Origin of the sequence: Paenibacillus sp. LS1 (assembly GCF_026013365.1) — a bacterium.
Classification (GTDB): Bacteria; Bacillota; Bacilli; order Paenibacillales; family Paenibacillaceae; genus Paenibacillus.
Window position 1 is genome coordinate 1 of the sequence record NZ_JAPDOE010000012.1, and the last position, 115343, is coordinate 115343.

At 46.8% G+C, this 115343-nt stretch carries 99 protein-coding genes (1 of these 99 running past the window's edge); 29 read left to right on the forward strand and 70 right to left on the reverse strand.

Annotated features, from left to right (window positions below):
- Positions 1-629: 629 nt before the first annotated feature.
- Complete coding sequence (gene pcp, locus OM416_RS26610) at positions 630-1253, reverse strand: pyroglutamyl-peptidase I (protein ID WP_264934506.1); 624 nt, start codon at positions 1251-1253, stop codon at positions 630-632.
- 21 nt (positions 1254-1274) lie between these two features.
- A complete protein-coding gene (locus OM416_RS26615; RefSeq protein WP_062837377.1) occupies positions 1275-2276 on the reverse strand; it encodes a Gfo/Idh/MocA family protein in 1002 nt (333 codons plus the stop codon).
- Between the two features lie 230 nt (positions 2277-2506).
- On the opposite strand from OM416_RS26615, the gene OM416_RS26620 reads away from it, so the two are divergent.
- From OM416_RS26620 to OM416_RS26645, 6 genes are all read left to right on the forward strand, one after another.
- A complete protein-coding gene (locus tag OM416_RS26620; RefSeq protein ID WP_264934510.1) occupies positions 2507-3247 on the forward strand; it encodes an ATP-binding cassette domain-containing protein in 741 nt (246 codons plus the stop codon).
- 9 nt (positions 3248-3256) lie between these two features.
- A complete protein-coding gene (locus tag OM416_RS26625) occupies positions 3257-4006 on the forward strand; it encodes an ABC transporter permease (protein WP_264934512.1) in 750 nt (249 codons plus the stop codon).
- A gap of 33 nt (positions 4007-4039) precedes the next feature.
- Positions 4040-5773 (forward strand): AraC family transcriptional regulator, encoded by a 1734-nt coding sequence (locus OM416_RS26630; protein WP_264934514.1) that lies wholly within the window; start codon positions 4040-4042, stop codon positions 5771-5773.
- A gap of 201 nt (positions 5774-5974) precedes the next feature.
- Positions 5975-6946 (forward strand): FecCD family ABC transporter permease, encoded by a 972-nt coding sequence (locus tag OM416_RS26635; protein ID WP_264934775.1) that lies wholly within the window; start codon positions 5975-5977, stop codon positions 6944-6946.
- Between the two features lie 2 nt (positions 6947-6948).
- Complete coding sequence (locus OM416_RS26640; protein WP_264934517.1) at positions 6949-7965, forward strand: FecCD family ABC transporter permease; 1017 nt, start codon at positions 6949-6951, stop codon at positions 7963-7965.
- A 60-nt stretch (positions 7966-8025) separates the two neighbouring features.
- On the forward strand, positions 8026-8976 hold the full coding sequence (locus OM416_RS26645) for an iron-hydroxamate ABC transporter substrate-binding protein (protein ID WP_264934519.1): 951 nt from the start codon (positions 8026-8028) through the stop codon (positions 8974-8976).
- 125 nt (positions 8977-9101) lie between these two features.
- Here the strand turns inward: OM416_RS26645 and OM416_RS26650 are convergent, their stop codons facing one another.
- The 3 genes from OM416_RS26650 to OM416_RS26660 form a co-directional block, all read right to left on the reverse strand.
- Positions 9102-10025, reverse strand: coding sequence for a TIGR02452 family protein (locus OM416_RS26650; protein WP_264934521.1), 924 nt, complete (start codon positions 10023-10025; stop codon positions 9102-9104).
- A complete protein-coding gene (locus tag OM416_RS26655) occupies positions 10018-10503 on the reverse strand; it encodes an NADAR family protein (RefSeq protein WP_264934523.1) in 486 nt (161 codons plus the stop codon). Before OM416_RS26655 ends, OM416_RS26650 begins: the two co-directional genes overlap by 8 nt.
- 91 nt (positions 10504-10594) lie before the next feature.
- The gene (locus OM416_RS26660) at positions 10595-11533 is read right to left on the reverse strand and encodes an NUDIX hydrolase (protein ID WP_264934525.1); all 939 of its coding nucleotides are present in this window, start codon (positions 11531-11533) and stop codon (positions 10595-10597) included.
- Positions 11534-11726: 193 nt separating this feature from the next.
- On the opposite strand from OM416_RS26660, the gene OM416_RS26665 reads away from it, so the two are divergent.
- The 3 genes from OM416_RS26665 (at position 11727) to OM416_RS26675 (ending at position 15865) form a co-directional block, all read left to right on the forward strand.
- The gene (locus OM416_RS26665) at positions 11727-12161 is read left to right on the forward strand and encodes a MarR family winged helix-turn-helix transcriptional regulator (RefSeq protein WP_264934527.1); all 435 of its coding nucleotides are present in this window, start codon (positions 11727-11729) and stop codon (positions 12159-12161) included.
- 103 nt (positions 12162-12264) lie between these two features.
- Positions 12265-14049 (forward strand): ABC transporter ATP-binding protein, encoded by a 1785-nt coding sequence (locus tag OM416_RS26670; RefSeq protein ID WP_264934529.1) that lies wholly within the window; start codon positions 12265-12267, stop codon positions 14047-14049.
- Positions 14042-15865: an ABC transporter ATP-binding protein gene (locus OM416_RS26675; RefSeq protein ID WP_264934532.1), complete on the forward strand. Its 1824-nt coding sequence runs from the start codon at positions 14042-14044 to the stop codon at positions 15863-15865. Before OM416_RS26670 ends, OM416_RS26675 begins: the two co-directional genes overlap by 8 nt.
- Before the next feature lie 614 nt (positions 15866-16479).
- Here the strand turns inward: OM416_RS26675 and OM416_RS26680 are convergent.
- Positions 16480-18051 (reverse strand): ATP-binding protein, encoded by a 1572-nt coding sequence (locus OM416_RS26680; RefSeq protein WP_264934534.1) that lies wholly within the window; start codon positions 18049-18051, stop codon positions 16480-16482.
- A 259-nt stretch (positions 18052-18310) separates the two neighbouring features.
- Between OM416_RS26680 and OM416_RS26685 the strand changes: the two genes are divergently transcribed.
- Positions 18311-18646: a hypothetical protein gene (locus OM416_RS26685; RefSeq protein ID WP_264934536.1), complete on the forward strand. Its 336-nt coding sequence runs from the start codon at positions 18311-18313 to the stop codon at positions 18644-18646.
- 280 nt (positions 18647-18926) lie between these two features.
- Here the strand turns inward: OM416_RS26685 and mglC are convergent, their stop codons facing one another.
- From mglC to OM416_RS26720, 7 genes are all read right to left on the reverse strand, one after another.
- Positions 18927-19946: a galactose/methyl galactoside ABC transporter permease MglC gene (mglC, locus tag OM416_RS26690; protein ID WP_036606383.1), complete on the reverse strand. Its 1020-nt coding sequence runs from the start codon at positions 19944-19946 to the stop codon at positions 18927-18929.
- 15 nt (positions 19947-19961) lie between these two features.
- Positions 19962-21467: a sugar ABC transporter ATP-binding protein gene (locus OM416_RS26695; RefSeq protein ID WP_264934539.1), complete on the reverse strand. Its 1506-nt coding sequence runs from the start codon at positions 21465-21467 to the stop codon at positions 19962-19964.
- Positions 21468-21541: 74 nt separating this feature from the next.
- Positions 21542-22603, reverse strand: coding sequence for a galactose ABC transporter substrate-binding protein (locus OM416_RS26700; RefSeq protein ID WP_264934541.1), 1062 nt, complete (start codon positions 22601-22603; stop codon positions 21542-21544).
- Between the two features lie 174 nt (positions 22604-22777).
- Complete coding sequence (locus OM416_RS26705; protein WP_264934543.1) at positions 22778-23950, reverse strand: substrate-binding domain-containing protein; 1173 nt, start codon at positions 23948-23950, stop codon at positions 22778-22780.
- On the reverse strand, positions 23931-25724 hold the full coding sequence (locus tag OM416_RS26710) for a sensor histidine kinase (RefSeq protein WP_264934545.1): 1794 nt from the start codon (positions 25722-25724) through the stop codon (positions 23931-23933). The genes OM416_RS26705 and OM416_RS26710 overlap by 20 nt, the downstream gene beginning before the upstream one ends.
- A 26-nt stretch (positions 25725-25750) precedes the next feature.
- On the reverse strand, positions 25751-27358 hold the full coding sequence (locus OM416_RS26715; RefSeq protein WP_264934548.1) for a response regulator: 1608 nt from the start codon (positions 27356-27358) through the stop codon (positions 25751-25753).
- Positions 27359-27833: 475 nt separating this feature from the next.
- A complete protein-coding gene (locus OM416_RS26720) occupies positions 27834-28724 on the reverse strand; it encodes a tyrosine-type recombinase/integrase (RefSeq protein WP_264934550.1) in 891 nt (296 codons plus the stop codon).
- 168 nt (positions 28725-28892) lie between these two features.
- On the opposite strand from OM416_RS26720, the gene OM416_RS26725 reads away from it, so the two are divergent.
- Positions 28893-29093: a cold-shock protein gene (locus tag OM416_RS26725; RefSeq protein WP_017690333.1), complete on the forward strand. Its 201-nt coding sequence runs from the start codon at positions 28893-28895 to the stop codon at positions 29091-29093.
- Between the two features lie 104 nt (positions 29094-29197).
- On the forward strand, positions 29198-29470 hold the full coding sequence (locus tag OM416_RS26730) for an HU family DNA-binding protein (protein WP_036606368.1): 273 nt from the start codon (positions 29198-29200) through the stop codon (positions 29468-29470).
- A 286-nt stretch (positions 29471-29756) separates the two neighbouring features.
- On the opposite strand, the gene OM416_RS26735 is transcribed toward OM416_RS26730, so the two are convergent.
- The 3 genes from OM416_RS26735 to OM416_RS26745 form a co-directional block, all read right to left on the reverse strand.
- Positions 29757-30401, reverse strand: a complete 645-nt coding sequence (locus tag OM416_RS26735) for a CatB-related O-acetyltransferase (RefSeq protein WP_264934556.1) — start codon at positions 30399-30401, stop codon at positions 29757-29759.
- A 34-nt stretch (positions 30402-30435) separates the two neighbouring features.
- Positions 30436-32124: a methyl-accepting chemotaxis protein gene (locus OM416_RS26740; protein ID WP_264934558.1), complete on the reverse strand. Its 1689-nt coding sequence runs from the start codon at positions 32122-32124 to the stop codon at positions 30436-30438.
- A gap of 375 nt (positions 32125-32499) precedes the next feature.
- Positions 32500-34500 carry a CotH kinase family protein gene (locus tag OM416_RS26745; RefSeq protein WP_264934560.1) on the reverse strand — a complete coding sequence of 667 codons (2001 nt, stop codon included), beginning with the start codon at positions 34498-34500 and terminating at the stop codon, positions 32500-32502.
- A 428-nt stretch (positions 34501-34928) separates the two neighbouring features.
- On the opposite strand from OM416_RS26745, the gene OM416_RS26750 reads away from it, so the two are divergent.
- A complete protein-coding gene (locus OM416_RS26750; RefSeq protein ID WP_264934777.1) occupies positions 34929-36665 on the forward strand; it encodes a methyl-accepting chemotaxis protein in 1737 nt (578 codons plus the stop codon).
- Between the two features lie 225 nt (positions 36666-36890).
- Here OM416_RS26750 and OM416_RS26755 read toward each other — a convergent pair whose 3' ends face one another.
- On the reverse strand, positions 36891-37253 hold the full coding sequence (locus tag OM416_RS26755) for a hypothetical protein (protein WP_264934562.1): 363 nt from the start codon (positions 37251-37253) through the stop codon (positions 36891-36893).
- Between the two features lie 304 nt (positions 37254-37557).
- Here OM416_RS26755 and OM416_RS26760 point away from each other — a divergent pair, with 304 nt between their 5' ends.
- Both OM416_RS26760 and OM416_RS26765 read left to right on the forward strand, forming a co-directional pair.
- The gene (locus OM416_RS26760; RefSeq protein ID WP_264934565.1) at positions 37558-38136 is read left to right on the forward strand and encodes a TetR/AcrR family transcriptional regulator; all 579 of its coding nucleotides are present in this window, start codon (positions 37558-37560) and stop codon (positions 38134-38136) included.
- A gap of 77 nt (positions 38137-38213) precedes the next feature.
- Positions 38214-40400, forward strand: a complete 2187-nt coding sequence (locus OM416_RS26765) for a YhgE/Pip domain-containing protein (RefSeq protein WP_264934779.1) — start codon at positions 38214-38216, stop codon at positions 40398-40400.
- A gap of 127 nt (positions 40401-40527) precedes the next feature.
- Here the strand turns inward: OM416_RS26765 and OM416_RS26770 are convergent, their stop codons facing one another.
- The 7 genes from OM416_RS26770 to OM416_RS26800 all read right to left on the reverse strand — a co-directional run bounded on the left by OM416_RS26770 (position 40528) and on the right by OM416_RS26800 (position 45504).
- Positions 40528-40869 carry a DUF4190 domain-containing protein gene (locus OM416_RS26770; RefSeq protein ID WP_264934567.1) on the reverse strand — a complete coding sequence of 114 codons (342 nt, stop codon included), beginning with the start codon at positions 40867-40869 and terminating at the stop codon, positions 40528-40530.
- A gap of 565 nt (positions 40870-41434) precedes the next feature.
- Positions 41435-42190: an amino acid ABC transporter ATP-binding protein gene (locus tag OM416_RS26775; RefSeq protein WP_319951936.1), complete on the reverse strand. Its 756-nt coding sequence runs from the start codon at positions 42188-42190 to the stop codon at positions 41435-41437.
- A 33-nt stretch (positions 42191-42223) separates the two neighbouring features.
- Positions 42224-42883: an amino acid ABC transporter permease gene (locus OM416_RS26780; RefSeq protein WP_264934569.1), complete on the reverse strand. Its 660-nt coding sequence runs from the start codon at positions 42881-42883 to the stop codon at positions 42224-42226.
- A gap of 112 nt (positions 42884-42995) precedes the next feature.
- Positions 42996-43766 carry an amino acid ABC transporter substrate-binding protein gene (locus tag OM416_RS26785; protein ID WP_036606344.1) on the reverse strand — a complete coding sequence of 257 codons (771 nt, stop codon included), beginning with the start codon at positions 43764-43766 and terminating at the stop codon, positions 42996-42998.
- 132 nt (positions 43767-43898) lie between these two features.
- Entirely contained in the window at positions 43899-44456 is a 558-nt protein-coding gene (locus OM416_RS26790; protein WP_264934572.1) for a DUF4825 domain-containing protein, read from the reverse strand.
- Entirely contained in the window at positions 44453-45148 is a 696-nt protein-coding gene (locus OM416_RS26795) for a permease prefix domain 1-containing protein (protein ID WP_264934574.1), read from the reverse strand. The genes OM416_RS26790 and OM416_RS26795 overlap by 4 nt, the downstream gene beginning before the upstream one ends.
- Positions 45145-45504, reverse strand: a complete 360-nt coding sequence (locus tag OM416_RS26800) for a PadR family transcriptional regulator (RefSeq protein WP_264934576.1) — start codon at positions 45502-45504, stop codon at positions 45145-45147. Before OM416_RS26800 ends, OM416_RS26795 begins: the two co-directional genes overlap by 4 nt.
- 154 nt (positions 45505-45658) lie before the next feature.
- Here OM416_RS26800 and OM416_RS26805 point away from each other — a divergent pair, with 154 nt between their 5' ends.
- Positions 45659-46207, forward strand: a complete 549-nt coding sequence (locus OM416_RS26805; protein ID WP_264934578.1) for a hypothetical protein — start codon at positions 45659-45661, stop codon at positions 46205-46207.
- Between the two features lie 115 nt (positions 46208-46322).
- Here OM416_RS26805 and OM416_RS26810 read toward each other — a convergent pair whose 3' ends face one another.
- Positions 46323-47828, reverse strand: coding sequence for an alpha-glucosidase/alpha-galactosidase (locus tag OM416_RS26810; protein ID WP_264934580.1), 1506 nt, complete (start codon positions 47826-47828; stop codon positions 46323-46325).
- A 188-nt stretch (positions 47829-48016) separates the two neighbouring features.
- On the reverse strand, positions 48017-49030 hold the full coding sequence (locus tag OM416_RS26815) for an AraC family transcriptional regulator (RefSeq protein ID WP_264934582.1): 1014 nt from the start codon (positions 49028-49030) through the stop codon (positions 48017-48019).
- A gap of 180 nt (positions 49031-49210) precedes the next feature.
- On the opposite strand from OM416_RS26815, the gene OM416_RS26820 reads away from it, so the two are divergent.
- Complete coding sequence (locus OM416_RS26820) at positions 49211-49837, forward strand: histidine phosphatase family protein (RefSeq protein WP_264934584.1); 627 nt, start codon at positions 49211-49213, stop codon at positions 49835-49837.
- A 215-nt stretch (positions 49838-50052) separates the two neighbouring features.
- Here OM416_RS26820 and OM416_RS26825 read toward each other — a convergent pair whose 3' ends face one another.
- From OM416_RS26825 to OM416_RS26860, 8 genes are all read right to left on the reverse strand, one after another.
- Positions 50053-52389 carry a rhamnogalacturonan lyase gene (locus tag OM416_RS26825; protein WP_264934783.1) on the reverse strand — a complete coding sequence of 779 codons (2337 nt, stop codon included), beginning with the start codon at positions 52387-52389 and terminating at the stop codon, positions 50053-50055.
- A gap of 656 nt (positions 52390-53045) precedes the next feature.
- Positions 53046-55490, reverse strand: a complete 2445-nt coding sequence (locus tag OM416_RS26830) for a glycoside hydrolase family 6 protein (protein ID WP_264934586.1) — start codon at positions 55488-55490, stop codon at positions 53046-53048.
- Positions 55491-56014: 524 nt separating this feature from the next.
- Positions 56015-57091, reverse strand: a complete 1077-nt coding sequence (locus tag OM416_RS26835; protein WP_264934588.1) for an efflux RND transporter periplasmic adaptor subunit — start codon at positions 57089-57091, stop codon at positions 56015-56017.
- A 28-nt stretch (positions 57092-57119) separates the two neighbouring features.
- Entirely contained in the window at positions 57120-58490 is a 1371-nt protein-coding gene (locus OM416_RS26840) for an ABC transporter permease (protein WP_264934590.1), read from the reverse strand.
- An 18-nt stretch (positions 58491-58508) separates the two neighbouring features.
- Positions 58509-59192, reverse strand: coding sequence for an ABC transporter ATP-binding protein (locus OM416_RS26845; RefSeq protein WP_264934592.1), 684 nt, complete (start codon positions 59190-59192; stop codon positions 58509-58511).
- A 203-nt stretch (positions 59193-59395) separates the two neighbouring features.
- Positions 59396-60559: a hypothetical protein gene (locus tag OM416_RS26850; protein ID WP_264934593.1), complete on the reverse strand. Its 1164-nt coding sequence runs from the start codon at positions 60557-60559 to the stop codon at positions 59396-59398.
- Positions 60556-62022, reverse strand: a complete 1467-nt coding sequence (locus OM416_RS26855; RefSeq protein ID WP_264934594.1) for a sensor histidine kinase — start codon at positions 62020-62022, stop codon at positions 60556-60558. The genes OM416_RS26850 and OM416_RS26855 overlap by 4 nt, the downstream gene beginning before the upstream one ends.
- A complete protein-coding gene (locus OM416_RS26860; RefSeq protein WP_036606313.1) occupies positions 62019-62732 on the reverse strand; it encodes a response regulator transcription factor in 714 nt (237 codons plus the stop codon). Before OM416_RS26860 ends, OM416_RS26855 begins: the two co-directional genes overlap by 4 nt.
- 211 nt (positions 62733-62943) lie before the next feature.
- Between OM416_RS26860 and OM416_RS26865 the strand changes: the two genes are divergently transcribed.
- Both OM416_RS26865 and OM416_RS26870 read left to right on the forward strand, forming a co-directional pair.
- Positions 62944-63420, forward strand: coding sequence for an RNA polymerase sigma factor (locus OM416_RS26865; protein WP_264934595.1), 477 nt, complete (start codon positions 62944-62946; stop codon positions 63418-63420).
- Between the two features lie 218 nt (positions 63421-63638).
- Complete coding sequence (locus tag OM416_RS26870; RefSeq protein ID WP_413775833.1) at positions 63639-66425, forward strand: DUF5689 domain-containing protein; 2787 nt, start codon at positions 63639-63641, stop codon at positions 66423-66425.
- Between the two features lie 506 nt (positions 66426-66931).
- Here OM416_RS26870 and OM416_RS26875 read toward each other — a convergent pair.
- The 5 genes from OM416_RS26875 to OM416_RS26895 form a co-directional block, all read right to left on the reverse strand.
- Positions 66932-67192, reverse strand: a complete 261-nt coding sequence (locus OM416_RS26875; RefSeq protein WP_264934596.1) for a hypothetical protein — start codon at positions 67190-67192, stop codon at positions 66932-66934.
- A 319-nt stretch (positions 67193-67511) separates the two neighbouring features.
- On the reverse strand, positions 67512-68318 hold the full coding sequence (gene phnE / locus OM416_RS26880; protein ID WP_264934597.1) for a phosphonate ABC transporter, permease protein PhnE: 807 nt from the start codon (positions 68316-68318) through the stop codon (positions 67512-67514).
- Complete coding sequence (phnE, locus tag OM416_RS26885; RefSeq protein ID WP_264934598.1) at positions 68315-69166, reverse strand: phosphonate ABC transporter, permease protein PhnE; 852 nt, start codon at positions 69164-69166, stop codon at positions 68315-68317. Before phnE (OM416_RS26885) ends, phnE (OM416_RS26880) begins: the two co-directional genes overlap by 4 nt.
- On the reverse strand, positions 69163-69960 hold the full coding sequence (phnC, locus tag OM416_RS26890) for a phosphonate ABC transporter ATP-binding protein (RefSeq protein ID WP_062837418.1): 798 nt from the start codon (positions 69958-69960) through the stop codon (positions 69163-69165). Before phnC ends, phnE (OM416_RS26885) begins: the two co-directional genes overlap by 4 nt.
- Positions 69961-70138: 178 nt before the next feature.
- Entirely contained in the window at positions 70139-71134 is a 996-nt protein-coding gene (locus tag OM416_RS26895) for a phosphate/phosphite/phosphonate ABC transporter substrate-binding protein (RefSeq protein WP_413775832.1), read from the reverse strand.
- A gap of 258 nt (positions 71135-71392) precedes the next feature.
- Here OM416_RS26895 and OM416_RS26900 point away from each other — a divergent pair, with 258 nt between their 5' ends.
- Positions 71393-72997: a bifunctional metallophosphatase/5'-nucleotidase gene (locus tag OM416_RS26900; RefSeq protein ID WP_264934600.1), complete on the forward strand. Its 1605-nt coding sequence runs from the start codon at positions 71393-71395 to the stop codon at positions 72995-72997.
- 203 nt (positions 72998-73200) lie between these two features.
- Here the strand turns inward: OM416_RS26900 and OM416_RS26905 are convergent, their stop codons facing one another.
- From OM416_RS26905 to OM416_RS26935, 7 genes are all read right to left on the reverse strand, one after another.
- Positions 73201-73536: a hypothetical protein gene (locus tag OM416_RS26905; protein WP_264934601.1), complete on the reverse strand. Its 336-nt coding sequence runs from the start codon at positions 73534-73536 to the stop codon at positions 73201-73203.
- A 69-nt stretch (positions 73537-73605) separates the two neighbouring features.
- Entirely contained in the window at positions 73606-73764 is a 159-nt protein-coding gene (locus tag OM416_RS26910; protein ID WP_264934602.1) for a hypothetical protein, read from the reverse strand.
- 43 nt (positions 73765-73807) lie between these two features.
- The gene (locus tag OM416_RS26915; protein WP_264934603.1) at positions 73808-75646 is read right to left on the reverse strand and encodes an ABC transporter ATP-binding protein; all 1839 of its coding nucleotides are present in this window, start codon (positions 75644-75646) and stop codon (positions 73808-73810) included.
- A complete protein-coding gene (locus OM416_RS26920; protein ID WP_264934604.1) occupies positions 75627-77435 on the reverse strand; it encodes an ABC transporter ATP-binding protein in 1809 nt (602 codons plus the stop codon). The genes OM416_RS26915 and OM416_RS26920 overlap by 20 nt, the downstream gene beginning before the upstream one ends.
- A 336-nt stretch (positions 77436-77771) precedes the next feature.
- The gene (locus tag OM416_RS26925) at positions 77772-78671 is read right to left on the reverse strand and encodes a hypothetical protein (protein WP_264934606.1); all 900 of its coding nucleotides are present in this window, start codon (positions 78669-78671) and stop codon (positions 77772-77774) included.
- Between the two features lie 266 nt (positions 78672-78937).
- Positions 78938-79669: a nuclease-related domain-containing protein gene (locus tag OM416_RS26930; protein WP_145146239.1), complete on the reverse strand. Its 732-nt coding sequence runs from the start codon at positions 79667-79669 to the stop codon at positions 78938-78940.
- A gap of 275 nt (positions 79670-79944) precedes the next feature.
- Positions 79945-80838: an NAD(P)-dependent oxidoreductase gene (locus OM416_RS26935; RefSeq protein WP_264934610.1), complete on the reverse strand. Its 894-nt coding sequence runs from the start codon at positions 80836-80838 to the stop codon at positions 79945-79947.
- Positions 80839-81033: 195 nt separating this feature from the next.
- On the opposite strand from OM416_RS26935, the gene OM416_RS26940 reads away from it, so the two are divergent.
- Genes OM416_RS26940 through OM416_RS26950 form a run of 3 tightly spaced genes read left to right on the forward strand, consistent with a single transcriptional unit; the run spans position 81034 to position 84789 of the window.
- Positions 81034-82155 carry a GerAB/ArcD/ProY family transporter gene (locus OM416_RS26940; RefSeq protein ID WP_264934612.1) on the forward strand — a complete coding sequence of 374 codons (1122 nt, stop codon included), beginning with the start codon at positions 81034-81036 and terminating at the stop codon, positions 82153-82155.
- A complete protein-coding gene (locus OM416_RS26945) occupies positions 82127-83629 on the forward strand; it encodes a spore germination protein (protein ID WP_264934614.1) in 1503 nt (500 codons plus the stop codon). Before OM416_RS26940 ends, OM416_RS26945 begins: the two co-directional genes overlap by 29 nt.
- A complete protein-coding gene (locus OM416_RS26950) occupies positions 83626-84789 on the forward strand; it encodes a Ger(x)C family spore germination protein (protein ID WP_264934616.1) in 1164 nt (387 codons plus the stop codon). The genes OM416_RS26945 and OM416_RS26950 overlap by 4 nt, the downstream gene beginning before the upstream one ends.
- A gap of 137 nt (positions 84790-84926) precedes the next feature.
- On the opposite strand, the gene OM416_RS26955 is transcribed toward OM416_RS26950, so the two are convergent.
- Positions 84927-85502, reverse strand: coding sequence for a hypothetical protein (locus tag OM416_RS26955; protein ID WP_264934618.1), 576 nt, complete (start codon positions 85500-85502; stop codon positions 84927-84929).
- A gap of 591 nt (positions 85503-86093) precedes the next feature.
- On the opposite strand from OM416_RS26955, the gene OM416_RS26960 reads away from it, so the two are divergent.
- A complete protein-coding gene (locus OM416_RS26960) occupies positions 86094-86627 on the forward strand; it encodes a hypothetical protein (RefSeq protein WP_264934619.1) in 534 nt (177 codons plus the stop codon).
- Between the two features lie 119 nt (positions 86628-86746).
- On the opposite strand, the gene OM416_RS26965 is transcribed toward OM416_RS26960, so the two are convergent.
- Both OM416_RS26965 and OM416_RS26970 read right to left on the reverse strand, forming a co-directional pair.
- Positions 86747-87043, reverse strand: a complete 297-nt coding sequence (locus OM416_RS26965; protein ID WP_264934620.1) for a WXG100 family type VII secretion target — start codon at positions 87041-87043, stop codon at positions 86747-86749.
- A gap of 42 nt (positions 87044-87085) precedes the next feature.
- Complete coding sequence (locus OM416_RS26970) at positions 87086-88438, reverse strand: lipase family protein (protein ID WP_264934622.1); 1353 nt, start codon at positions 88436-88438, stop codon at positions 87086-87088.
- A gap of 156 nt (positions 88439-88594) precedes the next feature.
- Here OM416_RS26970 and OM416_RS26975 point away from each other — a divergent pair, with 156 nt between their 5' ends.
- A complete protein-coding gene (locus OM416_RS26975) occupies positions 88595-88846 on the forward strand; it encodes a hypothetical protein (RefSeq protein WP_264934624.1) in 252 nt (83 codons plus the stop codon).
- A gap of 522 nt (positions 88847-89368) precedes the next feature.
- Here OM416_RS26975 and OM416_RS26980 read toward each other — a convergent pair.
- The 19 genes from OM416_RS26980 to OM416_RS27070 form a co-directional block, all read right to left on the reverse strand.
- Positions 89369-89497 (reverse strand): hypothetical protein, encoded by a 129-nt coding sequence (locus tag OM416_RS26980; protein WP_264934626.1) that lies wholly within the window; start codon positions 89495-89497, stop codon positions 89369-89371.
- Positions 89498-89520: 23 nt separating this feature from the next.
- The gene (locus tag OM416_RS26985) at positions 89521-89802 is read right to left on the reverse strand and encodes a hypothetical protein (protein ID WP_264934628.1); all 282 of its coding nucleotides are present in this window, start codon (positions 89800-89802) and stop codon (positions 89521-89523) included.
- A 192-nt stretch (positions 89803-89994) separates the two neighbouring features.
- Positions 89995-91032 (reverse strand): ABC transporter substrate-binding protein, encoded by a 1038-nt coding sequence (locus tag OM416_RS26990; protein ID WP_264934630.1) that lies wholly within the window; start codon positions 91030-91032, stop codon positions 89995-89997.
- A gap of 123 nt (positions 91033-91155) precedes the next feature.
- Positions 91156-92754: an AraC family transcriptional regulator gene (locus OM416_RS26995; protein WP_264934632.1), complete on the reverse strand. Its 1599-nt coding sequence runs from the start codon at positions 92752-92754 to the stop codon at positions 91156-91158.
- 134 nt (positions 92755-92888) lie between these two features.
- The gene (locus OM416_RS27000) at positions 92889-93455 is read right to left on the reverse strand and encodes a hypothetical protein (protein ID WP_264934634.1); all 567 of its coding nucleotides are present in this window, start codon (positions 93453-93455) and stop codon (positions 92889-92891) included.
- 399 nt (positions 93456-93854) lie between these two features.
- Positions 93855-94958, reverse strand: a complete 1104-nt coding sequence (locus OM416_RS27005; RefSeq protein WP_264934635.1) for a toxic anion resistance protein — start codon at positions 94956-94958, stop codon at positions 93855-93857.
- Positions 94959-94973: 15 nt separating this feature from the next.
- Positions 94974-95702, reverse strand: a complete 729-nt coding sequence (locus OM416_RS27010) for a hypothetical protein (protein WP_264934636.1) — start codon at positions 95700-95702, stop codon at positions 94974-94976.
- A gap of 153 nt (positions 95703-95855) precedes the next feature.
- Positions 95856-96896: an ATP-grasp domain-containing protein gene (locus OM416_RS27015; RefSeq protein WP_264934640.1), complete on the reverse strand. Its 1041-nt coding sequence runs from the start codon at positions 96894-96896 to the stop codon at positions 95856-95858.
- Positions 96893-97720: an HAD family hydrolase gene (locus tag OM416_RS27020; RefSeq protein WP_264934642.1), complete on the reverse strand. Its 828-nt coding sequence runs from the start codon at positions 97718-97720 to the stop codon at positions 96893-96895. Before OM416_RS27020 ends, OM416_RS27015 begins: the two co-directional genes overlap by 4 nt.
- The gene (locus tag OM416_RS27025) at positions 97717-98868 is read right to left on the reverse strand and encodes a cysteine protease StiP family protein (protein ID WP_264934644.1); all 1152 of its coding nucleotides are present in this window, start codon (positions 98866-98868) and stop codon (positions 97717-97719) included. Before OM416_RS27025 ends, OM416_RS27020 begins: the two co-directional genes overlap by 4 nt.
- An 11-nt stretch (positions 98869-98879) precedes the next feature.
- Positions 98880-100280: a phosphoribosyltransferase family protein gene (locus OM416_RS27030; RefSeq protein ID WP_264934646.1), complete on the reverse strand. Its 1401-nt coding sequence runs from the start codon at positions 100278-100280 to the stop codon at positions 98880-98882.
- Positions 100216-101412: an HpcH/HpaI aldolase/citrate lyase family protein gene (locus OM416_RS27035; protein WP_264934648.1), complete on the reverse strand. Its 1197-nt coding sequence runs from the start codon at positions 101410-101412 to the stop codon at positions 100216-100218. Before OM416_RS27035 ends, OM416_RS27030 begins: the two co-directional genes overlap by 65 nt.
- 139 nt (positions 101413-101551) lie before the next feature.
- Complete coding sequence (locus OM416_RS27040; protein WP_264934650.1) at positions 101552-102289, reverse strand: TerC family protein; 738 nt, start codon at positions 102287-102289, stop codon at positions 101552-101554.
- A 29-nt stretch (positions 102290-102318) separates the two neighbouring features.
- Positions 102319-103563, reverse strand: coding sequence for a TerD family protein (locus tag OM416_RS27045; RefSeq protein WP_264934652.1), 1245 nt, complete (start codon positions 103561-103563; stop codon positions 102319-102321).
- 21 nt (positions 103564-103584) lie between these two features.
- The gene (locus tag OM416_RS27050) at positions 103585-104166 is read right to left on the reverse strand and encodes a TerD family protein (RefSeq protein WP_264934654.1); all 582 of its coding nucleotides are present in this window, start codon (positions 104164-104166) and stop codon (positions 103585-103587) included.
- Positions 104167-104274: 108 nt separating this feature from the next.
- A complete protein-coding gene (locus OM416_RS27055) occupies positions 104275-104850 on the reverse strand; it encodes a TerD family protein (RefSeq protein WP_264934656.1) in 576 nt (191 codons plus the stop codon).
- Positions 104851-104911: 61 nt separating this feature from the next.
- A complete protein-coding gene (locus OM416_RS27060) occupies positions 104912-105505 on the reverse strand; it encodes a TerD family protein (protein WP_264934658.1) in 594 nt (197 codons plus the stop codon).
- A gap of 38 nt (positions 105506-105543) precedes the next feature.
- Entirely contained in the window at positions 105544-105990 is a 447-nt protein-coding gene (locus tag OM416_RS27065) for a tellurite resistance TerB family protein (protein ID WP_264934660.1), read from the reverse strand.
- Positions 105991-106374: 384 nt separating this feature from the next.
- The gene (locus OM416_RS27070) at positions 106375-107676 is read right to left on the reverse strand and encodes a galactokinase (protein ID WP_264934662.1); all 1302 of its coding nucleotides are present in this window, start codon (positions 107674-107676) and stop codon (positions 106375-106377) included.
- A 326-nt stretch (positions 107677-108002) separates the two neighbouring features.
- Here OM416_RS27070 and OM416_RS27075 point away from each other — a divergent pair, with 326 nt between their 5' ends.
- Positions 108003-108929, forward strand: coding sequence for a DUF2268 domain-containing protein (locus tag OM416_RS27075; protein ID WP_264934665.1), 927 nt, complete (start codon positions 108003-108005; stop codon positions 108927-108929).
- Positions 108904-109689, forward strand: a complete 786-nt coding sequence (locus tag OM416_RS27080) for a MerR family transcriptional regulator (RefSeq protein ID WP_264934667.1) — start codon at positions 108904-108906, stop codon at positions 109687-109689. Before OM416_RS27075 ends, OM416_RS27080 begins: the two co-directional genes overlap by 26 nt.
- 29 nt (positions 109690-109718) lie before the next feature.
- On the opposite strand, the gene OM416_RS27085 is transcribed toward OM416_RS27080, so the two are convergent.
- Positions 109719-111623 carry a 3'-5' exonuclease gene (locus OM416_RS27085; protein ID WP_076332989.1) on the reverse strand — a complete coding sequence of 635 codons (1905 nt, stop codon included), beginning with the start codon at positions 111621-111623 and terminating at the stop codon, positions 109719-109721.
- A 254-nt stretch (positions 111624-111877) separates the two neighbouring features.
- On the opposite strand from OM416_RS27085, the gene OM416_RS27090 reads away from it, so the two are divergent.
- Together OM416_RS27090 and OM416_RS27095 are read left to right on the forward strand one after the other, a co-directional pair.
- Complete coding sequence (locus tag OM416_RS27090) at positions 111878-112603, forward strand: hypothetical protein (RefSeq protein ID WP_264934671.1); 726 nt, start codon at positions 111878-111880, stop codon at positions 112601-112603.
- Positions 112604-112643: 40 nt separating this feature from the next.
- Positions 112644-113087, forward strand: a complete 444-nt coding sequence (locus OM416_RS27095) for a hypothetical protein (protein WP_264934673.1) — start codon at positions 112644-112646, stop codon at positions 113085-113087.
- A 50-nt stretch (positions 113088-113137) separates the two neighbouring features.
- Here the strand turns inward: OM416_RS27095 and OM416_RS27100 are convergent, their stop codons facing one another.
- Positions 113138-115343, reverse strand: the 3' portion of a protein-coding gene (locus OM416_RS27100; RefSeq protein ID WP_264934675.1) for a DEAD/DEAH box helicase family protein. Its footprint extends 221 nt past the window's final position; the window shows 2206 of its 2427 coding nt (coding positions 222-2427); its start codon lies beyond the right edge, outside the window; it ends in the stop codon at positions 113138-113140.

A 115343-nucleotide genomic window follows, 5' to 3' on the forward strand; every position in this document is an offset into this window, starting at 1 on the left:
CTCGGTTCGTTAGAGTCCTGCATAGAGTACATTCGGGGAGACAAACTTTTTAGCTAGCCAGGATGATGGTCGTGTTCTAACGTCTTGTTTTTTAAGAGTTTGGTTACTTCTGGTTAGTAAAGGTTGTATTCAGAAGGCTCATAAATCGGAGTCTGCCCTTAAAACCACCGCACCTATTTAGCTAAATCTCTACTTTCCAGCAAGATTTGTAAAAGCCTTACTGTGTTTCGAGTTTGCGTTTTCGGGTTTCGGCTTTGCGGTTTGCGAGTCTGATTTTTAACTAGGCGAAATACTTGCATCAAGATACTTGCTGCAAACTAGTGGCCTCCACTAACCATGTTGGACTACACATGATAATAGAAAGAGCTGTCCCCTAACGTCAGACTTATGACGACGGGACAGCTCTTTTTTATTTTATATTCAACTTCATATTTATACTCATATCTATCACTCTACTCAATACAAGATCAAAGCAGAAAGAAATCCATGCAACTCCACGCTCTCCACGTCATCTTAAACCCTACTGTACATCATCCCAACCCAATGCTCTCCCATTTACAACTGTGGTCTACGCATCCAACCATCGCCTACGATCTGCTGCAACCGCAACTCGACGAACCCGACCATCCCTACGATTCAGCCACAACCGTGCGGATCATCATCTGCAGCGCATCCAGCATCATGGGAATAGGCAGCGAAGGAACGGAAGGCTGCAACACCGCCATCTCTGTTGAGGCTGGAAAATGTACAAATCCGGCACGGATCGGGAGCTGTCCTACTCGAATGTGATCCAGCACCCGGTACATCGTGTTGTTGCATATATACGTGCCTGCTGTATTGGATACGGAAGCCGGAATACCAGCTTCCGACATGTTATTCACCATGGCACGTATGGGCAAGGTGGAGAATATACCGTCCGGGCTGCCGTCTACAATCGGCTCGTCCACCGGACGCTGCCCCTGGTTATCTGCATAGGAGCCAGGCGGAATGTCTTTGACATTAACGGCGATCCGCTCCGGTGTGATGGCCGTTCTGCCCTTTGCCAATCCACAGGCGATGACAACATCCGGCCGATAGGCTTCCATCTCTGCGATGAGCAGGTCTGCACATTCATTGAAGTGCACGGGCAACAGTACTGTTTTTAGCTCAGCACCATCCATTACCTCGTTCGCAAGAGCTTCCATTAACGCTCCCGTTGGATTAACCGCATCCCCGCCAAACGGTTCAAACCCGGATATTAGAATCTTCACCATCACACGCCAACTCCTGTCTGTTTACTCCGATTTGTAACGCAATCCCCACTGGCCCCGAATGGTGTCCATCAACTTCATGATTTCCAGGGATTCGTCCAGTTTAATGGTATTGCTCTCCGTGCGGCCTTCTAAGATACAACGTCCCGCTTCTTCTGCCTCAAAAGCATAACCAATGCACGTTCGATCATCCGTGAACTTCTCGGGCTCGTCCTGACCATTCACATGCAGATAAGCTTCTTTGCCCGCCAGGAATAAAGGTAGACGAATCTTGCCTTCCGTACCGTATATAACCGCTTCATTGCTGAGGTTCAGACGAATGGCAGCACTTAGTGATGCAGAACGCCCCTCCGAATAGGACAACAACACGGAAAACTGCTCGTCCACGCCCGTCTCACCAATATTGGCCGTACTCCATACATGCTGGGGCTGTTCGCCAAAGATCATCGAAGCAAAGGAGATCGGGTACACCCCTGCATCCAGCAACGCGCCTCCACCAAGATCCGGATTAAGCAATCTGCCTTCTGGCTCCCAGCCCACACGGAATCCAAAGTCTGCCTGAACCAAACGAACTTCACCAATCCGTCCTTCTGCAATCCATGCTCTGGCTTGTTCAATGGGTGGCAAGAAACGTGTCCACATACCCTCCATTAGAAAAAGCTTGCGCTCCCGCGCAGTCTCCACCAGCTGCTCCAACTGACGCGCATTCATGGTGAACGGCTTTTCACAGAGAACCGCCTTGCCTGCCTCCAGACAAGCCATTACATTCTCCTTATGTAAAGGATGAGGTGTTGCCACATAGATAATATCTACCTCAGGATCTTGCAGCATTTCATCATACGAGCCGTAAGCGCGTGCAAAACCATATTCAGCTGCAAACTTCTCTGCGCTTCCCGCTGTCCGCGAACCTACCGCTGCTTTCTCCGCGTTCCCCGCATGCTCCAAATCCTTTGCAAACTGGGATGCAATCCATCCCGTGCCCATAATGCCCCAACGTACTTTGTCCCGTCCCACTACTTCTGTCATATTAAAGCCTCCCTACTGCAAATTGAGTTGAAAAGGTTCATGATTCAGATCAGGCCAACATGTTATCCCCTTTATTTTACCAAAAAGAAACGCTTACGTCAGACGATGATTTCGATCTGCAATTTCAACAAGCTTATACAGAGCCTTCATCTGAGATTCGTTCTCATTTCAATTCTTCAGTATTTTTGCTAAGATTATCAGCAGATCACGGATGAAAGGACGATTCTACTTTGTCCACACTTGTAGCCATAGATCGCTTGGTTAAACGTATCGGTATAACAGAGCAGCACATTTTATTTGAACATGTTAACGCAGCAATCGACAAAGGCGAACGTATTGCCATTCTCGGTGCATCGGGTCAAGGTAAAAGTACACTGCTCCGCATTCTCTCCCTGCTTGATGTCCCTGATGAAGGAGACATGCTCTGGAAAGGAACATCTTATCGTGATTTGGACCCCCGCACCTGGCGTATGCGCATGACGTATGTGGCACAACAGGCCATCATGCTTGCAGGCAGTGTGGAGGATAATCTGAAGACTGTGCACTTGCTTCACCGAAAGCCTTATGACCAGGACTTGGCACGTCGGTTGCTTGCGGGAATGGGACTGGAGAATCTAGATCTCCACAAACGTGCCGGTGACCTGTCTGGCGGAGAAAAACAACGCATCTCCCTCATTCGTTCCATGATGCTGCGCCCTGAAGTCCTGCTGCTGGATGAAGTCACAGCTTCCCTGGATCGGACGAACGCCCGGCTTGTAGAAGAACAATTGACCCACTGGAGCCAGCAGGAAGGTACTTCCCTCGTCTGGGTTACTCATGATCAGGAACAGGCTCGTTCATTCAGTACGACCACCTGGTTCATGGGTAATCAGACACTGCTGGAGCGTAAGCCCACAGCTTCATTTTTTAACCGTCCGGATACGGATCTGGCTCGGCAATTTATTATGCAACCTGCCCCTTCGGCAGAATAAGGAGAAACCATGTCTCTCATCGCTCTGAGCTTTACGATTATCTTTGTGATGGTCACTATGCTTATCTCAGTCTGGCAAAAGCTTGATCTGGAAAAGGATATTGCCATTGGCACCGTTCGCTCCGCTATACAGCTGTTACTTGTCGGATATGTACTTCAATTTATTTTCAACTCGGATCATCCGGCTCTCATTGTTGCTATTGTAGGATTCATGATCATTGTGGCTTCCTTTAATGCTGGCAAACGCGGAAAGGGGCTTCGCTGGATTCCCCTGTATATTGCCACTGCTATTACGGTTACGGAGCTATTAATGATGGGATTACTGTTGGGTCTGAACATTGTGGAGCCCACTACTCAATACATCATTCCATTAAGCGGGATGACCATTGGTAATGCCATGGTGGTGTCCGGATTGTTTCTAAATCAGATGAAACGGGAAGTCGAAGCCTCCAAAGGTGAGATCGAAGCCCTGCTCGCGCTGGGGGCCACTCCAAGGCGTGCTTTTCAGGATGTGTTGAAACGTTCCGTCAAATCCAGCATGATTCCAACCATTGATGGCATGAAAACGGTAGGTCTCGTGCAGCTTCCCGGCATGATGACAGGCATGATTATTGCGGGTGCCGATCCGGTGGAAGCTGTTCGTTACCAGATCCTTATAGTATTTGCTTTTACCAGTTCAGCCGCCATTACCAGCATCCTGCTTAGCTTGATGACATACCGGCAGTGGTTCACATCGGATATGCGGCTGCGCTCCCTATGATAAATCTAACCAATCAAGAGAGGAGGTTACAAGATGATAACCAATCCAGGCACTGACCATAACCGTATCAACACCCCACGAGTCATAAACCAGCAGCCCCATTCCGACCCTGGGACTGAATCCACTGCTCGGACGGAACTCGATGCATTCCTGAATGATATCCTGATCGAACTCCGTCAGGCGGAGCATGTTACAGCACGTGGGAAATGGCGCTGGCAGACAAAAGATCTTGCACATCACACCTTCATATATATGCACAAATTCACGGGCACACTGACCACGAATGGGACCGAATCCCCTGTGGTTCGCAAATCAGCTTGTCTGTGCACTCCAGGCACTTCAATTGAACTGATTGGTGATGAAGATCATGAGATTGAACTGTATATCATTCATTTCGATCTGTTTCGGGCTACGGAGAAAACGGAAGCCCGACGAATCTATGAACGAGAACTCAGCTCACCTGTTACAGGCTGGATCCAGGGGCCATTTTACGGCATACAACGGATTGCTGCACAACTTACACAGATGACCAACGAAGGTTCGCACACCGGCTTGAAAACACAACTCCTCCTGACGGACCTGCTCCATATGCTCTGGCCTCAGGAAGACCAGACGGACGTTGTGGCAGGACAAGATGAACCTGAGCAGTGGCTCCGGTCAACTCTGCAATATATGCGGGAAAACTACATGCACGAGATCAAACTGGAGAAGCTGGCAGAACTTGCAGGCATGCACCCATCCTATTACTCACAGCTGTTCAAGAGCCGCATGCAGAAGAATCCCATTGAATACATCACCCATCTGCGCATGAACCGGGCCAAAGAATTGCTGCTCACTTCCGACCTGCGTATCCGTGATGTGGCTCGCGAAGTGGGATACCGTGACGAATTCTATTTCAGCCGGCGTTTCCGAAACCACGCCGGTTATGCGCCAACTTCCTATTCAAAGCAGGTCCACCGGAACATCGTGTCACTCTCTTATCCATACACGGATCACCTGATGACACTTGGCATCACGCCTTGTGCAGCTCAGATCCAGGGTAACCTGCCACATATGCCCAAATCGCTCAAGCTACCCTTTCACGCCTATGAACCGTGGGAACAGGGACGTCAGGCTTTTCTGGATGTGAATCCCGAATTGGTTCTGACCAAAGATAATGCAGCTGCCAAAGCCATGGAACATATTGGCGATGTCGCCCCAATTATCACCATTCCCTGGAACCAGACAGACGTCTTCGGTCATCTACAGAAGATTGCATCCATCGTGGACCGCACCCAGGCAGCGAAAGATTGGCTGGATCGACATGAACGTAAGGCAGAGCGTGCACGCAAAAAAATCAAGGAATTCGTCGGGGACATTACGGTTGCCGTCGGCACATTGACCCCTAAAGGTCCACGGATGTACAGTCACCGTAATTTCGGACACGTCTTTTACCGCAGTCTGCAATTAACCGCACCTCAGCTAATCCAGAACGAAGCGGCTGGCAAATCTCCAGGCGTTGGATTCAACTGGCTACCCTTCACACCAGGTGAATGGGATGGTCTGGAGGCAGATGTGCTGGTACTGGCGATTAGCTCAATGCATGAACGGGCAACACTATGGAGAGAAATGACTGTAAATCCATTATGGAACAGCCATCCTGCGGTAAAAAACGGAAGGGTTCATTTTATCGACTGGAACTCATGGGTCGTATATGCTCCTTATTCCATCAACATCCAGCTCGATGAAGCGCTCTCTATGTTGACGAACAAACCTTCGCTTTTGTAATCTAAAAAATGTCCATTCTCAAAATCTTAATTTATGCCATGTACGGGCCTGAATTAAGATTTTATAATGATCACTAATTGATAATGATAATCAATAACAATGAAATGCGTTGTTGGTAACAAAGGAGTGACCCGTATTCAACATCCGGGACTGCCACATCGTCCGTCCAATTCACAAAAATCTGCAGTGACGGTTGGCCTGATGTTTTTGTCTGCCATAGCCGTACTGCTGCTAAGTATGTTTGTCGCAATCTCGTTAGGTGCCAAAGGGCTGACGCTGGAAACGGTATGGACTGCCATATTCCAGTACAATCCGGCTTTGACGCCACATCAGATTATTCATGAGCTACGGCTGCCTCGTGTCCTTGCTGCGGTGATCATCGGCGCTGCCTTTGCAGTTGCAGGAGCTTTAATGCAGGGCATTACGCGTAATCCGCTCGCAGATACCGGCATTCTGGGTATCAATGCTGGAGCTACTTTTGTCGTAGCACTGAGCTTTGCCTTTTGGCCCGGACTGCCTTACGGCTGGATCATGTTTCTATCGTTCCTGGGGGCTGTTCTGGGCACACTGCTTATCTTCCTGCTCGGCATGGCAGCCCCTGGTGGTTTGAATTCCATCAGGCTTACCGTTGCCGGGGCCGTTATTGCCGCCATGTTAAGTTCGCTCAGCATAGGGGTTGCCATTTATTTTGACCTGAGTCAGGATCTGGCCTTCTGGTATGCAGGTGGGTTTGGCGGAATTGAATGGCGGCATCTGAAACTGATTCTTCCCGTGCTGCTCGTGACGCTGGTGCTGATCATGCCACTCGCCCGGCGTGTATCCCTTATGTCACTCGGTGAAGAAGTAGCGATTAATCTCGGGATCAACCTGCGTTGGACGAGGTTTCTCGCCCTGGCAGCGGTTGTTGTGCTGGCTGGCGTGTCCGTGTCGGCAGTAGGCTCGATCGGATTTGTCGGACTGGTCATCCCCCATATCTCCCGCAAACTGGTGGGTGTGGATTATCGGCTTATTATTCCAATGTCCTCCCTGCTGGGAGCGGTGTTGCTGGTGCTCGCCGATCTGGGCTCACGCATCGTAAACCCGCCAGAGGAACTCGCGGTAGGCATTATGGTCGCCTTTGTCGGTGTACCGTTCTTCCTCTATCTGGCCCGTAAAGAAAGGAGGGCCTTATAACGATGAATTCCAATGCACCTTCACGAGGTAAACGTTCAATAATCGTTAGTGTCACGCTGCTCTGCATCGCCTTTGCTGTTATTGTGATCAGCCTGAATACGGGAACGATTCGTCTGTCCCCGGTGGCTGTATTGCAGACTTTGCTTGGCAATGGTAGTTCAGATGATCAGATTGTATTGTTCGATTACCGACTGCCTCGCATTCTGGTGACTGTACTGGCCGGAGCAGGACTTGGAATTGCTGGAGCGGCGTTGCAGGGAATCACTCGCAATCCACTGGCAGACCCGGGCATTCTGGGATTGCATGCCGGGGCAGCGTTTGGACTAATAGTGTTTGTTAGTTTCTCCTTTACGATGAATGGCTCTGTGGCCTTACTGATTCCGTTGTTTGCTTTTGCAGGCAGTGTGGTCGCCGCCCTGATCATCATGCTGCTATCCTATGATCGCCATAATGGTGTATCACCCATCAAGCTGATTCTGGTGGGAATCGCGGTAGCGGCCGGGTTCCATGCGTTAACACTCTATCTATCCCTGCGTCTGGATGAAGACACTTATTCCTTTGCCGCTCGCTGGCTGGCAGGAAGCGTCTGGGGCCGGGATTGGGTTCATGTGCAAGCGTTGCTTCCTTGGGTGGTGTTATGTATCTCGTACATTTGGAGTCGATCCAAAACGCTTGATGCCTTCAATCTTGGAGATGCTGCCGCAACCAGTATCGGGACGCCCGTCCGATCCCAGCGTGTTATTTTGCTGCTCTGTGCCGTGGCTTTGTCAGCCGTCAGTGTGTCCATGGCTGGTGGGATCGGCTTTATCGGTCTGGCAGCGCCACATCTGGCGCGCAGGCTTGTCGGTCCGATGCATCGGCATCTGATCCCTGCCGCCGGACTCATCGGTATGGTTATTCTGGTGACCGCCGATACCATCGGGCGAACAATCTTTCAGCCTAACGCCATTCCGGCAGGTGTGGTGGTTGCTGCGATTGGTGCACCTTACTTTTTGTACCTTTTAGTACGAAGCAAGTGATCTTTTTTATAAAAAACAATAAAGACATCCTAGAGATGTTCAAGGAGAATGTGACTACCCATGTTAAAGAAAAATCTTATGCTTGTCATGAGTATCTGTCTGGTGCTTATACTCGCAGCCTGTGGAACGGCCAACAATTCATCATCTGCTTCTGGCGGTTCGTCCACGGATACTTCAACTGAAAATCAGGACAACAGCGCAAGTTCGGGCGAGCAACGTATTGCCTCCATGTCGATCCATCTGACCAATGATCTGCTGTCTCTGGGCATTACTCCGGTTGGTTCCGTTATCGGTGGCGAAGCTAAGGCCTTCCTGTCCCATGTTGCTGATCGTCTTCAGAATACAACGCCGCTTGGTCCGGTTAAAGACCCGGATATGGAAGCTCTGCTTGCTCTGAAACCGGATGTGATCTATCTGGACGAAGAATACTCTGGTGATGATGTTGCCAAATTCGAAAAAATTGCCCCGGTGCATGTCTTCAATCTGGATGACGGTACATGGCGCGACCATCTGAAAGACATTGGCAAACTTGTGAATCGTGAGAAAGAAGCCGAGCAATATATTCAGGACTACGCGACCGAAACGGAAGAAGTCAAATCTCTGATTCATGACACCATTGGAGTTGATGGTACTGTAATCGCGATCCGTGTTACAGCCAAGGAATTGCGTGTGTTCAGTACGCGCCGTCCCATGGGTCCCATTTTATACGAAGATCTCGGTCTGACTCCTGCCAAAGGCATTACAGATATTGATTCAACTAAACCCTATCAAGTCGTCTCCCGTGAAATATTGCCGGACTATGATGCAGATGCGATCTTTGTGGTTGTGAATTCGGATGATGAAGCCCAGACCATGTTCAAGGAGCTGCAAAACAATCCGATCTGGCAGGGCCTGAAAGCAGTCAAAGCCGGTCATGTCTACCCAATTGGTGCACAGCCTTGGCTGGATTATTCATCTATCGGTAATAAAATGGCCATGGATGAAGCCAAAGAAATGTTCTCCAAGAAGTAAGTTTCCGTACACACCACACTAACGTGTGACAATACCAAAAAACCTCTCTTTAGAGACAGGAACAGAGCTAGTTATACTCTCTTCCCCTCAAAGCAGAGGTTTTTTTTATTATCTATTTTACTTGTTTACTTTCCAGCCAAGCGATCCTGAAATGCCTTTAATGTTCGCTGCCCAGCTGTCCGATCGTATACAGCAAATATAACGCGTTCAAAGGAATCCTTAAACCCCTCTCCCACTAACACATCATGAAAATACTTCGCCACCACTGCCGGTTCATTACGAAATACTCCACAACCGTACGCGCCCAGAACAATCGTCCGATGACCATTCGTAGCAGCTACGTCCAGAATATAACGGATACGTTCCTTCATCACGGACTCAATCTGTGGATCATCCGCCTCTCTACGCTCTTTCACTACCCCTGCATTAACGGCTGGCGCAGTGATGAACGATGATACATAATATTGGTCCAGCAGTCGGTCTTCATCATCACGGATTACAGGAACACGAGGTGAATAGATCATATGATCAGAATAAAGACCAGATCGCCGCTTGCGATTGTAATCGTACATTTCATCCATTTGGGCGATGCACGGGTATAGTCCTGTCGCTCGGGCCAGACTCTCTTCCTGTGCCTGGCTTCCACCAAGAAAACCACCACCCGGATTTTTCGCCGATGCAAAGTTCAAACAGACCACATCTTCTCTTCCTTCAACTACCGTCAAACGTGAAGCCGCTCCAAGTGTAGTCTCACCAGTAACCTCAATGTGAACCGGTGCAGCCTCAACTTCAGCGGATGGGGCCGTGGGTTGAATTCCAACGTAAGCTTCTGTACGAAGCTTTTCTCTGAGCGCGGACAATGCTGCTGGACGGTATAAGACCGAATTGCGGATGGCTTGCTGCACATCGGTACCTATCTCAACCTTGCGATCATACCCATTTACGTATTGCCCTTCATCCAAAATAGCCAACGTCTGCTGTGCGATATTAGCCCGCTTGGAACGTGAATTGGAGCTCGTAGAGCCTGTTGATTTATTAAAATTATTCATCTGAATCACTTCCTATATCTTCTCTTAGACGGGTCAGAATCTCGCCCAGCCAGTTGGTTCCCCGCCATGTTCTTCTATTACGAATACGCGGGTCTTCCTCTGCCAGTCCCACACCCCAGATGCGATCATCTGGGCTTGCTTCCACAAGAGTCGTTCCACGGGTGGCGCGCAGCGCGGTTAGTAGTTCTTTGTTTTGTGTAAATTTGGCCAAATTGCCTTCGTAGACAATGCGCTGGCATTCCGCTTCCCATAAAGTCTGGTTGAAGCCTGACACCTGTCTGCCCAGCTTTTTTTGTACCGAAGCAGAGCTTGCCTTCAGAATTTTGTCTGCAATGGTCTGATCGCCAAATAGTAGCGCTTTCTGGTGCATCATGTATTGCTCCGCACTCGTGTAGTGAACACCGTTTACGGTAAAATCCGCCGGGTGCCACTGTGAGAACGGAGATGCAGTCCGCCAGAAAAACGTAAACTTTTCCATCCATATCCCCTCTTTACTTGTTCCTCATGGTTGTAGCGATCCCGCCCCTGGCTTGAATCACTTCGTCCTACTTCATTAATAATTACCGTGTCTACAGTGGCTGCCTCTCCGGGTTCAGTCGGTACAAGCGTGATGGTCGATGACCGGCACTACTCGCATACTCTCCCGTTTCAATGACCCAATCGGCGATTTTACGCCGGAAAGCGGCAGCCAGCAGCTTTTTGCCACTGATGATCTCATGTACTTTCTGAAGTGCAGTCAGTGTGAACGTTTCCGGCATCAGATTGAATGCAATATCCGTGTACTCAATCTTGGATCGAAGACGCTCAAGTGCATAATGAATGATTTTGGCATGATCAAAGGCAATCCCCTGAACTTCACCCAACGTCAAACTATAGTTCCGTACTCGTCCTTCTACCGTTTCTTTCGTCTCAACAATTGCTGATAATTCCTCTGATCCGTTCTTCAAAATCAACTGAAGCTTGCGTTCTGTCACACGTCCACGCTCGTGAATATGCCGCTTTTCTTCCAGAAGTCGCTGCTCCACTCTAAACCAATTGGCCTCACTGGCATCATCGCCAGCCTGAAGCTCCAGCTCGCTGCTATCGACCAGCGCCATGTAGGAACAGCTAATGACACGTGTACGTGGATCACGTTCCACATCTCCCCATGTGTACAGTTGTTCCAGATAAATATCATCCAGCCCCGTCTCTGTCAGCAATTCCCGCCGAGCAGCATCTTCCAATGATTCCTGCATGGAGACGAATCCGCCCGGTAACGCCCATTGGCCCAGATAGGGATGACCACCCCGCCGGATCAACAGTAACTGGAGTTCGGGTTCCGCAAGCTTACGATAGTTCTCCTGAGCTTCACTACGTATCGTAAATACCAACATGTCCACGGTAACCGAAGGACGTTCGTAATCGCCAGCATTATACGTTTCGAGAAACTGTTGTTCACTGATATGTATGTGATCCTGATGCTCCCGGTAATCGGGGGCTTTTCCTCCAGATGAACCTTCGTTAGTCATCGTATACAAACCCCATTCTGTTATTAACAATATGTTATTAACATTTAGATAATATCAATTTATCACACCATTTTGTCTCAGGTCAATATTTCCAGTTCAAAATAAATGAGTTCCCATCACTTGACGATATGTCAAATCAAACTTATGATTTAGTTAGTCGACTAACTAAATAGATATGAACGGAGCGGATGATATGAACCCAGTCCAAAATGATCGGTTAATGGGACAGCTATCCGAACTCGTAAAGCTGAAACGCTACAAGGTTCATGAGAAACTTGTGAACCACCCCGAGTTATACCCAGGGCAACCCCCTTTGCTATTCCAGCTTGAACGGGAGGATGGCCAATCCCAGAAAAATCTAGCCGAACAACTTCGGCGCAGTCCCGCAACCGTAACCGTCATGCTCAAGCGCATGGAAACGTCCGGTTATGTGAGACGTGAAGCGGACCCGAAGGATCTGCGCAGTTTGCGAGTATTCCTGACGGATCAGGGGCGCTCTGCACTACGAGAACTGAGAGAAGTAGTTCAGGAGATGGAACGACAAGCCGAGAAAGATTTTACACCGGAAGAATCCCAGTTGATGTCTGCACTCGCACAGCGTATGCTCCAAAACCTGCGTGATTCTTGAGGTGATGCACACTCGCGATAGCGCTAACAACAACTGGATTGAAGCAGCCAAAGGTATGATGGAATTGATTCACTTATGCTATGAAGATTGAGGTGATTTCCTATTGTGGACGTTAAAACGATTCTTGACCCCGTATAAGTCGGCGGCGATCCTTGCCCCGCTGCTCATGGTACTTGAGGTTGCCATGGACCTGCTCCAGCCCAAGCTGATGTCCAGTATTGTGGATGATGGTGTGCTTGCAGGCAACCTGTCTCATATCGTGACTACAGGTCTGATCATGCTACTTGTTGCGTTAATTGGCTGGGTCGGTGGCGCAGGCTGTACACTCTATTCAAGTAAGGCTGCCGTTGGATACGGCACGGATCTGCGCCAGGAACTGTTTGACCATATTCAAACCTTCTCCTTCCGTAATCTGGATACGTTTCAGGAAGGATCTCTGATCACTCGTCTGACGAGTGACATTACCCAGATGCAGACCTTTGTACAGATGCTGCTGCGGATGTTTATCCGTTCGCCGATGCTAATCATCGGTAGTATCATCATGGCGTTTACGATCAGTGTGAAGCTCGCACTCCTTCTTATAGCGACTGTACCGGTACTGTTTATTATTTTATTTATCCTGATAAAAGCTTCCTATCCGCTGTTCGCCAGCGTTCAGAGCAAGCTCGATCAGGTCAATGCCGTTCTTCAGGAAAATCTTGCTGGCATCCGTGTCGTCAAGGCATTTGCACGTGCGCGTCTGGAGAAAAAGCGCTTCAAGCAATCCAACGAAGATTACACGTCAACTGCCGTAAAAGCCTGGCGCATTGTAACGCTGAATGCACCCGTTCTCAGCTTGATGCTGAACGCTACTATTGTAGCGGTGCTGTGGTTCGGAGGTTTCCAGGTAGTGGGAGGCGATATTGCCGCCGGGGATCTGATTGCTTTTATCAACTATGTCACGGTTGTACTCTCGTCCCTCACGTCGATTGGCATGATGATGATGAGTTTCTCCCGCGCCAAAGTATCTGCTGCCCGGATCAACGAGGTGTTACATACGGAACCGGATATCCAATCGGGAACCGACAACTCAGGAAATGTACAGTCACACCAGTCTAAACGTGAGCAGTCCTCACACCAACCGTCTCCCCTTCCTTCGCGCGCAGCTGGTCAAGTAGAGTTCAGAGACGTATCTTTCCGTTATGACGGAGACCATGCACTCACCGGCATTAACCTGAAGGCTCGCCCGGGTGAGAAAGTGGCCCTGATCGGTTCAACAGGTTCAGGCAAAACCTCGCTGGTGCAGCTGATTCCCCGTCTGTATGATGCTTCGCAGGGTGAAGTGCTCGTGAATAGAGTTAACGTTCGCCACTGGGATCTTCAGGATCTTCGCAGCCGTGTGTCCATTGTGCTACAGGAATCCATCCTGTTCAGCGGCAGCATCCGGGATAACATTTGTTTCGGCCGGCCCGGTGCAACAGATGCTGAATTACGTGCTGCGGCACAAGCTGCGGCAGCGGATGATTTTATTATGAAACTGAAAGATGGGTATGACACGGAGCTGGGTCAGCGCGGGGTCAATCTGTCCGGTGGACAGAAACAGCGTATATCCATTGCACGCGCCCTGCTAATGCGGCCAGAAGTACTGATTCTGGATGATAGCACAAGTGCCGTGGATCTGCGTACGGAAGCGAGCATTCAGAAGGCTTTGCAATCCTTGATGAAAGAAAGCACGACCTTTTTGATTGCACAGCGGATCTCCTCCGTGAAGGATGCAGACTGTATATATGTCATTGATGAAGGACAGATCGTTGCCAGAGGCACACATGATGACCTTATGGCTCATTCATCACACTACCAGGCGATCTATTATTCGCAGCAACGGAAGGAGGATGTTCAATTTGGCTAAACCTGCATCTTCCTCCATACAACAAACGGTCGTGCCTCCCATCGGAAGACCCGGACCAGCGGGCAGAGGACCTGTTCCCAAAGTCAGAGCCAAAAATGCTCGTCACGCCCTGATTCGGGTATGGTCGTACATGGGACGTCATCGCAAAGGAGTTATCGCTGCATTAGTGCTGACGGCTCTCGGAACACTGCTTAATCTGGCAGGACCTTACCTTCTCGGCCGTGCCGTTAACGAACATATCGTGCCCAAAGTAACAGCGGGTTTGTTGAAGGAATGTCTTCTTTTGCTGAGTGTGTATGTCTTTGGCTCACTCCTGATGTGGGCTCAATCCTATGTCATGATTGGTGTGTCCCAACTGACCGTCAAAGATCTGCGACATGCGTTGTTCTCCCGACTACAAGAGCTGCCTGTCAGCTTTTTTGATAAAAATCAAAGCGGGGACCTGATGAGCCGGGCGACCAATGATATCGATAACGTATCTACAACGCTGAATCAAAGCGTAACCCAATTGATGTCCAGTGCCATCCTGCTCGTTGGTTCCTTATCGATCATGTTTGCACTTGATGTACGGCTTACCCTGCTCAGTCTGGTGACTGTACCCTTGATCACCATCGCCACTCACCTGATCGCGTCAAGAACACGTAAACACTTTACCGCCCAGCAGAAATTGCTTGGTGAGCTTAATGGGTATGCTCAAGAAACCATTGCTGGACAAAAAGTCGTAGCGGCTTATAACCGTCAGGATCAGGCACATCAACATTTTGAGAATTTGAACGAGAAACTGCGCACATCCAGCACACAGGCCCAGACCGTTTCGGGTTTGGTTGGACCTACGATGAACGTGATGAACAATATCGGGTTTGCCATTCTGGCTTCTGTAGGTGGATGGATGGCTTATCATGATCTGACGTCCATCGGACTCATCGTCAGCTTTCTCGCTTACTCCCGCCAGATTGAGCGGCCGCTCAACGATCTGGCCAATCAGTACAATCTAATTCAGGCTGCAATTGCAGGTGCTGAACGCGTGTTCCACATCATGGATACACCTGGCGAATATGCGGAGGAACAGAAGAAACAACTGGATCAGATTCAAGGTAAAGTTGTATTTGAAGACGTCTCTTTCGGATACAGTGCGGAGCGAGACATTCTTAAGAAGGTCAGTTTTACTGCAAAACCTGGTGAGATGATTGCACTTGTTGGACCCACCGGCGCAGGCAAAACAACCATTATCAACCTGTTACCCCGTTTCTACGAGATTACAGGCGGACGGATTACCATCGATGGATGTGACATCTCGGAACTGGAGAAGGATCAACTCCGTCGGCAACTAGGCATTGTACTTCAGGATGCCTACCTGTTCTCGGGTACCATTCGCGACAATCTCGCCTACGGCAAGCCCGACGCAACCGATGAACAGATCAGGCAAGCGGCTGAGCTGGCGAATGCACATTCGTTCATTCGAAAACTGTCACAAGGTTACGACACACCCATCATTTCCGGGGGAAGCAACCTGAGTCAGGGACAACGACAACTGCTGACCATTGCCCGGGCAATTCTGGCTGATCCGGCCATTCTTATTCTGGATGAAGCAACGAGTAGCATTGATACGCGCACGGAGATGCACATTCAGGAAGCGATGCGCACTTTAATGAAAGACCGTACCAGCTTTGTCATCGCCCACAGACTGAGCACGATTCGTGAAGCCGATCAGATTCTCGTCATTGATGATGGACAGATCGCTGAACGAGGCAACCATGACGAGTTGATGCAACAACAAGGATTCTACTATCAGTTACATCAGGGACAACTAAAATAAGTCGAACTAAAGCGTGTCTGCAAAGCTACTGAATGCCGAAGCGGACCTTAGCGCGACCGGGGCAAGCAAGTGCGCTGTAATCCTGAACGTACGAGGACATGTCCTTCATGTACGAGCAAGGGATCAATACGCCACAAAAGCGGATATTTCCATTCCAAATGAAAAACTGCACTTCGCACCAAGCGGGATTGGAGGAATCTCCCCGCTTGGTGCGGGACAGAGGAATCCTTCCGCTTGGTGCAGGCCGGAGGAGTCTTCTCGCTCGCGGTTGGAGCAGATATGCGGGCGAGCTCTAACGAATCTGAGGCATCTTATTCAAGCTTTTGAAGCTCGCTCAGAAATCTAAGGAACCTGAGCCACGTTATATCCGAATAAACAGCCATTTTCAGCGTTTTTTTCATGAGATTTGGAGACATAACGTGTCTGATGTTCCTTACAAATTAAAGTAAGGACCTGAAGGCCAAATAAGACGTCCTATGTTCCTTAGAAAATCGACTACCCAATAGTTTAATCGAAATACTAAACGCCGTATGGGGTTCTCCAGGACCAGGACCCATACGGCGTTTTTTTGTTTAATGATTTAGTTGTTGCTGTTTCTGATCCTGTTATACCAGTTACGTCTCCATTGGCAGATGAAGTGTGAACGTGGAACCCACCCCCATTTCGCTATGGACGGTAATTTTACCGTTGTGGTCCTGAACGATTTTCTGGCAGAGTGCAAGTCCGAGTCCTGTTCCTTCTTCTTTGGTCGTATAAAATGGATTAAAGATCGTGGATAGCGAATTTTCCGGAATTCCGCTTCCTGTATCTGTAATCGAGACGAGTACCACGTCCCCGTCCTGCAACAAATGCATATGAAGCTCGCCGGGGTCTTCCATCGCTTCAAAAGCGTTACGAATCAGATTGATCAATACCTGCACGATTTTATCCCGGTCCATGTTGACCACGATTGGCTCACTAGTCATTTCGAGCGTAATTCGATGCCCTCGAGATGCCGCATCTGACTCGGTCAAAGACATGACACGTTCAAGGCAGTGCCCCAACTGTTCCGGCTTCATGTGATTGGCATGTGGTTTGGAAAACTGTAAAAATTCGGCCGTCAGGTCGGTTACCCTCGTCACCTCTCCCATAATCACTTCATACCACGGGGCGATATTGTATGCTTGTCCGCGTGACAGCTGCAGAAATCCCCGAATTGCGGTGAGTGGATTCCGAATTTCGTGAGCCATACCCGCGGCCAGTTCCCCTACAGCTCGTAGCCTTTCCGAGCGGAAGACCTCCTCTTCATTTTTCAGCCATTTGCTGCGCTGCTGTTGAAGTAACCTGTCCTCGGCAACCGTCATAAAGTGCTGCAAGGTATCCGACATTTCCGGGTAGAGAGAGATGCTGTAGCTCACCTGTAGGCCTTGAAGCTGAACGGACAGTAGTGATGCTATTCGTTCTTCCACGTCCTGTATCTCAGGCAAAACGACCGCAAACCGATCTCCCGCATATCGGGATATGCCATACGCATCGGTGAACTGATTAGTTATCATTTCGCCTGTACCCGTGATCACGGAACACCAGGGATCTTCTGAATCTTTTTTAAATCCGCTAAAATTATTGACATTCAAAAGGACAAGCAGAAAAGAGCGACGCTCTTCCACCGTCTTATGCAGCACCTCCATATAACCTTCGTAATTCAACAATCCGGTAAGCGGATCATGGAGGGTCAGAAACCGATTTTTTTCCCGGAGCCGACGCTTCTCAACCTCACTGTTGCTCAAGGTATGATACAAAAAAATGATAACAACCGAGGTTAACAGGTCAAATAATGAAACCAGCAAAGCATATGTATCTACAGGCACATACGAAAGCCGAATCACCGTATATTGCAGCATGAGCAGCAGTGAGATCGGTAAAGTCTGTGCTACGCGTTGTTTATCCTGAATCACCGAAATGATGAGCATATAATACAGCATGTTGCACCAGTTCAGTTGACTGAAATAATGGAATAGTCCGAGAAAAATCCAATGAAACTTCCGCAGCACAGGATATCTTCTCTCCCCATAGATACTTGCTACCAATAAGGTCCCCGCCAACAACATGAATTCCGGATGAGGGGTAAGCTCTAGAACATAAGAGGACAGAATGACAAGCAGACAGCCTAGTGGGAATATCACCATTTTTATCGAATAACCTAGCAAATAGCCTCGCCCCCTTTGACATAAAAATCATATCTAACAACTTATGTACATGTATTATATCGAGTATGATTAGCTGATGTTGTCGATTAGTGGAGGCTTGTCAAATTCGCATAAATGTATAAATTATGAAGGCAATAGGACATATGCATGAATTGTAATAGGAAAAAGTGAAACAATTCCTCTACGCATCGATCATCATTGTGATACAATACATTAATGGATGAATTTAGGATAAAATCTTAGTTATGGAGGAAACTACATGACAACACAACGAAAACCACTTGGCCTCGGAACGCTCTCTCTACTCGTACTATTGATGGGCCTCGCCTTTAACTTCCAATGGGGCAAAACAAATTTTATGATCAGCCATTACCTGTTCAACTTAATAAACATACCTATCTATAGCAACGGAACTCAGGGACTTCACATTCCTTTTGTGGTAGCAGCCCTTTTCTGGATTCCGACCTTCTTGATCGCCAAAAAAAATCGTTCACATTTTGGCACAAGTGTATCTTATAACGTCGCCGGATTTATGCTGCTCTTATGTATTATTGGACCAGTTATCCCCGTTATCGATTGGATGGTCAATGGTTAAACAAATAAAGCCAGCTCTCTATATCCCGAGGGCTGGCTTCTTTGCTGCTTTTCCATATAAGATGAATGGAATTTTTACACCATAACGTAGAGTGTAGAACCAATCTGAAGAAGCGAGAGCGTTCGCCTAAAGCTTTCTAGAAGAAAGCTACATCGGAAGCATACGCTTATCACCGGATTTTCCCCTATTAATATAGGGAATCAAGAAAATCAGGGGATAAGGGCGATCGGAAGATGGTACTGCACTCGGAGTACAACGGTGTAACCTTTTCACGTTAATCTTATTTTTTCGCCATATACTTACGGATATCAAAAGCCACCGCAGCAACAATGATCAATCCTTTGATAATCAGCTGCCAGTATGGACTCACACCGATAAACGTCAGACCATAGTTAATGACCCCGAAGATCAGGACACCCGCCATAACGCCAGGCACCGTACCAATACCACCCGCTGTTGATACGCCACCTACCACACATGCGGCAATCGCATCCAGCTCATACATGTTACCGTAATTGTTGGTTGCTCCGCCTGTTCGTGCTGCCTCAAGCACACCACCCAGACCATACAATGCACCCGCAATGGCATACAGGGCAACCAGGTTGCGAGCCACATGAATCCCGGATACATGTGCTGCCTGAATGTTGCCACCGATGGCATACATGTTTTTGCCGAGCCGGGTTTTGTTAAAGATCACCCAGCAGATTAAAGCCACCGCAATAGCAATCAATACGATATAAGGAATGGAATACCCACCGCCCAGATCAATGTAGCCAGAGCCAATGACGGTGAAGTCGGGTCTCAAGCCTCCGATCGGCTGCGATTGGTTGGGTTCCGTATCAAAATAAATGGAGTTCAGTCCATACACGGCTACCATCGTACCCAGCGTTGCGATAAAAGGCGGTACATGCAATTTGGCGACAATGAGTCCATTCACCAATCCCACGAATAGACCTGCGGTAATCCCGACAAGGATCGGTAGACCCACCCACAACTGAGGCAAATCAGGGAAGAAGCGATTTGCATATTCATCAATTTGCAACATCGATGCCGATACGACAGCCGTCAGTCCAACCACCCGTCCAGCGGACAGATCGACCCCGCCCGTGACGAGGATAAAGGCTGCACCGAGCGCAATAATGGCCCGTGTGGAGGACTGCTGTAAGATGTCCCGCAGTGTGGAGAAGGCCAGAAAATTCGGATCGGCAATAGCAATCCCAATGATGAGCAGAATCAGTACGATAAAGATGGCGCGCTGTGTAACATATTGTTTCACTTGATTGATCATCTGTGTGTTCATCTGTTTTCCTCCTGACTAAGCCATCCGCTGCTGCGCGGCCAGCCTCATAATATCCTGCTCGGTTGCCTCGGCTCCGTCCACGATTCCGGTGAGACGCCCTTCGCTCATCACCATAATGCGATCCGACATGCCCAGCAGTTCTGGCATCTCAGAGCTAATCATAATAATGCTTTTGCCCTGACGAGCCAGTTCCGTAATAATGGTGTATATCTCGAATTTAGCCCCTACATCGATTCCACGTGTCGGTTCATCCAGCAGCAGTATCTCCGGGTCGGTCAGCAACCAGCGAGCCAGCAGAACTTTCTGCTGATTACCGCCAGACAGGTTTCGAATCAGCGTGTTAACTGAAGGGGTTTTGGTTCTGAACTTCTGCGTCTGTTCACGTGCCTCTTCACGGCCCTTTTTCTCGTCCAGTAAGCCTACGCGATTTCGGTAGCGCCCCAGACTGGCGATAATCGTATTCTCATACACCGACAACACCGGAAAAATCCCCGTGACCCTTCGTTCTTCCGTGAGCAACGCGATGTTATGACGCTTTGCTGCTGCGGGGGAGTTAATCTTCACCTTGCGCCCATGAATGGAGATGGTACCTGAAGCGAGTCCGCGCAGTCCGAACAAGGACTCCATCAGTTCTGTCCGCTGTGCTCCAACCAGGCCACCAATGCCGAGCACTTCACCTTTTCGCAGCTCAAAGGATACATCACGAAATGATTTGGACTGGTTCGATGTCAGGCCATCCGCTTTCAATATCACTTCACCGGGTACGTTCGTTCGTTCCGGGAAACGTTCGTCCAGATCACGACCAACCATGCGCGTAATAATCAGATCGGTCGTTAAATCCGCAGCATCCCAAGTCCCGACAACGAAGCCATCACGCATGATCGTCACTTCATCCGAGATCGTCAGGATCTCCTCCATCTTGTGGGAAATGTAGATTATGGACACGCCGCGACTGCGCAGTTCATTAATAATGGCGAAGAGCTGATCCACTTCCTTCCCCGTCAGGGAGGAAGTTGGCTCATCCATGACGATGACTTTGGATTGAAAAGAGACCGCCTTGGCAATTTCCATGGATTGAATCTTGGAGACAGACAGTGTTCCAGCTTGAGCCTTCGGATCAATATCCAGGTTCAAGTCCTTGAATAGCGCCAGTGTATCGGTATACATGCGTTTCTCGTCCACCAGAATTCCCCTCATCGGAAAACGACCCAGCCAGATATTCTCCATCACTGGACGATGCGGTACCGGATTCAGCTCCTGATGAATCATGGATATCCCATGCTGAAGTGCCGCTTTGGAATTCGGAATATCCACGTCCTTCCCTTCGATGCGTATGATTCCTTCATCCGGGCGATACATGCCGAACAGACATTTCATAAGCGTGGATTTCCCCGCTCCATTCTCTCCCATCAAAGCGTGAACCGTTCCCGGCTTCACCTTCAATGTGACCTGACTTAGTGCCTGCACACCCGGAAATGCTTTGGAAACTCCATTCATCTCCAGCAGGTAAGGTGACTGCATCTTGGTTCCTCCCTTCCATATGACCGGCAAAAAAGGGACGCTACCCGAATGACGGACGTCCCTGTCTCGTGCTGTTATTGGGCGTCGGCAATGTTGTCTTTTGTAATCTTTTTGTAGGCAATCCAGACGTATTTACCATCTGTAATATCGTATTTGGTATTTTCCTTCGTTGGTGTCTCACCTTTGGCAAGAACGGAAGCTAAGGCCACCGTAGCTGCACCCTGATTCTTGGCATCATTAAGCACCGTACCCAGCATCGTACCATCCTGTAGAGCCTGAATAGCCGGAGCTGTTGCATCCACACCTACCACCGGCATGGATTTGCCATCCTTGAAGTATCCGGCTGCTTTCAATGCCTCAATAGCTCCAAGCGCCATATCATCATTGTTCGCGAGCACGGCTTCAATCTTGTCACCATGGGAAGCAAGGAACGCCTGCATTTTCTCCTGCCCCTTCACGCGGTCCCACATTGCCGTGTCTTCCGCCAGTGCTTCCACTTCGATACCGGCATCCTGGATCGCCTGAACCGAATATTTGGTCCGAAGCTCTGCATCCTGGTGACCCGGTTCCCCTTTCAACATGACGTATTGCAGTTTGCCATCCCCGTTTTTGTCCGCTTCCGGATGTGCTTTCCAGTAATCTACAATCAACTGTCCAGAGATCGTACCCGACTCCTCCGCTTTCGCTCCTACGTAGTACACTTTATCCCACTTGTTCATGTCTTCCGCTACCGGCTCACGGTTGAGGAACACCACCGGAATGTTCGCCGCCTTGGCCTTGTCAATGATGACACCCGCCGCCGTGCGGTCTACCGGATTCACAGCCATTGCATTATATTTCTTGGATACAAACAGATCGACTTTCTCGTTCTGTGTCGGTTGTGCATTCTGGCTATCCACGATATCGAGGGTCGCAATGCCTTCCGCTGCTGCGGTCATCGCATTACGTACACCCGTCATGAACGTATCATCGAATTTGTAGATAGCGACACCAATCTTGGGCGTTTCCGTCCCAGCTGCTGTCTGGACTCCTGTATCCGTTCCCGTGCTTCCACCTGCACTGTCTCCACCACTGCTACAACCCGCCGCCACAACCATACATGCCGTAATTAACAGTGTCATCCACGTTTTCTTCATATCCTAATGACCTCCCCCAAGTTCATTCGGCTTTACCGATGTCTTTATTATGAAGGGTTTACATTAAATTCGAATACAATATCTTCACCTGTTTTATCGAAATCTTCCTCAAGTTAAGAAAATGGATTAATTTCATCATTCAGCATTCGTTTCGGCACTCATTCCAGCATTGGTTCATTGTACAAAAGGAAACAGCAGCTTCTGGTTATCCATCCAGAACATATTGTCGGTGCTAACCAGCTTCGTCTCAAGTAGGACTCTAGCCTGTACCTGTTGATTGTTCAGCCGCGCAACGGCTTGATTCAACCCCAGATAACCTGCACTATATCCATTCTGGACGATGAGATGATCGAAGACCCCTTCTTGCAATTGCTCCAGTTGCTGTTGTTCACTGCCGAATCCAACAATCCTTACCTTGTCCGCAGATTTGCGTCGATTCAGTTCATCGGCTGCTCCCAGTGAAGCCGGTTCCTGAAGAGTAATGAAGCCATCCACCTGCTGCTGATCCAGCAATTGCTTCGCAGTCTGCCAACATCCATCCCGGGTATTACATATCGATTTGGGTTCCACTTGAATGTTAGGATATTGGACCAAGGCTTCCATAACCCCCTGCTCTCTCTGAATCAAACCAGAATTAAGAGGGTCCGGACCCAACAAGGCAACACGCCCTTTCCCTTCCAGCAGCTCCGCCATGGCCTGCCCTGCCTGCCGTCCAGCCTCCACATTATCCATGGAGATCACGCTGGTGATGCCTTTCACGGGAAATTCATCATTAAGCACAATGACCGGAACGATGGTTCCATCGGAATTCATTGCCTGCGCCTCCTGAACAATGTCGCTAAGCGCCTTCTCGCTCAAAGGATCGACTAATAGAGCTGATGCGCCCTGCTTCAGAGCCAATGCCGCGGCTTCCACCTGAGCCTGCTCCCGCATACTGCGAGACAACGTTCCATGGCCCGCATTGGCCTGCTTGACCTGTAACTGACTACCCACGGAGTCCGCAATGGCAGGCGTGTACATATTACCATCGGAAGGGTATGCCTCCACGGTCATCAGTTCCGCCCCGTTCTCTTTGGCAGCCGCTTCGGCACCAAGCCGGATGGCTTCCGCAAGTTCCCCTGTTCCAGCTGGCGTAATCAGCGCGATACGTGGCGGTACTGCCGTAGCATCGGGACTCGATAGGCCACAGGCAGCGCATAGCAGCAGACAGCAGTTTGCGGCTGTCAGAGTTAACCATCGACGTTTCCGAATTCCAGGGAAGCTCGCACCAACCTTTTTCAAAAACGCACCGATGTTCAATCCTTCAACGCGATCGGCATCATTCCTATTAACTTGGTTGTCCGTCATCAGGCTCGCCCTCCTTCTGCTGCGATTGAATGGGGATCCGCATCCAGACCGTGGTGCCTTCCTCCAGCTCACTTGCAAATTCAAGGCCGTATGCCTCCCCGTAATAAAGCCGAATTCGATCATGTACGTTGCGTACCGCTACGCCTGATCCTGCACCGCTTTTGACAACCGGACTGCCACTTAATAACCCTGCCATCTGTTCTTCCGTCATACCGACCCCATTATCTGTAATACGAAATACCAACTTGTTGTCCTCGCGATAGACATCGATCTCAATACATCCCTCGTCCATGTGGTACTCGATGCCATGAACAATGGCGTTCTCAATCAGGGGTTGCAGCACCAGCTTCAATGTCAGACAATCCAGAAGCGCATCATCGGCCTTAATCGTAAAGTTGAATTTGCGCTTGAACCTCATCTGTTGAATCGTCAAATAATGCTGCGCATGCTCCAGCTCTTCCCTGATCGTGATAATCGTTTTGCCTTGACTGAGACTGATACGAAACAAGCGCGAAAGAGACGTGATCATCGTGATCACTTCCTCATTGCGGCTCATGCCTACCATGCGCACCACAGAGTTCAGCGTGTTATATAGAAAATGTGGATTAATCTGCGCCTGTAAAGCCTCCAGCTCCAGACGCCGTTTCTGTTCCTGCTCATGGATGATCTCATCCATCAGGGTTCGGATTTTATTGACCATCAGATTAAAGCGACGGGATAAACGTTCCACCTCCAGCGGCCCTTCAATAGGCAACTCCACGTTGAAATCCCCACGCTCCACGGCCTTCATCTTGCGTTCCATTCGCCGGATCGGACGAGTCAGACTGGAGGAAAGAAACAGCGATACGAGAATGACCAGTACCAGTACAATGACAAGTACACGAATGAGATATCCGTTCACTTCCTGTCGCGTGGTCATAATCTCATCCAAATAGGCAACACCGACAATTTTCCATCCAATGTTGGCAACGGACTTCACGGTATTCAGCCTTTTCTGTCCATCTGCTTCATCTTCGTAACTGCCGGAAGCTACCAAAGCCTGTTCGATATTCTCGCTTTTGAGTCCCATATACATCAATTGCTGCTGCGGATGGTACACGATATTGCCCGCACTCTCATCGATGATATACACGTATCCCCGTTGCCCCAGACTGACGCGACGGCTCAGTTCATCCATCTGTTTGAAATTGATATCGACCAGCAGGATAACCTGCCGATCCTGACCATTTTGCCGTATCGTTATGCCTTTGCTCATGGAAACGACCCATTTGTATGGGCCTGTGTACATGTTCTGAATATGAGGTAACGAGAAACTCAGGTGATCCGGCACACGAAGCGCAGACTGAAACCACCCTTGCTGTGTCACATGGGCACTCGGTTTTAATTCGGCTGTAGGTCGGTTCTTGAGCAATTGCCCTGTGGAATCGAGCAGAGTAATCGAGATGATGTCTTCACGACTACTAAGCAGTGTATCGAGCTGTTTGTCTACCTGTTCCCCTTCCCATGTCCCGTCACGCAGCATATGTTCCTCAATGGCACGGTACAGATGCGACATGCTGCGGACGTAATCCTCCAGGTTATAACTGACCTGATCCACAATCTGTCTCGTCGTCAGTTCCGCACTTCGCTCGGCAGCCTGCGTGAACTTGTCATGCAGGAGCATCGCCATGATGGTCAGCACCAGAACGATGAAGACAGAGAAGGACCACGTAATAATAAAGCGGATACTGCTGACTCTGGACGAACGCAGCCGGGAGCGTAATTGAAGTCCCATGGACTTCCCCCATCTGGACAAGAACTTCATCGGATTGAACCTTCATTTGCTGCCTGTGAAGCCTGTTTACGATATTCTTTGGGCGAGACGCCAATATGTTTTTTGAAACAAAAACTGAAATAATTCGGTTCGGCAAAGCCAACCTGCTCCGCAATCTGAAACGACTTCAGCTCGGTCGAGCGAAGCAGTTCACGCGCTGCCTCCATTCGGATCTGCATCAGGTACTGCAGGAAGGTAAGTTGTACTTCTTTTTTGAAAATGCCACAAAAATAACCGGAGCTGATATGCAAATGCCCGCACACCTTCTGAATGGACAGGTCCGGGTCGGCATAATGCTCTTTGGTGAACACTAATGCCTGCTCAACAATATCCTTGTATACATGCTGGCGACCGCTGGCAATGCGATGTTGTACGAGTAGACAGACCTCCCGTACCTTCTTCTGTGCCTCAGTAAGACCCGGCAGTCGGAATAAATCCGCATACAACTGGAACCCTGCACCAAAGATGTCTTCCATCGCTTCTCCCGAAGCCTGTGCTGCCTTCCACACTGTTGTTAACACTTCTATTAGATAGAGCTGAATATCACTTCGCCCGTGTTCCACTGTGATTTCCCGGAAAATGATCGCAAGTGTCTCCTCCAGCTCCGCCTGCGTACCCGCCTTCAGACAACGTGTCAACGTCTGCTGCTTCAGCTCATCAAAACGTAACTTGCCCGCCGTCTGCCGCTCCACATCTGCAATGTATATAATTGAATCCGTCCCGGGCACAAGCCGATAATCCAGTGCCAGCAGGGCATCTTCGTAGGCATGATTCACATCCGCAAGTGTATCCACAATCTGGCCAGATCCCACCGTCGCCGGAATACGCAAGTAGTGGTTGATGCTACGCATCACATTTTCCAATGCCTTCTGTTGCCGCTTCGCTCCATCTATACCGCTCCACCGATCCACATAGAGAAGGACAATCGTCTCCTGATGCATAAACGCATGACCAGCCCCATGCTCAGCCCATACTTCTGCCGCAATGTTAAGTGCAGCAAACCGTTTCAGTTCAGCATCTCCGTCCATGTGCAGTGTCAATACAGACACCCCATAGCGCTCCCCTGTCAGATCCAATCCGCATTGTTTGGCTTTACTATGAATATATGTTGAGGATTTCTGCCGATGGAGCAAGGTCGCCATCAGATCTGCCTGTAATAAAGGCAAGCTGGTGTGATAGTGCTCACGTAGCTGCTGTACATCTTCACGCTCAGCTACTTCAGCCGCCATCTGTGCACGCAGTCTTGTAAGCAATTCGGTAAGATGCCCTGCCGAGAACGGCTTCAGCAAATATTCATCTACACTTAATGAGACGGCTTGCCGGGCATAATCAAATTCATCATATCCCGTCAAAATGACCAGCTTCACGAGTGGATTGCGTTTCCTCAATCTTTGTGCGAGTTCCAGACCATTCATGAACGGCATGCTGATATCGGTCATCACAATATCCGGCTCTACCCGTTCCGCCATCTCCAATGCTTCCCGCCCATTCTCTGCCAAACCGACTATCTGCAGATCTAGCGCCTCCCAATCGACCTCTACAACCAGTCCTTCGCGCACATCTTCTTCATCATCCACCAGCAGTACCCGGTACACGATCGGATTCCTCCCTTTTATGACGGGCCTTATGCCCGAGCAATTAATATATATGTGAATCAATTTCATAATACCTTCAGCTGCTTCAATCAAGGCTAGATATAGATCAAAACGGTTCATTTTGTCTAAATCTAGTTACAAAAATCCATTTTTAGTGAGTTATGAAATTGATTTATGTAGCATTGTGCATCATTTGGTTTCTATTGCTCACGGGGATTTATGCAAAAATACAAAGTACTCCTGTTGATACGTTCCGGGGATGCCATCATAATATACAATATTATACGAGATATGTAATCGCTTTCTTCATTAGAGGTGAGGCAACCCTGACGGGCAGTCTCTCCTATATAACATGTTAAGGATAGTATATGAATGCTAAGGGTAGGTTAAAGTAATACAAACACGGAAAATTTCGAAGTACTTCTAATAAGAGGAGTTTTAATTCTAACTATAATTTTGGTCCTTCATTCTAGTTTCAACGATGATTCATACTCAGTGCTTTAACATAAATCATTGTCGTATCCGGATTGGAATGTCCCATCATTTCCGCCAAACGGTGCAGCGGTGTATGCTCTGCCATGGCGTAGCCAAACCGATGGCGCAGGTCGTGTGAACTCAGTCCTTCCAGCCCTGCTGCAATCATTACCTTTTTAATCAGGTGGCGCAGCGCTCTCTCCGTTAAACGATCATTGGTCTTCTCTGAAGGAAAAAGGTAAGAACTATCGGTAGCCAGACCGGCTAAATACTGATTCAATATGACAACACACTGCATATTCAAAGGGATCTTTCGCTGCCCGTTGCGCTTGTCGGCTCTTACTGTCAAGTGACCACTTCGTCTACCAAGCTCGATATCTTGAGGCGTGAGGCTGCATACCTCCATCGTCCGCAAGCCCGTGTGAAACATAAGGGTCAAAATGGTCTGATCACGAAGGGAGTTGCCGTACTCCACTGCCGTGATGAACGCTTGTTCTTCTTCGGATGTCATTCGGCGCGGGTTGACTTTGTCTTCCGGAATAAATTTCAATGCTTTGGAAGGATCATGACTGAGCCTGGATTCCAAGACAGCCCATTTGAAAAAACGCTTCAGCGTAATCAATCTCCGGTTAATGGTAGCCGGCTTCAATAACATAACTTTGTGTGCATCTTCACGATAATTAACTAAGGTGGGTGTATCCATATCTTCAATTCGCAGTGTGAATTCTTCGACGAGCATGGTGCTTTCCTTGTACCATTCGATAAAGTGCTTCAGATCACTTGCATATTCCTTCACGGTTTTGGGATGCAAATCTCCCTCATTGGCAAGCATATGTAGGAATTCCTCTATCGTCGGTTCCCGCTGCACCGAAATCCCTGATGACTGATTCATTAGAAAATACCTCCAAATCTTGACTTATATTAGCGGACATGGTATTATAATATTAATCGATACATTAGCGGACATCAAGTCTGTGGTTTAAATGCACCAGGTGAGTGTCAATTTTAATTTATACTCGTCATAATGATCGGCTAAAAACTTATTTTTTGGAGGAATCACATGCAAACAGGTACAGTTAAATGGTTCAACGCGGATAAAGGATTCGGCTTTATCGAAACTGAAGAAGGAACAGACGTATTCGTTCATTTCAGTGCAATTCAAGGTGAAGGTTACAAATCTTTGGACGAAGGTCAACGCGTTCAATTTGAAGTAACTCAAGGCAACCGTGGACCACAAGCTGAGAACGTTACTAAACTTTAATTATATGAAAGCTGCCTTATTAATAAGGCAGCTTTTTATTTACACATATGTTGCACAGTAAAGAAAAGATTTCACATCCCAAGAATGAAAGCGAGGTATTCCCCATGGATAAAGAACAATTGATTACAGAAGTTGCTAAGGCTGGCGGTTTCTCCAAGAAGAATGCTGAAAAAGCTGTAACTGTTGTACTGGACTCAATTCTCGAAGCTCTCAAAGAAGGTAAAGAAGTCCAACTGGTTGGATTCGGGAAATTTGAAGTACAGAAACGTGAGGCAAGAACGGGAAGAAGCCGGAAAACAGGTAAAGAAATTCAACTACCTGCAGGTAAAGTTCCTGTATTTACAGCAGGTTTAAGCATGAAAGAAGCTTTAAATTAAACAACGCAACAACCCATTGAAAAGAGGTTTTTATTCAAACACACAATGATAATATGGATTTAAATGTCGTGTTTACTACCGTTGATGATATCATTAACTTTTATTCAGGCAAACAGACGAACACGGATCATGCAGAAAATCACACTCATTTGAAGCCCCCATCAACAAAGTCTGATTGTACCCTACGACCACCCACCCGCTAACCTAACATTTCATCTTGGACAACAAGAGGCCCTGATCCGCTCAAAACGGTCCAGGGCCTGATTTGCTTGGAATAAACACTATCCTACTTGCTGTTTAGAAGTTCGCGCAATGTCTGTAAATCATATGTAGAGACAAGACGAGCAAGATGAGTATCCAGCCATTCCTCATTCTGATCCCACCACTTCAATTCCAGCAGCAGCACAATCGTTTCTTCATCAAAGCGCTTCTTAATAGTCTTGGCTGGATTACCACCAACAATCGTATAGGGTTCGATGTCCTTCACAACGGTTGAATTGGAGGCAACAATCACACCGTCTCCGATCTTGACACCAGGCATGATCGTCACATGTTGCCCGAGCCATACATCGTTCCCCAGTACCGTATCCCCCTTATATGGAAGCTGCTCCAGTGTAGGTGTCACGCGCTCCCATCCTCCACCGAAAATGTTGAACGGGTACGTCGTCACGCCCTCCATCCGATGATTCGCGCCATTCATAATGAATGTCACACCTTCCGCAATTGCACAGAAATTACCGATCACCAGGCGATCACCAATAAAGTCATAATGATGCTGTATCCGGTCATAGAACTGCTCTGGCGGATTTGTGTTATCGCTATAATACGTATAATCACCGATGTCCACGTTGGAACGCGGCGGCAGGTTTTGAATGTAACATACCGTACGAATATTCTCGTTCGGGAAAAGTTTTGTTTTATCAGGGGCCATATGAAGTCCCTCCTTTTCCCTATTGTAACAGATATTAAATCTTAAACGGACTAAGTGAGGTCTGTAGCTCTGTGGACACATCAGACAAAACAGCCGCAGATGCCTTGATCTGCTCTACCGACTTGAGCTGTTCATGAACAGATCCAGCAGCCTGCTGTGAATTGGTACTGGCTGTCTGCGCATGGCGAGCGATCTCATGTACGGAAGCCACAATCTGCTCCACACCAGCGGACATCTCTTCACTCGTCGCAGCCATGTCCTCAATCTCTGTAGCCATACGCAGGTTCGTATCCCGGATCAGACTGAAGTTTTGTTCCGTTTCACGGGTCAAGCGTAGTCCTTCCTGCACTTCGTCCTTCACTCTCGACATGGCCGATAGCGATTGCTTCATATCTTGTTCCATGGCTTGAACCAGTTCTTCAATACGATCGGAAGAATTTCCAGCTTGTTCTGCCAGCTTACGCACCTCGGTAGATACTACGGCAAACCCTCTGCCATGCTCCCCGGCTCTTGCCGCTTCAATGGATGCATTGAGAGCAAGCAGATTCGTTTGATTCGCGATCTCATGAATGGTGGTAACCATCTGGCTAATCTGGGCCGACTTTCCTTCCAGCATACGAATGACTTCATCCGTTGTGGTAACGGAGGATTCAATCGTAGACATCTGCTGAACGGTCAGTTGTACGGCTTCCCCTCCGGTTTCTGCCTGCCTCCGTGAATACAATGCAGATTCCGAGATACTGGAGGCCTTGTCTGCCATACGTTGTACGCCTATTGCCACTTCTTCCATCGCCTGCAGATTTTCTTCCGTACTGATCGTCTGACTCTCGGCTCCCTGTGCGACTTGTTCAACAGAGGATGCAATCTGCGCCGATTCTTTGGACGTTTGATCCGCAATCTTCAGTAGCAGCCCAGTCGAATGCTCTGCTTTCTCCGCAGCCTGAAGTCCACCCTGAATGATAACCTGCAGATTACTTCTCATCTCATTGTATCCCGTGCCCAGCATGCCAATCTCGTCTTGGACGTCGTCCACAACCGGCTGTGTAAAATCGCCCGTCCCCGCACGTTTAATCGCCACGGATACCCGTTCGATTCTTACTCTTACCCTGCGAACGTACAACAGGATCAGGGTAATTGCGACCAACATCGCAAGCAGGAATACGATCAGGAACGTCTTGAGGAACGAGGAGATAATCACATCAATTAACGATTGAGAAGCCCCTACATAGAAAATCCCGATAATCTCTCCGGACGCGTTCCTGATTGGTTCATAGGCCGTCTGATATTTCTGACCCACAACCACGGCTTCACCGAAGTATTTTTCCCCTTGCTGCAAAACGGTCTGGGCGACCTCTGCCGATACCTTCGTGCCGACAGCGCGTTCCCCGTCCACCATAACATTCGTAGCAACACGTTCGTCACCTCGGAAGATCGTCACCGTGTCCCCGGATGCTTCTCCAATCTCATCTACAAGTTCAAAGTTGCCTTCCAGCGCGGTATCTCCTTTGAATAATTGTCCGTCCTTAATGGCCCAATCTCCTGGATGCTTGTATGTAATGATATGATTCGCCATCTCCAGATCTCGCTTCGCTTTCTCTGTAGCAAATGTCGTAATCCCCTGTCTCATCTCCAGGATTACACTTACCGCCACGGCTGAGGAGAAGACGATAAATATACTGATAACGATCAAACTAATTTTGGTACCGATGCTCATGCTTCGCATGTGTGTGAGCCACCCTTTTCCCTATGTAATTGTGGGGATATTCAAGCCAATTTCGATTCTGTTTCGAATATCACTATAGTCTTATCGGTAGGAGCGTTCACAATATTTATAATATTTCAGTGACTTTTATCACAAAAATGACCTGTCAAAATCTAATCTTTTACGCATTCTCCGTAAATGTGTAAAAATACCCTGAGGAATGGAACTTAGTAGAGTTGAAAAATGCAGAAAAACTCTCAAAGTTCAGATAACAATATGTACTGGAATATTAATGCAATCAAATAAAGAGTCACATCTTCTCCGGTTGTACGGAAGAAAATGTGACTCTTTTTTAAGATCAAAGACTAAAACAATAGTCTTTACAATAATGATTCATTATTTGGATGTAAGGCTTACTTGTGCAGCGGTTTGATCCCAATCCACGGTCAAGCCCAGTCCTTCTGAGATGAAACGTACAGGCACGAGTGTGCGACTGTTTTGAATGATCGCTGGTGCATCAATTTCGAGTGTCTCCCCATTTACGGTTGCGGTGCTGCTTCCGATCTTGAGCACAAGGGTCTGGTCATTCAGAACAGCCGTTACCGTCTTGGCCGTTTTGTCCCAAGTCACTTTTGCACCCAGTGCCTCAAGGATTGCGTTCACAGGTACCATTACTCGGCCACTTTGCTGCAGCGGGTCCTGATCCGGGAATGTAATCGATTTACCATCGAGTGTCACGGTAATAGTTTTGTCCGTTGCTCCGGATGAAGTATTCGAACCTGTCTCTTCCGAAGTCTCCGGCAAAGGTGTCACTTCACGTCCGAGTTGCTCTTGCAGATTCGCTAGACGGTTCAGTGCAAATGTCGTCAATGATCCAGCAGCCATGGAGCCCATGCCTCCGCCTCCACCGCCGCCAAAGTTACCGCCAGGGCGTGTCTGCGTATTGTCTGTACCCGTTGTTGCATCTGTTGTACCGTTTCCAGCTGCGGCACCTGGCTGAGTCGGAGGTGTTGTTCCATCTGGAGGCGTCGTTCCTTCGAAACCTTCAGGCGGCGTCATTCCTTCCATACCTTCGGGTGGGGTCATGCCTTCAAATCCTTCTGGTGGTGTACCGCCCATACCTGCTGCGTCTGCGTTTGCAGAATAAGCGATGTTGGATTCGAACTGTTCTGTCGTATAAAATTTCGTTGGATCTGCTTCCACATAAGGACGAATTTCATCGGCAAGGCCAGTGATACGATCCTGAATGCCTTCCATATAGTCCGTCAGTTCATTGACGTAGCTCAAATATTTTTCCTTATACTCCGGCACAGCAAGCAGGTTGTTAATCATCGGTACATTTTCCATGCTAATGCCCAGTACAGGCTCGTCCACAGATACGTTCGTTGCATTGGTGTTGGTCGTGGTTGATCCGGTCGTTGTGCCACGTCCCCCTCCACCCGAGTACCCGTTGAAGGACATGTTGAAGTCCCAAGGAACAACCGTAAACTTGCCATCGGCATCGCTGTAGAGCATGTAGTTGTGCCCTTTGTCGCCGCTATAGCTGTCATAGTTGCCGAAAACCATGTTGCCAGCAATATATTGAAGCGCCGAATCCACGTCCAGCACACTCTCGATATCGCCTTTTTCACCTTCTGGCATCTCGTTCAGCGTTTGGATAAAGGTTTTGAGTTTGGCTTTGTCCTTATCCGTACCCAAGTCTTTGGTAATTGTACTGTAGTCGCTGCCCTCTTCATATTGAAGATAACTCTTCTCATCCGTATCATAGAGGACGCCTTCTTCGTAATCCTCACCGTAGTTGCGCTCCAGATAGCTATCATCCACTGCTTCAACGCCAGTATAGAAACCCACCAGCTCGCCGTTAACGTACAAATTAACATAGTTCGTCATTGGTACATCCATGCCAATGCTGCGCAGTGCTTCATAGTGAAGAACTTCACGCATGTACGACGGATCGGCGTAGTTATTGTTTAGTACCATTTTATCCAGTCCAAGCAGGGTTTGTGTTTTGTCGTATTTATCAAACTTCAGTCTGAAGCTGTAACGGTCCGAATCTTGCATTGAGGCTACAGCTTTCAGGGTCAGGTTCCCCTTGGTGGAGAAACCGACGTTGTCCAGCTTGTTGCCGTCCACTTCCACACTAACACTCTTATAATCCTTATCCAGCGGGCTTTCAAGCATGCTCTTCCAGTCTGCATCATCAATCGTTACATTCACATCAATAACGTTATCCGTCTGGAACAACGATTCATAAGCTTGCGTCACGCCTGCACTCGTGGTTGTCGCTGTGCTCTCTGCGGCATATGCCGCATTCGGATTTGCAATCAGGCCAAAAGATGACGTTACCATCGTCACGGACAATGCCGTTACTGCAACTTTTCGTAATAAAATATTCAAATGATGAATCCTCCTTCTTGGTTTCTGTTAAGCAACTGAGGCTTATGTAACCATGCTAAAGGACGAACCTTTAGTGAATCTTAAACGCGAAAAACGACAAAAAAATGATATGTATCACTATGGAATTTTCATGGATACACAAGAAATATAATGAAAAAAAGTGCAAATATAACCTTGGAACCGGTTCATAAGTCCTATTTTATTGCAAATATCTAACATTAATATGTCTTTATAACGATATATCTGAGAGTAGAACTTACCTGGAGTTCATATACGTGAATATTAAAAGACATGATGAAAAAGCTTTTCAGAACCAAAAGAGAATTTGATCCTACAATTACATAGCGTGTACAACGCCCAGGATAAGTCCTTCGTCACAATCGTAGAAGGAGTGAACAACCTTGTTTAATAAGCTTCGCTGGAGTACCATGCCTTTCTTTGTTAAAAATCTGGTGATCTCGTTCGGCAGTATCACCTTAATTGGTATTATCCTGATTACCGCAGCTTACCAGCTGCAAAAGAATATTTTAGTTGAACAGCTGCACGACCAAGCCACAGTCATCACACAAAAATGGTATGAAGATCTGGATACAGCCAAAGTAGCACAAGCCGCCAGTGAAAAAAGCTACACCGGTCCTGTACAGCAGGAAATGAAAGCTTATCTCGATTCCATCCATGAGTTCTATCCAAACATCGCGCAGGCGTACATTTTCGGTTCAGAACTTGAGCAAGGAAATGGAACGTCCATCATCGCAATTCCAACCAACTTGTTGGAACCATTCGAAGAAGGCAATTTGCCCGCAGGTGCCATGTACCCGCTGCCCGAGAATAACGTTGTGGTGCTGGAACAGATGAAAGAGGACGGAGAGCCTGCCTTCAGTGATTTCTACACCGATGAGTATGGAACTTGGACTACACTAATCTATCCGATTAATAACGCAGATGGCTCCATGTACGCTGCTCTATTCTTTGATGTCGATGCAAGTGCCGTTCCAAAAGGACTTAATGAATTGCTGACGTACGGATTGATGTTCCTTGTCGGTTTCCTGATCCTGTTCATGGTGTTGCAATTTATTTTGCTCAAAAGAACGCTGCTGCCAATTCGCAACCTGATGAAAGGTATTGAAGAAGTCAGCACGGGTAATCTGAATGTAACCATTCAAACAGGCCGGGACGATCTGGGTATCATCAATGAGAAATTCAATGCAATGATCGAACGATTCAACACGACGATATTCAAGGTGCAAACCACATCCAATCACCTCTCGAACTCGTCTAAACAGCTCTTGGAGATTTCAGCGAAAAACAACGATAATATTCAATCCATCAGCAATAACATTCGTGAAATATCCACTGGTTTGGTGTCTCAGGACAAAGCCACCGTGGAGAACGCACGCGCTATGACAGAGATGTCAACGGTAGTGCAGACGATTGCGAGCAGTTCAGCCGATGTGGCTGACGAAGCACTCAGTATGGAGCAACGTTCCAGTACAGGTAATGTGGTTATGCAGCAAGTTATTGAGCAGATGCGTCTAATCTCAGGTGCGGTGCAAAATACGTCAAACTCAATTCAGTCTTTGGAAAATAACTCGAACCAGATTAGCAATATTGTTAATCTGATCACGGAGATTGCCGGACAAACCAATTTGTTGGCCCTTAATGCTTCGATTGAAGCGGCTCGTGCAGGTGAAGAAGGAAGAGGATTTGCCGTTGTTGCAGGCGAGGTACGTAACCTGGCAGAGCAATCCCAGGAATCAGCGAAGCAAATTCGACAGTTGATTGAGGAAATTCAGCGGGATATCATGCAGTCATCCGAAGCCATGCATTTGGGCTCTAAGGAAGTAACAAAAGGTTTGGAAGTTACGCAAGAGACTGGCGTATTCTTCGAAAACATTTTGAATGCGACGAATAAGGTTGCGAACCAGATCCAGGATATCTCCAGCTCTACTGAAGAGATCTCTGCGAGCACCCAGGAAATGTCCGCTACCGCGGATGAATTATCCGCAAACGTCAGCAAGGCGGCGAACAGCACGAAACGCATCGAACAATCCGTTGCTGAACAAGAAGCCTCCATGGCTTCAATCGTCAGCGCCTCCGACGAACTGGCGGAAGTATCTGAGCAGTTACAGGAGTTAATCTCATTCTTCAAGGTAAAGGAAATCTAAGATCGCGTTGAAGAATCGTTAGCACAGTATATGTAATGCCAACAAAAATAACCAAGGCTCATGAGTGATTAAACTCAAGGCCTTGGTTTTTTATTGTTATAAGGTGTTTTGTTTTTTTAGAACAACATTGACCTCACCATCGGATAGTTGTTGTTGAACCTGTTCTGGCGTGAGGGTCATTTCAACTTCTTCTGAATACCAGTTATCTTAATAAAATTCTCCTCATTAAAAGAAAGCATATCTAAACAGCCCATAGTATAAAGGTCCAATCGCGATAACTAGTGTTATCAACATCCAAACTCTCCTCGTCATGATCGGTAATCCATCTAAAATCTCTTCCCCTTCGTTATCCTTTAAAAGCATTGCAAATATTACATCCCATAACAAAGCTGCCACAGTAATAATTTTCCACACAGCGGGATTTAGAATAGCTGTCTCCGTAACATATCCTAGCAACCCTATCCATGTAATGACGGATACGACAAAATCGATTTTGCTAAGTTTCGTCTTATACTTTCCTTTAATAAGATACGAGAGTGATGCTGTGCCCAGCAATCCAAGATAGATCGTCCATAAAACGTGTTCCATACATATTCCTCATTCTTTGTTGAATTTTATAATTCACTATTTCTTCGCCATCCTTTTGCTATTATAGCGATTCATCTCTATAACTGATATATTCGAAACCTTTCCATATAATAGAAACTTCTCACTCCGTGCCTCCTCTACTCAGTTTTTTTTCATTTCTCAGCCCACACAATGACAATCTTCACATCCACTTCCCCTGTCCAAGTGTTACAGTTATCAACGACCAACTGACCATAATAGTAAAACGGTCAACTTAAAGTTTACTTACCATTATCCTTTCAACCTACAAGGAGGTGTATTTGCGATGAAAACGATAGATCGAAGGCAACAAGTGATGGACTCCGCCGAGAAATCCTTTGCCCTGTTTGGCTACAAGGCCACAACGATGGAGCAGGTTGCGAGACTTGCCAATGTGGGCAAGGGAACGATCTATACTTTTTTCGAAAATAAAGAAGAACTGTTCAGCGAGATTCTGCGCTCGATCATTGCGGATATGAGACAGATTACGGAGCAAACGGTGAAGGAAGAGAACTCCTTTCTGGATAACGTGCATATGAGTATGGATTCTTTGCTGGAGTATCGGGAGGAACATGAGCTGTTGATCAAGCTATTTCAGGAAGTTAACGATTTTGGTACGCCGCAAGCCAAGGAAGGTTTACAGAAAGTGGAGACAGCCATTCTCGAATATCTGGAGCGTCAGGTCAGCCGTGCCATGGAGTTGGAGCAGATTCGCAGGGATGATCCCAAGCTGGTTTCTTTTGTCCTACTGAAGCTGTATGTCACCTTAACCTCGGATTGGAACAAAGCGCATCCTACGTTGCACAAGGATCAGATCAAGGATTTTGTGGGCCTCTTTCTCAAGAATGGCTTATCCCCCACTTAGAGAAGAGCGTGCCACTAGCTTCAGAACATAATAGAGATAGAACGAACGGATTAGCGTAAGGATAGGGAGAGAACATGATGAAATCATTCCACGTATTTGGGCAGGATCTGAAATCCGCCTTCAAGAAACCAAAAGTATTTATTCCGATTCTCGTTGTACTGTTCATTCCGGTGCTGTATAGTGGCCTGTTCCTGAACGCATTCTGGGACCCCTATGGCAAAATGAATGAGTTACCTGTGGCTGTGGTCAACACGGATCAGGGTGCAGTCTACAACGACAAATCACTGGAGGTTGGTCAGAATCTGGTCGATGAATTGAAAAAAAGTGATGATTTCGACTGGCAATTCGTGACTCGTGAACAAGCAGAACAAGGTATGCAAGACAACACGTATTATATGACGATTGTGATTCCGGAGGACTTTTCCACCAAAGCAACAACCTTGATGGATGAGCACCCTGAGCCGGCAGATCTGATCTATGAACCCAATGAAGGATACAACTTCCTCGCAGGTCAGATTGGCGGCACGGCGGTCAAACAAATTCGCTCCAAAGTCGCTGCCAAAGTTACAGAATCGTATACCGAAACACTATTGGATCAGGTCGAGAAAATCTCTGGCGGTTTGGCGGATGCCGGGGATGGCGCAGGTCAGATTCATGATGGTGCGATTAAGCTGGATGAGGGTGCTGCTACTTTAAAAGAGAACCTGTCCAAACTGGCCGCTGGTACCGACAAGCTCGAAACGGGCGTAGTATCGTTAAAAGAAGGTACGTCCACTCTCGCCCAAGGTACAGGTGATCTTCATACTGGCGCAAGCGCCCTGTCCAGTGGGCTGTCCCAATTGACAGCAGCAGGCACGAAGCTAAGTGATGGAGCAGACCAAGCCGAAGCAGGCGGCAAACAGCTACAGACGGGCCTTCAATCTGCTCAGGAAGGCGCAGCCAGGCTGGATGCAGGACTGGCGGCTTCCGAGGAAGGCAGTGCAAAGCTGACTGCTGGACTGCAAAGTTCTGTTGAGGGCAGCGCCAAAGTTAGCGAGGGTGCCAAAGCGGTTGCACAAGGGCTCGCCCAATTAGCTGAAGCCAGTCCTGAACTTGCCGCAAGTCCTGCTGTGCAGCAACTCCTGGCAGCCAGTCAGGCCGTAGCCGCTGGCAGCGAACAAGTGTATCAAGGCGGACAGCAATTGGTCTCAGGCAGTCAAAACCTGTATGCTGCACAACAACAACTGCATCAAGGCAGCAGCCAGTTGGTACAGGGTGAACAACAACTGGTACAAGGAGCTACGCAGTTATCCGCTGGACAAGAAAAGCTTGCAACGGGGCTGAAACAGTTCAATTCCAAATTATCCGAAGCAGCCGCTGGAGGAGCCAAACTGGCGGATGGTTCAGGTCAATTGAATGCTGGTGCAGGCAAGTTGGTTGCGGGTGTAAGCCAGCTTACAGACGGAATCTCAACCCTTGCAGATGGCTCACATAAGCTCGATGACGGCGCCGGTCAATTAAAAGAAGGTACGCTTAAGCTAACGGACGGCTCTGGCGAACTTTCCACCAAACTGAATGAAGCGGCTGAGCAGACGGGTAGTGTGAAGAAGACCGATGAACTGGTAACCATGTATGCAGAGCCTGTTCAGGTCGATGAGCATAAATATAACGAGGTACCTAACTACGGTACAGGATTCTCGCCATACTTCCTGTCCCTCGGGCTGTTTGTCGGGGCATTGATTGCGACATTGGTTGTGCCAACACGCGGCAGCACGGTTAGCGAGGCAAGTGGCTGGAATCGTTTTGTGAGTAAAACGCTGGCTTTCACTCTCATTAGTGCTGTACAGTCCCTGCTTGCTTCATGGCTGGTCTTGTACGGTTTGGGTCTGAATGTTCAGAGCATTCCATTGTTCCTCTTGTTCAGCTTTGTTACCAGTCTAAGCTTCATGTACATCATTCAGGCACTGGTGACATGGCTGGAAAATCCGGGTCGTTTCCTTGCGATTCTGATGCTGATCTTCCAGCTTACGACCAGCGCGGGCACCTTCCCGCTCGAACTGATTCCAAATTGGCTGAAAGTATTCAACCCGTGGCTGCCTATGACCTATTCGGTAACGGGATATAAAGCAGTCATCTCAAGTGGACAGTTCGGCGTGACTTGGGATCAGATCGGCATTCTGTGTATCTTCGCCGTGATTGGTCTCGGAGGAACCTTAACGTATTTCCTGATGCACCGCACCACGGAGAACGAAAGTCTCAGCAGTGAAGTCGCACTTCACCTGTAGAAAGTAAAGCAAAAAGCAAAGGCGTATACCTAAGCCCCACCCTCTTCTGGACAACAGAGGTGTTGGCTAAGTTACGCCTTTGCTTTTTTAGTTTTAGATATAATCTAAGTTTGCTAACTTCATATTTCTAGTATGTAGAGAACATATCAGAGCTTGTGACAGCGAAAGTAAATAATAAAACGAACGCAATAAGTAATACATACATCGCTGTACCAATTATTCCACAAACAAGTCCAGCAATGGCTAATCCTCTGCCTTGCTCCATGCGAACTCTGATCTCTTTGAAGGCTAAAGATGCAAATATAATCGCGACGATTCCGATTAAAATTCCCACATAAGGAATTGTGACGGACAGAATCCCCAAAACTAGTGATACAATCGACTTGCTATTGGTCTTTGGTACTACATAAGGCGGTGGTGGCAATGTGTCGTTATAATAACGATCTACATCATTTTCGCGATGTTCCAAGGTAAATCCTCCCTATTTATTAAGTATGTTCATTATAATCGATAAATAGAAATTGATAACTCCATATTTTGTTAATTATGAAGTTTTTGTAAGATTTATTTTAATTCATCATCCTAGACACATAATTGAAGCGTAAGCTTACACATTGTACTTCAAGAATATGAAGTTTAGAACCCGTTTTTCACTGTGATGATACAAATAAATAATACCTCTAACATACAGATATTATTATGGTAGTACTTTTCTGGATTACATTGGGGGATTAACTCAGATGAACATCGATAAAGTAATGAACATCCTTATGATTGTGATGCTTCTACTTATTGCTCTTTATCGAAATAATGTAGCTGTATTATGTTTTAGTATTGTTTTGTTTGGAATCATGAGTTACACCACTTATCGAATGCGAACACGTTGGAATGTAGTAACTTATATCGTGTTGACGCTGGTATTGATGATCTGGAATATATACTTGTGGGCATAAGCTATTATTAAAAAAAGAACGCACTCCCTTATTACTCATAGGATTGCGCTCTTTCCACATTTCTTAGATTTGAAGTTTCTTCTATCCTTCCACTTCCACCCGCTGCAAAAACGTCCGGGTACGTGCAAGCTTTGGATTGCCGAAGATCTGCTCTGGCGGACCTGCCTCTGCGATCTCGCCGTTATCCATGAAAAATACACGATCCGCAACATCACGGGCGAAGCCCATCTCATGCGTGACAATCATCATGGTCATGTTCTCCTGCGCAAGCTGTTTGATGACACGCAACACTTCTCCCGTCAGTTCGGGATCGAGCGCCGACGTCGGCTCATCGAACAGGAGAATGTCTGGCTGCATCATCAGTGCACGAGCAATGGCAACACGCTGTTTCTGTCCACCAGACAGGTTGGCCGGATAGGCATCGGCCTTGTCCGACAGCCCTACTTTGCCGAGTAATTCCAGACTACGGTAACGAATGACGCTTGAGCTTTCTTTTTTCAGAGTCTTCGGTGCGAGTTCCAGATTAGCTTGTACGGTCAGATGCGGGAACAGGTTGAAATGCTGGAACACCATCCCCATACGATCCGTCATCTTGCGAATATCCGCGGCAGCCGCGTAACGACCATTATCGACCAATGTCTGATCCTGAATGCAAATCGTTCCGCCCGAAATATCCTCCAGATGGATCAGGCTGCGCAGCATCGTACTTTTCCCCGAACCGGAAGGTCCGATGACGGCAATTACTTCGCCTGGTTCCACGTTGAAGGATACCTGCTTCAGCACATCAAGGGTACCGAAAGATTTTCTCAACTCTTTTACTTCTATTATATGTGTCATATGCAGACAGTCCTTTGATTGATCAGATTTAATTTATTCAAATGAAAAGCGCTTCTCAAGTGCCTTGAACAACAACGTGAGTACGAGTGTCATGAGCAGATACATAACCGCCGCCACGAAGAAAGGTAACAGCTTTATGTCGCGATTCACCGCCGCTTGTGCATAATACAACAGCTCTGGTACAGCAACAGCATAGAGCAGTGCCGTATCCTTGATGAGCGTAATGGACTCATTGGCCGTTGCGGGCAGTACTACACGAATCATCTGAGGAATGATGACTTTGGTCATCGTCTGCCACTTTGTTAATCCTAGAACCTTCGCTGCCTCATGTTGCCCTTTATCAATGGAAAGCAGTCCGCCCCTGAAGATTTCAGCGAAGTACGCCGCATAGTTCAGGATGAACGCAATCCCTGCTGCAACAAAACGATCAAACACCAGATACTCTCCAATCACCGGAAGCAACGGTAAACCGAAGCAGAAGAATAGAATTTGGAGCAGCAGTGGTGTTCCTCGCATTACGTAGACGTAGGTATGGGCAATCCACGCCAGTAGTTTAATCTTGCTTCTCATCGCGAGCGTGACTGCAAATCCAAGCGGCACGGATAGCACGATCGCGAGCAAGAACATGAAAATCGTGGTCTGCGCACCCTCTAGCATAGGTTTTAAAATGGTCGATAGATAATCCCAACTCATTGTTTTGTCTCCTCTAATCTGTTAACCCCGCATTCCTCAGAAGCATAAATCGCTCCAGCGTGGAATACGGGGTCCGTTTTGTTTCTAACTATATATCAGGTGTGTAACCTGCCTATTTCAAAACCTTATCTTCACCCAACCATTGAGTAGAGATCTTAGCTGCTGTTCCGTCTGCATTCAACTCATCCAGCGCTTTTTGCAGCTGATTCAGAAGCTCTTCATTGCCTTTTTTGATACCAATGCCATATTGTTCCGGTGCAAGAGATTCATCCATCAGTTTGAATGTTCCCTCTTCTTTGGACATGTAATATCTCGCTACCACTTCATCAATGATGACCGCATCCAGACGTTTTGTCTTCAGATCCGTCAGTGCAAGCACGTTATCCTTGAATTCGGAAGCTTTCACTTTATCCTTCAGAGGACTTGCTGCGAGTGCATCTGCCGCGGAGGACAGTGCCTGCAATCCCACATTTTTGCCATCGAGTTCATCCAGCTTCGTAATTGGTGAGTCTGCCAAGGTAATAGCAACTTGGCTGTTTTCCAGATACGGCTTCGTGAAGAGCACTTTCTCTTTGCGCTCATCCGTAATGGTGTACCCGTTCCAGATCATATCGATACGGCCACTGTTCAGCTCTGACTCTTTGGAAGACCAGTCGATTGGCTGGAATGTGATTTCTTTACCCATTTTCTCCGCTGCAGCTCTTGCGTAATCAATATCAAAACCAACAATTTCATTCTGCTCGTCCCGGAAACCCATTGGAGCAAACTTATCGTCAATGCCTACAACAATCGTGTTATCGTCTTTGCTTGCGGAACTGGAACAACCAGCCACAATTAATACACATATACTAATGAATAATAGTAGAATCGCTTTTTTTCTCATCTCTCGAACCCCTCCATGTCTATAACCAAAACCCAAACGCTTTAGTTCGTTACCACGTTATCAGAGATTTATAATAACATAGCATGGGAGAAGAGTCGAGTATCTTGCCTATTTCCTTCTATTTCATGCAGCTTAATTGTCAACAATCTGTGAAAATGCATCTTTCACTTGTGCCGGTTCCACCAGCTTCTCGCGTACAGTCGAATTCCATAGCTCCAGGTTCTGAAGCTTCTTTAATTCCGTACCTGTCCATTGTTGAGTCGATTCACGACGTAAGGTATAGCTGGTATTCTCTAACTGGTAGACGACCTGCTCCAGATTATCGATCATAACAAAGTTCGCAACCGCATTATATACGAGTATCCGCTCAAGTTCCTCTGCATCCATCTCACGCGTATCCAAGCTATAATTCACTTGAGCCGTGAACGTCTCTGGGTACAGTTGGTAACCATTCAATCTTTCACGTAAAGGTAAAGCCTGATTCAGATGACTCAGGTTTGAATTATCACCCATGTAGGGACTGCGATATTTGGCTAAAGCGGCAAAATCATGTGTCAGCGGATTCTGCTGCTCTTCCTCGTACCGAGCCTGCTTCGCCTCGATCTTCGGATTAACGAAGCCTTCAACAATCACTATGCCAACGATACCCAACACAACAAGTGTTATAATCCATATATTTCTAATCCTCATAGTGCATCACTCACTTCATACTTGCTAACGATCCGATACGCCCGATGCACTACCAAAGGAATAATAATACTCAGTAACGGGATGGCAAAGGCAATGACGATCACAGCAAACTGGTAGGGTCCATCCACCTGAATAGGGCGATTAAACCAGATATTACTTCCGAATCGCAACGCCGCCTGAGTTCCCCACAGAACGAGTATAAACGCCGCCCACAACCACCATATTCTGCGATTCCACTGCATTAAGGTAGGGAATCGAATAACCGTGGTTTTCACCGAACATACTGGATCGTTCCCCCTGTTAATCAACATATACACTACATACGTCCCACCAACAATAAGACTCACGATCATAAGCAGGTTGTTTATGGCGGAGCCCTGCATAAGCACTCTCATTGGAATGGTAATGATCCAAGCTATAAGGCTATAAATCAAGGTAGACTGTAACAATGATGTCCAGTAAGGTACCCGTTGCACCTTTCGATGGTCACTCATCACCTGGTCCATACCAGCGATATGCTGAATGGCTGTGTGGAACGCCTTCTCTTCGCTCATCCCCTGCGATATATAATCGTCAATCCGTGCAGCCAGATTGCTGTGAATCTCTTCTTTTAATTCCCGATTGTCCAATGTATCTTGTGCATGAGCGAACAAACGATTGATATGACGAGTGGTGCGAACTTCCAATCTCATAGGTTTTCCTCTCCTTTTTCCTCGAATACAATCATGCAATCAATCAGTGTCTTGGCTGCCTGCCAAGCTAGAACCTGTTCTCTATATGCTTCAAGACCTTGCACTGTTATTCGGTAATATTTGCGTCGTCCTCCCTGTGTTTCTTCCCCCCAGTAGGATTCCACATATCCACTCTTCTCCAGCCTCTTCAAACTGGAATAAAGCGTAGGTTCCTTCAGTTCAAATTGCTCTCCGCTCTTGCGATAGATTTCCTTAATAATGCTGTAGCCATAGTTATCCGCGGGTATTAGCACACTCAGAATGATCGGGTCAATATTGCCCCGAATCAGATCACTGTTAATCACTTGCACATCCATCTGCGAGTTTCACCGACTTTCTTCAATCCTGCGTATACTATAAGACATATTACTATGTCTGTAAAGGTAATATGTATCGTGTAGTATATCCATAAAAAGCAAAGCAACCTTTATCCCCATATCTCCGTCTGGAAGATATTAGGGAGGTAATAGAATGAAATCGCTAACTAGAATGCAGACCTTCATCTCACTTATATTTCTTACAACAGTTCTCCTGTTGGCCGGCTGTAACACTACTCCAATTAACAGTACCAACGAACCCTACTCTGCCCCAGCAAATCACCAAAAAGAAGTGGAACCAGACCCCACTTTGCCCAAGGAACTGCCTACTCCGATTATCCAGACTGCAAGTGGCATCTCCGTTCCTGCTGTTCAAAGCAGTTATTGCTGGGGCAGTAAATGTGCTGATTATGTCGGTGGGATCACCATGTTGGAAGGAACAACGCCAACTCCAGTTCTTGCAGGAGAAAAAGTGACCATTGAGATGGATATTCCAATTCCCCCCGACAACGTAATGATGTATGAATACGTCGGTGACCAGAGCCGCGAGATTTCTTCACAGGATGGTACATTTCACCTTCCCCAAGAAGCGGGAATTTATTATTACGGCGCATTTGTAAATTGGTCTTCAAAAGAAGATCAACAAGTCAGTCTTGGTGATACCTCATTTGCTTTTAGTGTTCAGATCAAGGAAACGGATTGATGCACTCCATGCAGAAACAGGCCAAACCCTCCATTCGGAGAATCTGGCCTGTTTCTGTATTTCTATTTGTTTCTATCTTTTCTATACTCTTGTGAGCCACTACTCACACTCAACACTATTGCTGCACTTTCTCGCGATCTTTCCCTTTATCAGATTCTCCCGCATTTTTGTTCGCAGCATCGCGATCCTGCTGCATCTCTTCAACGGTTTTCACCTTGAGACGCGCAGCACCTTCATATTCCTTCGTTGGAATAAGATTGCCAGCAGCGAGTCTCGCTTCTGCGGCAGCGATAGCGTCACCATACTGCGGCAACCACTGGGCCTGTGCAACTAGCATCTCGTCGACCATCTGCCAAATTTCTTTCGGATTACATACGGCACCCACGAGCGGGTCCATCATGAATGCCTGACGAAGTAACTTGTCGTCTCCGTTCACTGCTGCTTCAACGGCAAGACGTTGCACGGAAATGCTCACATTACATACCGCGGCTGGTCCAAGTGGCAAATCGCCTACATGCGGCATGGAGATGCCATTGCGATCCACATATCCCGGTGCTTCAATAATCGCATCATCCGGCAGGTTCGAGATGACTCCATTATTGACGGTATTGAAATGTCCACGATAGACACGTCCCGTCTCCAGCCCTTCGATAATATACGAACCATGCTCCTCGCCCCGTTTTTCTGGAATGAATTGCATCGGTTCATCCTTCATCCAGTTTGGAAAATCAGTCTCGAACCAGTTGCGCCCCTCGGTACACACACGCAAATATCCACCCGTCTCTCCGTTGATCCAGTTGCCGAGGTCGATCCAGTCGTTGATCTCTTCCGGACGTTTGCGGTACCACGGCACATATTCACTCAGATGACCATTTGATTCCGTGCTGTAGTATCCGAAGCGGCGCAGCATATCGATCCGCACTTTCTCAGTGCGGCTGTACTCCGGATGTTTCTCGAAAGCTTCGAGCAGATCACCTGTAAGGTCTTTGCCCTCATGAGACGCCTGAATGTACCAGGTCTGATGGTTGATGCCGGCACAGATAATATCCACTTCACTCTTTTTCAAGCCAAAAGCTTCTGCAATCTGATGATGACCATGCTGTACGCCATGACACAATCCGATCGTCCGCACACCGCCGTACTTGTTGCAAGCCCATGTGAGCATCGCCATCGGATTGGAATAGTTCAAGAGCAGCACGTCGGGTGCGCTCTGTTCACGAATATCTTTACAGATATCCAGCATCTCGGCGATTCCCCGTTGTCCATACATAATGCCACCTGCACACAGCGTATCGCCGACACATTGATCTACCCCATACTTCAGTGGAATATCCACATCGGTTGCAAATGCTTCCAGTCCCCCAACACGAATCGTACACAGTACATACTTCGCATATTTCAACGCTTCTTTACGATCTGTTGTCGGCTGAATCTGAATATTCAGTCCATTCTCACGGATATCCCGCTGACACAGCTCAGTCACCATGTCCAGATTGTGCTGGCTAATATCACAGAACGCAATTTCAATGTTGTTAAACTCCGGTACCGTGAGCAAATCCCTTAGCAATCCCCGTGTAAATCCGATACTTCCTGCCCCGATAAACGCCACTTTAAACGACATGCCTATGTCCTCCCCTAATCCGAATCACTCGCTTCGGTTAATGACTATCTTCATGAAATCATTGTACCAACGGTAAAAGGGGAAGCGTTATCAAAATCATGACCTGTTCAAGATCTTGTTGTCAAAAATCCTAACTTTTACATGCTAGATCCGGTAATCCAGTTGTATTCGAAATAACTGCAATCGGCTCATTCATCGGACGGATACTGACTGACATGTCGTTCCATAGAGGAGCGAAATTCAACTGGCGTACGGCCTGTATATTTCTTGAATAACATATGAAAATACTGACGACTGCCTACCCCCACATAGTCGGAGATTTCCGAAATCGGAATATTGGTCTGCTGAAGCAGCATCTTGGCCTTCTCCATGCGAAGCATCGTTAGGTAGTCGGTCGGTGTCCGCTGCGTGTGCTGACGAAAAATGCGATGTAAATAGCCTGGATGCAGATTGACGGCTGCCGCGATATCCTTCATCTGAATGTTGCGGTCCATGTTGTGATGCATGAATTCAATGGTTCGTTTGACATACAGCTCCGCCTGATCTAGTGCACTCCGGCTCATTTCTCCGCGCAGACGAGCAACACGGACCAGCAACTGGATAAACAGTGTACGCACCAGCATACCCTGTTCCGGGGACGTTAGATTCCGGGCTTCGCGGTGCTGCAACCTTTCCTCTGGCGGAATGATCTTCATCGGCATGTTCGATCTCCCTTGCTCCAGCAGACCGCGCTGATCGAGTTCCAGTACCAGACTTTTCATAATGTGATACACTTCTTCCGGGTCAGGCAGTACCAGATATGGCGAAGCATTAGTGAGTAGAGTGTGGACTTCTTCCTCTTCCAGTGCGAGTTGGCGAATGGATAACTGTCCGGAAGGAGAGCCTGAGAATCCAAACTCCACATTGAGCATCCGGCAAGGCACGCCATCTTCCACCAGCAAACGGTGCGGGACACCTGCGTCGAGCATAATGAACTGCCCTTTTTTCAAAACGGTCTGCTCCGAACTCCCATCCGGCATCTGCACATCCACCCGGCACATTCCCGAAATAATATACATGATTTCTGTGGAATCATGATTGTGATAGGACATACGATAGTTGTCCCATTGCTTGTAGTAGTACGCGTAGAAACGCGGCCCGCAATCCTCTGTTCGCAATGCCTCCTGATATAGGCTTCCTGTCCAGCGCTTCGCGATACTCATATCCATACCTCCATTCCAACAACGATCGATCCTCACTTTTCTCTATTGTAGCAATTCTATAGGTTGAATATAAACTGTCTTCGTCAAAACCATCATTGCATTATTTAATTAGATAAATATATAATTAGTATACTATCTAATCATTTATGTGAACGTCTATAATTAAGGAGGTTTCCACTCATGAGTACCACCTTTCATTTGGTGAGACATGGTCTCAAAGAACGACGAATCGGTGATGTCTCCCTCACTTTCCAAGGAGCTTTACAAGCCGAGGCCACAGCACTTCATTTTGCCAGAGCACCCTTTCCCGTTACTAAAATCCTGACCAGCCCACTTCGACGAGCCCGAGAAACTGCAAGTATGATTGCCCACCATACTCAATCCCATATCACCGAAGATTCTCGCCTGCGCGAACGTGCCAATTGGGGCGATTGCCCGGATCAGTCATTCGAAGAATTCATTGCGATGTGGGATCGATGTACGTCTGACCCAGATTACATTCCACCCGTGGGTGACTCGGCCAAACAGGCTGGTGAACGGCTGGCCTCCCTCCTAACCGAATTGGCTAATGAAGAGCCAGAGAACAGTAACATTATTGTGGTTGCACATGGTGGACTCATTACTGATTTTCTGGTGCAAACCTTTACCGAGGGCGAGCTTAACGTCTGGCATTCCGATTTTATAGCTATGCAGAACCAATTGATCCCCGAGTGCTCCATCACCACATTGATCCATGATCAAGGTAAATACACCATTGAAGCGTTCGCTTCTACCGAGCATTTAGACTCCAACGATGTAAAAGAATGACGTAACATGGACGCCGAGAACATGCCAAGCTCTGCCCGCAGATCCTTATGTAAAAAAGCTCTGAAAGCCCCATGTGCCGAGACACATGGGGATTCCAGAGTTTCCAAGCTTCGATAACAACTCTCAAAACTAACGACGCTGCGCTGCGTTACTTTACAGCCTGATCATGAACACATGTTTCGTTGCTATTGCTACCTATTATTACTCCGGCCTGCTTACTTTCCGCCCTTACCTGGCGTGTAGAACTTAGGCAGCGTTACTTTTGACCAGTCGATATCCGATGCCATGTAGAAGGACGGATAGGAAGGCTGGTTGTATCCACTGTTCTGTCCTGCAATGCCCACACGATACATCGCATCATGCATCAGCGTGTACAGCTTGCGGTCCGTTTTCTCGGTACTCAGATAGATGCGGATCGCTGAACTGTCCGTCGTTCTCACCAGCATCTCTTCCCGCCAATCCCCGAAGATATCAGCTACAAGAGAAGGCGTACCTTTGGTGTGATTGTTGGTCAATGTTCCTGTTGCGGTGAGCAACGTGCCACGATTCCAGTCTTTGATCGTAGGCGTGACGTCGATGGCACCATCTACGATCTGTGTCGTCATATCGCCAGCCCAACGGATATTCATATTGGTTCCCGGTGCCTGATCACTGATTTTTTCACCAGTCGCTGTCCACAAACCTACAGCCCATGTCTCCAGCCCACGGCGAGTCGGATCAACATCACCCACCATGCCGCGTCCGGTATCTTTCCCCGTGTATCCGCCATAAATCACTTCTCCAGTCTTCGCATCACGCAGGGAATAGCCATATGGCGCCCACGGACCACCCTCGTGAACCATGAAAATCTCCAGTCCCGGACGATCCGGGTCAATATCTGCCACATGAAGTGCGTCCCCATGACCCAGACGGGCAATGGTTCCCGGTGCAGCACTCTCGGCAGGCATCAGGTCTGTTGAGCTGTATAGCACGCTTCCATCATGATCAATCGTAGCGGAGCCATAGATAATCTCCTGTTTGCCGTCACCATCCACATCCGCCACACTGAAATAGTGAGCTCCCTGAGTTGTGATGGAGCCATACTGCGGATCTGTACCATCCACTCCGTGCGGTCCGTCATTGAATGGGTTCTTCATCGGTGTCCAGCCGCTGTCCACTTTCCATTCCTTTTTCAGCTTCTTGCCATCCCAATTGTAGGCAACCATCGTCGAACGTGTATAGTATCCGCGTGCAAATATAGCAGACGGTTTCTTGCCATCCAAATAGGCCACACCTGCAAGGAAACGGTCCACCCGATTCCCAGGTTCAATCCGTGCCATGGCATAATCGCCCCACATCAGACCATCGTCATGACGCTCGGGTTCATATGGAATGGTCTCCAGCTCTTTGCCTGATTTGCCTTCAAATACCGTAACATACTCCGGTCCATCCACGATAAAACCTTCAAACTTGCGCAGCTCATTTCGATTACTGCGTTCTACCGCATATACATCAATGAAGTAGTCGGCCAGACTTTCGGCATCCTGCTGAGATAATGGGTAATTATATTTTTTCTCGATTCCAAAAGCCTCTTCTAATGTCGCAGGCCAGTTCCCCTTCACAACCTCGTCGTGTTTATGCCAGTTTTTGAACATATCCACCACGTGATCATAGTAACCATCCGCACTTAAACGATAATCATCTTCGTTCGAGTATCCTGCCTTGCGATCCTGCTTCGGAAGCGTGATGTACTTCTCGGATGTCACTTTTCCTTTTTTGTTATATTTGATAATCTTCGTGCCCGGAGCGGTCTTGAACATCATCTCGGCCTTGCCATCCCCGTCAAAATCATAAACGAGCATCTGTGTATAATGAGCACCCGCCCGGATATTGACCCCAAGATCGATCCGGTACAACAGCAGACCGTCCAAGGTGTACGCATCAATGTAGGTGTTACCAGTGTACCCTTTTTGCGATACGTCCTTGGCGTTGGAAGGGTCCCACTTCACGAAAAACTCATACTGGCCATCCCCGTCTACATCACCTACGCTCATGTCATTGGCGGAATACGTATAAGCTTCTCCCGCAGGCGTCACGCCATCAGCGGGTTTTTGCAGTTGAATGTCCACATAGCCGTTCGCCCAAGGTTTGACGGATGCACTGCGTTTGCTCTCCTTGCCCTTCTTGTTCACCGCTGCCACTTCATAACGGGAAGAAGATTTGCCCGCGGCATCTACATAGTTGGTGCTGTCCGTGACGGTAGCGATCTTTTTGCCATCACGATAGACGTTGAAGTCCGTACCTGTCAGCCCTTTGTCGCTATATCCTGTGGACTCGTCACCAAGCAATCTCCAGCTGAGAAACACACCTTCGGATGTGGATGCAGCCACCAGACCCCGATCCAGATATTCCAGTTGAATCTCTTTCACGTGACTGCCTCCCTTATGTGATTGCAGGCTAGCCTCCGTCGCCCCACTGCCGTTCGAAGCTTCTGCTCCGGTAATCCCTGCTGTTCCCCCAACAAGCAAAGCTACGCTCAGTGCCGAAGAGAGCACCTTGGCTGTAAGTGGCATACGTGCCTTCCTGCGTCCTGATTGCAGACCTGAAGCCGATCCTTTATGTACCGGCGCTGTTGTTTCTGAGTTCATCCACCTTCACGCTCCTTGAGACAGAATAGGTGACGCATATACACAACGATGATGATTGAACATTCGATAAATTCGTACAGACCTTCTTCAACGGACGAGACTTGCCATTAATGATTGCGCTTACAATTATAAAAAAGAGAAATCAGCTTGCCCGACTACCAGAGTGCGGCCCCCCTTCCATTCTCTTTCCAATCCGAGCGAAGTGATCCCGCCCATCGGGTTCTATTATAGACATCCTGCCTGCCAGACCCTAGGCAAATATCCGACCAAAACGATCAATAATCAGTGTTTTTAGGAGCCATTTGAGAAAAAGAACTTGCAGCTGTGAGGGATATCCGTTCCGGTTACGAATCGTTCTTATGATCGCTGTTATCCCCGGATTTTCTTCCATCCCCTTTCCAAGGGTAAAATCCGGTGATAAAGGCGAACACTTCGTTTCTTCAGAATCGATTTCGTCCCCTCCACTACGTTCCTCAGTTGATCAAGTACTTCAATCGAGAATGACTCTTTGTAATGAATAGTAAAAAACCGCAATCCTCTAACATACTGAGGATCGCGGTTAAAACAATTACGAGTAAGTTTTAAGGCTCAATACCCCATACCAGGTTTCCAGCTTGGTAGAGCGTTACCTTGTTCCAATCCTGATAGGATGTTTTCGTTGGATCGAAGGAGTAGTCATTCGTCTCGTCAAAGTTGGACCAGTCTGTTTTGTACATGCGAAGCTGGATGTCTCCAGTCTGTCCACCAGCCTGAATGCTGCCAGCGCCAGATGTGAAGCTCAGCTCCACATAGGAGTCTGTGAAGGTACGCTGGATATTGGCTCCGCCAACTTGAGCGTAATCGATGGCCGAATCCATCGCAGCCGAGCCTTCTTTGGAGAAGTAATACCGGATCTTCAGATCACTCAGATTCACAGCAGTACTGCCCAGGTTTTTGATGTTGAAATACGGTTTGATCTGGCTATCCAGCGCATTGGTATCTCCCGCACGGTATTGCAAAACAAGATCACTGGTCGGCACAACGACACTTTGAGGTGTCGCGGAAGCTACAGCGGAATTGGCACTTTGCCCTGCTGTATTCACTGCACTTACCACATAATGATACGTTGTTCCGTTCGTCAGGGCCGTGTTCGTGTAGGACGTACCACTCACATTCGCAGCGACTGTTGTGAACGGACCGGATGCACTCAGCGCCCGTTTCACATTATAACTTGTCGCACCTGCAGAAGCAGCCCACGTCAAGCTCACCTGTGCATTGCCTGCCGTTGCTGTGAGAGCAGTCGGTGCAGCTGGCGCCGTTACACCTGCAATCGGTGTAGCTGTTGCTGTTGCAGAGTTAACACTTTCACCTACTGCATTCGTTGCTGTTACCACATAATAATAGGTTGTGCCATTGATCAGGCCTGTGTTGCTGTAAGATGTTCCACTTACATTGGCAGCAATCGTTGTGAATGGACCTGATGCACTGAGTGCCCGCTTCACACTATAACTTGTTGCTCCCGCGGAAGCAGTCCACGTTAAGGAGACTTGAGCGTTACCGGCAGAAGCCGTCAATGCCGCTGGTGCTGCCGGAGCTGTTGTTCCGCCTGGAGGATTCCCACCACCGTTACTGGCAGGCAGGACAGGGAATGAGTTTTTCACCAGTGTCACGAATTGATCGTGGAACCAGTGACCGGATACCGGAGCATTCGCGAGTGCACCTGTTAATACGCCATCCCGAGTTGTGAAGGTCGGATCACACATCCGGTCGAAACCTTTACCTTCGTTGTTCGGAATTTCGGAGCTGGAGCCATCGGATTCACCCGGAGGTTTCACCCATACATAAGCATCCAGATGTGCGGGTCCCGGTGCAGCCTTAGGTGCTTCACCAATACCTGCCCCACTGTTGTTACACCAATTGCCACGATGATCCCGTTTATCGACCCGTCCAGAATTCACATAGGAATTAATATTGCTTCCTGTCGCTGATGTTGGACGGTTCACCCCGCCCCATCCATTACGGCTGGTATCGATCAGGAAGCCCGTGCTGCTCGGCCATCCGGCTTGTACAAATCCGGAATAGAGTGCTGCAGTGAAGTCCGTCTCGTCAAAGTACGGGTTCCATTCATAATAATCGGAAGATCTGATCGGTTGTCCACCGATATTCAGATCCGGATTAGGCAGATTCGGTTCATGAGTAGGCGTCGTATTGGCAGTGTTGGTGATAAAACCATCTGCACTTTGCAGACCTGCCGCTGTATCATTTACTACGTCAGTGTACAGGGCAATCGCACCGGTACGGTTGTTGTCCCATCCGAGCCAGCCGGAATGGCCGATATCCAGGTAATTGTACACATTAGGAATGGCATGCAGCTTGTCCAGTGCATACTTGACCCCATCTTCATAGATACCTGTTGAGCTGGCTTGCGCACAAGCTGGAGTACTCAGGTTAGTCACAAGGTTAGGCAGACTGTCCGGCTCAATAATCGCCACAATGCGAATATCCTGATATTTCGGATCTGCGAAGATATCTGCAATGACATCAATGTAATCTGTTTTGTACGTCTGTAGTGCAGCCTGTGTTAGTGGAAGTTCACCATTCGATGCGAGTGCATGACAATCCCGGCCAGGCAAGTTATAGACAACGAATGAAGCCGTTATTGGTGTACCCGGTTTCTTTTGGGCGAGAACGGCATCGAGATGTTGCTCTACGCTTTTGCGACCAGCGTTGTCCGCGCCGCCATAGATCGCAGCAATACGGTCAATCCATACGGCTGTTGGATACGATTTGACCGTCTCCATCTTGGCCTTCAGCGATGTATCGTTGGTCAGCGCAACGGACGTATCCACGAGAGCTGAGTAATCCTGGTTCAGATAAGCGGTTGCCCCTACAAATGGATTATCCACATGTGCTTCAGCCGCCTGAGTCAAGCCTGGAGACAATCCAGGGAAAATCCCCGCCGCGAGCAGCGTTGCTGCCATTATTTGCTTTACACCTTTGCGCAGGATCTTCTTACCTCTCGATTTGGTTTTCAATTTAGTCTTCATAGTTCCACCTTTCCTTTAGTTAGATTGGGTTGTACTCATGTCTGATCCTCTGTGTCATTAAGATGCTTAGCACGAAGAGAACGTTCGGATGAGTTGGTTGTATCACCTCCAAATGTAATAGTTGAGTAGCTGAAACCTTGAGTGAGCAAATCGTGTGTGGGGTCGAGCCATAAGAGTATAATGTGGTGGGTGTGGTTAAACGTGTGTTAGACATGAAGAAGTGTGAAAAAGGATTGCGGGATCTCTAACATCCCATTTCAGAAAGCGCTTTCTTAAAGTGGTTTAAAAAAAGGCCTTCGCCTACCATCTACGATCATGATGTTCGGTGTTCACCTCCTTCTTATGTACTGATTATACGACATGTAAATATTACTGTAAATTGAATTATATAAATTTAATTATATTTTTTTCCATAATTCAGGCAGGAATCTGGACATCCCTTGCCCCAAACCACACAAAAGGCTCACCCTGGCAATCTGCCACAATGAACCTCGTGTTGATCAAGATCGAATTAACCCGCTCGTCTAGGGCAGAACGACGACATCGCCCGGTTTTAAGCCGCTAACCACTTCTGTCTTATCCCCCGACTCCATTCCAGCCTGGATGGTTAGTGGCTCTGTCTGTCCGTTCCCTTTGTCTAACAGGACATAAGGTTCGGTCTGATCCCGCATAATCGCCAGGCTGGACACAACGGTCACTTTGTCCTTCCGCGTTGTCTCGATATCCCCTTCCAGACTCACGCCTCCATACATTCTGGCGTCCGGCTTCAGATCAATGACCACATCAAACTGAGAAGCCTGCTTGAGGTCCGTATCGGTACTCTTGCGGGCGAATTTGGACACCTTACTCACCTTCCCGGTGAATTCCAGGTCTTTCTGCGCTGTCATTCGCACCTTAACTGGCATTCCCACCTTAAGTCTGAACATTTCTTCTTCACCAACAATCGTCATGAATTTCAGTTTGCTGGTGTTCGTAATGGACCCTATGAGCTGTCCTTCCGTCACCGCACGTGTTTTGCTGTCCTCTTCATTCATCTGAAATATACCAGAAGCAGAAGCATACACAACGGACTTGCTCATCACGGCCTGCTTTTTCTGTATCTCCTTTTCCTTGAGGACCAGCGCTTTTTGATTCAACTCATTTGTTAGACGTTTGCCTTCCCGGTCTGCAAATGCCTTCTTGCGTTCCTCTTCCGTCACGCCAAGTGACTCGCTCATATTCGCCTGATCCAGGCTAACCTGATTCATCTTATTTTCCAGTTGAGCTTTCTCCAGATCGCTCTGCAACTGCTCTACTTCCGTTTGTAACGCGGACGGGTCGAGAGTATACAGGACATCGCCTTTGTTCACCTGCTCACCACTTTTCACGTGCCATTGCTTGATGTTGGAAGCATACGGAGCAAATATATCGGTCTGATCGGTATATACGGATTTCCCCTTCACCTGAATCGTTTGCGTCATCGTTTCCTGTGTCACATCAAAGGTAATCGGGGGCGGAATCTCGATAGGTGCCTCCGGTTTTGGCTTGTACTTTTCATACAACCAGTACCCCACACCTGCCAAAAGTACAACGGTGATGATAATTTTAATCCACTTCTTCATGTGCCCAATTTCCCTTTCGCTAATAAAATTACATCGATTTGATCACAGTTAATGCATTGGTTCGGGATGCGCTGATTGCCGGATATATACCCGATACAATACCGACCAGCACAGCAAACACGATGCCGAGCGGCAAAGCAGACTGCTGAATAGCCACGGTCATCGGGCCATTGACCTGATTTGCCATCTGACTCGCCAGCAGACTGTTCACCCCGCCGAGGGCAGCAAAGGCAATCCCTACACCAGCCATGCCACCCATTAACCCAAGCATCGCTGCTTCCGTAATAAACATCTGGCGGATCTGCCACAGATTTGCACCCAGCACCTTCATCACACCGATTTGTTTACGCCGCTGATGCGTAGACATGATCATTGCCACAATAATGGACAACGAGGCCAGCAGCATAATAAAACCACCGATCCCCAATGCTGCTTTTTGGTACATCGCCAGTTGGCCTGCCATCGCTTCCTCCTGGAACAGATTACTCTGTGTGTTCAACGTTAGCTTTTTAATCTGTTCTTCCACCTGGGATACATAACGTTTGTCTTCAACCTTGACCAGAGCCGAGTTAAGATGCTTGGCCGCACTGCTGTCGGCCTGCTGTAATCCAAGCTCATCCTGCAATGCACGAGCTGTATCGAGCGGCAGATATACCTTTTTATCGTTTTGAGCACTCATCTCATCCATGTTGGAAGGCTTCATCAACTCTCCAGACACGCGTATAGAGCCACTCATTTTGGTTTTGCTCGCATTCGCATAATCCTCATATCGAAACTGAACAAGCTGCTGAACCAGCTGATCCTGCTTCGCTGACATTTCCGTATACTGCTCCAAAAGCTCATTGTTATATGGATCAGCATTCAACTGCTCAAATAACTTCTGAGTTACTTTGGGGTCCACGAGTCCAAATGCAGCCCCATAACTGGTCACCGCCATACGACCATCCTCTGCCCCACGTCCCTCAGCATACTTGTATCCAAATCCGCTCAGGGTCTCTAGTTGGGTACCGATGACCTCAACATACGTACTGCGACCATCCGGAAGCACCATTTCGAGCGAATCCAGCTTTAACATGGGAGCCACCGCAACAACATGGGGAAGTCTTTGGATAATCTGAATTTTCTCCAACGTCAGCGCCCCACGTTCAAACTTCGATGTCTGACCACTCCCCTTGCCGTTGCCGGTACGAATGCCTTCATTAGGTGTAATCGTAATCTCATCCATCTTGTAATTGTCGTTCAATGTTTTCTCGCTATAGGTCTGTACGGACTGCCCTACACTAAGTGCAATGATCATGGCAGCAGAACCGATGGACAGCCCCATCATGCACAGCAATGTGACCATTTTTCTGCGAATGATCTGTCCCCAGGCCATACGTGCTACATCCCGTATTCTCACATTTCCTCTCCTTTTGCCTCAAACTTCCCTTATGGCCTCTTCGACCAGTATTCCATGTTGCAGTGTAAGCACGACTTGCATCTGCTCCGCGACCTCTGCTTCATGTGTCACAATGACAAAGGTCGTATTCATATCCCGGTTAAGCTGCTGCAAAATCGCAATGATCTCTTCCTCCGTCTCGGTATCCAGATTCCCGGTAGGCTCATCTGCAAAGATCACCGAGGGTTCGGTAATGAGCGAACGTGCAATACTGACACGTTGTTGTTGACCGCCCGACAACTGAGACGGGAACAAGTTTGCTTTTTCCCCCAGTCCAACCTGTTCCAACAGCTTCAATGCTTTTGCTTTGCGTTTCGAAGGGCTTATCCCCATAAACACCAAGGGTAATTCTACATTTTCCCGGATCGTAAGATTGGACAGCAGTTCATAGGATTGAAAAATAAACCCGATATGACTACGCCTGAACTCAGCCAGGCGATTTTCACTGAAACGTACAATATCTTGTCCCGCAATTAGAATCTTGCCCTGATCCGGTTTCATCAGCCCCGCCATCAGATTCAGCAGTGTTGACTTGCCTGAACCAGAACTGCCCAGCAGAGCCACCATCTTGCCTTCTCCAATCGTCAGGTTGATATCCTGAAGCACTGGCACGGTTCCTTGGCCATTGCGGAACGAGTGGGATAATTGTTCAACTTGAAGCATTACTGCATGTCTTCCTTTCTACTTGCTAAATATGTACAGATTCGCGTCGCACATTCCCTCTTCATTATAGGATGGAGATGTATCCGGGCTGGCCGGAGTTGTATCCAACTTGTAAAATGTCACAACAAAAAGACCTTGTCCGCAGAGTAGCTATTGCCAGCTCTATCCAGACCAAGGTCTTATATTTGAATACTTTCCGCAGCTTACCAGGCTCTGAAGCTAAAACGGTACATCTCACTTTTATCCATCGTACTGCCCACTGCAAATAGATCATCGTCATTCCATTTCAGATTGATGAAGTTATCAATATTGCGGTAGATTACCGTATCGGACGAAAGCTCGCTGTCATTCAGGTAGGCAATATGCAACTCATTCTTCTGATTCTGAATATCCATTGGATAAAAGTAAGCGATTCGCGATTCATCTTCATTCAAATCAAAGTTCCAGATAGAACCTTGTAATACCAGATCATACTGTTCCTGCGCTGCACGATACCGATACAACCCCTGTACCTTATTCAGCGTTCCCTGGATGAGCATGTCACCATTTTTCAGCAACTTGAATTGTTGAATGTCTTCCATTGCAGCATACGCCTTCACTTCATGCTCGTCCTCAAGCGATACACGATAGATGGCATAGTTGTCTTTCAGCATCACCAGCATATAAAACTGCTTCTGGTCTTCACTGACCTGCAACACATCCATCACGATAAACGTATCATTCGAACCTTTCCCTTGTCTTGGTCCTGTGAACATGCCCATCAGCTCATCATACGTGTAGATGACTTGACTCGTCCCCTTGCTCAGATCTACTTGTTTGAATAAAAGATCATCCTGACCGATATAGGATTCGTCCCCTACAAACACTCTGTAATACGAATTGTCGCTCGGAAGCTTGCGACGTTCCCCGCTCTCAATCACATACTCATATGTCGTCTTCTGCGCCTGACCCGACCGGTACTGGGAGTAAATGATCTTCTTGTGATCCGGGCTGATCGCTACACCATATTCCGTATTACTCGCAATACTCTTCACTTCATTATCATCCAGATGCAGGAGAGACAGCTGAAGGCTGGAATACGAAGATTCCAGTTGATTCAATATAATCGTGTTCCGGTCTACCACTTCAAAATCAAAAATCGCAAAGTCATTTGGAATCTTGGTAGCCGACTCGATCTGAATGGTACTGCTCGGTGGTGGTGCCAGACGGTTATTGAATTGCTCACTGGGCAAGATCACTGTTCTAGGCTTGAGATTTCCGATACTGAACAGGCTGCCAATCCCGAAAATTCCGCTGACAAATGCGATCAACAGCCCTGACAGCATTAATCTGTCGCGGTTTTTACGCCAAAATCCGGAATGTCTCATGCGTTCATTTCCCCCGGAAGACTGATATTTACTTGTGTCCCTTCCCGCATGATGCTCTTCATCTCTACTGTTCCTCCATGACGCTCAACGATGTTCTTCACAATAGACAGACCAAGCCCGGCACTGCCCTTCTCGGCCCTGTTAATTCCTTTATCCTGGTAAAAGGGTTCAAATACATGCTGGAGCGCTTCAGCACCGATACCTTCTCCCTGATCACGAATTACAATAGCGATGGAATCACCTAACCGGAAGGATTGTACTTCGATGATGGAGTTCACATCACTGTACTTCACCGAATTATCCAGGACGTTGAGGAAGACCTCTTTCAGCTTGTCCCGATCTCCCTGTAGATACTGATTCTCCTCCAGCTCATAATGAATGCCTATATTGTACTTGCTAGCCTTTATCGACATATCTTCACAAGCTTCACGAATAATATCGGATACATCGATACGTTCGAATCGGTACGCCTGAATGACCGCAGACGAGACCGAGACCTCCAGGATATCCGCAACCATCGTGTTGAGACGCTGGCTTTCTTTGATAATATAATTCATGCCTTTGTCAAAAAAGTCCTGATCGGTAAATCCATTATCCCGCAAAATCTGGGCGTACCCCAGAATTGTCGTTAGCGGTGTCTTTAATTCATGTGTCACATTGTCAAAAAAGACTTTGCTTCGCGCCTGCACTTGCTTCACTTCGTCCCGCTCCCGCTCAATCACATCAATCTGCTCCCGTACCCGATCAATCATGACGGTGAAGCTTGAAGCCAATTCACCGATCTCATCCTTGGTGGTAATCTGAATGTCTGCATTCAGACTTCCCTGAGCCACTTCCGCAGAACGTTTCGTGAGTACACGGATGGGCTGTGTAATTTTCCGGGAAATAAAGATGGACGCGATAAATACAAATACGAAAATAACCGCTGCAAATAACTTGATCGTATTCTGGAACCGGAGATTGCTTCTGTACAAGTCCGTATAATCCTTTTCCAACTGTACAATACCAATCAATTGTTGATCCATCTGGAGTGGGAAGGACAGGCTGGAGGTGACACGACCTTTATCCACAACTGTGGTGTAAGCGATCCGGGATCGTATGGCCTCCTCCACATCAGGATGGTCAGAGCGCTTAGCAACGTTAACCTCGCTGCCAGCAGATCCATAGGGCGAAGCATCGGGACCGTATACCGTAATCTTCCCGCCAACGGCTGAACCAATCTGCTCCGCGAGCTCGCGGTTTCCGGCTTCGAGCGAGTCTCTGCTCATGCGTTTGTTATGAATCAGGAAGTACTGATTCAGCGCGATGTCCAGGTTTCTTTTCGATTGCACCATATCCTCATGCACTTCCCGGTACATATTCTCCTGTGCCACCTTATTGGACAGAATCAGCAGAACGGAGAATCCGATAAAGACGATGACCGAGAATAGCACCACCATTTTGAACTGGATCGTCCACTTCATGTCTGTACCTGAATATTCAGCTTGTACCCCACACCGAATACCGTTTCAATCATCGATATGCCTTGCACACCACTATCCAGCTTCTTGCGAATCCGTTGCACATGAATGTCCACCGTTCGCGTATCCCCTGCAAAATCAAATCCCCATACCTTGTCCAGCAGCTCAGAACGTGTGTGCACCTTACGATGGTGGGTCACGAGAAATAACAACAGATCATATTCCTTATTCGTGAGTCCGGCACGTTCCCCGTCTTTCCAGACTTCCCGTTCATCCTTGCGAATCTCAATGTGCTTGCCGAGCCTTACTACCTCATAGGACTGATTCTCCAGTGTCTCACTGATGAGGTCAATTCGGCGAAAGATTGCCCGAATGCGCGCAACCACCTCACGGATATCAAAAGGCTTCGTGATATAGTCATCAGCACCCAGCTCCATGCCAAGTACCTTGTCCAGCATGTCCGACTTGGCGGTGATCATGATGACGGGTATCTTGGAATTCACAGATAATTGCCTGCACACATCAAAACCGCTCATGTCTGGCAGCATCAGATCCAGCAGAATCAGATCCGGCTTCGAATCCCGAAGCAGATCCAAACCCTCTTTACCTGTAGCTGCTTCCTTGATCTCGAATCCTTCCTTACGTAACGAATAGGACAAAATATCGCGAATGGACTCCTCGTCCTCAATAATTAAAATCTCTTTTTGTCTCATGATACCCTCGTAATCTCCCTGCTCTATGAATTTCATCTGCCTATATTTTGTATCTCAAGCCGTATGCTTGAATAGAGGGAAGCACGAAATGTTACAACTCCGATACAACTCTGAACCGTTTGGAAACAACATCCCGATATACTTGGATCATAAGAGACTCATACCAGACCGGACCCAAGCCTGATCTGTATCCAAGGGGGATTCACATCATATGAACAACACACAAATTAATGATGCTTATATCAACTATAAATCAGAAATCACAAGGTATCTATCCCATATTGTCAAACAACCACAAGATGCAGAGGATCTGGCTCAGGAGTGTTTCATTCGACTGATGAACGTTACCGTGGATATCCCTGAAGATCGGCTTCTCTATTACCTCAAACGGATTGCCCGAAATCTTGCCATGGACAGCTTCCGCAGGCAGACCCGTACACTTAAACGCGACAGTCGTCTGGAGGCACCTACCCATCACTTCGATACACCGCATCTGGAAATTAACGAAGGCGTCGACGATCTGGTCTCCCATATTAACAACACCGAGCATCGTAAAATATTAGAACTTCGCCTCATTCATGGATACTCCATTAAGGAAACGGCAGAGCTGGTGAATCGTAGTGAAGGTATGATTAAATCCTCTGTCTTCCATGCCGTGAATCGAATTCGAGCTAAAGTCATCTCATAGAGATGGCTTTTTTTACCAAAAATTATTAGTGACGGCGGATGGAAGTGTTAAGACAGGATCGAAATACCTATAGATATGTCAAAAGACCCAATTTTACAAATATCGAGTTAATTTTTACAAATTGTTATGACTATGTAAGATTTTCATGTGGTAGAATATGGACGAACTCATGAATCAACTAATATTTGGGAGGGATTTGGTTGGGTAAATTAACAGGTATGCGAGGAGTATTTTTAAAATCACTCTTGGCATTGTCCATGGCTTTGCCGCTTCAGATCGGATTATGGAACGGAGATGCATCGGTTCATGCGGAAGGGCCGACAGACCCGGCACCGTTCATCCAGGCGAAGGTTGTGAACCAAAACGCAGGTAAGAAAGTCTTGTTCGACAACTCACACGGTCAGACGGCTGGAGCTGCAGACTGGGTCATCGATGGAGGTTTCTCCGACTTCGGAAATGCACTCGCGAATGATGGTTATTATGTCAAAGAACTTCGCAAGACGACACCATTTACCTATGATGATCTGAAAGAGTATAACGTATTCGTTATTGCAGAGCCTCAAATTCCTTTCAAAACATCCGAACAGGCAGCATTGAAACAATATGTTGAAACAGGCGGCAGCATCTTCTTCGTTGGAGATCACTACAATGCCGACCGTAACAAAAACCGCTGGGATGGCTCAGAAGTTATCAACGGCTATCGTCGGGGAGCCTTTGAAGATCCAACCAAAGGTATGAGCACAGATGAGCGCAATTCAGAAGCCATGCAAAATGTAACCAGCACAGACTGGTTGTCCGATAACTTCGGCGTACGATTCCGCTATAACGCACTTGGCGATATCAACGCCAACATCGTCGTACCGGCAGATCAAGCCTTCGGCATCACGGAAGGCGTATCGGCTGTAGCGATGCACGCCGGTTCAACACTCGCAATCACTGATCCGGAAAAGGCAAAAGGCATTGTGTACCTGCCAAAAACCAACGCCAAATGGAATAACGCGGTGGACCAAGGCGTATACAACGGCGGCGGGATCGAAGAAGGTCCTTACGTAGCCGTATCCAAGCTGGGCGCAGGTAAGGCTGCCTTCATCGGTGACTCCTCTCCAGTAGAAGATGCATCTCCGAAATACTTGCGTGAAGAGACAGGTACACGCAAAACGACTTATGACGGTTTTAAAGAAGCCGATGATGCTGTGTTGCTCGTGAACACTGTGAACTGGCTTGCTACACAAGAGAACTACACGGATCTGACTCAAGTGAACGGACTTGAACTGGATACAGCTACAGCGCTGTTGCCATTCGAAGAGCCGGCTGCTTCCACAGAGCCACAGGCTGAACCTTGGTCCGCACCTGCTGCCGGATACAAGTGGTACGATCGTTCCACGTTCAAGGCTGGTTCTTACGGTGGCCCTGCATCCAGTGCGAACGCTGCATACAGCTTCGTGAAACAGGATACTCTTCCAAATGCAGAAGACTTCCAGATTCGTGTAGTTGTGGAGAACATGGCTCCGAATACAACCGTATCCGGTTATAGTGCCGGTATCTATCTGACTGGCGGAACACAGGTCGCTATGATCCAGAATGAAAGTGGTACTTGGCCGACATCGTATGGCTATAGCTCCACATTCAGTGTAACCTCGGACAGCCAAGGTCGCGGGATCAAAGATCTGAACGTCCGTATTAAACCGGGTACAACTGGCGCTGCCAGCTTGCGTCTACGTCTGAACGGCAGCAACCTGATCACCAATGCCGTGACCGTTGCTAATGTGCCAGCAGAACAGCTTCCGGAAGAAGAAGGACCGATCCCAGCAGCTATCACCGTTGCTGAAGCACGGACCAAAGCGGTTGGCACTACCGTAACCATCGAAGGTGTTGTTACGACAGAGCCGGGTGCATTCGGTGGACAAGCCTTCTATCTTCAGGATGAAACTGCCGGAATCTACGTGTTCCAGCACACTAGCGGCTTCCATGCTGGTGACAAGGTGAAAGTAACAGCAGCAACAACCATCTATAACAGCGAGTTCGAGCTTACCGATATCATCGCGATTGAGAAAACAGGTACGGCTTCCGTACCTGCGCCAATCGAAGTTACTGCAATTACAGATGCGAACCAAGGACAACTGGTTCAACTGAAAGATGTAACGATCGAGAATATCATCAGTGCTACACCGGTTGGATCTTTTGAATTCGACGCGGTAGCAGCAGATGGCACGAGCACACATATCCGTGTAGATACACGTACAGGTGTGACGGAGACTTCCTTCCCTTATGTTGCTGGTGACAAAATCGATATCACAGGCGTTTCCGCTATTTTCAAAGACGTATATCAATTGAAACCTAGAAGCTTGAATGATTTTGTACCTGCGGAAAATCAAGGTGGAGGCGAAACACCTTCCACTCCAGCTGAAGGGGCACCGGGTAAACCGGTGCTTTCTTCTGATAATGGATATACAACGGGCCTGTTCGAAGGTTCGTATAACGTAAACATGAACCTCTGGTGGGGCGAAAATGGTTCTGAGTACAAACTGTATGAGAATGGAGTTCTTGTGGATACGCAGAAGTTAACTGCGGCTTCACCATCGGCTCAGTCCTCCAAAACGGCTATTACAGGCAAAGCTAACGGAACATACACGTATGTAGCTGAGCTGACGAACGACAAAGGAACTACACGCAGTGACGAGCTGACCGTTCAAGTAACGAACGCTGCTCCAGGGAAAGCGAACTTGTCCCAAAACAACTGGGATGGTGACGGCAACTACAACGTATTTATGAACCTCTGGTGGGGTACGAACGCAACCGAATACCGTCTCTATGAGAATGATGTATTGATTGATACACAAGCATTGAAAGCTGCTACACCAGCTTCTCAAAGTGCTACAACGGAATTGTCCGGTCGCGCTAACGGAACGTACACGTACCGCGCTGAGCTAATCAACGCCGCAGGCGTAACCAGCACCGAGACAATTACGGTTCAAGTTACTAAAGCATTGCCTTTGGCTAGTTAAGTCTCAGTAAAGAAGCCTAACGTTTAACCAAGCAAGTAAAAAACCGAAACCAACATTGCCTGATTCACAGGGCATCCTGGTTTCGGTTTTTTAGTTGAAAGCACACATATCGGTGAAACGGGTGAAGTGGCCACATTTATTGACGATCGTGCATGTAGGACCTCTGTCCAGAAAGTAGATACTGGACCTCTGGCAAGAAAGTAGACACGTATGCTACGGACTTCCCTAATTGTTTCATTTGCTAGGTGCTAACGAACCTGACAGATCTTATTCGGCCATTATGGCCAAATTCTAGAATCTAACGAACCTCAGCATCGCTATTTAACTATATTTCAGTTACCAAAGGGTTAAATCAGGCAAAACGCAACATATAACGTCACTACGATTCGTTAGAATTCCAGTGATGCCTTATGAGGCAAAATAGGGACTCTCAGGTTCGTTAGCCCAGCTCCCGCAAGTCTAAGCTAAATTGTTTAAATGCCTTAGCGAAGACGCAGAGCGCTGGTTCATTTCAAGCGTTCTGGTTCATATCCATTTCTAACAAATAAAATGCTGTTCCATACAGCAGAATATGCGGCCACGGCGATGATACTAATGACAAAAATCAAGTTCATCTGTGTAAACGCATAACTGCTGCCCGTGAAAATGATCAGGATTGCACTGAGTCCCATATTTTCTTTGTTATGCTTTTTAAACTTCTGAAAGATCATTCTGTATAATAATAGGAGCACGATAGTTCCAATCCATATATATTGAAATATTTCCATAGGTCACCTTCCTTTTAATAAAGTCACTTCTTGTATATTGGTATTTATGAGAATTATTGATTAATATCCTTAATTCCCTTTATATAGAAACCTATTAATCATACATGTACTTGGAAAATAATTCAATCACTCTTATACATATTCTTTGAACCCTCTTATTCCTCAACGGTTAGCAGAGCAATAACAACACTCCATTGTTTATTTGCAGACACAAAAAAGACTATCCCTGCCAATGTTCCGGCACCGAATAGCCCTCTCTACTTACGCTATCAACTTATCTTAATTTATCATCTAATATATTCGTAGCGCCACATTAACTCTACACCAGCTTCTTACGAATATACCCTGAGATCAAATCGATAATCGTGATCATCACAATAATACCCAGCAGGATGATACCTACTCGCGGCCAGTTCCGTGTGCTGAGTGCAAAGATCAGCGGTGTACCGATACCCCCTGCTCCAATTACACCCAGTATGGTTGCAGAACGGACATTAATCTCGAAACGATACAACGTATAGTTCAGGAAGCCAGGCATAACCTGCGGCAGGATGGCAAACCACAACTGCTGCATGCGATTGGCTCCAGAGGCGAGCAGCGCCTCAGATGGACCATAGTCTATATTTTCAACTTCATCTGCGTACAATTTGCCTAACATTCCTATCGAGTGCAATCCAAGGGCGAGTACCCCTGCGAACGATCCGGGGCCTACTGCCTTGATGAACATCAAAGCCATGATAATCTCGGGGAACGTACGGATGAAGCTGAGTACCATTTTACCTGCACCCGAGATGGAACGATGACCACTCATATTGCGGGCAGACCAGAATGCAAACGGGATACAGAGCACTGCCGAGATTACGGTACCCAGCACGGAAATCGCGAGCGTATCCAGTAGACCTCGCAGCAAGTCTTCTCCTTCAGGCAGATATACAAAATCCCAGTCTGGTGAGAAAATCCCGGCTACAATGGCCTTCATAATCTGAGCGGCGGTTTCTTTGAAACCAGTAAACGGTACACCGGCAAGCGCCCAAACATACACAAGGATCAGCAGTAATACAATAACCCAGCGTAGCGGGTTTTTCCGTGGTTTTGGCCGGATGCGGCTTGTTTCATTTTTCATCATAGCAATTTCTCCCGCAGCTTAGTACTTACATAATCAATGACCAGGACGATGACGAGGGTAAACAGAATGATTACGCTGGTCTTGTCATACTCCAGGAATCCAAGTGTGGCCTCATAGTAAAGCCCGATCCCTCCGGCTCCCACCAATCCCAGAATGGCAGCAGCACGTATATTAATTTCAAAGGCATACAGCACATAAGATGTGAATTGGGCAGCCAGTTGCGGCACCACGCCATATACAATGAGCTGAATCCGGTTCATACCAACAGCCGTCATCGCCTCAAGCGGCCCCTGATCAATGGTTTCCAGCGTCTCATAGGTCAGCTTCGCAATCAGACCTACGGAGAACACAGCCAGTGCCAAGATTCCGGGGATGGGTCCCAGACCAAACACAGCGACGAACAAAGCAGCAAGCAGCAGATCCGGCACTGTCCGAATCAGGTTGAGCAGAAAACGCGCCGGATAATAGATCCAGCGACTTGGCATCAGGTTACCGGCACAGATGATCGAGATTGGAATGGCGATAATGGCACCAATGGTTGTCCCAATCAGAGCCATTCGGATCGTCTCCAACATGCCTTGCACGATATTGTCAAAATAACTCCACCGAGGAGGAAACATTTCTTTCAACAAGTCCAGCATGTTGGGGAAACCCTCAATCAACTCTGTGAAGGTGGCGTCCGTCTGCTTCGCACTTGCCCACAGAAGAAGCAGAATGATGATCAGGGTGAGTAGATGTTTCGTACGCCCAGGCGGTTTCGGGCGATTCACAACCTGAGCCGGGCTGGAACCAGGTTCCTTCCCCACTCCGCCTGAATTCTGAAGTGGAACGTTGGACTGCCCCTTCATACCACAACTTCTCCCTGCTCGTGCACAGCCTGCTTGTCCAGCAATTCGTCAGCCAGAATGGGTCTGCCATATATTTCAGCAAAGCGCTCATCCGTTGCCTCTTCCACCGGACCGTCGAATACGACCTCACCTGCTCGCAATCCAACAATACGGGTCGCATACTCTCTCGCCAGATCAATAAAGTGAAGATTGACAATGGTGGTAATCCCAAGGTCTTGATTGATGCGTTTCAGGTCATCCATGACTTGCTTCGTTGTAAGTGGGTCGAGTGAAGCAACCGGTTCGTCGGCCAGAATGATTTTCGCTTCCTGCGCAAGGACACGAGCAATAGCGACACGCTGTTGTTGACCACCGGACAACTGATCTGCACGGGAATAGGCTTTTTCTGAAATATTAACCCGATCCAGCGCAGTGAATGCCAGTTCAATATCCTCTTTTGGAAAACGCCCCAGAATAGTACGCATGGTGGAATGGTATCCAACTCGTCCAGCGAGTACATTACGGAGTACACTGGACCTTTTCACTAGATTGAAGCTCTGGAAAATCATACCGATATCGCGTCTGATCATGCGTAGCCGTTTGCCCTGTGCCTTCGTGATGGAACTTCCATTAATCAGAATCTCACCTTCACTAATGTCGTGCAGTCGGTTAATGGATCGCAGGAGAGTTGATTTACCCGCACCGGACAAGCCGACTACAGCAATGAATTCACCCTGCTCAAATTTCAGATTAATATTATCCAGGCCCTTGGTGCCGTTAGCGTAAGTTTTAGTAACGTTATGAAGCTCAATCATGGCAATAATCCTTCTTTCATTCATAATGATCAACCATACATAAGTCCTTGCTATAATGGCACAAGCCAGCGCAGCGTAGATCACGCTGAACTGGCCTGTCCATTGCTACGATTAAGCTGTTCCCATCCAAGAGAGCTACTACAAAGTGAACAGATCCCAAACTACTTTTGGATCAGAATTACTCACCTTTCACTTTTTCGCCATACTGACGAACGATCTCGAACTTGCTATCATCGGACTCTACATAACCTTCATGCGTATAGATCTCTTTGATGATCTGGTGACCTTCAGTATCTTTACCGATATCGATGAAGGCTTGTTTGATCTTCGCAGTCCAATCTGCATTCATGTCAGTACGAACAGCAATGGTATCGTTAGGAATAGGCTCAGTGAACGCCAGTACACGTGTATCTTCAAATACAGTTGGATAGTCTTTCGCTACCGTATTGCGGGCATCTTGGAAAATAGCTGCCGCGTCAACGTCACCGTTCAATACAGCGATAACACCTTGGTCATGACCTTTCAATGTTACAGGTGTTACATCTTTCAATGGGTCAATACCTCTGTCCAGCAACAGACCTGCCGGCCATACAAAACCTGCGGAAGACGTTACGTTTTGGTAAGCGACTTTTTTACCTTTAAGTTCTTCGATGGATTGAATCGGCGAATCTTTTTTCACAATGAACATGGATTTATAGGAATCCGCCAACTCTTCGGTTGGAGCACCTGTCTCATCATTTACACCAAAACGTTGTGCTTGCAAAATAACTTGTGCAGCGCCTTTTTCTTTAGCCAGTACATAAGCTGTCGGAGGCAAGAAACCTACGTCTACTTTGTTGGAAGCCATTGCTTCAATAATTGTGTTATAGTCCGTGGATACGCTGACTTTTACCGGAATGCCCAGTTTGTCACCAAGCAACTTCTCAAGCGGTTTCGCTTTGGCTTCAAGTGTGTCTGCATTCTGGGAAGGAACGAATTGAACCGTCAGTTCAGTTGGCACATAACCTTCGACAGGTTTCTCTGTCTCTGTCGTAGACGTACCGGATGCATTGGAACTCGTATTATCCCCGTTAGCCGAACCAGTTGTACTACTAGACCCACAAGCACTCAGAAACATAACCAAAATCAACAATGGTAAAAATAAAGCAGACTTCTTCAAACGAACACCCTCCAAAGAATTTCTATTTTTCAGTACTTATCTACTATAGTTGCCAAATATTAGCGCGATGTGAAACGGAATTTGGAGTTTTGTAAAGTTTCCTGTCAGGCTGTCAGCAGGTCTTGTATCTGTTAGAATAGGCTCATTATGGTTGAAGATATAGGAAGAACATCGGAGATAAAGGCATAACCTTCGGTTCTTCAGCCTATACTGTCTTCTCCGTTTTATGGTAATTCCATAGTTCTGAACTTATATATTAGAGGAGATTGTAAAATGACATCCACAAACCATACGGCAAGCTTCGACATCCTGTTCACCAGTGATCTGCACGGGGCCATCCGACCCATTCATTACAATACTAATGCATACCGCCCGGCCGGACTTGCCCTGCTCGCTTCCCTGATTCGTAAGGAACGCGAACGTTCACCTGAACTGATGCTGGTGGATAACGGGGATCTGCTGCAAGGAGCACCCTTGGCCGCTTATGCAGCTTCACAGGTTTCCATAAACGAAGTACATCCATTCATAACCGTTCTGAATGAACTGGGCTATGATGCAGCAGTTATGGGCAATCACGAATTCAACTATGGTCAGGCCTTATTACGCGGAGCCGTTGAAGCTTCCAACTTCCCTTGGCTGTCTGCCAATATTGTAAAAGATGAGCATCCGGACGCACCTGCCTTCGGTCCTCCATATCTAATCAAAACCCTATCTTCTGGCGTCAAAATCGCCCTATTGGGCGCAACCACGCACTACATACCGAACTGGGAGCACCCGAAGAATATTGAGGGTTTACAGTTCCTTGATGCCATGGAGACCATCCGTACATGGGTTAGCTATATACGCGAGCATGAGCAACCAGATGTAATGGTTGTGAGTTATCATGGGGGATTTGAGAGTGATCTGGAGACAGGAGAGCCTGCCGAACGGTTAACTGGAGAAAATCAAGGCTATGCCATCTGCCGGGACATCGAAGGCATCGATGTGCTGCTTACCGGACATCAACATCGTCAGCTTACCGCTAATATTCATGGCGTAACCGTCATTCAGCCAGGATTCAGTGGAAATGGTGCGGGACATGTATCTGTTCAGTTGGAACAATCATCGGGCGGGAAGTGGCGGATTACCGATAAGAAGGCTCGGTTGTTGCTTCTGGATGAACATAGTGGTGTTGAACCTGATGCTACGGTCTTGAAACTTACGGATGAGGTTGAAATTGAGGCACAAGCATGGCTTGATCAACCCATTGGCGAGGTGGCCGGGGATTTATCCATCACCAATGCTACGTCCCTTCGGCTCAAGGCACATCCGTTCATTGCTTTTGTACATCAAGTGCAGATGGAAGCGACCGGGGCAGAACTGTCCAATACAGCGATGCTGAGTGAAGAAGCTCGTGGTTTCGGATGCCACATCACCGTTCGAGACGTGTTATCCAACTTCATCTATCCCAACACGCTGACGGTGCTGGAGCTGAGTGGTCGGGATATCCGAGAAGCGCTGGAACAAACGGCTCGTTACTTTGTAGTGAATGCTTCTGGTGAAGTTGCCGTGAATCCGGCCTATATGGAGCCCAAACCTCAGCATTATAATTATGATATGTGGGCTGGCCTAGAGTACGAATTAGATATCTCCCAACCTGTCGGCAGTCGAGTTGTGAAGTTGGAACGTGAAGGCAAACCCATGGATATGGATGGCAGTTACTCTGTAGTAATGAACAGCTACCGTGCTGCTGGCGGCGGGGATTATGCGATGTATCCGGGCAAAAAGGTGCTGCACGAGGGTGCTACAGATATGGCCGCACTGGTGGAGGATTATATTCGCAGACACCAGCCGTTAACGGTGGAGCAGGCGGACAACTGGACAGTTGTTGGCAGTTAAATGAGAAAGAGCAGATCCTGTGATCAGGATCTGCTCTTTATTTTAAACCTATAACTTCTTATAGAAACGTAATGTACCTGACTTCAGACCTCGTATTTTCAATACCTATTAGAACTGAACTGACCATTAGCTTAAAGAAAAAGCAACCACTTGGTTGAACGGCTGCTTACTTGTTCTTATTGAATTGTCCTGTCCTCGTCCCGTTATCCGATATATTGAAGGATTAACTGATATAACGCTATGGAAAATCCTAAGATACTCGCTTTCATTTTAGATGGATGATTTCTTTCGCTGCGAATCAAATAAAAGAAAACCACAATAAACCCTGCAGGGATCCATAGCTCAAAGATACCATCTTTTGTACTTTGAGAATAAATTGGAGTAATGAAAGTACTAATCAAAAAGTAAAAGAAAACCGTAAAACGTCTTGTTTCTAATTGCTTGCTCCACCTTACCAGAAAGAAAAGAATAATAATTGCGATAATCGTAATGTGTACAGGGGGGAGAAGAATAGAAACATTCCCAAATTTGAATTCCATTCCACATTGCCCTCCTCTCTTATTATGCATAACTTGCCTGACTATAGGCATACGTGTATAAATTCATTCTCATTCTTCAAAACCGCTAGCAACCTCCCAAAAACAACCCATTCCATTATATCCATATTTTAATACATCGTCATAGTTTAATTTCCAATGTTTCTCAATTAAATATGCAAAAAGAGCAGAAGTGAGGAGCATCAATCCCTCATCCCTGCTCTTTTTCATAACTACAAGCTTTCTAATACATGTCACTTATTATCCAAAATGACTACTGCGCTTTCTTACGCAGCTGACTGTAATACAACTCGCTGTAGAAACCGCCTTGTTCCAACAAAGCATCATGCGAGCCTTGCTCCAACAGATGACCATCCTTCAGTACCAAAATCCGATCAGCCTGGCGAATCGTGTTGAGCCTGTGGGCAATGACAAAGCTGGTACGTCCCTGCATCAGACGTTGTAGCCCTTCCTGGATTTTGATCTCTGTGACGGTATCAATACTGCTGGTCGCCTCGTCCAATACGAGTATAGAAGGGTCGGCCAGAATTGCCCGGGCAATGGCGAGCAATTGCTTCTGTCCCTGACTAATGCCACTTCCGTCGGCTTGCAGCACTTTGTCATACCCATCCTTCATACGCACGATGAAGGAATGGGCATTCGCCAGCCGGGAGGCTGCTTCCACTTCTTCATCCGTCGCGTCCAGACGGCCAAAACGAATATTTTCCCGAATCGTGCCCTGAAAAAGAAATGAATCCTGAAGCACAAATGCCATATGTGACCGTAGATTCTCACGCCGAATGGTGGTCATATCACGACCATCTACCGTTAATGTGCCACCCGTCGGATCATAGAAGCGGGATAATAACTGGATCAGTGTCGTTTTCCCCGCTCCGGTCGGTCCTACAAGAGCAATCATCTCACCCGGTTTGGCTTCGAAGCTGATCTCATGCAAAATGTTACGTCCTTCATCGTATCCAAAGGATACTTTGTCGAAGCGAACGGCTCCCTCTACCTTATCCAGAGATACCGCTGCCCCTTCATCCTTCGCTTCCTCATCTTCGTCCAGCACCTCGAATACACGCTCAGCCCCCGCAATCGCGGACAATAACGTATTCCACTGGTTCGCCAGATCATTCAGCGGACGAGTGAATTGGCGAGCATATTCCACAAAGATAATAATCACCCCGACCGTAACCGAACCCTGAATCGCCAGAATACCACCGATGCCCGCTACAATCGCAAAGCTCAGGTTATTCAATCCATTCATCAGTTTCGGAATAAAACCAGAGATCGTCTGTGCCCAGAAACCGGAAATCCGGATGCGGGTATTTCGTTCCTCAAAACCTCGAATCACCCGCTCCTCTTGGGAAAATGCCTTAATGATCCGCTGACCGGATAACGTCTCTTCGATATAACCGTTGAGTTCACCCAGATTGCGCTGCCGTTCCTTGAAGAGCGGTCCGGTTCTGCGCGTAATCCAACGCATGCCGATGGCCATCAAAGGCACGACGATAAAGGTAAGCAGGGTCAGCAGTGGGCTGAGCCAGAGCATGACGCCAAACGTTCCGAGAAGCGTTAACACACTCGAAAAAATCTGGATGGCCGAGCTGTTCAGCGTACCGCTGACATTCTCAATATCATTGGTCACCCGACTCATAATCTCACCCTGCTGGCGTTTACCGAAGAATGGAATCGGCAATTTGTGCAGATGGGAGAATAGATCATACCGCATGCGGTACACCGTTTCCTGTGCAATTTCAATCATCCATATGTTCTGGAGCCAGGATGTGAGCGAGAATAAGACGTAAACTGCCGTTAATCCAATCAGAAACCGGGTCCAGCTTGAGCCGGCTTCACCCGCAATGAAATCATCCACAGCCACCCCCACCATATAGGGGCCAAGCAAAGCGAGTGCGGAGCTGGCAAACACCATCAACAGCACCATGGACAGCTTGACCTTACGTCTTGCCAGATAGGTCCAGATTCGGCCTAATGTACCTGACCAGTTCTTCGCTCGTGCCTTGGGTTTGCGGCCACCACCTGACCGTAGCGTCTCAGGATCAATCGGCGGCGGTGGCTGACGGAAAGGCTCAATGAATGCTTTGAACATGCTGTGCGCCCTCCCCGTATTGTGATTCATGAATTCGACGATACAGCTCTGACGATTCCATCAGGTCTTCATGTTTTCCCTGCCCAATGAGTTGTCCATCATCGAGCAGCAGAATCAGGTCCGCCGAAGTGGTCGAACTGATCTTCTGGGTGATGATAAACGTGGTACACGACAATTCTTCCAGTGCATCCAGCAGCCTGCCTTCTGTGGCTACATCTAGCGCACTCGTGCTATCGTCCAGAATCAGAATTCTCGGCCTACGTACCAGTGCTCGTGCAATGGAAAGTCGCTGCTTCTGTCCACCTGAGAGATTAACTCCCCGTTGACCCAGCAATGTATCATAACCGTTTGGTAAATTCTCAATCGTTTCATGGATCTGCGCGCGCTTCGCGGCTTCCACGATCTCATCTAAGGTAGCATCTTCCCGACCCCAGGCAATATTCTCCCGCACGGAACCGGTAAACAGGATGACCTCTTGCGGCACATAACCAATCGCCCCACGCAGCATGGACAGATCCAGCTCTGCTGCATCGGTACCATCAATCCGTACCATTCCTTGATCCTCTGTGTATAAGCGTGGAATGAGCTGCACCAATGAAGACTTGCCTGAGCCTGTTGCTCCCATAATGGCAATACGCTCCCCCGCTTTTGCAGTGAATGTGATGTTATCCAATACTGTAATTTCACTATTCGGATAACTGAAGCCTACACTACGGAATTCAACCGCTCCCTGCACCGTGCGCTGTTTCTTCGCCGTGTATGAAGATTGCGGAAAATGTGAAGATTTCACAGATCCAGCAGATGGTGCAGACGCTGATAATGCCTTTGTCTGTTCAGTCTCGGAAGTGTCCTCCGTATTGAATACTTCATTCAGCCGTTGCGCCGAAGCACTTGCTCTGGAGAAGGTTACCAGAATCCATGACAATGCAGACATGGCACCAATCGTGCGAAGCAGGTAGTTAATGACGGCGACCACTTCACCCACGGTCGCATTGCCAGAGGCAATGTCTACTCGCCCAAACCACAGCACGGCGATGATACAACCGTTCATCATGAGCAGCATGAACGGCATCGTGGTCTCTGTCAGGCGTAGCGCGGAGATCGTGCCTTTCATCAGCTTGCCGCTGAATCCGGCAAAGCGTTCAATCTCGTGGCCCATACGTACGAAGACACGGATCAGCCGGATGCCTGTAAGATTCTCCTGGATGACTCCGTTGACGGCATCCAGTCTGCGCTGCACATTGCGGAACAGCAGCGCTGCCTTTTTGATCATCCACACCACAACGACGAGCAGTACAGGTACCATGACAACCAACAGCAGACCCAATCTTGGATTTACGATTACTGCCATAATCATGCTACCAATGACCACCAGCGGTACACGTGTCATGAAGCGCAGACTCATGAAGACCGTATCCTGAACCTGGGTCACATCCCCCGTTAATCTCGTAATCAGGGACGATGTCGCGAACCGGTTGAAGACCGCATAAGAGAACGTTTGCACTTTCTCATACAGCTTCTCCCGCAAATCGTATCCGAACCCCAAACTTGCATGAGATGCAAAGAACGAACTCGCAATTCCGGCAGCAAAAGCTACAACAGCACTGCCTACGAGCACACCGCCCCATAACCAAACGACAGATAAGTCTCCCTGCTGAATCCCGTTATCGATGATCTTGGAGATCAGATAAGGCTGAGCCAGCTCCACTGCGAGCTCAATTAACATCATGACCAAGGCTGCAATCGCGGCAACTCGGTACTTCTTCAAGTAGAACAACAGCTTGATCATAAGCATTCCTCCGGCTCGGAGCACCCTAAACCGACGACACGTTCCAGCTCAGAGCCTCCATTAGACATGTTGTTTTCTCCACTGCGTCCAATATGTAATCATTTCTATGTACACATATGGTTATTATAGCGTATTTTACAATCCCGCTTCTATTCTTATTACCCTACTTTTCCCAATACAATATACTTCTCATCATTTTGGCAGCAAAAAAAGAAAGGTCTCCCTTCCATACAACACATAGAACCCCGGCCACCGATCGTCCCGGCAGTTAGGGTTCTATATAAGACCTCAGCAGATATATAATTCGTTCACTCATTCAAATTCTATTCAATACTACTATTTCTTTCCGTAAATCTCCTCTACACGCTCTTCCTCATTCGTAGACAACAGAACATTAAGAAATCCCATCGCATTATTGGCATCGGTCCTCGTCGTCTTATACATCTCGGCAAATGCCGCTTCATCCTGCTCCGGGTCCATTGCAGCAAGCTTGCCCCACGACGTGCGGGCCTTGTCGTATAGAGTACTCAACGTGATGTCACGCGGATGCTGTGCTACGGGTGCCATAGATTCAAATTTCGCGGTAATGCTGAAGAAATCCTTGGAGTCATGGAACGATGTACTGCTGTAGTCCTTATTTTTCATCGCATCTTCGATAATCAACAGGCCTTCACGCGCGATAAACAGCGTTTTCACCATGGCACGTTCCAGATTGGTTGCTTCCTCCCAAGTTACATAAGATTCGTCAGGAGCTTGTACAGTTGTGAAAAAAGGAAAGGCATCATCAATCAACCGCTGCGAATCGGAATGAATCGGCACCCCCGCATTCATGTCCACAACGGCATCACTGTAGTTGGCGATATTAATATTTTTAGAACCTTCCTCACTGACCCGACGCACGGGATGATCATTCAGAGGGATACGGATATAACCAAGCTTATCCGCATACTGTTGCTTCAACTCTTCCAATGTGGAGTCCTTTCCAATCTTGCCGTCGTCAGTGGAAGAAGATTCTGCTGTAGCTGAACCTGTCTGCTCACTACCGTTCGAACCGGTTGCTGCGGTTTCTGTTACAGCATTGGAGCTACTTGTCTCTGGTGAAGCAACTTCTGTACTGGCAGCAGACTCCGGCGATGATGATGTCTCCTTAGCTCCGCCACCACAAGCTGTCAAAAACGCCGCCAAACCGAACATGACCGTGAACGTCTTTATCGTGTAATTCCATTTCATCTTCATCGTATGATCTTCCCCTATCGTATGTATATTCCTGAGAACCATTAACCTCTGCTCCAAGCCTTGAACACTCACTTACAAAAATATCCTTTCGGATAACATGCTTGATTCACACAATTGGACATGGTCTACATTCTATCATAAGTTAAAAATCGGTTGTATACGACGATATACCTGTGTCTAAAGCCTTTTACTATGCCGCGCATTAACTACCACGGCAACACAAAAACACTGTCGTCCTTAAGGACAACAGTGTTCGTGAAGCAAGATTATTTGATACCTTTAGCCTTCTCCATATGCTCTGACCGAATCTGAGGATCCGTGGAATTGACGGATGAGAGCAGAGCGTAGATCGCCTGAATATCCTTCTCTTGAAATACGGTCTCAGGAACTTCAGTCTCAAGTCGTTCTGTCTTGCGCTGAATGGTCTCTACCAATTCATGATCGTAGATGATCAGTTCATCCGAATTCACATATCTCACAGCAGGATCAACACTGATGCGGCAACGGTTCGTGAAGGTCACCATGGAGACGAGACGTACTCTTTTGTAGTCTCCAAGGTGTGCATGGATGGCTTCCACATGTGCACGATGCTGCATGAGCGGATTGTACATTTTGACTCGGCTGCTGCTGACCGACCAATTGGCCTCTCTTCGTCCGCCGCGGATCTCACCTGTCGTCAGATTCCGGGTTTCGATCACGAAGATTGCCCGCGGACCGATCACGACATGATCAATCTGCGAATAACCGGAGCGTGACTTCGGATTGGTAACGAGTAAGTCGTTCAGCACTTTATATTCACTTGGAAGACCAATCAGCTGATCTGCTGTACTAGGCTCCTCCGGCTGACGTGTCCAATCCCCTTCCGCTTTTTTCTTGCGCTTACTGCGGACCATACGCGGGGGAATGGTTGTCGTCGATGGTAACGCTGAAGCGGAGGCTGTAATCTGGTTCGCAAGCTCTGGCTGTGTCTTGAACAGAGACAGGATTTTCTTGAACATGGGCAAGCTCCGTTCTATTGTAGTGTGGTTTACGGGTGACCATTACAGGAGGAATAACATCCTTTGACACATTCATTATGTAAACTTCTATTACTTATGTCGGATAAAGAGGGGGAAAAATAAAGGGAAAACGATCAAAATCTCTCCAATACGCAAAGTACATATGAACATTTAACCAATTCTGTGACTTTAGACGCATAAACAAGCCGCAAAATTAAAAAAACAGCGCAACCTTTCCTGAATAGAAAAAGAATACGCTGCTGTTCTCTGGGTTGTTAAGCCTGAAGATAATAGGTGTAGAGCACTTGTGTACCCTTCTCTTCCAGACCATTATTCGCTATTTCTTGATACAGGGATTCGGCCAGCGCCAGTCCAGGCGTTTTCATGCCCATCGCTTTTGCAGACTCCAGTGCAATTCCCATGTCTTTGATAAAATGTTTCACATAGAATCCAGGCTCATAATCGCCTGCGATCATGCGCGGACCGAGATTGCTGAGCGACCAGCTTCCGGCTGCACCGGTAGCAATGCTCTTCAGCACGGTCTCCGCGTCCAGACCAGACGTCTTGGCATAGGCGAGTGCTTCGCATACACCCATCATGCCAGAGGCAATAGCAATCTGGTTGCACATTTTGGTATGCTGCCCGGCTCCCGCCTTGCCTTGCAGTACAATGTTGCTACCCATCTGCTCAAACAGCGGACGCACAGCTTCAAAGGCCTCCGAGCTACCTCCAACCATAATGGATAGCTTCGCGTTCTGCGCTCCGATATCGCCGCCCGACACAGGCGCGTCCAGTGCATGCAGTCCTTTGGCTTCCGCAGCTTCAAAGATTCGTGCAGCCAGTAGCGGACTGGAGGTCGTCATATCAATCAGATATGACCCCGGTTTGGCATTGGCTACGAGACCATCCTCACCGAGATAAATCTCCTCGACATCTTTCGGATACCCCACCATTGTGATGATGACATCACACGTGGCAGCCAGTTTGCCTGGTGTGTCATGCCATACGGCACCTTCTTTTACCAACGCTTCCGCTTTGGCAGCAGTTCGCGTGTAGACATGCAGCGGATATCCAGCCTGCTGGATGTGCCCAGCCATACTTTTACCCATCACGCCTGTACCAATAAAGCCAACTTTCGTCTCTCCAGGTGCTTTCGTCGTATTTGTCATCGCAGGTTTCCTCCCTATTTCTCTATACTTCGCTCAGTGCTTGTCTTCGACATTGCTATATCTGTATGTTAAAGCTTTCTGGCTGGCTCGTCCATCTCGTTTGCGGCTTTCTGTGAAAAAAACTGAAAAAGGAATCAACTTCCCATATGCTGTACAACCTAACGTAAACTTCCTTCATTGGAAAGGAGGATTCGCATGAGTCGTGAAAAAGGTCAAATCACCATTTGGTTGTCCTTTTCCATCATTTTATTAAGTGCCGGACTGGTCTGCCATGTCTTGTCCATTCCAGCAATACTGGAAGCTGCGGGCAGAGACGGATGGTTATCTGTTGTCGCAGCCGCTCCCTTGTTCATGTTGTTTCTATGTATGATGTACATCATTATTCGGCGTGTACGTGGACAGCGATTAACCGATTGGATTACGCGAGAATTCGGTGCGGTTCCATCTTGGATCTTCCGCATCTCCGCTTCCATTCTGCTATTCACGCTTGGCACACATACGTTGTATGAGACAACTAACTGGACCGTGTCCACATATCTTCAATTCACGCCTCCCTATGTTCTGGCAGGTGGCGGAGCGCTGGTTGCTGCCTGGGCGGCGGCCAAAGGCATACGATCCATTGCGATGACTTCCAGTCTGCTGCTGCCCTTTGTAATACTACTTGGTTACTTTGTAATGTCCGCCAATATGAAATACAAAGACTACAGTCTATTGTTCCCGATCATGGAGAACGGCATGGGTCCCGTGTGGCGGGGCATGATCTACTCCCTTGCCGGACTAATGGAAATTTGGATTCTCATGCTGTTCCAACATGAAGTCAAAGGCAAAATTCGTTGGTGGTATGTTCTGATCCTCGGTATTTTCATGCTCAGTATGGCGATCGGACCAACCATCGGAGCCATCGTGGAATTCGGTCCCGAAGAAGCAGCCAAACAACGGAACAGTCCCTATGAGCAATGGAAACTTGTGAATATCGGAAAGTTGCTGCAACACGTTGATTTTTTATCCATCTATCAGTGGCTTAGTGGTTCCTTCGCAAGGGTGGCCATATCTATGTATCTCATCGTGGATCTGCTCAATTTCCGTAGACCGAAGAAAAGATATATCGCCATTCTTACCATTACCGTGATCATGAGCTTCATGGCGATGCAATGGTGGCGCATTGATTACGTGGATTATTATGTGGACCATATTCAGTTCCCGGTCATGCTCGCGTACGTATCCGTCGTTACCGTGATATTAACGATGGCTGCATTAATCCATAAAAAGGACAAGGAGGCTCCCGAACGTGCCGATCTCAACCCAGCCCAAGAATAATCGTGAAGTTGAACCGTTCCGAATGAACGAGCATAACTTGAATACCTTTTTTGCCGGATCTGACGACGTCATCATTAATAGTCACATGATCGGTGAATCTCCGATGCAGATCCTTATGGCCTATTGCAGCGGTATGGTCGACAGTGAGGCGATCTATGATATTATTCTCCCTGAACTGAAACGAACGTATGAACAAACACACTTTTTCCGTACGTCCGATATTGAGAAATGTATCAGCCTGCAATGGACCCGAATGGACCTGCAAGATCCGGCATTCGGAACCGAGCTGATGTCTCTCCGTGTTTTTGAAGGCCATATGCTGATCTGCATCCCTTCTCTTCAAGCCATGTGGAGTATTGATATTTCCAACATCCCGACACGGACACCGGAGGAATCGACCACCGAAGTTTCGATTCGCGGGGCAAGAGACGGGTTCATTGAACCCCTTGCCGTCAATATTGCTCTTATACGCACACGTCTGCGTACGAACCAACTGGCCTGCAATATCGAACTGATCGGTTCACGTTCTGCAACCAAGGTGGCACTGATGTATATCAAGAATATCGCCAATCCGGAGCTGATCGAAGACGTCCAGGATCGGTTGCGTAAGATTGAGACCGAACGCATCTTGACCGCCAATGAACTGGAAGAGTTGCTGTCGCCTTCGAAGATTACTTTGTTTCCCGTCACCCATTATACGGGTAGGCCTGACTTTGCTGCGGAATGTCTCCTGAACGGACGTTTTATCCTCATTGTCGACGGCAATCCCAGCGCCATTATTGGGCCGGTCAATCTGTTTCTTTTGCTCAAATCACCGGAGGATGCCAGCTTTCCCTTCTTGCCTGTGAACGTAGGACGGATGCTGCGCTTTCTTGGTCTGATGATCACCGTGTTCCTGCCTGGCTTTTATATTGCGCTGACCTCATTTCATATGGACCAGATCCCCTTCCCTCTGGTTGCAACGATATCCGTTGGACGGATGGGGTTGCCGATGGAATCGGGAGTGGAAATGTTCTTCATCATGCTGTTAATGGAGCTGTTCCGAGAGGCGGGGGTACGTTTACCAAGTGCCATCGGCCAGACACTGACAGTCGTCGGAGGTCTCATTATCGGAGATTCTGCTATCCGAGCCGGTATGGTCTCTCCACTCATGATTGTCATTATCGCAGTCACCGTCGTAGCTGGAGCAACCATTGTGAACCAGGTCATGACCAGTTCTGTGCTGATCCTGCGCTTCCTCTGTTTTGTCCTGGGCGCTTCCCTCGGCATCTATGGGTTCATCCTGTCGTTAATTCTGTTCCTCATCTACCTGACGGATCTCAAATCATTTGGGATTCCGTATCTGACACCGTTAACGCCGCTTCATTTCAAACAAGCGATAGCTTCCTTATTCAAACTGCCAAAAGGGCTGGGTAAACGCAGACCCGTCTATCTTGAGACCCAAGAACCGCACAAGAAAGGAAATGGACGATGAGACGCTTGTTGCAGCGATGTTTGCTGGGTCTGTTAAGCCTATTGATGTGCGTGATGACAAGTGGATGCTGGAGTGCCTTTGAAATCCAACAGGTAGACTACGCCAAAGCATTTGGCATTGATTATAAAGACGGCATGTATCATCTGTATGTACAAACACTGGATTTTGCCAGTGTCGCTAAAAGTGAAAGTTCGGCCAAAAGTGCCGATACGCCGCCTGTATGGGTCGGACATGCTGAAGGGAAAACATTGAGCCTGGCGCTAAACGAACTGTTTCGTACAGCTCAATTACACATGGCTTGGGGGCATGTGACAGCCATCGTCATGGCCGAAGGAGTGCTCACCAGCAAACATATCAAAGAAGTGTTCGACATGCTGGGACGTTTTCCAGAATCCCGTTATACGACTTGGGTGTATGGAACCCGTGAGCCACTGGAGAAAATCCTGAGTGCAACGTCCATCTATAATATGTCGCCCTTGGACAGCATTCTTCATAACCCGCTGCCCACGTACATGGAAGAATCGTTATACCCGCCTGTGCTCAGCTTTAAGCTCATTGCAACGCATAATGATCCAGCTACAACGACGTATCTGCCGAGTCTTGCATTGAACAATACTCAATGGTCTGAGAACCAAAAGAAACACGATCTATTTCTGGTCGAAGGGGCCTTTTTTGAAAGGACGGGGGTTAACTTTGAGTTCCTGCCACGCAGTCAGCTCCCCGGTTATCACTGGCTAATCAAGGACATGCGGCGGGCCCCATTACTTGTTCAGAAGGATGGAACGATCTATGGGGCCCTCAGTGTAGGATTGCCGAAGATCAAAATCAAACCTGTCATTCAGGGTGAAGAGGTCAAGTTCAACATTGACGCCCAATACCTAACCGCCCTGTACGAATATCTGGTGCCTACCACTTATAATGAAATGATCCAGATTAGTGAAGTGAAATTGCGGGAGCAAATCATGCAGACCTATCGTCACGGCCTTGAGCGTGGTGTTGATATTTACGGTCTTCAGGAGAAGCTGTATCGCAAAAATCCGAAGCTCTGGCGCAAGTTATCAAACAATGGGAGCAAGATGATGCTTACGGAAGACTCGATCCATGATTTGAAGATTCACCTCACCATCCCGTATACAGGGAAATATAAGAGGAAAGTATAGGAATAACGTGAAACACCCCTTTGCCCGTCTGGTACGACGGATAAGGGGTGTTTGTGTATATGGATGTAATTCGTTTGCAGTTCGAATCATGCAGATCTAGTCCTGCGAAATTTTCATTCCATAAGCCAGCCTGCTTCCTAATCTTCACTATTTAGAGATGAGTATATGATGTGACCTTCGTCGTTCAATCCTTTTATGTCCCATATCATCTCATAAATCGGCTGCTGGATTAACGCATACCACAACCTGCCGCTGAATTGATCGGAAGACGATTCCACGATTTCCGCTTCCAACCGTGAAGATGCCAGATTTGGTTCGTAGCGAATATGCACCTGGGTAATGTCAGCATCGTGGAGATACCCGTATATAATATAGAGCATTTTGCCTTTAGGCTCCTCGTATCCTGATATATGAGAAGAAAGCGGCTCGGCCGGGTTATCCTGCAGACCACTGCCTATTCTGGCCAGTTCGGAGAACCACATCTTTTGCTGGATCAAAGCAGGAGTCAGGTTATTCGTAGTGAGATCTTGATATAAAACCAATTGTGTTCGTGGTTCAATAGTTGTAACTAGCTTTACCTGTTCGGAATCAATACCATTCTTGCTGAGCACTGAATCGATGTCCTGCGGACCACAAGAACGTATCAAAAACAGAGCGACCAATACAAAGAACAACACGTACGCTACCCGTTTACGGTTGCTTATCTTGGGCATAGATTAACCTCTCCTTAAAATTGAATCTTTATAAACAATTAATTATCTTAGAAATGGTATGTCAGATAGTGCTGCCCCGAAGTAATTCACAGCATCCATGCAGCGATCTATAACAATGGCAACTGTATGGACAAAGACCACCTACTCTCAACTAACTTTCACTTCTTATAATAATGCATTACCCGCAACCGAGTAGTCAGGATTAAGGTCTGAGGAATGAGCACAAAAACAATATACATAAGTACAATTAACCATAGATGTGCGGCAAAATGTTCTGCACCGAACGATGGTTTCGGACGTTCAATCCAATATCGGTCCCCAGCTCTGGAAGACAAAGATAATGGCAGGATACAGAAGATTGATGGTCCAGCGCCAGATGTTGTTAGTATAAAGATTCATAATGCTTCACCTCGTTACATAACGTTGAAACTGTGCGTGAAAATACAGGCTACAAAAATTAGCGAAGATATGTACTCTCGAGATTTTAATAGGTTATCCAATTACATACTGGGACAGAAATGAAGAAAATAAGCATCATTTTGGATATTATTGCTCATACTACCTTCAGGAAATTATCGAAGGAGTGACAGTATGAGGTTAAAAAGGTTCATCGCCGTTGGAGCCGTGTTAACTTGCTCAACTCTGTTATGGGGCTGTGGCAATGGCACTGCGAATAATGCTTCCCAGCAACAGAATAACACCGTTCGGTCGGAGAGTTGGAGCGATCCCAAACGACTGGAAGCTTCCCATCTTGAGGCGCTTGAGCGTATGGAGAAAGATCATATCCACCGGATGGTTTCACTTAGTGCAAGTACAGATGGAGACAAAGTAATGACCACGCTTGAACGGTCGAGTCAGAAGCTGGAGGAAATGAGACCCCTCGCCGAAATGCTCCAGCATGAAGGCCATCCAGCATTATTACAGCAAATTCAGGAGATGTCCCGTGATATCCAAGGTTCCAAATCCGTCGTGGCTGAGATGAAAAATTTACCTCAGGACGGTAAAATTAAGATTCAGTCTGAGAACTCCGATTCTTTGCATCACATCAGTAGCTTCCGCGATTACCACCAGTATATCCAAGAGAAAATTCAAACTTTGAACAAGAATAATACTGATTTACATTAATTAGTAATAGCTGCTTACCCAAGTGACTTCAATCGATACAATTGTATGAACGAAGCAAAAATAGTTAGGTGGGAAGATTCTTCCTATCTGACTATTTACGTGTGAGCAGATATAGACAATCACTGTATCCTGCTGCGATTTCTTTGATCTTCTCTGTCTGCTTCCTCCATCTTGCGAATATATCGCTTTAATTCCTCCTTATGAGCTTCAAGTTCAGTCAGTTTCACAGATGCTCCCTCTACAAAAGACTGCATCTTATAAGTTAACTCCTCTGCCGATCTTCCTACCCAGTCCTGCTGCAACCTCCCATGAATCGAACGCATCTTCTGTTCCTGTTGTACAAGTCGTTGCTGCAATTGTTCGCATTGTTGAACGGCTCTTCGTAAATCCGACAGGGATACGGATATTCTGCCCATGTCCACTTTCCTCCTGTTAATCTATCTATATAAATCCCATTATTATTGTTGCTGATCAGCGATTACAAAATCTTCTCTCTTTCGTTCAATATAATCTGCAATCTCACTTATGGATTCCTGGTACCAACGGTTAATTTGTTGCAAAGTAGCTGTTGCATTATAAGCAATCGGTGTAAAAGACTGACTTTCGCTCGTTGCTATATGGGTCTGGAACATCTGTATAGAAGCTTGTGCATCGTTGGAAAATCCGCTCAAACTCAGTCTCATTTCCCGAGCAGACTGCGCTAATTCTTCCGGTGTTAATTGAATTTTACCGCCACCAGAACTACCTACTCCGGATATAAACGAAGCTACTGCACCAGACATCACATTAGAGAACACAGCCATTGCTTTCTGATGTGCAGTCCATCTTGGAGAAATATCAAGCGTCTCTCCCGTACTCCGATCAATTAACGGGCCAATTAAGTTGCCATCCTTATCAAATTCATATTGCTTCATGGAGTGGTACCCCTTGCCTTCGTCCTTCGAGAAGGAATCCAATAATCTAACGATATTTCCAATGTACAGCTTATCTAGATCTACATCTATTCCAACGTCATGAACCAACATCGGCGAGCCTGCACCGAGAGGTTGAAAAGGGACCTTTAACTGTAATTGAAACTTCCAGTTCTGATACATCGCATTAGCGGTGTCAAAATTCTGTCCCTTGTACACCGTAAGTCCAACGTGCCTATCATATTCACTTATTCCGCCAGCTCCTACAGAATCACTCGGATGAACCACATTAACCATTTTGTTGTCAAAGTGACCTTCATTCACTTTAGCCAAACTTATATCATCCAGCAGATTCATTACACTTGGAGCACTGTACGTCATACCAGACACATCATGACGAGCAGCTACATATTGAGCCAAACCACCACCAAGAGAATGGCCTGTTAGCGAAATATCTGAATCAGGGTATGCTTTCTGTACTGCCTCATACAATTCTTCAGCTTGATGAAACTGATTGTTTTCCCAACTTGAATTATCCATCATGAGTTTGAAAGGACTATTTTTGAAGATATTATGACGCTCTGGGTCGGTTATGGAATCTTCAAGCTTTCTCGTTCTTCCTCCTACGACATCAAAAGCATCAGTCTCCCAATCCGCGAATTTATCCGTCAACTTCCCTTCCGGCTCAGTTCCGCGATAACCGATGACAATCTGATCTGTAAGATCATTTTTTAAAACAACTGCGTCGAACCCAGACTTTCTATGCAATTTTGCTCCATCTGGCTCAATCACTTTCCAATTAGCCGAATCCAATGTATCAGGGTAATCTCCTTCATTTAAATTAAGATAGGCCAGTTCCGAAATTTCCTTATATGTCTTATCAGTTATATAGGTATCCATAAAACCTCCCTCTCTGTTTACTGATCTAAAAAGTTAAAGTATATTATAAAGTGTTAAGTTCACATATATAGGAGGTTGAAGAATATTTTTAAAAATATTCAATTTGTATCTATTACACTTATAATCTTAGCCCTTATATTGGGAGGATGTAATTCTATGCCGAATCAAGACAACATTATTGAAGAAGCGACTCAAGTGGGTCATCAATACTTCATTGATCACTATAATACCGAAGTAGAATTCACTGATCATAAATTTATGCCAAAAGATCTTAGTCACAATATCAGTTTGAGCGGTCATGTTAAAAATAATAAAGAAACCGAAATCACTATCCTTATTGATTATGATACGTTTGAAGTTCAGACAGCCGTTGTACCGAAAGAGTTACTTGACCAAAAAATCAAGTAAGTTCCAACAAGGAGTAGTAGTTATGCTCAATAGTAAATATCGTAAATCTCTAACCCTATTAATAATGATTAGTGTAAGTATCACTGTATTTTACGGTTATATATTCTCAATGGTGGATTATGATACTTATGAAGTCAAAACAGGCTCAGTGCCTGATGACATCAAACCTCTTAAGTAGTTTATAAGAAATTTTAACTTTTAAAACTTTAGGGCCTTGTACAGATACATGGCTCTTTCATATGTAATAATAGGGATTTTACAACCTAATCTCATCCTCTTTTTTCCAAAGAAGTAGAATCATTATAGTTCATCTTCTGTGAATCGTGTATACGACATATAAGAAATGAGTACAAAGTCTTTATTAATCTCGGGCAGTTAACCTTACATATCATAAATTATAGGACGTTGTTACCAGAATAATTTCAGCGTTTTTCATAATTATGTGAGATTCAATTCTAGTCTGTAATTTTTTCAGGCAGCGACACATCCATAAAAATCTCACACTCGTCACTGCCTTTACACTCATAATGCTAGCCCCTCACTCGAACCAGATACGTGAAATACGAAGCCCTCCTGATTGGTCGATTGGATTACGAGCAGCAGACACAGCAATTCACTGTACACCACCACAGTCAGCGCTCTGGCTTTCACACTTTTCCCTCTTCACTACAACTTCATTCCACCCACAACGATACCCAGATGAACATGCTAAATAATAAGACTGGCGCAATTGCACCTGTGGCTAATATGATCCATAATGTTGCGGGCTTTATTCTTTGGCTGTATGCATCGACCTTACGCATCCGATCTTTGCGCCACTTGGCGAACCTGAGCCGTCTGATCATCCGATTGAGAACGATTTGCCGCTGCTCGCCCTCTTCGAATTCTTCGATCGCACGTCGCAACTCCTCATATAAACGCGCTTCTTCCATCTCCTGTGATACAGGTAAGGTCATCGTAATCCCTCCATACAAAATATATGAAAATAAAAGCCGTCAACGCATAGCTATTCCACAATGCTGCCTATATTCTAGTCCCTACCTTATCAACACGTTAAAGACCTCTAAAGTTTGAAATTGAACTGGAAAAGAGATACACCAAAAAGCCCGGGCAGGCCCGGACTTGGTTTAACGCACGTATCATTATTATTATTTGGATTGTTCACGTTCCACAATCATCTTCGCAATCGCCTGAATCTGAAGTTTCAATGAGACTGGATCATTGCCCCAGAACAAGTCCGGATCGAGCTGAAACACCCGATTGTTCTTAACCGCATCCAATGTCTTCCATACCCCTTCATTACTTCCCCACACTTCAGAAAGCATCTCACCCTGATCCAGGAAAATAAAATCTCCGGCATACTCGCCAACAACTTCGTATGAAATCTGACGGTACGTTTCTTTGCCAATCATCTCGGCAGCCTGCTTCGGAGGCGGATTCAACTTCATATGTTGATATATGGCTTCCCCGCCGCGATACCCGCCATCACCATAGATGTAGAAGTTCTTGTCCGCTACAAAAACGCCCATTAACGCAAAGGTATCCTCTGCGGATACATACGGCTTAATCTGTTCACGTGCATCTGCTGCGATCTGATCCAGATCGGCCAACCATGCTTCTGCTTCCGCTTCTTTACCAAACAGTTCCCCGAAGTAACGCATGTTCTCATATATATCCTTGAAATGGTTATACGGAAGCACAAGCGTTGGAGCAATTTTATTGTATTGTTCTATGACCTTGGCATCTCCTGCCGGATTGACCCACGTAATGATCAGGTCCGGCTCCAGGTCCAGCATTTTTTCTAAAGAGCGCTCACCAATGTTGCCTATACCATCAATCTGATCCTGAATCACTTTGTTCTCCAATTCATAACTGGTTGCGCCCACTGGCTTCACGCCCAACGCCAGCAGATTGGGAAGGTAGCCGTCAACGACAATTCGCTTGGGATGAACGGGCATCTCCAATTCTCCGTTGGGTGTATCAATAATCCGGGTCGCAGACGCCGCATCATCTGCCTCCGTATCCGTATTTTCTACCTGTCCTTCGCCTGCTCCAGTAGAAGCCGTCTCAGACTTTGTACCGGATCCTGTTGCTGCCGTGTTGCTTGCCGTACCACAGGCTGCGAGTATCGCAACCAATAGGACAAGGAACATCATTTTCACCATGGCATACCCTTTTCTCTTCATGACACCCTCCAATTAATAATGATTATCATTCCCGATTACAATCATTATTATAGCGGCGCCTCGGAACGAACGTCGATGTGTTATCGTTGGCTATGTCCCATGTACTATGGTTGGCTCCATGCGCTATCCGTTCAGCAGACGCACCATAACATCCAGTTGTTTCTCTAGCGATACACCTTCATCCATCCAAAATTCATTTAGTACCAGCGGATATACCCGGCATCCATCCTCTATAATCAACTGCCGCCAGATTTGACGCGATAATAGCCCCTCTAAATCTTCTCCATATACAGACTCAGGCAAAATAACAAACATGTGATCCGCCGCATAATTCGGCAAGTCCTCTTCAGCAATGAACAACGGCCTATCCTGATCCAGCACCTCGGTCTGAATTCGCTTAGGCGGGTGAAGCTGTAACGCCCGGTACAGATTATAGGCAGACCTCACTTTGTCATGGGGTATAAGCCAGCGTTGATCATAATTCAGTTCATAGATCCCCACCGTCTCTTGTGGCAAAATAAACTGCTGCAACAATGCTCGGGCTGCAAGCACCCTTTTGTTATATTTAGAAATCCACGCCTTGGCCTGCTGTTCTCTACCGAACAGACGACCAACTTGACTCACTTCATCCAGCTTGTCCATTGTGCCCCAATCCAGCATAATCACCGGCGCCACCTGCTCTATCTCTTTCAATACATCCGGGAAATGATAGAAATACGTCGGCGCAAGAATCAGCTCCGGCTTCACCTCTTTTATTCGCTCTACCATCTTCAGGTTGTTCGTAATAATCGTCTCCTGCAATGCCTCCTCAAGAAGCAAGGACGAACCTGCAATCTCTTGTGTGGTCAAGACAGGAGTTAAGCCGACACTGAGCAAAGCTCCAACAAATTGCAAAGCTGCAATCTGTTCCGTTTGCTTCAATTGACGAAATGCACTTGGCGTGATGTGTACATGTCTCTTAAAGGTTTTACTCAAATATGAACTGTCTGAAAACCCTGTCCGCATGGCAATATCCTGAAGTGAATTAGACGTCGTAAACAATAAACGCTTGGCCTCATCCAAACGTAGACGGTTCAGATAGTCCCCAAAACTCCATCCCGTTTCTTTACGAAACAACGACGAGAAATAACTGGCATTGAATCCGGTCATTCGGGCAAGTGCTGCCCGGTTCAGATCCGCATCTACATGTTGCTGCATATAGGCACATATCTGTTTAATCGTCATATCCTGTATGTAATGGTCCTCTGCATCACTCCAATGCTCAAATACCTGATGAAGCAGGTCATTAAGTAAGGAACTCACACGAGTGTTTCGTTCAGGGGCTGGTACATTCATTGCTCGCTCCACCAGTTCATGCAATTGCCCAAACAGACGGCGGGAAAATTTAATCATACACCCGTCCTTTGGCAGCTGTTCACGGTTCAACTCATAACGAACGGTGGTATTTTTTTGCTCTACGAGTTGGTATCTATCGAATGCGATCATATAGATTGGGCCTGATTCCTCCAACCCAGCCGGTTCTAGGACAAGCGGACTGTGGGCAGGCTGCAAGAACAAACATTTCCCGCTTCCCAAGTGATACTCCCGCTCGTTCAAATGCATTACGGTCTCAGACATCGGGAAGATCAACGTGGGATAATCCAAGTTCTTCTGTACAGGAAATGCCGTCCCTGAATCTGCCACCACGTAGGCATGATGCAATTCATAGATTGTTGAAATCATGAGGTCTCCCTTCTTTCGTAAACTCTCAAGGAATTAATATATATCGGGCATGAAATTAAAAAAAAGAAGGGATTGAAATCCCTCCTTTATCAATCTTTAATTCAACCTTTCACCAGTATATCGGATTCATAACTCTACCATCTTTTGTTATTGTAATCTCCCATAGGATTATCGTTGATATTCCCAAGCCTATCGAATGTATCCTTGTATATCCGAATAATCGATTGAACCTTGCGAAAATCAGGGTCTTCGGGTCCGATGCCTTCCATGAACATTCTCTGAATGATCTCTTGAAAAAAATCCACTTTTGCTTGCATCTGTTGTTGCTCCAATTCAAGAACCTCTTCGAAACTGTGATTTTCTATGTAACCCATCAACTCATCACCCTGTGATGATCTATCATCGATTCGGGGGCTGACTTCAAACTCTTCCGGATCATCCGGTTGAAGATTGACCGTCGTTCGCAACCGCGATAACACAATCTTCTCTTTGGCCAGCATAACGTGAAAATCCTTGTTCTTCAGCAAGTCCGCAATAATCAGGCTGCACATCTCCCGATTTTCAATCAGAATGCCCTCAAATGGGTGCAATGTCCAATCTCCATTGGACCAAAACAAATTAAAATGAAAAAACTGACTACCATACTTGTACTGAATGTTAATGTTGGCCTCATCAATGATTTCGAATGAAAACTCCAGCATGTTAGGCAATCTCCTTCATTCACTTCCAAAGTTTACCTTCATTTTATCAAACACACACAGAGAAATACAGTAAATTAACGATCATTCAACTCCGCAATCGTCTCAGCCTTCTCGCTACTGGCAACAACGATCAATACTAAGGCAATACTGGCAATAATGAGAGATAGCATCCCCGTGGCCCCTTTCATTATGAAGCTGTAACATAACCTATTGTATGCAACAAGATTCAGTGTATGCCCAGTATTGCCTCTTCAAAAAATGGATAAACCTGCATGGATCCCAACCTTGAGGATTTCTATGAATTTATGCTAGACATACAAAAAAGAGACGCAGCAGCGCCTCTTTTCATCAAACCTATGAACAAAATATAAAACTCAAACATAGAACTCAAACGTAGAACTAATCCAAATAAGAGCTTAACGAGTTGGCATCCGGTTGGTTTTTAGCTTGAATATTGCCGGTCTTCTGAGCTTCCAGCCCCAATCTTTCACTCATGCCTGCATTTAGTGTCGTCATCTTGGCTGTATAGTCGTTGCAGCTCTCAATAATACGGCGATTGGACTGCTCAGACAGATCCAGGGCAGACATCAAATCTCCGATGGCCTGGTTCACCGATTCCATGGACATGGCCGGCTTGGCTAACAAATCGTTGGTCTTTTCCGTTGTCGTACGCAGCAATCTCGCATTTTCCTTGAACTGTTCTTCAATCGTTTTGTTGGTCGCTTCCACAGCAGAAATGACCTTCTCCTGATCATTCAAGGCCATGGCAATCATGGCAGATACCGTAATCAGATTAGCCGTCTTATCAATGGCATTGTTCACGGAATCGATCAGTTTGTCATTATTATCATTAATAATATCTGTCGCTGCAATAGCCTGATTATACAGCATGATCATTTCGGTCATGGATTGAGTGCGGGTAACCACCTTGCGCAATCCACGCTCCAAGTGAGCCTTGCGGTTCTCATTCTCAGGCTTGGCAATCTCAGCCTCGAACAAATCCTTCAACTGATTACCAAAAGCGATTTTGGTTTGCAGGTTATAAATCTCCTGAATGGAGGAACGTTTTAACTGCCGCATACTCACAATGCTCTCTTCCAGATTGTCCTTCCCATCCCGTAATCCATTAATAATGCTATCAATGTTGGTTCGCACAGACTGGTAACGATAGACATAGTTCTTCAGTGGACTTTTGCGCAGTAACCGCCCTACAAAACTAACGTTTTTGCTCTGCTGTAAACTTTCGCACTCATCTCTCAGTTTCAAGATCATCGTAGACACTTCAGCCCGATTACCGGACATGAGATCATTCACAGGTCGATCCAGCATTTTCAGCGTTTGGCCCGCTTTTTCCTGTGTCTTCACGCCCAGCTTGCCGATATCATCCATTAATAAATCCAGTTGAACAGCATCGGTTTGGGATACCTTCTGAATTAATTGGGTTGCTTCCTGATTAATCCGCTGCTGGTCATCCTGTTTTAATTGAATATATTCCGTTGCCATACCTAACGATCCCTCCTATAATTCGGAGCTATTATACCTTTGATGAATAAGCTCTGCTTTGTTCTGAAGCTCCAATAGATCTTTATGTTCGATTGTAGATACAATCTCTGAAATCTTGGAATCTACATCCTTCAGGCCATTTAATAACATCCTGCGATTGGTACGCTTGGCTTCTCCACTCAAACGGAGAAAAGGGTTAATAAAACCATTCAGATCTTTCAAAATCAATCTGCGCATCGTATGGTTAATATCACCGTTGTTTAACTCTTTCAGTGCCGGAATGACTCGCTGCAATCTGGCAAAAAGGGCTAACGACTTCTCAACAATTTCATTGTCCAGCTCATTTTTTTGTCCCTCGGAGATCACCATATCTTCCAAAACTTCGAGATATTCAATGACTGGCCCAAAAATAGGATCTGAATCATCTTGATGTGGCGAACGTACGGCTTCGGATCGTCCAGCATTTTCTGCACGTTCAGGGGTTGGGTTGATCTGCTGATTAGCAGATCGATTTCCCACAACTTGTTTCCCTGCTTCGCCGTTCATCTCAACAACTCTTCTCTCCGAATCTGAACCAGATGTCTCAATGACTGGCGCACGTGGCCGTGTTGGAAGTATACCTCCGACCATCGTCGCCAAAGCCGGGATCGCCCATGATACAAATTCAGGAACAAAAGGACTGCTTACAGCGGCAAGGCCATATCCAATCAGCGCAGCCAGGCCGATTTTTGTTATGCGTAACATCGTTTATCCTCCTGCCTATAACAACACATGGTACACAATGAACAAATGAAGACTACACTTGATCACTTCGTTCCTGTGTAATTATCAAGATCATCTACATAATCGTATTGTAAGAAAACCAGTCAGAAGGTGTCAATGTTTGGAAACTAATCTTTAATGGTTTCTAATCTTCTGTGCATCCATAATCAATGGTTGTTCCACATGACTTCCCAATATACCGTATTGAGGAGAAAGAGGGCCGACTTCAAAACCCAGGGCCAGCTTCACAGCCAAATATGGGAAATTGATTCCCGAAAGACAGGACACATGTAATCCTCCGGACATTCTTGGATTAATCTCCAGCAGTTTCGGAGTCTCTTTACGATATTTCATCTGAATGTTGAAGTTATAGGGGATGCGATAAGCAGAAGCAACATCACTGGCGATTTTTAATAATTCAGCATGCTCCTCAAGCCTTCTTAGGCGCCCACCTGCTTTGCAGCGAGGGACAGCCGCGAGCAGACTCCCCTCGCTGTCAGCCAAACAATCTATACTGTATTCATAACCTTCGAGACGTTCCATGATCATAATGTTTGGAAAGGACTCCACAGTAGAAAAGGCACGGAATGCATCTTCAAAAGAGATGCGGTTCTGGGTATGTCCGAACAACTCTTCTAATGGATTACGGCTATTGTCGATCACCCTGAATCCCATTCCGCCTTCCCCATTACATGGTTTGAAACACACCTCATGTCCAGCGTTGGAAAGTGCATCATAGGCCTGTTTGAATTGCGAGGCATTGCTGACAGTGAAGTAATCCGGAATGTTCATGATTCCCAGTTCACGTACAGATTCATAGAAACGGTCCTTCTCCATCAATTGCTCCAGCAGTTCTGTATCCTTGCAGACCAAAACCTTGGTGCCGATCTCTTCGAAAAGGTGAACGTGCTTGCTGATATCCAGCATATGGAGACGTGGAATAAAGATATTGATTTGATGTCTTCGGCAAAAATCCAGACAGAAATCAATATACTCTTTTCCCGTAACCTTTGGCTCTAACTCTGCGTGGTCACATCCCTGAAGCGCCATGTTGTTCGGATCGGAATGGGTGCCATAGATCTCGAACTGCAAGCCATCTTCGTTGTTTCGAATCAAATTCATATAGTGATACGCCACCGAAAACCAACGATTAAAATAAATACGGGTCTTGTTCATAAGACAGCATCTCCTATCGCAACGTGGTGTGTGGAACGGACATATTCCAAAATCTCGTCGGCGGCAAATATACCGGATTGTTCTGTGAACTGGTAAGGGATCTTATCAGGATTCCGCTGCTTCTCCCGGTAAAGTTCGCCATGCCGTGGAGCAATAGCATAATCTGCGAAGTCGAGTAAACAACGGTCCAATAGGGAATCCCCGGAGGCTATAACAGGTACATCTCCGATCTGATGTCGAACATGTTCTACCGCAGCGCTCTTATTCACGCCAGAAGGAACAAGGTATAGCTTACGCCCTTGAATGGAGGCCTCCCATCCTAGCGCTCCCAAAGCGTGAATCTTCTCTGTAACTTGCTCTATCGGCATACGGTCACGGTGAATCACAAAGGCATAAAACAACTCATCACATAGTCGCTCCCCTGCAACCCAGTCGCTGTTTAGCACATCGCCAAACAACTGCCTGACCTCAACTGCTGCTGCAGAATACTCTTGAAGTTGAGAACGAACATAATCGTTCCAGGCCAAGTCCACTTTACCGTCAATCAGAATATTTCCACCATTGCTCGTTATCGCATAGGCCGGAATCACGTCCTGCTGAAAAATCCGAATGCGCTGGTACTGCTCCACTGTCCGTGTAGTTACAGGGATAAAAATAATATCTTCAGGAAGAGTCTTGAGCTTATGTAGCGCTTCGGCTGACATAAAGGCTGATAGTTCACCACGAATCCATTCGGCTGGAACGAGTCCCGAGGCATCCTCGGAAACGCCCATCGAACGACGGGAATAGATCAGTGTCTGATCCAGATCACTTGCATAGATCATTCTCCGCCCCCCTTTACCGATTGAATAATACCGCAGCATGAATAGCTCAATCCAGGGAACACTTCCACCGGGACACCCCGGTCCTTCGCGAGCAGCATAATATGTCTCAGATTAGGATTGTTCGGGCGATCAATCAGAATTTTCCAAGGGATACGACGCAATAGTACGCGTGTCGTCTCTCCAATCCCTGGTTTGATCAAATTTACATCCTCAATACCGAATGCCTGTTGAATGGATTGGATATCCTTCATACCCTGCCAAGTTACTTCTGAGGGATGAGACAGTGCTTCACTGGCTTGAAGTGATGCCACTTGTTCGACCCTGGGGAAGTAATCCGCTATTTTATCAACAAACACATTGGACAGGTCGGATGAAGCCCACTCCTTGTACCACTTGGCTCCATGGTAGTCATTCGGTCCGATGAGGTCATCCCGTAGTACCGTACGGCTCATCAGACCGGATACGGTCGAGTTCAGACAAGCGCTTGGGATCAAATAATCTTCTCGGGTACCATAGGTAGCGGAGCACTGCCCCGGATCGGCCAACACGGCAAGATCGTCGTCCAATTGGATGCCATAACGTTCATTCAGGCTTTGACAAGCTTCCACCAGCACCTTACGTATCGCTCCCTTGCCTGTCCACCCATCGATGAATTGAATAGGTGTATGCAGTCCATGCTGCTGCCATATATACAGCATTGCGTTCTCATCAATCCCTTTTCCACGAATTATGGAAATACTGTAATGAGGCATGTTCACGTTATACTTCATTGCAATATAACGTTTAACCAGAATACCAATCGGCGTTCCGGCACGAGCGAGCGAGACCAGAATTGTATCTAATCCCCTTTTACGCACGATCATCTCCGCTACCACCGCGGCAGCCATAGCGACCTTCTCCGCGGATTGCGCTAATGTATCATGGAACAACTCAATATATTCATCCGTAGGGTGATACTCCACGGGCAGCATTTCCGAATAATGCACACCCGACTGAATGGCATGTTCACGCTCTCCGGTCTCTTTTTCCAAATGAATGTCGCTTAAATCCTTTAACAAGAACACAACATCGGACGGGTCATAACTGCCTAGTGGCTCAGGTGATTTCATCTTGCGCTTCATCATACTTTCAATCGTAGATAAATTCATAGGTTGTCTTCTCAGCCCTCCTGTGGAACACCGCAGTACACCACGTATATTTGCTTACATCCGAGTTGGGACAATACATCCAGCATAGGCTGCATGCGTTCTTCAGACATATGTCTTTCCATCAAAACAAAAATCTCATCATATTGCCCAGGTAATACATTGTAAATATAATTGCGAACAGTCGGATCTTCTGGCGAGGTATATCCTTCACCTGCAATAACCGCATATCCTGGACGATTCACCGTATGGATTGGACTCCGAGTTGTGGACTGGTACATAACTCCGTCGCCCATCTCAGCTGCAATTCGCATCGGAATATGCATAAACTCCCCTGTACCCATGACAAGGGTACGCCGGCCTTTACTCTTTTCTCGCAAAATGGCTGCGATCCTAGAAATACCCGAATCCAGACCAGCATTATGACTGGAATGAATTCCGAATCGGCCTGTATACCGAAGATAAGGAGCCGACCAGCGATTCCCCTCCGAATCAGCAGATACAGCGCCCCATGGCTCCAGTTCACCTGCTACAGACAAAACACTTATTAATGATAAGGATTCATTGACCAGTTTCTCTCTGGAAGCATCGATAGATGGTTCGCCCATCACCTGAATCTTTCCTTTTAATAAGCATAGTGGAGTGATCGTGATTCCAAGTTCTACTTCCAGTGCTGTGAATTTCTGCTCATCTGCATCAGTGCGCCAATCCAGCAAAGACGCGATATAATATTGTTTGCGCGGATAGGTGCGCTGGATATCCCGAATAATGTTCAATGTGGTATTGCCCGTTGTGATCTCATCATCCACAAGAACAAGAGGCTCACCCTCTGCGAGTGATTCGGAGTCCAGAGCGTAACAGCGATGAGACATCGCGTGAGAATGCTCCTCCTCGAATTGAATATCCGGCTCCAGTTCAGGCAGGTACTCTCTTGTGGAATGAATATACGTTGCACGATCAGCGAACAGCTCGTACATACTTTGCCCCAGAGCGGTGGCTGTCTCAGCGAACCCAACGAATCGTACTTCTTCAGGCAAGATCATTTTGGCATTCATTAAATACTCATACGACTCACGAGCTTGATCAGGATCAATTAAACCTCGGACCATACGTTGTTTCCATTCTGCAATACGTTCGTCCTCTCCGTGAGTTAAATCTTCATATAGAAGAACTGCAAGGGCAGCCCCGCTTAATAAAGAAGTATAAGGATTGACGGCAATATGTTTGCCAAGCAACTTACTGACAAAAAGAAATGATCTCTTTTTATTTAAGCGAGCCGCCATCGAGAACAGATTCTCCAAAGGGATTTCAAACGGATTGTAAGTGGCCTCAATCGTAATATTGAACTGATCAAGAATAGGAAACGTACGTGTGTTCGTGTTTGGGCAAGAGCCCGACAAAATGCTGCTGTTCATGTAACACCCCATATATTTGTGATCGGATTAAAATTCGTTTAGCCCAACTCAAGTGCGGCTTGATCTCGTTCATTTTGTTGGTATACGCGCTTTTGAAAACCCCTAAGCTTCCATCATTACGAGCTACAATACCTTGTGCATCCACGAACTCTTCATGTGTAACCACATACATCGCCTGAACGGGCTTGATATGTGTCGGATGAATAATCGTTTTTCCTATAATTCCGTTCTCCTTATCCATCATGACTTCACGCATCATTCCGTCCATGGAGTTCGTAATATATTTCATCCTGAGATTTCGTCCCGTCTTGCCAAGTGTTTCTTCAAATGGCGTCTGCCTTAATTGCGGCTTGAACACTCGTTCACGCTGACTAAAATATTCCCACACCGGACCAGATATCACATAACCATTTTCCTCGCGACCGTATAAATTAATAATATCGGATATGCAATCACGTATCGTTGCTATATCATAAATAGTAAATTCCGGACTTCGACGCAGTCCAAATAGACTTGAGAAATCCGTTGCTCCAATTCGGATATTCAGGACATAAGGTGCATACTCATCCACGATCTGCTTTAACTGGAGCAATGTATCCCAGCGTGTCTCTCGGTATATCACTTCCGCCGTCTCCAAAATTGGCATGGCATATAGTAGGGGATGTGAATTCGGCTTCTGCTGATTATACTCGTGAATAAGCTGCAAATAAGCACGTCCATTCGCACAATCGAACTTCGGCAGGGCAATACCTGTCAGGAGTGACATCCGTTCACCCAGTATGTCAAAAAGACGTTCCAACTGCTCTGGAGATCTTACCCGTACAAAAAGTAAAGGCAGTCTGTTGGATGTCAGCATTCCCGACTCCATGTATTCTGCAACAAGCATAAGATGCTGGGCCAAACATTGTTCTGCAAATTCGACTTGCTCGTCTCCAACCGCATCTTCCAGATCAATAATGATGGTTGTGAGTCCTTCATGCTTACCGTTCATAATATCGTCTGCAATATGCGGACGGGTAGCTGGCATGTACAAAGCAGCCCCAACAGCGTATGCCAGTATTTCTTTGGAGGTTCGATGACTAAACGATACGGGCGAAGAAAAAAAGAGCGCTTCTTCCTCCTCTGAGTTCAAAAAGCTAAAATATTTCAGGTTATTCTCCTCCTTGCACTTCTGACTTCAAGTCAGTCTGCATGATGAAATGAATGCTGTCGGGGTATAAAAACCAATCCCTCCGGGAAGCGGAGGGATTGATGGCAAATGTGACATTTTTTTAAGAGGTCTGACCTTTGTTTTCTTTTTTTCTTCTCGCTGAACCGAGGAAAATCGCTCCAACAAATACAGCGATCAATAATGAGAAGAAAATCACGTTTGAGATATGGAAACCAAAAGCACTCAACATCATTTTCACTGAAATAATAGCAATAAGGATAAATGCTGCTTTTTCCAGTTCAGGAAACTTATCAATGAGTTTAAGGAAAATCTGCGCGACACCACGCATCATGAGCACCCCGATGATACCTCCGAGGAAAAGGACCCAAATCTGCTCACTAATACCAAACGCCGCAATAACACTGTCAATACTGAAAGCAATATCCATCAGTTCGACCATAAGCACGGTTTTCCAGAATGAATATTGCTTGCCCTCCTGATTCTCGTCTGCCTCAGACTTGAATAGTCCTTTGTAGGCAATGTATAACAGGTATAATGCTCCGAGCACTTTGATCAGGGTGATCTTGACGAGGAATGTCCCCAGCCCGATCGCAATAAACCTGAAAATATAAGCTCCTAAGATACCATAGAATAACGCCCGCTTTTGCTGTTCCTTGGGCAAATGCTTAACCATAACAGCCAGTACCAGCGCGTTATCCGCAGACAGAAGCCCTTCCAGTAAGATCAAGCTACCAATAATTCCCCAGCTTACAGGGTCAGAGAGTGTAGCAACAATCTCGGTCCAAGAGAAAAAATGGCCATAGTTCTCACTAATGCTTTTAAAGAAATCACTAAACATGAAAAGGCAGCCTCCGCTAACTCAAATTGTTATTTACTGCCGGCAGTCCAGCGCATTCCCCACCCATGGGCTTCATCTAGGGCGCGGTGTCCATTGTAGAACTGGACAATTCTCTCGATACTGAACGTCTCATCATTCACGTTGCGGAACATGGCAATACCACACATTCCCAAGGAACTTCCATGTTCATTCATGCGGACGATAATATCAGGACCGTCTTTCTGGTTAATCGTTACGACTCCATCGGCCTGTGACCAGTTTTTTACACCTTCATAAATGTAAGTGAACACGAGGATACGCTTGATATGAGCAACACGTTCACCGTTAATACGCAGATTCTCTCCGGTCCTCACTGACCCTGTCCGATCATCCCCGTCCAGAGCTATGTACGGATATCGGTTAACGGACCCGAATGATTCTCCAAGAGCCTGTATGACCCCTTTACTGCCATCCATCATTTCATAGAGGCAACCGAGGTCCAGATCGACGCTCTTGTTCCGCCCGAACAACCCACGGTTAGTCTGTTGATTCCAGTTGAGATTAATTAAAATCTCTCCGAGTCCACCTGAATTTTTCTTCAGGTTAATCGTATCGCCTTTTTTCTTCAGCTCAATCTTGTTCAGGTTCAGTTCAATCTTGGGTTGAGGCGGCTGAGCTGGTGGAGCTGGAGGCTTCGGTGCTGGCGGCTGAGGTACAGGAGGAGCAGGTTGTGAAGATGAAGCATTATCCTCAACACTCACGCCAAAATTGCCACACAACGCATTCAGCCCCCCGGCAAAACCGGAACCAATTGCATTAAACTTCCACTCTCCATTATGTCGATATAACTCGCCAATGACGATCGCCGTTTCCACCGTAAATCCACTAGCCAGATCATATTTTAATGCTTCCTGTCCGTTATTGGCATTCCCAAAGCGAATATAGGTATTCTGAACCTGACCAAAGCTTTGATTTCTGGACTCACCTTCATAGATGGTCAGACTGAATGCAATCTTTTCAATACGCGCAGGGATTTTGCTCAGATCAATATCAAATTGCTTTTTGTCCGATTGCTGCGGTGTATCCTTGTACGTAATAAATGCCGTTGTCGGCTGGTTATAAAAGATAAAATCTTCATCACCGGATACTTTGCCACCAGCACCAAGAAGGAAGGCAGATGTATCAAGTTCAAGCGCTGAGGGGGAATTCCAACCAATACCAACCGTAAGACGGGTAAGCCCCGGATTGGTTTTAGTCAGGTCCGTTTTTTGCCCTTTGACGACAGTTACAGCCATAACAGATTCACCTTTCTTCCCCTATTTGGCATCTAATCCGTAGTTCTCGCAGAGCGCAGCAAGTCCACCGGCAAAACCACTTCCGATTGCCTGGAACTTCCAGTCTGAACCTGAACGGTAAAATTCACAGAACACAACAGCCGTTTCCGTCGAGAAGTCTTCTCCCAGATCATAACGCAGAACCTCACGTTCGTTGGACGCATCTACGACCCGAACAAATGCGTTGGACACCTGTCCAAAATTCTGTGCGCGTGCTTCATAATCATAAATCGTTACGGTAATACCAATCCGGGTAATATTTGCAGGAACTTTGCTGAAATCCACGATAATCTGCTCATCATCGCCTTCTCCCTCACCTGTACGGTTATCTCCTGTGTGAGTTAGTGATCCAGCACCACCCGTTGGATTGTTATAAAACACAAAATCGTCTGTTCCTTTGGCTTTACCATCTTCATGAAGCAGAAATGCTGAAGCATCCAAGTCAAAATCGACTCCGCCGCTATATTTGTTGGTATCCCATCCAAGGCCCACCACAACCTTTGTTAAGCCAGGGTTTGTTTTGGTAAGGTCAATCCGTTGTCCTTTAGCTAAGCTAATTGTCATATATTCGTCCACCTTTCTTAATATTGAAAGCCTTCTTTAATGAAAAGGAAAACCGCCAAATCGACGGCTTCCCTGTCTTTTATGTGTTCATAAGTTATTAGTTGAGTCCTATTGCAGACCATAGTCGCGTGTAAGACCGACCAGACCGTCCTGGTAACCGCTACCGATCGCACTGAATTTCCATTCACCACTGTGACGATACAATTCTCCAACTACGACACCTGTTTCGATGGAGAAATCTTCGCCCAGATCGAAACGAATCAGTTCTTCGGAATTAGCCTCATTTACAATACGTACATACGCGCGGGACACTTGTCCAAAGTTCTGGCTGCGTTCCTGAGCTTCATAGATTGTAATCGTGAACGCAATTTTCTCGATGTCTGCTGGAACGTTAGGCAGGTCGATGTTCACTTGCTCATCATCGCCATCCCCTTCACCCGTGCGGTTGTCACCCGTATGCACAACGGAACCATTTTCATTTTGCGGATTATTGAAGAAAATAAAATTCTTTTCTCCGTTAACCTTACCGTCCGCATTCGCACAGAACACGGATACATCCAGGTCAAAATCCTTGCCGCCATCATACTTATTGGTATCCCAGCCCAAACCTACAGTGATTTTGGCCAAACCTGGATTTGTTTTTGTTAAGTCGATCTTCTGACCTTTAGATAGATTGATAGCCATTCGATTCATCTCCGCTTCACTATAAAATTAGATGCAAAATTGCATTTTGAGGATTCATATACTACGTATAACGACGAGCGAGCTCATCGATATGTACCGCATGAGCACCTTCACCGATTGCAGAGAATTTCCACTCTGCACCATGTCGATACATTTCGCCACAGATGAGGGCTGTCATGCCTGAATAACTATCGGATAGATTAAACTTGACCAACTCCTGAGCGTTTTTCCCATCCAAAATGCGGATATATGCACGCTCAATCATGCCAAAGTCCTGTTTGCGATTCACACAATCATAAATGTTTACAACGATAAGAATTCTATGAACATCGGCAGGTACGGAGGAGAGATTGATTTTGATTTGCTCATCGTCTCCTTCGCCCTCACCAGTTAGATTATCTCCTGAATGAACTACAGATCTACACAAACTCTGCTTGTTATGGAAACAGACCAAATTGGTTTCCTTCATTAACTTGCCATTCTCATTCAACAGCAACGCGGAAGCATCACAATCGATATTTGCCTGCTTCTTTCTTCCGAAGAAGCCTTTGGAGGCTACAGGGTCCCAACCCAAACCAGCGATGACTTGAGTTAATCCTGCTTTACCTTTGGTTAGATCGATCTTCTGTCCCTTGACCAAATTAATACCAGCCACTGATATTCACCTCCTTTCAGCTTCAAATGCTAGGGTGGTTACAGACTGAATTCACCCGGGTTCAAGCCAAGAACCGTGCAAATTTCAGCTACGACTCTACGCTCTTGATCGTCGAAGTTACCATCAGCAGCACCAATCGCACTACACACACCTACAATGACACGGCCTACTTCCGGCTTCGACTTAAACTTGGCAATAGCCTTCAAGGCTTCCTGTTTCCCGATCTCGGGCGAAAACTCAAAGTTATTGACATAATGATTGAAGCGTTCGATGACAACCGTCATATCAAACACTTTCAATTCCTGACTCAAATTTATGTATCCCGCCATCTTGTTCTTCTCCGCAGCATCTACGCTTCCATCCGCAAAAGCAACCAAGGCACAGCCTGCTACTACAGCGTCCATAAAATCCTTATTCTTGAATCGTTTAACCTGGTCCTCAAGGCCTTGTTTGGTTGAGTTAAGCCAGTTTCTGAATGAGCTCATATCCATCCTCCGTTACTATATTCATGTCTTTTAAAACTAGCAAAATCTAATATTCAGCTTTATATCCTAATTCATAGAAAAAAATAGTTAAATTATCCCTTAACTATACTCTATATTTTGTCATTTTTCTACATATAAAAACAAAAACCACTTCAATCCCCTTAAGTATGTTTTAAAGGGATATTATCTAGTATTTAAACGGCGTACATTTTATTACAAATTTCGACACGTAAAAAAACACCCTCTTTACAGTCCTATGTTTTGAGGTTGTTCAAAGTATATATATGTTTTATTTGGCATGACAAAAAGCGGTTATTCACCCTGACCATACTCGGGGCAGATAACCGCTTTTTTACATACGAAATTTCAGTCCAGCCATTGTTCCTATTCGTTTACTTGAGCAATCAATGCATTCAGACATACTGCACCCTGTGCACGCACATTAACGACAATAATCGGTGTATCCAACATGTCGTGCATCCAGGACATATACTCTTCTACTTTTTCGTTCGGAAGGATTGTCAGAATAACCCCTGCGAATCCACCACCATGAATCCGACAAGCGCCATCACCCAGGTTTTGCAGATAATTCTCGGTCAGTGCCAGCGCGATGCCAATCTCCTGTTCCTTCACAGCACCACTCTGATATACATTCTGCAACCACTTCCATGACGAGTTACCGGACGCCGTAATCAGTTTCAAGAAATCAGCAAAACGTCCATCACGCAACGCCTGAACCTGACCATCGACACGATTGTTTTCTTCCAGGAAATGAAGCGCACGCAGCACGGCACGATCCCCAGCCGCTTCACGAACCTTCTTGAGGTTGGCATAGATTGCGTCTGCTGTAATTTCCCGAACATACTCACTGCCCAGTGCCTGAGCAACCGCTCTCATCTCATATGGCACAGCAGCATAATCTTCCGTCAGATCAGCGTGATTACCGCCTGTATTTACAATGACCAATGAGTAACCGTTTTGTTGGAAATCCCACTGAACAGGTTCGATGACCGGCTGTGCAGGATTTTCAAAATCAATGGCAATCAGTCCGCCGTACGCACAAGCCATCTGATCCAGCAGACCGGAAGGTTTGTTCCAGTAGTGATTCTCCGCATACTGACCGATTTTGGCCAAGGTCACAACATCCAGTGCTCCATCATTATAGAAGTGATTCAAAATCGTACAGATTAGCATCTCAAATGATGCCGAGGAACTCACTCCTGATGCCGAGAACACGTTACTCGAGAGATACGCCTGGAAGCCGCCTACTTTATATCCAAATTCTCCAAATCCTGCAGCCATACCGCGAATCAATGCTGTTGTGCCATCGTCTTCCGTATTTGGCGTGAGGTCCGTGAGATCGATTACATATTTCTTGTCATAGCCTTCTGAGTAAAACGTAATAACCGAATCCGCAGTTGGTGCTGCCACTGCAATCGTATCCAGCGTAATGCTGCCCGCCAGCACTTTACCATGGTTATGATCCGTGTGATTGCCGCCAATCTCACTGCGTCCTGCCGCGCTGAACAACTTGCTTCCTTCTTGTGCGCCGAAGTACTCTTCAAACGTTGCGTTCAGCTTCGTGTAACGTGCAGTCTGTTCCTCTACTTGTGATTGTCCATACATTTGGGCAAGCAACGCTTGGCCCTCCGTGGATTGGATCAGATTCAATGGTTGTGTCGTCATTAATAATCCTCCTATGGATATGCAGCTTTTATTTTTAGACTGTTGATGAACATGGTTGTCGCGTCTGTTTCATACCTTATTCCTCTCCCATTATCTCAGCTTCACAGCGGAAAAGGTAGGGTAGAATTGAAAGTTTGTAAGCGTTTTGTGAAGTTATTTATTGGTGGAGGGAACGATGAAAGCCTGATCTATATCCTGTCTGCTCTGATATTCGCAATGAAGATGCAGAATCATTCAGAGAGCCAGCAGCGTAACATCAACGCTTGACTGTAACGTAAGGTCATACTTGATAATGATCTCAAGCGAATAAGAAGGAGAGATCAAGGATGAAGATTATCGCGTTACGTTCAGATCAAATCTATGAGGAGATCATCCAGGCTGCACCCGATAAGAAATTGGAGTTATACCGCGAGCGAATGATGAGTCCATTCATGAACAAATGGAACATTCAACAGATCCCGTTTCGCTCTCAAGAGCCTCACGGCTTCGACGTGATCATGATGAATAACTTTATGAATATCGCTCCAGCAGATATCACACCTGAGATTAACGAATCGTTAGCAGCGATTTCGTCTGAAGCATTTTGGCAACAGTGTCATGAAGCTGTTCGTACGAGTCTATCCACCTTTACAGATCACGGGATTGAGCTATCGGTCTCCGAATATCTATATACAATTTTATTAGGCGATAAGAATAGCCCATCACTCACCATGAACGAAGGCATCAGCGGGGATGGCGGAATCCCGGGTTATATTATTGCGAACCTGATCCCCAATAGGTATACTCTACCTCGTATTCAATCCGTGTTAGCTCATGAATGCAATCATAACGTGAGGTATCAATATATCCAGTGGAATCCACAGATTACGCTTGGCGATATGGTTGTTAGCGAGGGGTTGGCTGAGAGCTTTGCGACATCCCTGTATGGAGAAGAGTTGCTAGGCCCCTGGGTAGCCAAAACGGATATGGAGACTTTGAATACCGTAATCAAACCAAAAATGAAAGACCAGCTGCATGTCACCGGTTTTGACCAAATTAATCCGTATCTATACGGCGATGAACTTGCCATCATGCAAAACTTCACTCCCGTAGGTATGCCCTATGCGGCTGGCTATGCCTGCGGTTATCACCTAATTCAATATTATCTGAACAAGACAGGTACACCGATTACCGAAGCAACCATCACTCCGGCAAGTGTTATCCTTGCTGAAACAAAGGACTTTTGGAATGAAGACACCTTATTTCACCGTTAAAGATATCATCCAGATTACAGGCATCACCAAACGCGCATTACATTATTACGATAAAACAGATCTATTAACACCGAGCAAAGTCGAGGACAATGGCTATCGGTATTACGATCAAGAGGCACTGGGGAATCTGCAAATGATTCTGTTGTTCAAAGAAATGAATTTCTCATTAAAAGACATTGCCGCCATGATGCAACTCTCCAAAGAAGAACAGAAAGATATCCTAAGAGAGCATCGCAGTACACTCGTTCAACGCAAACAAAAGCTCGAAACCATCATCGACCAGTTGGACGAGTATGTAGATGGAACGGATCTCTCTCATCTTCATCTGTTTGACGACTCTTCCATTCTGTCTATTCAAGAGCAATATGAATCCGAGGCGAAGTTCATCTACGGAGATACCGAGAAATATCAGGAATTTGAAACTAATGTGAGCGAGCTGTCTGTGGAAGAGCAAGAAAAAGCCTACCAGCAATTCTCGGCCAACATGGAGCAGGTATTTCGGGAATTAGCGAAACATCAGGATCTGTCTCCTGCTTCTGGTGAGGTGCAAGCGTTAGTGCGTGAATGGAAGAGTTGTCTGGAACAGTTCATGGTCTGTGATGATGAGATTCTGAGATGTATCGCTGAAGCCTATACGACGGATCGTCGCTATGCGGGTTATTTTGATCAGTTTGGCGATGAGGTTTTTTTGAGGTTTTTGTATGAAGCGATTATGGTTTATGTGGAGGGTGAGGAAAGACCTTTGAAACCCGTTTCCTAGTATTAGGATGGTTTCAAAGGTCTTGAGCTTTATAATATAGCCTGTTTGTCCATTCGCTGTCGTTGGACCTCATCGAGATATCGAGTGAATTGAGATTCGCCTGAGTAGCTCAGAAATAACCACTCCAACGCACGCGTCATCCCGATATAGAAACGAGAAACTTCCCGTTCATCAACTTCATTCGATTTTCCTGCTTTTCGTGGCATAGTCTCAATCGAAATCATAAACACTGCTCTGAAATCCAATCCCTTAGCACTGTCTATTGTCAGAACTTTAATACTTTCCTCTTCCCGATTAAAGTTCTTTTTAGATAGGTCATTCTGGGTCACCCAATTATACGGTAGATGATTTTCGTTCAGAGCTTTTCCCAATTCTTCGATACTGTTGACTTGATTAGACTCCTGTACCCTGTACAAAATAGCAATGTCCTTCAGAGCGAACGATTTTTCACGCCGTAAATAGTCTATCGATTTGGCAACAAACGCCATCTCTGCTTGTGTACTTTTACTGCGATAAATTAGAGGCTCTGGACCTTTACGGTTCGTGAACTGAGGCGGTATAATCTCAATTGCATCAGCCCCGGTGCTGATGACTTTCTGTTGCAACTTGGACTGTTCTTTATAGAAATCCCACGCAAATTGAACAATCTGTGCCGTATTCCTGTAGTTGATTGTTAGTATCTTGGAACGTCCTCGGAAGTCTAATCCTGTATCTTGAGCCAAGCTATTTTTTCGTTTAAAAATGGTTTGTGCACGGTCCTCGACAAGCAGCAGCGACTGCGTCTCCTCATTGAGACATGCGCTCACGAGCTTCAGCCAATCCGCATCAAAGTCCTGCCCCTCATCGATTAATATGGCATCATACTTCGGCAATTCTTGTAGTCCTTGGGAGATTTTTTCCATCAAGACCGGCAGTTTCCTGTCCATGATTCGAAATTGCTGCCCTAGCCACGAATGAAAGGTGCTTACCTGAATATTAGACTCATGTGAAGAAAGCACATCCTGATCCTTAAAATCAAACAAGTCTTCAGGCTCAGCCATCTTCTGTACAATAGCTTGCCTTAAGTATTGGGACAAGGTTGAGCCGTAGCATAGCACAAGAATATTCCAGTCTGGATTGGCCTTGGCCAGCATCCGTGCCCGACTGACGAGTACCAGCGTTTTACCACTCCCCGCGACTCCGCGGATTAAACGATGTTTGTCTCCAACCTGCTTCGCCATTTTTTCCTGATGTAGATCCATCGTCTTAATGTTATGCAAGGATAATAACAGCTGGTCCTGATGAGGCACAATCTCTTTGCGTTCTGCGCTAATCCGTACTTCAGGAAACAGATGGTAGCGAATTGCCTGTATATCTTCATTGGTCAAGCTATATCGGTTCCGGGTCGGCACCGTGAACATATGTAATAACTTCTCAATCAAAATCTCTTCTGAAAAATCTTCATCCTCTGGGTCCATCTCTTCTCTGGTCAACACAAATACTGGATCGATCACGCTATACAAATCCATACGGAGAAAATCTTGCTGTTTCAGGCGAGTAAAGACAACCCCATATCCGTAATTAAATTTCAAATATCCTGGCGTTCCCTCTTTAATCAAATTCTTGTCCTTCTTTAATTGATCCGCAATGAGGAACGCGTAGTCTCTCGCCTGCTTCAGCGGGCTTCGGGCAGTAACTGTCTCCCCTGCCGTATTGCGCAACGTCCATTCGTCCCGGTTCACCTGATGCAGCGTCCCTTTGGTATAATCTTTCACTTCTAGTACGAGCAAACCTAAATCTGGCCCGATAATGACAAAATCCGGTCTTCTTCCACGAATTTCAGGTTCATAATATACGATATAGTCTTTTGGGAGGTGTTTTTTCAAAGTATCAAATAATAGTCTTTCTCCTGCTGTCGCTTTCTTGGGGATAGCTTCCGGTACTGTATTTGCCATGCAAATCGCTCCTAATTCTAGTTATCTAAACTTGCTATAGCTTCATTATCTACTAAAGAACCACAATTTTCCACATTTAAAATTCACAGTTACGAAAGTATACTAAAAAATTCAATCCTTTTTTCCTGGTCCTTTTGTATTGATGTATATAAATCCCACATAATAGGTACCATTTGGAAATTGTATATGTTACGGTTATTAATGTTGGCCAACACAAATAAACCAACTCAAGGTAATTAGGGAGAGATGATTAATTGAAGAAATTTTTAAGTTTAGTGATAACATTGACCTTAGTATTGTCGTGTACTACTATTAATTCAGCTTCTGCAAATGTGACTGAGGAGAGCACTGAGAACTCTGAAATCAGTAGTCTATTTACCAATTTTATAGATACTGCATTTGAGAATACCGAAGATTTTACAGTTAAAGATCTTGAAGGTTCTGTCGTTACAGATCGTTTTATTGAAGTTACTAAAGAACATCATGAAGCAGCAGATTATCGGACAATACAAAATATAATTATAGAAAACAACTGGTTTCTATCATATAGAGAACATTCTCCACTAGACAACTTAAAAGAATCAGGCTTAGAAGTTAATGCCCTAAGTAACATCAGGGGAGAGAATGTCTCGGAGAGATTCTATCACATTGCAAAAGATACAAGAGACAAATTCACTAAAGAGTGGGTCGTTACTCTTTCAGGTAATTTCTCTTATGATACAAGTACATTTAAAGTAACGACAGTTAGTGGACCTAAAATCAGCCTTACCACAGCAAACTTCGGTGCTATGTTCTCTCCGGCACTAGAAGACATCTATACCTATAATTCTTCTTCTGGATCTACGGCTACCTTCAATGCAAGATATAAAATGAGAGCTATACTCGGATTATCTATAGGAGATCTTCCATTAGGAGTCAATCTCGATTTTGGAACTCATACGGATACTATGAAAGCATATCCTTCCGTATTACAGCCTTAGATAGAAATGTCAGTTTTATTAAGTAAAGAGGTGATCATACATGAAAACAAAAAGTGAAAAGCTACCAACACTCTTTTTACTTATATACGCTGTCCTAATGCTTATAAGTTACAGTATCTATCTATTTTTAGAGAATACCCGATTAAGTCACTCTCAACAATGGGTATCTGAGGGCAATTTAACCCAAGATGATGTTAATTCCATAAGCCAAACCGGAAGATGGACAACCATCTCAGAATCTGCGTTCCTCATTCTATTCGTGATTGCATTCATTTTTGTAATGTATCAATTTCAGAAAAAACCTTTAAAACATTTTCTCATCTTCAATGCAGCATTATTCATTGGGGTTGCACTAATTAGTTACGTGGTTTCACTTGCTAGCTCCATCCCGATAGGTAATTCAGTTCAACCCGTTATTATCCCTACGTTTTTACTCGTTGCCCTGTGTATCTATACCTTCTGGAGAACAAGAAATGGAAAATAGAAACCAGACTACATGCCATACAACGGTGTGTAGTCTGGTTTTTCGTTTAACTAGGGTTCCCCCCGCTCAAAATACGCATGCAACCGATACAGACAAATCTCCTTCGTCCAGCGATACAGCACCGCCTGTTCCTCCGCATCCTTCACCTGCACATTCAGTGAGAACACGCCTTCTTCGAATCGCGTCATGCTGCCCTTGGCCCCACTCCACATGGACATCGGCATATCATTTATCAGTTTCTCAATCCGTGTTGCCGTCCTCTCATTCCATTCCCAGAGCGCTAGCTTGTCCTTGTCCGAAAAGTCTTTCCGTTTCCGGTATTCCTTCTCTGTCAGGTACGTATGGAAAAATTCAGCTATCTCGCCCGGTGTGATCGGGTCCATCCAGTGCGCTTCGCCTCGCTCCAACATGTATAGCAATACGATCATCTTGTAGCTTTTGTTCATGACCGTCTTCTCCACATCGCGCAGCCACGCCTCATGCCGGACGTACATCTCTCCCTCAGTCGGGGACTGCAACTCCGCCCAATACAGAAATCCAACATACGAACCAAATTCGCTCCGATACCCAACACTCTTCGAACGCCCCATGAGGTGCAGCTCCAGATACGTCGGAATACGCCCCAGCTCTCGCTTCACATCCAGAAAATCCTGATGCAGCTTCTCGCGGCGCGGTAACCGTTTGCGGCTCAGCTCCTGAAGCAGGTTCACTACTCGGGTCTCCAGATGAATCCCACAGTTAGCCGGAACCTCAGGCACAGCCGAATCCATCGTTTTTCCGCTTCGTTCCTCGTCTCCGCGTACGTCCAGAAGGCTCAGCTTCACATCCGCATTTCGGTAGTTTCCGATCAGGTCGATGATGACACAATGCGATTTGCCTTCCGCCAGCCGCAGACCGCGCCCCACCTTGCGCGTAAACACCGTGAGCGACTCGGTTGGACGCACGAATAATAGCGTATCCACACGTGGAATATCCGTCCCTTCGTTGAACAGATCCACCGTCAGCACAACCTTCAGATCACCCGCATCAAGCTGCCGAATAGCTTCCTCCCGCGACATCTCCGATGTGCGCGAATGCAGACTGAGTACCTTCACGCCCTGACTTCGGAAATACGCAGCCAAATAATCCGCCTGCCGGATCGAAGAGCAAAAACCAATCGTTCTCGTCTGTTTGTGCCGGACCCAGGCTGCATAGATCGTCTCTACGTGCTCCTCTTGCAATTGAACGGCCATGAGCTGTTCCTCATCATACTTTGTCCCGATCCAGCGAATCTGCGAATAATCTGTATCGTCGAATACCCCGTAATATTGAAATGGCGCCAGCCAACCTCGCCGGATCGCTTCAATAAAATGCATCTGATACGCCACATTCCCATCACAGAGTGCATACACATCTTTACCATCCAGTCGATCCGGGGTCGCCGTAATGCCCAGCAGGAACTTCGGCTGAAAATGCTCAATCACCGACATATATGTCTTCGCCGCCGCATGATGGAATTCGTCGACCACGATCAGATCAAATGCATCCACCGCAAAACCATCCCGGTGCTTCTGCATACTCAGCGTAAAGATTGAAGCATACACACAATCCGCCGCCCCATCCTTGTACTGTCCGTTATAGATCCCATGACTGCGCTCCGGCATGATCCGTTGAAAAGACTTCTTCGCCTGGAACAGAATCTCTTCCCGATGTGCCACAAACAACACCCTCTGGAACCGCTGCGCGAAGAAACCCGCCAGATACGTTTTGCCAAGCCCGGTCGCCATGACGACCATCGCCTTGTCGTACTGCTCCTCCATCGTGCCATGGAGTGCTTCAAGCGCATCCAACTGCGCCAAACGCGGCTGGATTGGCACAAGCGACAGCTCGGCGGCTTCTTCCCCTTTGTCCTCAGGTAGACCTGTGCCAAATTCCGCTTCTTCCATCTCCGTGATGCGCTGGATCATCTCCGGGTTCTTCTGATGATATTTGCGGTACTCTTCCTCATACAGTTCAATCGAATCCGGGTTCACCGGTAAGGTTGTCTCGTGGTAGAAGCTCTGCATGAACTTGTCCAACGCCATCTGAAACGTATACGGCTCCGCCTCCGCATTCATCACGAGATTCCATTCATAACCCGTCCTCAGCGCAGTGAACGAGAAGTTCGAAGAGCCGACGATTAGTAGTCCTTCGCCGTTGTCATGATCGAACAGATATGCTTTTGGGTGAAAAGAAGTGCCCATACTTCGCCACAAACGTGTTTCAATTCGGGGATCA

Excerpts from the sequence above, each read along its gene's own strand:
- OM416_RS26750 (WP_264934777.1), top strand. The coding sequence starts at position 34,929 with ATGCCTTTCTTTGTTAAAAATCTGGTGATCTCGTTCGGCAGTATCACC.
- OM416_RS26860 (WP_036606313.1), bottom strand. The coding sequence starts at position 62,732 with ATGAGACAAAAAGAGATTTTAATTATTGAGGACGAGGAGTCCATTCGC.
- OM416_RS26700 (WP_264934541.1), bottom strand. The coding sequence starts at position 22,603 with ATGAAGAAAACGTGGATGACACTGTTAATTACGGCATGTATGGTTGTG.
- OM416_RS27000 (WP_264934634.1), bottom strand. The coding sequence starts at position 93,455 with ATGCTGGAGTTTTCATTCGAAATCATTGATGAGGCCAACATTAACATT.
- OM416_RS26825 (WP_264934783.1), bottom strand. The coding sequence starts at position 52,389 with ATGCCACTTACAGCCAAGGTGCTCTCTTCGGCACTGAGCGTAGCTTTG.
- OM416_RS26765 (WP_264934779.1), top strand. The coding sequence starts at position 38,214 with ATGAAATCATTCCACGTATTTGGGCAGGATCTGAAATCCGCCTTCAAG.
- phnC (WP_062837418.1), bottom strand. The coding sequence starts at position 69,960 with ATGATTGAGCTTCATAACGTTACTAAAACTTACGCTAACGGCACCAAG.
- OM416_RS26835 (WP_264934588.1), bottom strand. The coding sequence starts at position 57,091 with ATGAAGAAGTGGATTAAAATTATCATCACCGTTGTACTTTTGGCAGGT.
- OM416_RS26665 (WP_264934527.1), top strand. The coding sequence starts at position 11,727 with ATGAACCCAGTCCAAAATGATCGGTTAATGGGACAGCTATCCGAACTC.
- OM416_RS26810 (WP_264934580.1), bottom strand. The coding sequence starts at position 47,828 with ATGTCGTTTAAAGTGGCGTTTATCGGGGCAGGAAGTATCGGATTTACA.
- OM416_RS26640 (WP_264934517.1), top strand. The coding sequence starts at position 6,949 with ATGAATTCCAATGCACCTTCACGAGGTAAACGTTCAATAATCGTTAGT.
- OM416_RS26695 (WP_264934539.1), bottom strand. The coding sequence starts at position 21,467 with ATGCAGTCACCTTACCTGCTGGAGATGAATGGAGTTTCCAAAGCATTT.
- OM416_RS27075 (WP_264934665.1), top strand. The coding sequence starts at position 108,003 with ATGAAGATTATCGCGTTACGTTCAGATCAAATCTATGAGGAGATCATC.
- OM416_RS26780 (WP_264934569.1), bottom strand. The coding sequence starts at position 42,883 with ATGAGTTGGGATTATCTATCGACCATTTTAAAACCTATGCTAGAGGGT.
- OM416_RS27065 (WP_264934660.1), bottom strand. The coding sequence starts at position 105,990 with ATGAGCTCATTCAGAAACTGGCTTAACTCAACCAAACAAGGCCTTGAG.
- OM416_RS26920 (WP_264934604.1), bottom strand. The coding sequence starts at position 77,435 with ATGATCAAGCTGTTGTTCTACTTGAAGAAGTACCGAGTTGCCGCGATT.
- phnE (WP_264934597.1), bottom strand. The coding sequence starts at position 68,318 with ATGATGAAAAATGAAACAAGCCGCATCCGGCCAAAACCACGGAAAAAC.
- OM416_RS26785 (WP_036606344.1), bottom strand. The coding sequence starts at position 43,766 with ATGAGAAAAAAAGCGATTCTACTATTATTCATTAGTATATGTGTATTA.
- OM416_RS26800 (WP_264934576.1), bottom strand. The coding sequence starts at position 45,504 with ATGGATGTGCAAGTGATTAACAGTGATCTGATTCGGGGCAATATTGAC.
- OM416_RS26725 (WP_017690333.1), top strand. The coding sequence starts at position 28,893 with ATGCAAACAGGTACAGTTAAATGGTTCAACGCGGATAAAGGATTCGGC.
- OM416_RS26915 (WP_264934603.1), bottom strand. The coding sequence starts at position 75,646 with ATGTTCAAAGCATTCATTGAGCCTTTCCGTCAGCCACCGCCGCCGATT.
- OM416_RS26940 (WP_264934612.1), top strand. The coding sequence starts at position 81,034 with ATGAGTCGTGAAAAAGGTCAAATCACCATTTGGTTGTCCTTTTCCATC.
- OM416_RS26635 (WP_264934775.1), top strand. The coding sequence starts at position 5,975 with ATGTTTTTGTCTGCCATAGCCGTACTGCTGCTAAGTATGTTTGTCGCA.
- OM416_RS27005 (WP_264934635.1), bottom strand. The coding sequence starts at position 94,958 with ATGGCAACGGAATATATTCAATTAAAACAGGATGACCAGCAGCGGATT.
- OM416_RS26905 (WP_264934601.1), bottom strand. The coding sequence starts at position 73,536 with ATGGAATTCAAATTTGGGAATGTTTCTATTCTTCTCCCCCCTGTACAC.
- OM416_RS26965 (WP_264934620.1), bottom strand. The coding sequence starts at position 87,043 with ATGGGCAGAATATCCGTATCCCTGTCGGATTTACGAAGAGCCGTTCAA.
- OM416_RS26850 (WP_264934593.1), bottom strand. The coding sequence starts at position 60,559 with ATGAGACATTCCGGATTTTGGCGTAAAAACCGCGACAGATTAATGCTG.
- OM416_RS26645 (WP_264934519.1), top strand. The coding sequence starts at position 8,026 with ATGTTAAAGAAAAATCTTATGCTTGTCATGAGTATCTGTCTGGTGCTT.
- phnE (WP_264934598.1), bottom strand. The coding sequence starts at position 69,166 with ATGAAGGGGCAGTCCAACGTTCCACTTCAGAATTCAGGCGGAGTGGGG.
- OM416_RS26720 (WP_264934550.1), bottom strand. The coding sequence starts at position 28,724 with ATGAATCAGTCATCAGGGATTTCGGTGCAGCGGGAACCGACGATAGAG.
- OM416_RS27030 (WP_264934646.1), bottom strand. The coding sequence starts at position 100,280 with ATGAACAGCAGCATTTTGTCGGGCTCTTGCCCAAACACGAACACACGT.
- OM416_RS27045 (WP_264934652.1), bottom strand. The coding sequence starts at position 103,563 with ATGGCTGTAACTGTCGTCAAAGGGCAAAAAACGGACCTGACTAAAACC.
- OM416_RS26630 (WP_264934514.1), top strand. The coding sequence starts at position 4,040 with ATGATAACCAATCCAGGCACTGACCATAACCGTATCAACACCCCACGA.
- OM416_RS26625 (WP_264934512.1), top strand. The coding sequence starts at position 3,257 with ATGTCTCTCATCGCTCTGAGCTTTACGATTATCTTTGTGATGGTCACT.
- OM416_RS26655 (WP_264934523.1), bottom strand. The coding sequence starts at position 10,503 with ATGGAAAAGTTTACGTTTTTCTGGCGGACTGCATCTCCGTTCTCACAG.
- OM416_RS26660 (WP_264934525.1), bottom strand. The coding sequence starts at position 11,533 with ATGACTAACGAAGGTTCATCTGGAGGAAAAGCCCCCGATTACCGGGAG.
- OM416_RS26910 (WP_264934602.1), bottom strand. The coding sequence starts at position 73,764 with ATGAAAAAGAGCAGGGATGAGGGATTGATGCTCCTCACTTCTGCTCTT.
- OM416_RS26760 (WP_264934565.1), top strand. The coding sequence starts at position 37,558 with ATGAAAACGATAGATCGAAGGCAACAAGTGATGGACTCCGCCGAGAAA.
- OM416_RS27015 (WP_264934640.1), bottom strand. The coding sequence starts at position 96,896 with ATGAACAAGACCCGTATTTATTTTAATCGTTGGTTTTCGGTGGCGTAT.
- OM416_RS26705 (WP_264934543.1), bottom strand. The coding sequence starts at position 23,950 with ATGACGGACAACCAAGTTAATAGGAATGATGCCGATCGCGTTGAAGGA.
- pcp (WP_264934506.1), bottom strand. The coding sequence starts at position 1,253 with ATGGTGAAGATTCTAATATCCGGGTTTGAACCGTTTGGCGGGGATGCG.
- OM416_RS26960 (WP_264934619.1), top strand. The coding sequence starts at position 86,094 with ATGAGGTTAAAAAGGTTCATCGCCGTTGGAGCCGTGTTAACTTGCTCA.
- OM416_RS26870 (WP_413775833.1), top strand. The coding sequence starts at position 63,639 with ATGCGAGGAGTATTTTTAAAATCACTCTTGGCATTGTCCATGGCTTTG.
- OM416_RS27020 (WP_264934642.1), bottom strand. The coding sequence starts at position 97,720 with ATGATCTATGCAAGTGATCTGGATCAGACACTGATCTATTCCCGTCGT.
- OM416_RS26990 (WP_264934630.1), bottom strand. The coding sequence starts at position 91,032 with ATGAAGAGAAAAGGGTATGCCATGGTGAAAATGATGTTCCTTGTCCTA.
- OM416_RS27055 (WP_264934656.1), bottom strand. The coding sequence starts at position 104,850 with ATGGCTATCAATCTATCTAAAGGTCAGAAGATCGACTTAACAAAAACA.
- OM416_RS26685 (WP_264934536.1), top strand. The coding sequence starts at position 18,311 with ATGACAACACAACGAAAACCACTTGGCCTCGGAACGCTCTCTCTACTC.
- OM416_RS26900 (WP_264934600.1), top strand. The coding sequence starts at position 71,393 with ATGACATCCACAAACCATACGGCAAGCTTCGACATCCTGTTCACCAGT.
- OM416_RS26985 (WP_264934628.1), bottom strand. The coding sequence starts at position 89,802 with ATGACCTTACCTGTATCACAGGAGATGGAAGAAGCGCGTTTATATGAG.
- OM416_RS27025 (WP_264934644.1), bottom strand. The coding sequence starts at position 98,868 with ATGAATTTATCTACGATTGAAAGTATGATGAAGCGCAAGATGAAATCA.
- OM416_RS26950 (WP_264934616.1), top strand. The coding sequence starts at position 83,626 with ATGAGACGCTTGTTGCAGCGATGTTTGCTGGGTCTGTTAAGCCTATTG.
- OM416_RS26845 (WP_264934592.1), bottom strand. The coding sequence starts at position 59,192 with ATGCTTCAAGTTGAACAATTATCCCACTCGTTCCGCAATGGCCAAGGA.
- OM416_RS26740 (WP_264934558.1), bottom strand. The coding sequence starts at position 32,124 with ATGCGAAGCATGAGCATCGGTACCAAAATTAGTTTGATCGTTATCAGT.
- OM416_RS26855 (WP_264934594.1), bottom strand. The coding sequence starts at position 62,022 with ATGAAGTGGACGATCCAGTTCAAAATGGTGGTGCTATTCTCGGTCATC.
- OM416_RS27040 (WP_264934650.1), bottom strand. The coding sequence starts at position 102,289 with ATGTTTAGTGATTTCTTTAAAAGCATTAGTGAGAACTATGGCCATTTT.
- OM416_RS26935 (WP_264934610.1), bottom strand. The coding sequence starts at position 80,838 with ATGACAAATACGACGAAAGCACCTGGAGAGACGAAAGTTGGCTTTATT.
- OM416_RS26805 (WP_264934578.1), top strand. The coding sequence starts at position 45,659 with ATGAAATCGCTAACTAGAATGCAGACCTTCATCTCACTTATATTTCTT.
- OM416_RS26735 (WP_264934556.1), bottom strand. The coding sequence starts at position 30,401 with ATGGCCCCTGATAAAACAAAACTTTTCCCGAACGAGAATATTCGTACG.
- OM416_RS26925 (WP_264934606.1), bottom strand. The coding sequence starts at position 78,671 with ATGAAGATGAAATGGAATTACACGATAAAGACGTTCACGGTCATGTTC.
- OM416_RS26790 (WP_264934572.1), bottom strand. The coding sequence starts at position 44,456 with ATGAGGATTAGAAATATATGGATTATAACACTTGTTGTGTTGGGTATC.
- OM416_RS26830 (WP_264934586.1), bottom strand. The coding sequence starts at position 55,490 with ATGAAGACTAAATTGAAAACCAAATCGAGAGGTAAGAAGATCCTGCGC.
- OM416_RS26650 (WP_264934521.1), bottom strand. The coding sequence starts at position 10,025 with ATGAATAATTTTAATAAATCAACAGGCTCTACGAGCTCCAATTCACGT.
- OM416_RS26875 (WP_264934596.1), bottom strand. The coding sequence starts at position 67,192 with ATGGAAATATTTCAATATATATGGATTGGAACTATCGTGCTCCTATTA.
- OM416_RS26975 (WP_264934624.1), top strand. The coding sequence starts at position 88,595 with ATGCCGAATCAAGACAACATTATTGAAGAAGCGACTCAAGTGGGTCAT.
- OM416_RS26615 (WP_062837377.1), bottom strand. The coding sequence starts at position 2,276 with ATGACAGAAGTAGTGGGACGGGACAAAGTACGTTGGGGCATTATGGGC.
- OM416_RS26955 (WP_264934618.1), bottom strand. The coding sequence starts at position 85,502 with ATGCCCAAGATAAGCAACCGTAAACGGGTAGCGTACGTGTTGTTCTTT.
- OM416_RS26995 (WP_264934632.1), bottom strand. The coding sequence starts at position 92,754 with ATGATTTCAACAATCTATGAATTGCATCATGCCTACGTGGTGGCAGAT.
- OM416_RS27080 (WP_264934667.1), top strand. The coding sequence starts at position 108,904 with ATGAAGACACCTTATTTCACCGTTAAAGATATCATCCAGATTACAGGC.
- OM416_RS26865 (WP_264934595.1), top strand. The coding sequence starts at position 62,944 with ATGAACAACACACAAATTAATGATGCTTATATCAACTATAAATCAGAA.
- OM416_RS27010 (WP_264934636.1), bottom strand. The coding sequence starts at position 95,702 with ATGTTACGCATAACAAAAATCGGCCTGGCTGCGCTGATTGGATATGGC.
- OM416_RS26970 (WP_264934622.1), bottom strand. The coding sequence starts at position 88,438 with ATGGATACCTATATAACTGATAAGACATATAAGGAAATTTCGGAACTG.
- mglC (WP_036606383.1), bottom strand. The coding sequence starts at position 19,946 with ATGAACACACAGATGATCAATCAAGTGAAACAATATGTTACACAGCGC.
- OM416_RS27095 (WP_264934673.1), top strand. The coding sequence starts at position 112,644 with ATGAAAACAAAAAGTGAAAAGCTACCAACACTCTTTTTACTTATATAC.
- OM416_RS26710 (WP_264934545.1), bottom strand. The coding sequence starts at position 25,724 with ATGGGACTTCAATTACGCTCCCGGCTGCGTTCGTCCAGAGTCAGCAGT.
- OM416_RS27070 (WP_264934662.1), bottom strand. The coding sequence starts at position 107,676 with ATGACGACACAACCATTGAATCTGATCCAATCCACGGAGGGCCAAGCG.
- OM416_RS26755 (WP_264934562.1), bottom strand. The coding sequence starts at position 37,253 with ATGGAACACGTTTTATGGACGATCTATCTTGGATTGCTGGGCACAGCA.
- OM416_RS26795 (WP_264934574.1), bottom strand. The coding sequence starts at position 45,148 with ATGAGATTGGAAGTTCGCACCACTCGTCATATCAATCGTTTGTTCGCT.
- OM416_RS26815 (WP_264934582.1), bottom strand. The coding sequence starts at position 49,030 with ATGAGTATCGCGAAGCGCTGGACAGGAAGCCTATATCAGGAGGCATTG.
- OM416_RS26930 (WP_145146239.1), bottom strand. The coding sequence starts at position 79,669 with ATGTTCAAGAAAATCCTGTCTCTGTTCAAGACACAGCCAGAGCTTGCG.
- OM416_RS27085 (WP_076332989.1), bottom strand. The coding sequence starts at position 111,623 with ATGGCAAATACAGTACCGGAAGCTATCCCCAAGAAAGCGACAGCAGGA.
- OM416_RS27050 (WP_264934654.1), bottom strand. The coding sequence starts at position 104,166 with ATGACAATTAGCTTAGCTAAAGGACAACGGATTGACCTTACCAAAACA.
- OM416_RS26820 (WP_264934584.1), top strand. The coding sequence starts at position 49,211 with ATGAGTACCACCTTTCATTTGGTGAGACATGGTCTCAAAGAACGACGA.
- OM416_RS26775 (WP_319951936.1), bottom strand. The coding sequence starts at position 42,190 with ATGACACATATAATAGAAGTAAAAGAGTTGAGAAAATCTTTCGGTACC.
- OM416_RS26730 (WP_036606368.1), top strand. The coding sequence starts at position 29,198 with ATGGATAAAGAACAATTGATTACAGAAGTTGCTAAGGCTGGCGGTTTC.